The sequence below is a fragment of the Nostoc sp. UHCC 0870 genome, from assembly GCF_022063185.1.
GTDB lineage: Bacteria > Cyanobacteriota > Cyanobacteriia > Cyanobacteriales > Nostocaceae > Trichormus.
Window position 1 is genome coordinate 2,797,227 of the sequence record NZ_CP091913.1, and the last position, 115,343, is coordinate 2,912,569.

The window sequence follows — 115,343 nt, forward strand, 5'->3', positions numbered from 1 at the left end:
ACTGGTAACAACAATGTAACCATAGATCGACTGACCTATGAAGCACCCGTAGGGCCTGCTCAAGTTTACTTGGCTGCTGCTGGTGGACGACACAGCCATTATGCTGCTGTTAACAACCCCTACTTCTTTGACAAAACAGATGGTGGTAACGGTGCGTTATCTACCTTCTCTTCGGAAAGCCCCATCTATCGGATTGGCGGTGGTGCTGGTATAGCTGTCAACCTACCCTTTGGTAGAGGTGGCGGTATCCTCAGACCAAGTTCCCTAACTGTAGGTTATTTAGGTTCTGAAGCTAATGATCCTGGTACTGGTTCAGGTATCTTTAACGGTAACTATGCCGCATTAGGTCAGTTGAACTTTAGTGTAGGCGATCGCATAGCGTTAGCTGCAACTTACGTTCACGGTTACAGTGGTACAGGAACTAATCTATTTGCCAATGAAGATGGCAACGTCTTAGTAGGTACTCCGCTAGCTAACCGCGCCATTAATCCAATTGCTGCATCCTCCAGCAACTCCTACGGTTTATCAGCAGCCTTTAGACCTAGTGATAAATTATCATTTAGTGGCTTTGTTTCTTATACCGATGTTACAGGCTTTGGCATTGGTGATGATAGAGAAGTTTGGTCTTATGGTGTGGGCGTAGCATTACCTGACTTTGGTAAGCAAGGTAACGTATTAGGTATTTTTGCAGGCGCACAACCCTACGCTCGTGGTGTTGTAGCTGGTTCTAACGATATTCCCTACCAAGTTGAAGGTTTCTACAAGTACCGCGTATCTGACAACATTTCCATCACCCCTGGTGTCATCTGGTTGACCAATATTAATCAAAATGGCAACAACGATGATGCGATTATCGGTACTCTAAGAACTACTTTCACCTTCTAGAGCATTCCGAATCGGTTCAACATTTTAAACATAAAAACCCTGCTTTAAAGCGGGGTTTTTTTATGTTTAACTACTTATTGTATATAAAAATGCCGAAAATCCTTAAAAAACAGCAATATAGTTGTAATTTTCGGTCGAATCAGGACTGAAGTCCTTACTACGAACTATAGGACTCATATCAATACTGCTTGGTTAAGGCCAAAAAATCACGAATTAGCATAAGACAGAAACCCTAGTGGTGAACCGGAGTATACTAGAGAAGGTTAAACATAACGTGAAAAGTCAGGTCAACTCTCTCATAATTTCATTCATCACTTAATTTTTTGCTTGTGGAAATATCGTGTAAATCAGAATACGCAATTCTTGCCTTATTAGAGATGGCAACTTATTACGAAAGCGGCGAACCCATGCAAATTCGACAAATCGCCGCCCAGCAAAAAATCCCTGATCGTTATTTGGAGCAGTTGCTGGCGACCTTAAGGCGTGGAGGGATACTCAAAAGCCAACGCGGGTCAAAAGGGGGCTATTTTTTAGCGCGAGAACCTCGCAAAATCAACTTGCTGGAAATATTAGAATGTTTGGAAGGGTTAGATGTGAGGACGGGTGAAGATAATGACAATTCGAAGACTTTAGACGGTGCAGTGATAGAAGACATTTGGCAAGAAGCTTGTCAAGCTGCTAATTCTGTGTTGCAAAATTACACCCTTCAGGATCTTTGCGAAAAAAGAGATTCGCGGCGGCAGTTGGATATTATGTACTACATTTAGTCCATAGTTATTGGTCATTAGTCAATCGTAAAGAAAGCTGTGGACTCTAGACTATAAACGCTGAGATTATGGATAAATGATTAATAAATAATGGATAAGGAAAAAATATGCGGATTGCTAATAACATTACAGAATTGATTGGTCGGACACCTTTAGTGCAGTTGAATCGCATTCCCCAAGCTGAGGGATGTGTGGCACAAATTTTAGTCAAACTGGAAAGCATGAACCCGTCGTCATCCGTGAAAGACAGAATTGGCGTGAGTATGATTAATGATGCCGAAGAGGAAGGGTTAATTGCTCCTGGAAAGACAGTATTGGTAGAACCCACATCGGGAAATACAGGTATTGCATTAGCGATGGCTGCTGCTGCTAAGGGTTATCGCTTAATTTTAACTATGCCGGAGACTATGAGTGGTGAACGGCGGGCAATGTTGCGGGCTTTTGGTGCAGAATTGGAACTTACCCCAGGAATGGAAGGGATGAGTGGGGCAATTCGCCGGGCGCAGGAGATAGTTAATACTACGCCCCATGCTTATATGTTGCAGCAGTTCCGCAACCCAGCCAACGTGAAAATACATCGGGAAACTACAGCCGAAGAAATTTGGCAAGATACCGACGGACAGGTAGATATGATTGTGGCAGGGGTGGGTACAGGTGGTACGATCACAGGTGTAGCGGAAGTGCTGAAAAGTCGTAAACCTAGCTTTCAAGCGATCGCAGTTGAACCAACCAACAGCCCAGTTTTATCAGGCGGTAAACCAGGCCCCCATAAAATCCAAGGTATTGGTGCGGGGTTTATTCCCCAGGTACTGAAGGTAGACTTAATTGATGAAGTGATTACAGTCAGTGATGAAGAAGCGATCGCTTATAGTCGGCGTTTAGCCAGAGAAGAAGGGCTATTATCTGGAATTTCTAGTGGTGCAGCTTTATGTGCTGCTGTTCGTGTAGCCCAACGCCCAGAAAATGCGGGACGCTTAATCGTGATGATTCAGCCCAGTTTTGGCGAAAGATATTTGAGTACGCCGTTATTCCAAGACCTAGAGGCTAAGGTAGCCACTAGCGTCAGCTAACAATCAAGTGGATGAATGGTCGATTTTAAACAAGATTCTAACCACTATGACACTCTCAAAGTGAGTTCTAGTGCTAGCCAAGCGGAGATTAAGCAAGCCTATCGCCGCTTGGTGAAATTATTTCATCCTGATAGTAATCAGGACACGGCTAACCATGAGCAGATTATCCGCATTAACGCAGCCTATGAAGTTTTAGGCGATAGTCAAACTCGCCTCAATTATGACAATCAACTGCGGGGTGAGTCTCTCAAATTAAATAGCGATCGCCTACAGCGTACAGCCTCAGCGCAAAAACATTACCAAACTAAACGTAAGTCAGGAAAAGACGCTGATGAGCAAGTTGAGGAATGGCTGCGCCTAGTATATCAACCAGTCAATCGCTTACTGTGCAGTATTCTCAATTCTCTAGAAGAGCAAATTGAAGAACTCGCCGCCGATCCTTTTGATGATGAATTGCTAGATGAATTTCAGGAATATTTACAACAGTGTAAAGCAGACCTTAAACAAGCTCAAATTACTTTTCGTTCCTTACCTAATCCTCCCAGTCTAGCTAGAGCCGCAGCTCATCTCTACTACAGCCTCAGTCAAGTGGGAGATGGATTAGAAGAGTTGGCTTACTTTCCCTTGAACTATGATGAGCGTTATCTGCACACTGGGCAAGAACTATTCCGCATCGCCACAAGATTGCATTGTGAAGCGCAAGCATCTGTGGAGTAGTGATGACTCCTTTCTATAATTCTAGGGCAGAAGCTAAGGCTCAATGCTGCCTTTCCTTTGATTGTGGCAGAAAATACGCGATCGCTGCATCCCCTAAACCTTGTGTGGAGATCGCACCTGCACTTGCAGCCAGCACGCTACCAAACCCAGGTATAAATTTTAAAGCAATATCTGCAATACCAATCATACCAGCATTTGCTCCAACACCTACTCCTCCAGTTACAAGAGAATCTTTGAGAATCTGTTCTGAAAACTCCTTTCCACTGAGCCAGCCAATATACATAACCATAAAAGTTTGAATCGTAACCACTACTGGTATTGCTGCACCTGGAATAGGATTTGCAGAAACAAAACCACACAAGGCAGTACAAGCGGTAACAACTATCCTAGCAACATGGAGTTGAAATTTTGTAATCTGCGCCATCCGTGATAAAGAGCCGTGTATCTCTTTAGGCGTGTAGTTGATCATTTTTTCTACTAATTCAGTAATATTCCACCGATCGTCTTCTTCAGAAAGAATTAAACCGTTTTCCCCATCTTCGTATTCAGCATATGCAACAGTGGGAATAACATCTTTGACAGATTCCCTTAATCCTGGTCTTGCTTTCAAAAAGGCAAGAAAACTTTTAACTTGTTCCTGAATATTGCGGTTTTTTGTTTCGTTGTCAGTGGGTAACGAAACTTTTGGAGGTGATACTTCATCACATTTTGTTAAAACTCCAATCACAGGTAAATCGCGCCGATACAGTTTCTTTATTTCTCCAACGATTAATTCACACTCATCAAGATCGTTGTGAGCAGCAGCATGAACCTCTGTTGCTTTACATAAGAAGAGAATGACATCTGGGCAATCTTTTTTTACAGCTTGCATGATGCTTTCATAAGGCGTTTTTGCCGCATCATATTGTCTGGGTGCTTGAGACTCCTGTAAACCTCTTGTGTCTAATATATGGAGTACATCACTACCATGATGGTAGTATTTCTTCCACTCAGCCATACCTGTTTCTGGTTTTGTATGGCTGACTTTTGCAACCTTTAAACCACAAATGGCGTTAATTAATGATGATTTACCGGATCTAGAACGACCAATTACCATGATTCGTGGTGGACGCATTCCTTGGATAACAGAGCGTAAATTGTCCAATTTTTGCTGTAGTTCTTCCTTAAATCCGAATAATCCAGGCAGTGTGTTCACGATCTTTAGCAGTTCTGTTACCAGAGATTCGTTACGGTTCAATGCTTCGGAGTTAGTCATATTTAAAATTCCTAGTCTGACATTCATTCTTCTTATGGATATGGATATGATTCCCATAACTACAGGCAAAGAATTAGTTTATGCTGTAAATAGTGAAAGATTAAGAAATTTTAAATTCTGCTCCCAGTGTACTCATGCAATGTATTGTAAATCGCCGCGCTCAGTTTTCGGCAAGCCATCGCTATTGGTTGCCAGAATTGAGTCCAGCCGAAAATATTGAGAAATTTGGTGCTTGCTCTAAATTTCCTGGACATGGACACAACTATGTCTTATTTGTCTCTATGGCTGGAGAACTTGATGAATATGGTATGGTGTTGAACTTGTCTGACGTGAAACACGTAATTAAAAGCGAAGTTACCAGCCAATTGGACTTTTCTTATCTCAATGATGTCTGGGCAGACTTTCAGCAAACTTTGCCTACGACCGAGAATATTGCACGGGTTATTTGGCAGCGACTAGCACCCCACTTACCACTAGTCCGCATACAGTTGTTTGAACATCCTGAACTTTGGGCAGATTACATAGGAAACGGAATGGAAGCTTACCTAACTATTAGCACTCACTTTAGCGCAGCCCATCGGCTAGCACATCCTCAACTCAGTGATCAAGATAATGCTGAGATTTACGGTAAATGCGCTCGTCCCCACGGACACGGACATAATTACCACTTGGAAGTAACTGTTAAAGGTGAAATTGATCAGCGTACTGGGATGATTGCCGATTTAGGTGCTTTAAATCAGGCGATAGATGATCATGTGCTAGAAGCATTTGACCACAGCTTTTTAAACAAAGATATTCCTTACTTTGCAGAGGTTGTACCAACTGCTGAGAATATCGCTCTGTATATTAGTAATTTACTGCGATCGCCTGTACAAAACCTAGGTGCAAAGCTACACAAGATAAAACTCATCGAAAGCCCAAATAACTCCTGCGAGATTTACTGCACGGATGCTGAATCTAACACTGTTAGTGCAGTACAAAATCAACCAGTTTTAGCACGCATTTAAATGAGTAATGAGTAATGAGTAAGAAGTAATAGGAATGAAATTTTTAGAGACGCGAAATTTTGCGTCTCTCTTGCTTTGAACGTTAAACCCCTACATTTTGTGAAAAGACAAGACTTTTGAATTATCAAAAATTACTGGAATTCTCTAACCACTCTTTTTTTTCCAACCAATCTCTACCTACCTGGATACTAATATCAGAATTGAGACTACCGGTACTTTCTACGCGGACTTCTCCAAAACCTAAAGTATTGCGAATTGATTCTGCACTATCGCCATCGCCCTTTTGAGCGATAATTTTAGTCATTTCCAAAGGTTCAGACCACTCTTTATAAATATATATATTGCGATATCCGGCTTTTTCCAAAGTTTTGATCAAAGGACGGAGTTGAGAGCGATCGCTATCTGTGCTACCTGTGCTATCTTGTATTGCTACCTTTAACGCGCCCGGCTCAGTAATTTGGCGTTCCGAGAATGATTCTAAACCAAAGTGCTGAGACATCAAGTTGGTAATACCTCTTTTACTCGGTATCCAATAGCTAGCATCATACTCACCATTTTCGCTAAAGCGACCAGGTAACATAAACATTTGCATATTAGCCCGGTTGGTGCGGACTCCAAAGCCCAATAGTGCCACCAATTCTTCAACAGTTAAATTAGTATCGATGTTATCTTTGACCACGTTGAGAATTTTTGGTAATTGAGTTACTGTAGCGGGGTTGAGACTCTGGTCAATCAATGCCCGAATTACCATTTGCTGGCGTTGAATGCGGCCAATATCTCCCAGTGCATCATGGCGAAAGCGAAGTAATTGTAGTGCTTGATCGCCGTTGAGATGCTGCTTACCTGCCTTTAAATTAATATATAGATGTTGAGAGTCATCTTGATATTTCATATCTTTGGGAACATGGACTGTGACTCCACCCAAAGCATCAATCAGTTTGCCCACCCCTAAAACATTAATGCGGATGTAGCGATCAATTCCTGCACCCCCCAAGACATTGCTAACTGTTTTAGCAGTTAAAGCCGGGCCACCTTCAACATTGGCAGCATTAATTTTCCTTGTCCCATAACCCTCAATTTCGGTGCGGGTATCCCTGGGAATAGACAAAATCGCTATTTTTTTCTTCTCTGGTTGAAATTGAACTAAAAGCATTACATCCGCAAGACCATCAAAGGAATTGATTTGCGGTAAATGTCGGAGGTTTTGGGTATCAGGAGGAGGATTCCGTACATCTGGCGGTAGTACACTCATACCCATAACAAGAAGATTTACGGGACGAGTTAATTCTGAGAATCGTAACCCATTACCAGCAATGCGATCGCCATCAAAGACAGCTTCTTCTTGGGGACTAAGCTCTGCTTGTTGTAACTGTGTACCACTTAAAGACACTGCCAACAACGCCCCGGCTGTTGCCGATACCATAGCAATACCACTCATCCCCACCCAGAACCATAGCCAACGCCCAGACTTGGCATTTTTCTGCCTGGACTTAGGGACTCTCGCTGATTGGTTTCCTTCGGTCGAAGTTCTTTGACTGGTCACAGACTGCCTCACACTTAACTGATTAAATTATGTATATTTGCCGACTAACAATTAATGCAGATAAATCAACCCATAATAGCTAACTTTTAATAAACCATGCTGATCTGTAAATACAGCGTCAACCACAACACTTATAGCAGGATTTTTTGTTAGTTGTGGCAAATCTTTCAATGTTTTCTTGAAGTATGACAACAATTCAGTCAGTTTGACTAGATGTAGACAGAATATTTTTGGGAATTGGGGATTGGGGACTTGGTGGGGATTAGGGATTAGATACTATTTATATAGTGTAGAGGTTTGAATTTTGAGTGTTTTTACTTGGGTTGAGGTTTTCTCTTTAATTGATGGTGGGGAATATATCTAGAGACATTCTCTCTTTTGACAAAAATGTAAAGGTTTAAAGCCATACTGGGTTTTGCTAACACCTCTTGTAGACAAATTAGCTTTCCCTGTCACCTGTCACCTGTTCCCTTTCCCCTAATCCAATAATTTTTCTGCCAAGTTGCTTAACCCTGGTAAACGGTGAGACTTACCTCGAATGATTCTGAAAATCAGCCAGAGACTTACCAAAAAATAACCAGATGTACAAAAACTATTGAGGATTAACAGGCGCAGGGCTAAAAAATCGGTAGTTGCTGACCCAGTGGCTAATAAGGCATAGCCCAAAAGCCAGGTAAATGCCAGAGTAATAGACAGACGACTAACGGCTAGTTGTTCCCGATTACCTTGGCGGCGATAAACCATCCATAGGGAGGGAAAGAAACCTAACACGGGTATTAAATATAAAATCAACTGTGTTTTGGCATTTTTTGCATCTTTTTTATCAAGTAGGGATTGGGTAACGTCTTCTTCCACACTCCCCATTTCCCAGTCTTTACTCTCTTGATACAGAGAATGATCACTCGATTCCGAATTTTTCATAAGATATTTTGTCAAATCCTAAACTAGAGGGATGAATGACAGTGGTGTAGTTAGAGATAATAAGCTATAGATTCAGAATTTTATTGAGTTCTATCCCGCAATCGGTTTAAGATGCAGACACGCAAGCTATTCAACTGGTGGCAGACACTAACACCAATAGCGAGAATTGGGGCGATCGCTATCTTCGCCCCATTGTTGGTTCTCAATGGTTGGGCATTTGCCGCAATTTTTAATTATTTCCATTCCCTCATAGCTATTTTAGTTGGAGCTTCAGTTTTAGCATTTCTACTCAACTATCCCGTTAGCTGGATGGAGCATCACGGTGCAAAACGAGAGCAAGTAGCTATTTTAGTGTTTTTGCTGGCTCTATCGGTGCTTTTAGCTTTAGGTGTAACCCTGTTTCCCTTGGCACTTACCCAAGCACAACAATTAGTGGCTCGCCTTCCCGAATTAATTGATTCTGGGCGATCGCAATTAATGATGTTGAACGAAAAAGCCGAAGTGATGGGCTTACCTCTTAACCTTGATGCTTTGGTAGTGCAAATTAACGATCGCGTCAAGGGACAATTGCAGGCGATCGCTGGGCAAGTTTTAAATCTGGCTGTGGTGACATTCACCAGCTTGCTAGATTTTCTCTTGACGATGGTGTTAACTTTCTATCTTTTGCAGCACGGCGGAGAACTTTGGGAAAGTCTAGTCGAATGGCTACCAACAAGATTTCGTCACCCTTTTTCCCAAACGGTACGCCTCAGCTTTCAAAATTTCTTTATTACCCAGCTAATTTTATCTACTTGTATGGCCTCAGCCCTGATTCCTACATTTTTGTGGCTGAAAGTGCCTTTTGGTCTATTATTTGGCCTAACTATTGGCATTATGGCTCTCGTCCCGTTTGGCGGTTCTGTAGGTATTGCCCTCACTACTTCCCTAGTGGCGTTGCAAGATTTCTCGATGGGTGTGAGAGTTTTAATCGCAGCTGTGATTGTGCAGCAAATTTTAGAGAACTTGATTGCACCCCGGATTTTAGGCAGTTTTACTGGGTTAAATCCTGTGTGGATATTAATTTCTGTGTTAACAGGAGCTAGAGTTGGCGGACTTTTAGGGGTAATAGTAGCTGTACCTACGGCTGTGATTATTAAGACTGCTCTAACTGCTTTGCGTCCTACTAGCTTGATCACTGAAGCAGAGGAAAGTACAAGTCACACAGAGACAAGTACATCAATCACGCCAGGAGAGAACCCCAAAGCAGAGACAAAAAAGGCTTTGAACGTTTCTGAACAGCCAACTTTACCTTAATTTCCACACGCAACATTTTAGTAGAGACGTGATTAATCCCGTCTCTACCTCATTTACTTTGGATCAACGATCGCACCCATAAATAAAATGCTCCCTGTCTGATTGTCACGAATTGCAGTGAAGAAGGGACGGTCAACAATCATTTTAAATGGTACTTGTGGCTCTCTGAAAGATGTGGCAACTATACCTACAGAAGTGGCTGCACTAGCTTCTGTACCTTCTTCGTTGACTTCTACAAAAGTTTTATGTCTCACCTGGCTGATAGCTAGATTTTTGCCGATACCGGAAAAATTAGCCTGTTGACTAAAAGCCTCTCCCATGCCTAAAGCTTTGAGTGCATCGTTGAGGGTAATATCATAGTCTGTCTGAAAGCGAGGTAACTTAATTGATCCTTCCCGCTTGCTAAATTGAGACATCCATTTGTCCCAGTTTTCAGCATTCAAGTTTTGCGAGAAGGCTTTAAGATTAGAGTTCTGCTTGGGTAAAAAGATGTACAGACTAACTTTACCATCCTGACCATAAGGCAAACTCACAGCCTGAAATTGTTCAGTTTCGTAGTATTTATAATCACCCGTCTGCGACATCATGGGGTGTGGTTTTTGCTGAGTTGGTGAGATGTAAAAGGGTTGGGGTTTAGTTTGAGTTTGATCAAACTTCTCGGTCCATTGCCCCTTAAAATATATGGCATTCACCAAAAACAGCATTTGATTTGGTTCTATTTTGTTAACAATGCTATCGATTTTGCCATTGGTGTTATCTTTTACCCATTTGTTAATGGTATTAGGGGTAGCAGCATCCTGAAAGTCTACAGTTGTGACTTTGGCTTTATAGAAATCTTGGGTTCTCTGAATAAAATCAGGACGCAGGCTAGCATTTTGATTCGCCCATAATGAGTTAGCAATCTTCAGTTGCACATTTTGATCAGGATTTTCTAGCAGCTGGTTGAGTGAAGCGTAAGCAGAGTTAAGTTCTGGTAGATTGATACCCTGTAACTCCAGAGTCTTAGCCATTGCTTGTTGAGTAGAGCCGCTAGCACCATTGTAGGTCATGGACAGAGCGATCGCGATACTGGTAGGCGACACAAAAATGTTCTTAGTGCTACTCTCTTGTTTCCCGATTTCCTTAAATAGTTTAAAGCCAAATTTATTGTTAGCAGAGATGATTTTTGTATCGGGAATTACTGTTTTTTTTTGCACTGAGGACGCTGTTTGAGGTAAATCGGATTGGGCTAACGCACTTGTACTATCATTTACCTGAGAACAACCTAAAACCCCAAACAGAACCACGCTAGCTGCGGCTAGAACATAACGTCTTCCTAAGCTCACAGCGTAACGTCTTTGCAGGAAACTTTCTTTCACACCACTGAATTTCTGCCGAATCATTTTACTACCTCATGTACCAAAATTTTTGACCTGTCTACCAAATATTGACGTTAATGCTGTGTTCACTATTTAATTTTGCATTAACAATAATTTAAATACTCGGCGGTTACAGTTTTGGTAACGGTAATTTTGCGGCAAAAATCAACGGCGACTGCACAAGCTTTTAGTAAATCCACTCATTAAAATTATATTGATTTTCAATACACTTTCATAAAAAAAATTTGTATTCTAAATGACAAAAATCAGGAGTAGAGAGTAGGGATTAGGAAATTTATCCACTATTCCCTGTCACCTGTCACCTGTCACCTGTCACCTCTTAATTAGAAACAGTCCACCATGCCAAACTATATGCTTGAGTAGGTTCGTTGACTTGCTGACGGAACTGCACACGAATTTTGTAGTTACCAGTAGCAGGAACGGGGCAAAAAATGTGTTCTACACTATCAACGTCACTCATTGAAGAACAAATTGTGCCAGCATCGGCATTTTTATTATCGGCTTTGACGAGATAGAGGTCTAAATTATTCAAACCGCGATCGCTAAATTTTTCTCCTAAATCATACATTTGGTTTTTGTTGGTATCCTTGAGTTCCACCAAACGATCCCAACTCAAAGTAATAGAGACAAAACTTCCCCGCTTTAAGGGTTTTGCTAAGGTATAGTCAACAGATTTACTAGCATCTACTTGTCGATAATCCCACCCAACAGCCGGGATAGTAGCAGTCGGTAGCCATTGACCAGCACTAAATTGCTGATAAGCGCGAAAAACATTTAAATGACCCGTTCCCATTTGAGAATCCAAAGGAATTTTTGGGTTTTTATAAGCATCAGAACCTAGCCAATCTTGGTTTTGTTTATCAATCAGCGTCCGCGTCATCCCCAACAGTAAACCATCACCCTTATCTTGGATTTTATCTGCGGAATTGAGCAAAACAGCTTTCATCACTTGATGACGGCGACTATCAATACTCCAATTTGGTTGTTTGCTGCGTAGTTGTCTGTCACCAAACTCTTGGAGTAAAGCCACCGTAGCGGTGACATGAGGTGCAGCAAAGCTTGTACCTGTAACCTTATTTAATTTGCCATCGGGATTGAGCAAAGGAATATTATTACCTGGTGCAACTATACCTATAGAGCGTCGCCCATCCACATTAAATTCCTTACCAGCCAATCGTCCACTAACCCCTTGATTTAAACCCGCCAGATTAGAAACATCGACTTTATTAAAAATCCCCCCGCGCCGGGATGAAAAAGCCACGTTTAATCCGTTAAAATTGTCTGTAGGGATGGGAATACCACCTTTACCCTGATTGCCTGCGATCGCATACAAAACATTATGAACACGACTAGACCAGTCAACACATAAAGTCAACAACGCTTTGCCATCTAAAGTAGCATCTGGTCGGGGGTCACGGTTGAGAGGTTCACCAAAACTAAAGTTAATGGCACGAACATCACCAGTATTTTGCAAAGCTATATGTTGAGCTGATAAACACTCTTCTGGTTGACCCATATTTCTTGTAGAACCGACAGCTGAAGAATAGAGTCTTGCTTGCGGTGCAACTCCAGGTAAACCTTTATCTCTACTGACCATAACGCCAGCCACATTATAAGCATGGGGGTCAACGCTATTATTAGACTTAGCTGGCGCATTGCGTAAGAAAACCCCCGCCAACGATAAAGCACGATTTTTAGACACCGCCTTATCCCAGCCAAACATACCCGGACGACCAATTTCCACCTGACCGATCGCAATTTTCCGACCCAGCAAATTATAAGGAGGTTGATGTAGCCTCAAAACATCAATACCATTAGTTCCTAAAGAACTTGGTAAAGCCGAAGCCAAAACAGGCAAACTCAAACAAGAAGCACCGAAACCCCAAATTATCCAGCTTAATTTTTTATTCATAGTCAATAGTCAATAGTTATTAGTTTATCTATCTTGTATTCTTCCCTGTCACCTGTCCCCTGTCACCTGTCACCTATTCCCTCTCCCCTCTCCCCAATCCCAAAAATTCTCAATATTTTGTTACCTATTTTGTTACAATACTTACAGAAGAGGACGCTTAAGAAGCCACTAGCCATGACCCAAAACCAATCTCAAAAACCAATTGTTATTTCTCCATCTATCCTATCAGCCGACTTTAGTCGATTAGGTGACGAGATTCGCGCTGTAGATGCAGCTGGAGCTGATTGGATTCATGTTGATGTAATGGACGGTCGATTTGTACCTAATATTACGATAGGTCCTCTGGTAGTGGAGGCGATTCGTCCGGTTACAAATAAGCCTCTAGATGTCCATTTGATGATTGTCGAACCAGAAAAATATGTAGAAGGCTTTGCTAAAGCGGGTGCTGATATTATTTCTGTACATTGCGAGCATAATGCTTCCCCACATCTACACCGCACTCTCGGACAAATCAAAGAACTCGGTAAGCAAGCTGGGGTCGTACTTAACCCTGGTACACCTTTAGAACTGATTGAATATGTTCTGGAACTGTGCGACCTCATATTAATTATGAGCGTTAACCCCGGTTTTGGTGGTCAAAGCTTTATCCCTGGGGTAGTGCCAAAAATCCGCAAGCTGCGTCAAATGTGTGATGAGCGCGGTTTAGACCCTTGGATTGAAGTAGATGGTGGACTTAAAGCTAATAATACTTGGCAAGTGTTAGAAGCCGGCGCAAATGCGATCGTAGCTGGTTCTGCTGTATTTAACGCCAAAGATTATGCTGAGGCGATTACCAATATTCGCAACAGCAAACGTCCTACACCAGAATTGGCGAAAGTTTAATGCTGTTGGTAATTTGCATTACTTAAAAAAGTATAAAAAGATTTAGGGTAGGAAGTTTCTTACCCTATTTTTTTTGGTTACTTTATAAATCATATCTAAGCCTTAAAATTATTAGTTAGTTAGCTAGTAATTACAGGATGACAATGCAAACATACTATTACGTTTTGGCCAGCCGTCGCTTTTTGTTGCAAGAAGAACCCATTGAGGAAGTTCTGAAAGAACGCACTCGTCATTACCACGAACAAGAAAAAGAAATTGATTTTTGGCTAGTATCACAACCAGCTTTTTTAGAAGCACCTGAAATGGCTCAAATCAAAGCTAAATGTCCTCAACCCGCAGCTGCTATTATTTCTACTAATTCCCAATTTATTACTTGGCTGAAACTGCGGTTAGAATATGTCATTACAGGAGAATTTCCAGCTCCTTCTGGAACAATTCCGAATCCTATAGCATCCCTTGCTCCTGTATCTTGAGCAATGAGTCAATAGTCCTTAGAGACGTGATAAATCGCGTCTCTACAAGATTTAATAGTAATCAGCTTGTTTACTATGACTCATAACTAAACAAAATTTTCAGCAAAATCCTCTTATGCGTCCCAATTCTGTGCAGAAATTTGCCATTTTATCCAGTGTATTCGGACTAGCGATCGCAGGCGCAGGTTTCATGGGTAGCATAACTCCCGTAACAGCCCAAACAGCCCTTCCTGTGTGTCAACCTCCTACGCCTGGGGAGTATCTGTTGCTGGTAGTCAGTCCAACAGCAGAAAATCAGAAGCAGTTACGCAGTGCCTTACCAAATGAAATTAAGACTACCACCTGCCGATATCTGACGGAGACAGTAACACGGATAGGGGGATTTAGAAGCATTGATGATGCCAACCGTTGGGCTAGATATATCAATACTATTGTAGGCTTGTCTGCCATTATCACCACCAGACCAGGGGAATTAGCCCAGCAGCCACAGCAGCCACAGCAGCCACCCCAAATCACCTATAATCCCCAAATGCTGGGACAAGGTTTTGCTGTTTTAGTAGATTATTTTAACCGTCCAGAACTCGCAACTAGTTTACAGCAAGCCCTAGGTGGTAACGTTGGTCTGGCATCCTACGGACAAAAACCCTATTTATTGGCAGTTTATACGACTAACCAACAAGAAGCTTACAACACATTGCAGAAGCTCAACGATCGCGGTTTTTTTGCTGTACTAGTAGATAGCCGTAAAGTCATGTTACTGCGATCGGTTGTGCAAGTACAGTAGCGTCGCTGCGCTCCGAAGTCAAAAGTCAAAAGTCATTAGTTTTTCTCCTCTATCACCTGTCCCCTGTCCCCTGTCCCCTGTCCCCTACCTATTGACTATTGACCAACAAAGACCCAGCTAATAGAGAAATTGTGATCCCTAAAGCTGAACCTGCTATGACTTGTACAGGTGTATGTCCTAGCAATTCCTTGAGACGGTCTTGGTTAAAGTCTGGTTTTTCATGAAATAATTCATCAATCATTTGATTGAGGATGCGGGCTTGCTTACCGGCCGCTTGGCGCACTCCGGCTGCATCATACATGACGATAATGGCAAAAATTGTAGCCAAGGCAAAGTCAGGCGATGCCCAACCTAGAGTTTGTCCAACACCAGTAGCAAGAGCTGTCACCAAGGCTGAATGTGCGCTGGGCATACCTCCAGTGGTTACTAAAACGCGGACATTCAGTTTGCGGTGTTGAACTAGCTCAATCACCAGCTTCAATGCTTGAGCTAAAAAACAAGCTACCAGAGCAACCAGCAGCACCCGGTTGTCTAAAATGTTGCCTATGTCCTGCATGGTCTTTTGGTTCGGTTAGTCAGTATTAGCAGTAGTCGTTTTTCACAGAGTACGTTGAGATGCAACCCAAAATGCAGCTTCACCACACTCCAATTTAAGATACCCTACGGGTAGGCTTACGCCGACCGAGGAAAGCAAGCTACAAAATCCAAAATTTACAGCCCATTGTGATTGATTGCAATGGGTTTTTGAATTTAATTGTGAATTCCCCCAGAGGTTAATCTAATGATTGCGACTGGTGATAAATTGAGCGAGTGCTTTGAGTGGCTGTGCTAATTCCCCAAATGGGTCTAGTTCTGCACACGCTGACTCAATTAGTTCTTGAGCTTTAGCACGGGATTTTTCGATACCCCACAGACTAGGATAAGTAACTTTTTGCGCTAGGAGGTCTTTACCTGCGGTTTTACCCAATTGCTCTTGGGTACAGGTGATATCGAGGATATCATCAATGATTTGAAATGCTAGTCCGATGTTTTGGGAATAGCGTGAGAGTCTTTGTACATCTTCAGATGATGCGCCAGCTAAAATTCCACCACAGACAACAGAGGCTTCTAGAAGGGCAGCTGTCTTATGGTTATGGATGAAGTTGAGGGTTTCTAGGGAAATATCTGATTTACCCTCTGAGTCTAAATCAACCACCTGACCACCAACTAAACCAGCAGCACCTAATGCTTTTCCCAGTCTGGCAATTACCTGCAATACCCTCTCTCTTGCTACACTTTCAGGTGTATTGGTAGCAACCAATTCAAAAGAATAAGCCAATAAGCCATCCCCAGCTAGAATTGCAATGTCATCGCCATAGACTTTGTGATTTGTCAACCTACCACGACGGTAATCGTCATTATCCATTGCTGGCAGGTCATCATGAATCAATGACATAGTATGGATCATTTCTAATGCACAAGCTGTAGGCATGGCCATCTCGATTGTACCGCCCATCATTTCACAGGTAGCTAGGCAGAGAATCGGACGCAGACGCTTACCTCCAGCTAATAGCGAGTAGCGCATTGATTCATAAATTTTTTCTGGATAAATGACAGGAAGTGACTCATCCAGCGCAGCTTCACAAAGTTTTTTTCGCTCTTGAAGATAAGCTGTTAGGTTAAATGAGGCTTTTCCTGGCATCTTCTGAAGGTTATCAGCTGCTACCATCCTTAGAATTCCTTAAATTTTTGGCTTTTGGCTATTTGTCATACACGTCACAATTTTAAGATGCTCTGGAGTCAAAAGATTAACTAATACTTCATTAATCATGGAAGATAAATGATAAATGATGAGTTATGTTACATTTCATAATTTTTCATTTATCATTTAAAATCCCCTTCTCCTTTGCTGCTTTTAAATAACTGGCAAATGTATTTTCTAGCAAAAGAGCCACTGTCATTGGTCCAACACCGCCAGGAACTGGGGTGATATATGCCGCGACATTAGCCGTTGCTGCAAATTCAACATCGCCAACTAAGCGACTTTTGCCACTACTATTATCAGTGACGCGATTTATCCCCACATCTACCACAACAGAGCCTGGTTTCACCATGTCAGCAGTAATTAATCCGGGGATACCTGCGGCGACAACGAGAATATCAGCGTTTCTAATGATACTGGTAATGTCTTGCGATCGCGAATGAACAACAGTAACAGTAGCATTAGCTTCTAGTAGCATCAAGGCCATCGGTTTACCTACTAAAATACTGCGTCCTAATACTACTGCCTGTTTTCCCGCCAAAGGAATGTCATACTCTGCTAATAGCCGCATCACTCCCGCAGGTGTACAACTGCGTAAGCCTGTTTCCTCTCTTACCAGTTTTCCTAAATTCACTGGATGCAGTCCATCAGCATCTTTATCGGGGACAATTTGATGCAATAGCTTGACAGAATCTAAATGTTTTGGTAATGGTAGCTGTACGAGAATACCATCTACTTGTTCATCTTGGTTGAGTGTAGCGATCGCATCTTCTAATTCTTCTTGGGTTGTTTCTTGGGGGAAGTGTTTCCCAAAAGAAGCAATACCCACCTTAGCGCAGGATTTTTCTTTGTTACGCACATAAGCAGCAGAAGCCGGGTTATCCCCAACCATCAACACCGCTAACCCAGGAGGACGACCGATTTTGGTTTGTAATTCTTTGATTTGTGAAGCTAGTTCTTGCTGAATTTTTTCAGCTAAAGCTTTACCATCCAAGATTGTGGCAGTTTTTGTTTCCATGAGAATTCCTAAATTTAAATATAGAACTTACGCAAGTTTTAATAGTCATTGGTTATTAATCAATGGTCAATAGTTACACATAACCCTTGCTTGTAGATTATTATGGCGTTGCTGTCTGCTTGTCTATTTTCTCATATTGGGGACAGGAGATAGGGGACAGGGAGAAGAATTAATGACTAATGACTAATGACTAATAGACCTCTTGCATAAATATTTTTTTGTTTCGCGCAAAGGCGCAAAGACGCAAAGAAGGACGCTGTAATTATGACTTTTGCAAGAGGTCTAATGACTCTAATCTGTTTTGAAAATTACGTTAGCGTAGGGGGCGGAGCATCGTTATGAATTACAAACTACGAATTGGTATTACCTTACTTTTATTGGTGGGACTTTGTAGCTGTGCGCCTTTGAATGTGTCAGGCTTGAAAGGTAATAAAATTAGCTTTGGTAGCAATGTGACGGCGATTCAGAAAATAAAAGCCACCCCTGACAAACAAGGTAATGTTTATATCCAAGGTAAGGTAGAAAGAAAAGTTCCCTTATTAAAGCATCGGGCATATTTAATTAATGATTCCACCGACCAAATTTGGGTTGTAACTAATCAAAGCAATTTCCAAGAGGGGGAGTCAGTAGTAATTAAAGGTAAATTATTATACGAAAGTATTCCCATAGCAGACCAAGAATTTGGGGAGGTTTACTTGGAAGAGAAGTAATAATATTTACATTAATTCCAAAAATAATGTCAAATGAATAAGCAAAAAGTTCATGTAGCGATCGCCATCCTCTACCAAGATAATAAATTTTTGATGCAACTGCGGGACAATATCCCCAATATTCCCTACCCTGGTCACTGGGCATTGTTTGGCGGTCACATCGAACCCGGCGAAACACCAGATATAGCAGTACAGCGAGAAATCCTAGAAGAAATCGGCTATATTCTGCCACCCTTTGTTGAATTTGGCTGTTATCCTGATGAAAAAGTAGTGCGTCATGTGTTCCATGCACCCCTACTGGTAGAATTCCATCAATTGGTGTTAAATGAAGGTTGCGATATGGCGTTATTAACACCAGCAGATATTAGTCAAGGTAAATTTTATTCAAAAAACCTTAGAGAAACCAGACCTTTAGGTTCTGTAGCACAGCAAATCTTATTAGACTTCATTAATCAATAGTCATTAATTCTTCTCCCTGTCCCCTGTCACCTGTCCCCTGTCACCTGTCACCTATCCCCCCATACCAGGCACAATAAACTTATAGCGCGTGTGGAGTCACCACTAAATGCAATCAATAAACAAATTGCCTCGATGGTTAACTGTGGGACTGGCGTTTCCTGTAGCTATTCTCAACGGTTGGCTATTAATTCAGGTTGTACAGTATTTTCAACCCTTGGTGAGCGTTTTGGCATCTGCCACCCTCCTGGCTTTTGTTTTAGATTATCCCATCCAATTTTTTCAACGCCGTGGGGTGAAACGCAACTTGGCGATTGTTGGGGTGTTATTGTTAGCTGTGGTGATTTTAGTAGGCTTAGGTCTGACCTTAGTACCACTAATCATTGGACAGCTGAACGAACTAGTGAATATTCTGCCTCATTGGATTGATTCTGGCGTTCAACAGCTTGACGTTTTGCAAAATTGGATAGCAACGCAAACTTTACCCGTAAATTTGAGCGGTTTAGCCACACAGGTTTTAGAGCGATTTTCTAACCAATTGCAGTCTGTGACTGGTAAAATTTTGGGTTTAGCTTTCGATACTATTGGGGTTGTGGTGAATGTGCTGCTGGCGGTAGTCCTAACCATTTATATGGTACTAAATGGCGATCGCTTGTGGGATGGTCTTTATAAGTGGTTTCCTTCTCACATCGGCTCGAAACTCCGACAAATACTAAGGGAAGATTTCCATAATTACTTTATCGGTCAAGCTACATTAGGTGCTGTACTAGCTGTCACAGTAACTTTAGCGTTTGTAGCGTTGCGAATTCCCTTAGCACTACTTTTTGGCATTGGTATTGGCTTTTTCTCCCTGTTTCCCTTTGGTACAGGTATCGGCATTGCTATTGTTAGTCTATTAGTTGCTTTAGAAAACTTTTGGTTAGGATTTGAAGTTTTAGGGGTAGCTGTCGCTATCGACCAAATCAACTCTAATTTTGTTGCACCTAGAATTTTAGGTAACTTAACTGGTTTAAATCCTGTTTGGGTGGTAGTTTCTTTGTTATTGGGAGCTAAATTAGGCGGTGTTTTAGGTTTATTAGTTGCTATCCCTACAGCCAGTTTTATTAAAGATATCACCGATACTTGGCGGGCTGGAGAATTAAATCAGATAGATAATACAGAATCAGACTCAGCAAAGGTTGAAGGTGAAGTAGTAGTTACCCGTAGCTAAGTAATTGGAAAAAATTAATGTATGATGCCCACCAAAACCTAGATATGGTGGGCAAATCTTCCGATATTAAGCTTTAACTTTTCTCATTGCTTTTGCTTTTCTTTTGATTATCAAGCTAATACCACAAACAAGAATAGCACCACCCAGAGTTGTAGGCTCAGGTACTTTTGTATAAGTTACTTTACCAAAGCCAATTTCAGTATTTTGAAAACTGCCATCCAGAATTGTAAAATCTTCCCCAACAATTTCGTAGAAGAATGCAGAGGGATTGACTTTATCAAAGAAGAAATAACTTAATTCTACAGATGGCTTACCTGTAGAAGATGAAACTAACGATACAACAGGAAAATCAGGATAGGCGATATCATCTTTTTCTGTGTAAAGATTGGAATCTCCGTCAAATTGGAAAGATAATGACTTAACTATTGCTTCTGGAAAGATACCACTACTAAAAGTTGCGTCATCAAAACTAAAAAACCCTTTGCCTGTTTTTGTGGGACTTTCAACAGTAAAAGCGTAATTCACAATAGCAGCAGATGCAGTTTTGACATCTACAACAGAAAAACCTATAGCCAGAGTAGCAGCAGTTACAGCCAAATTTTTCAGTAATTTCATCTCAGTTACCATCAAGTTAAATTTTTGCCAAAATTACGTAAAAAAAGATAGTTGCAATCACCTCAATTTATTTAGAGGTTATCCTGATTCTTTTTCTACTTCTTGCTTTTATCTAAACGCTGGAATTTAACTTATTTTTGGGTGATGAGTTTAAGCAAAATTTAATTTCAGGTAAAAAGATACTAATTGATTAAATATTAAATTATATTAAATATTTTCAACTAATTTTTATTAACCCCTAGATAACTCTATCTTTACTTATTGTCATCAGAGCATATGGTAAACACTTATCCTGTAGGACTTTTGCAGGATATTTCTATTAATTAGTATGGAATCTAATCATTCATTAAAGCTAAATCGCCGTCGATTTTTGCTCAATTCAGCAGTAACAGCCGGTGGAATTATTACCACAAACCTTGTATCAAAATCACAAGTTTTTGCTCAAGCACCTGCAATTATTACCTCAGATAGAATGCGTCCTGCTGTACCTTATGGCATAGCTAGCGGAGACATCACGAATAATAATGTGGTGATTTGGAGTAAGAGCGATCGCGCGTCCAGAATGATTGTAGAATATTCCACTAGCCCATCTTTTAGTAATGTGCAGCGTGTTTTAGGGCCACAAGCTTTAGCAGATAGCGACTTTACAGCCAGATTAAATCTCAGAAATCTCCCTCCCAATCAACAAATATTTTATCGGGTGCTGTTCCAAGATTTAAATCAAGATACCTACAGCGAACCTGTCAATGGAATTTTTCATACTCCCGCTATCACTGGACGAGATATCTGCTTTGTTTGGGGTGGAGACACCGCCGGTCAAGGATGGGGTATAAATCCCGAATTTGGTGGGATGAAAATTTACGAAACCATGCGCCAAATGCAACCTGACTTTTTCGTTCATTGTGGCGATACTATTTACGCTGATAACCCCATTGTTGCAGAAAGAACTCTTGATGATGGCACAATCTGGCGCAACATTACCACAGAAGAAAAATCGAAAGTTTCAGAAACACTCAAAGAATTTCGTGGTAATTATCAATACAACTTACTAGATGAGAACGTGAAGCGTTTTAATGCTGAAGTCCCCATGCTGGCGCAGTGGGATGACCACGAAGTTACAAATAATTGGTATCCTGGGGAATTTCTTCTTAGTGATAACCGTTATACAGTCAAGGATGTGAACTTGTTGGCACAACGAGCAAGACAAGCATTCTTAGAATATATGCCCATTGGCTATACAACCAATAATACCGACCAAGCCAGAATTTATCGTTCTTTCAACTATAGCCCGTTGTTAGATATTTTCATGCTTGATGAGCGCACCTACAGAGGGCGAAATACCCCCAATAATCAGCCAGTTCCCAGTAAAGATACTGTTATGCTGGGTAGTAAACAAATCCAATGGATAAAACGTCAATTGCTGACATCCAAAGCTACATGGAAAGTAATTTCCAGCGATATGCCTCTAGGATTAATAGTTCGAGATGGTAGCACAGACTTTGAAGCTTGGGCTAACGCAGATAATGGCGTACCATTAGGTAGAGAATTAGAAATAGCCGATTTACTCCGATTTATTAAACAGAGAAATATCAAAAACGTTGTGTGGATAACTGCTGATGTCCATTACGCAGCCGCCCACTATTATGACCCCAACAAAGCCCAGTTTCAAGACTTCAAACCTTTCTGGGAGTTTGTCGCCGGGCCTCTCAACGCTGGGACATTTGGGCCAAACACACTAGAAAATACTTTTGGGCCACAGTTGATATTCCAAAGCTTACCTCCCGGTACAAGAGCAAATCGACCTCCAAGTGAAGGTTTGCAATTCTTTGGTGCAGTCAAAATCAATGATTCTACAAAAGTTATGACTGTATCACTACGTAACTTGGTAGGAGAAACTGTTTATAGTGTAGATTTGCCCCCAGAAGCGTAGTTAAAGCAACGCGTAACGCACTGCATTTGTGGTGCGTTACAGCTAATTTTTACTGTCGCCAATGCTCAAATTCTGATATAGCTGTAAGAGGATGTTTGAAAAGTCTTGATTGATGTATCAAATATTTTTTACCCCTCCCTAACCCTCCCCTTATAAAGGGGAGGGAACTAGATTTTTCTTGTTTCCCACCTTTACAAGGGGGGATTAAGGGGGGTAAAAATGTAATTAAAATCACAGCGAACCACTTTTCAAACACGCTCTAACACGCCCTACTTAATATTTACTACCTGCGTTTAGTTATCAGCCAACCCAAGGCGATGAAAAATAAGGTTGCTAAAATACTCAACAATAAAGATGCGTAAAAGGGATGGGGTTGGTTATCAGGAGAGATGGCGGCTAGGGGTTGGCTAATTTTGTCGATGTGTTGGACGACTACACCGGAGACAATTGCACCCCCACCGAAGCCTATACCTAGTATTTGAATGGTGCTTTCTAGAGTGCGATCGCTCTCTGCCTGTTGTGTTTCTACTATACCTCGGATTGTATCCACCAATTGCCCAAATAATTCTTGACCTGGAGTAAGATAATTAATATCTGTCTCAATTTGCTTCTGCCATTTCTGACATTCTTTGTCCAAAAAATCTTGCCAGGATTGGGGACTTTTTCCGTTACCAATGGCTTGAATTTTATCTAAGCAAATTTTGTAATTAGTAATATTAGTAGTAATTGCGGTATGGTGCGTTTGTAAATCTTGCAAGCATCTGGTGTAATCAAAGCTTTTTTGGGGAATTTTTGCCATTAAGCTTTTGAAGTCAGATAATTTTGTTGAATTTGCAGATATCAAACTGTTAAACTCTTGGATTTTATTTTCTAAATCGCTGTAAATTTCTCTCGCTTCTTTATAGCGTTGACGCGCTAGTTGATAAATATAAAGTATTTTATGATAACTCCAAAATAATCTTAATAACCAATCATAGGCTGTTGCTGCTAATGTTATTGTTGGTGACTGGTTATTATTGATGACGATTAAAATCTGACACTGTTTAGCAGGGTTATCTGGTTCGTTGGGATCTAATGCTTGGTATTCAAATAAAAGACTATCAAATAGTTCTCCTGTTTTAATCAGCACAGGATTTAAGTTTGTTCCTGCTACTAATGCTATGGCAAATCCTTTCGCTATGGTATCACAATCTACGGTGGTATCTACTTCGCCGTAAATCCATAATGTCTGCCCTAATGATGGTTGAATGTTAGCAGGTAATAAAGATTTTGGTTGAAAATGTTGCAGTTGGGGGATATTTATTTCAGTGGTTGATAATTCTGGAGTTAATGTTAAATCAACTGCGTAGGTATCATTTAGCAAAAATGGCTGAAGATTAGCATTAATTTTAAAGCCGTCTGGTGTGGGGAGATTACCTAAATCTAAATCTTGGCCAGAAATACTTAACCATTCAGTTTTGATTGCTGCTTCTTGCTGGGGTTTGTATATACCATTGTCATAGGAAACTAATTGTGAACGCAAATCTTTCAAGCTATTAAAGGGAAGTGAATTTACACCAACTTTCACCAGATTTTCCCATAACAGATTAGCATCTGTCACAACTTCACCTGGAAGATTGGTGAGGGTGTGGCGGAGATGAAAGGCGTAGAGGCTGAGGCTGAAATTCTTCACGGTGTTGGCTGGGATTTTTGCTTGTCAGATAAAGGCGCGTTGTTTTTAATGGCGTTGTCTAATAATTCCTTTGATGATGGGCTGGATTCACCGCGTTTAGTTGGTGATGTAGTACCACCTAAGCCTAGATTTATACCTAAATTCATCTGAGATTCAGGACTGATTGATCTGAGGTTTTGTCTGTATGCTGCTAAAAGTTGACTGCGCGATGGGTTTCGCAACCAATTGTCTAGTATTCCTGAGATTTCGGTATCGTCATTTTCTGGTAAATTACTCCATAGTTGCAGTAATTCATCCCAGTCTGTTGGAGAAATTAAATTGGCTGGCGACTTAAGGATTTGAATAAAAGCTTGGATGCTATTTTGATCAACTGACATTTGTTAAACTCCTTTACCTGTGATATAAAAAGCAGCCCAATAAAAAGGTGATTTAAAAGGTTTGGTAGATTCTCCTTGGTCTTTGGCAATTTGAGTAAAGTATTTATCTAGTTCTACCTGCCAGGCTATACTTAATGACGAGTTACTCAGCCAATCTTGAAAGCCTTTGATTGTTGTATCTCTTAACCAGCGTTGTGCTGTATTTAAAGCTAATACAATATTACTTTGTTGCTGCAATTCTTCGTAAAATTTAATCATCAGTAAAGCTGTGGCTGTAGCACTGACAGTCCACTGGCTACTGACTACATTGGTGCTACCAGCTAACAAGAAGCCACTGGGTAAACCAATGTATTCATCACTAGTGCTGGTGGAATCGGTAACACCAGTTTCGCAAGCTGAGAGTGTGACTAGGCGACAGTTTGTTAATTTGAAGTGAGTAATGATATCTGTTAAAGTTAGGTTGTCGTCAGCCAATTGTAAGCCGGAGTCTTGGGGAGAATTAGGGTCAAAGTAACCGTGACAGAAGAAAAAGATACAGTTAGCTTTAAGTAATTCTGGATTTAATCTGACATGATGATTTTCATCAATATTGATAATTGCTGATTTTTTGGCTTGGTCTTGCTTCAGAATATCAGTATGAGCAAAGTTTTTCTTGATGGCTGTGACTGCACCTAAATCTTTTTCGTAGTCTTGATATAAATCTGGTGTGGGGTTTTGGATGGCGAATAAAGATTGAAAGTCAGGACATTGACGCAGTTGCACTTGTTGTAAGATTTGACAACTAGGTGCATAACTGACACCGTTGGGGAATAAGTCAATTAAGTATGATGATTTGACGGGTAAAGCGTGGAGAGGTAACAGGTGTAAAAATAAATGGGGAATGAGAATTAATCTTTTACATTCTTCGGGTATTTGGGCTAATATTTCTTCAATGTGTAGAATTTCTGCTAAGTTTTTTAGGCGTGTTTCTAGCTGATTCTGCCATTGGCTTTTATTTGGATCTTCTGGGTTGTAATAATCTTCTAGATATTCATTATTCCAGTTATAAAGCGCATCTAATTCTGTTGGTTGTGATTGCCAAGATATTAATTTTTGTCCGTTAGGTTTGATAATAAAAGTGAGAATTTTATCTGTAACAATGTACCATTCAATAATTGCAGTGTTGTCAGCCAAGGTATTTTGAAATTGGTCAAATTTAAAGCCAGAGCCTACAGGTAAATGGCTATCTTGTAATGCTTGGCGTTGTTGTCGCCATTGTTGGATATCTTGAGCTAAGGCTGTAGGATTTTCGACTTTACTATTTTGCAGTTGATACTGACTAATGGCTATTTTGTCGTTGATTTCTTCTAATTGGGTAGCTAATTCTGGCGGGAAAATAGTTTTAAGGTCGCTGTTGAGGATCAGCTCTACTAAGTTGCGGGTTTTGCTGCGTTCGATATATTCTAGTGCTGCGGTGTCTCTACCACTGGCTAGACACACTTCTACCATCCGTCGATAAAGTTGATTCCATTCTGCGGCTTGTTTACGCTTCCCTTCTTCCCCAGAATTACTTTCACCGCGCAAAGTTTCAACTGTTTCTATTGCTTGGGTGAAAGTATTGTACGCTAAATCAAATCGTTCTGCTTCTTGGTAGAGTATGCCGAGATTTAACAAAGTTTCTGCATTATTTTGGGGAAAATCAGTGCGGGTTCTGACTTCCAGAGCAGCAGAAAAAGCGGCGATCGCATTTTCCAGATTCTCCCCTCTGTTTCCTAATATTCTGTCACCGTAAGCAGCCGCCAGATTATTTTGCGTCGTTGCCCATTTTTCAGGAAAATCAGTGCGGGTATAAACTTCCAGAGCAGCAGAATAAGCGGCGATCGCATTTTCCAGATTCTCCCCTCTGTTTCCTAATATTCTGTCACCGTAAGCAGCCGCCAGATTATTTTGCGTCGTTGCCCATTTTTCAGGAAAATCAGTGCGGGTTCTGACTTCCAGAGCCGCAGAATAAGCAGCGATCGCATTTTCCAGATTCTCCCCTCTGTTTCCTAATATTCTGTATAAGTAAGCATTCCCCAGATTATTTTGCGTCGTTGCCCAATCTACAGGAAAATCAGTGCGGGTTCTGACTTCCAGAGCAGCAGAATAAGCGGCGATCGCATTTTCCAGATTCTCCCCTCTGTTTCCTAATATTCTGTATAAGTAAGCAGCCGCCAGATTATTTTGCGTCGTTGCCCAATCTACAGGAAAATCAGTGCGGGTTCTGACTTCCAGAGCAGCAGAATAAGCGGCGATCGCATTTTCCAGATTCTCCCCTCTGTTTCCTAATATTTTGTCAGAGTAAGCAATCGCCAGATTATTTTGCGTCGTTGCCCATTTTTCAGGAAAATCAGTGCGGGTTCTGACTTCCAGAGCAGCAGAATAAGCGGCGATCGCATTTTCCAGATTCTCCCCTCTGTTTCCTAATATTTTGTCAGAGTAAGCAATCGCCAGATTATTTTGCGTCGTTGCCCATTTTTCAGGAAAATCAGTGCGGGTTCTGACTTCCAGAGCAGCAGAATAAGCGGCGATCGCATTTTCCAGATTCTCCCCTCTGTTTCCTAATATTTTGTCAGAGTAAGCATTCCCCAGATTATTTTGCGTCGTTGCCCAATCTACAGGAAAATCAGTGCGGGTTCTGACTTCCAGAGCAGCAGAATAAGCGGCGATCGCATTTTCCAGATTCTCCCCTCTGTTTCCTAATATTTTGTATAAGTAAGCATTCCCCAGATTATTTTGCGTCATTGCCCAATCTACAGGAAAATCAGTGCGGGTATAAACTTCCAGAGCAGCAGAATAAGCAGCGATCGCATTTTCCAGATTCTCCCCTCTGTTTCCTAATATTCTGTATAAGTAAGCATTCCCCAGATTATTTTGCGTCGTTGCCCAATCTACAGGAAAATCAGTGCGGGTTCTGACTTCCAGAGCCGCAGAATAAGCAGCGATCGCATTTTCCAGATTCTCCCCTCTGTTTCCTAATATTCTGTATAAGTAAGCATTCCCCAGATTATTTTGCGTCGTTGCCCAATCTACAGGAAAATCAGTGCGGGTTCTGACTTCCAGAGCCGCAGAATAAGCAGCGATCGCATTTTCCAGATTCTCCCCTCTGTTTCCTAATATTCTGTATAAGTAAGCATTCCCCAGATTATTTTGCGTCATTGCCCAATCTACAGGAAAATCAGTGCGGGTATAAACTTCCAGAGCAGCAGAATAAGCGGCGATCGCATTTTCCAGATTCTCCCCTCTGTTTCCTAATATTCTGTCACCGTAAGCAGCCGCCAGATTATTTTGCGTCGTTGCCCATTTTTCAGGAAAATCAGTGCGGGTATAAACTTCCAGAGCAGCAGAATAAGCGGCGATCGCATTTTCCAGATTCTCCCCTCTGTTTCCTAATATTCTGTCACCGTAAGCAGCCGCCAGATTATTTTGCGTCGTTGCCCATTTTTCAGGAAAATCAGTGCGGGTATAAACTTCCAGAGCAGCAGAATAAGCGGCGATCGCATTTTCCAGATTCTCCCCTCTGTTTCCTAATATTCTGTATAAGTAAGCATTCCCCAGATTATTTTGCGTCGTTGCCCAATCTACAGGAAAATCAGTGCGGGTTCTGACTTCCAGAGCAGCAGAATAAGCGGCGATCGCATTTTCCAGATTCTCCCCTCTGTTTCCTAATATTTTGTCAGAGTAAGCAATCGCCAGATTATTTTGCGTCATTGCCCAATCTACAGGAAAGGTAGTGCGGGTATATACAGTAAGCGTAATTTCGTAACCAGTAATAGCAATTTCCATATTATTGGCTTTGCTACCCAAGGGAAAATCGCTAATCAGATTACTAAAGTTACAAATCACATTAGCGATGGATGTCGCTGTATCTGGTTCTGCTTCTGCTAAGGTAGTTGTTGCCCAACGGCGCAGTAATTCTGCAAAGATACGATCCAGTTTATGGGTATTTGCTGCCAGCAACGGGTAAATTACTTGAGGATTGCCGTTACTTTCTGCTGTTGCTCGCAATACTTCTAATATAAATTGCCTGTAAATCTCTATATCTGCTTCAGTGATGGGGGGAGTTTCTGGTGTGGTGAGATATGTTGCTAAGTTTCTCAACCAATTAGCTCTATTTTCTTCTCCCTGCTGGGCGAAATTATCTGCGACTGCTGTCAACACCTGCACAAAGTCAGCATCTAGCAATTCTGTATTCGCTGCTAATATCTCTGGTTCTTCCCCACTGGGGCAATCTAGCAGCTTTTCAATTAGCTGATAATAAGCTTGTAAACGCTGTTCGTTCATGAGTAGGTGTAGTGAGACGCATCTTGATCAGGCTTCAACAGTATTATCCGCAATTTCTGAAAATTTGGGGGGTAAAAGTTTTAGATGCTGTTTACCCCTCCCTCACCCTCCGCGTTTGTATCGGCTAGGGTGTACACACCAGTTATCGAATCACTATCAGTCCTCTGTTTACCCCACCCTAACCCTCCCCTTGGAAAGGGGAGGGAACTAGATTTTCCGGTTTCCCCCCTTTCCAAGGGGGGATTAAGGGGGGTAATTTGACTTGTGTGTACACCGTAGCCTTGGAAAGGGGAGGTAACTGAATTTTCTGGTTTCCCCCCTTTCCAAGGGGGGATTAAGGGGGGTAACCCTGGGAATAATAAGCACAGTCCAGGAATATAAAAATATTGATGACGAAGCTGTATAACCAAACCTCAGAAAAGCAAAAACGGCAAACTCTCAGAAACAATATGCCCCCATGTGAAAAAATAGTTTGGGCAAAGCTGAGAAGTCAACAAATTGAAAGTTGTAAATTTCGCAGACAATACAGTATTGACAGATTTGTAGTTGATTTTTATTCTTCAGAATTGCGACTTGCCATAGAAATTGATGGTGATAGTCACTATCAAGATGGAGTCCCAGAATATGATCGCGATCGCCAAGCTTTTTTGGAATCAAAAGGTACGAGTATTTTGAGGTTTAAGAATCAGGAAGTTTATCAAGATATTGATGGTGTGGTGGATAAAATTAGGGAAGTTATTTGTATGTTGAGGAAAGTTACCCCACTCTAACCCTCCCCTTGGAATGAATAGCTGACTTGTCAATAGGAGTCGGGGTTGTGTTTCGCCGACACAGCCGACACAATAGAACCATAAAAAAACCTTGCGCGATCGCCATTAAATTTCCACATCACGTTATCATCGGATATTGTGGCTTTGGCGTGCGTAAATTCTAGCATCTATCCTATGACCGTTTCTCCCTCTGATATCCAGCCGACAGAACCCAATCCTTCCACTGGGCCGCATACCGACACGCAAAAGGTAGACCGCAATAAGCTGAGTAAAATGTATCAGCACTACGTTGAGGTCAAAGATAAACATCCTCATGCGCTGCTGCTGTATCGGGTAGGCGATTTTTTTGAAACTTTTTTCCAAGATGCTGTCACAGTAGCGAGAGAACTGGAATTAGTCCTTACTAGTAAACACGGCGGTGAAGTTGGTCGTGTCGCCATGACCGGTGTACCCCACCACGCTTGGGAACGCTACACAACTCAACTGGTGGAAAAAGGCTATGCTGTGGTCATTTGCGACCAAGTGGAAGACTCTTCTGAAGCGGTGGGTTTGGTGCGTCGGGAGGTGACACGCATCCTCACCCCTGGCACATTATTAGAAGAGGGGATGCTCAAATCTAGTCGCAATAATTACTTAGCGGCTGTGGTAATTGCGGGGAATCACTGGGGTTTAGCTTATGCAGATATCTCTACAGGGGAATTTCTCACCACCCAAGATAGTGATTTAGAACATCTCACCCAGGAACTCATGCGCTTGCAGCCTTCCGAGGTGTTAGTTCCCACAAACGCCCCTGATTTGGGTACTTTGCTGCGTCCTGGTGAAACTTCGCCCCATTTACCAGCCTGCTTACCACCATCATTTTGTTATAGTTTGCGATCGCAAGTCCCCTTTTCTCAGGGTGAGGCTAGAAGTAAATTATTGCAGACATTCAAAGTGCGATCGCTCGAAGGTTTGGGTTGCGACCATCTCCCCTTAGCAGTAAGGGCGGCTGGTGGGTTGTTGGAATATGTGGAAGATACCCAAAAAGAAAAACCCATTTCTCTGCAAAGACTCCGCACCTACACCATCACCGACTACCTAATTGTTGACCACCAAACCCGCCGCAACCTAGAAATCACCCAAACCGTCCGTGATGGCATTTTTCACGGTTCTCTACTTTGGGCATTAGATAGAACTAGCACAGCAATGGGTACTAGGGCTTTGCGGCGGTGGTTGTTGCAACCATTACTTGATATTAAAGGCATTCGGGCGCGACAAGATACTATTCAAGAACTCAAAGAAAATACCCCTCTGCGTCAGGATTTGCGGCAATTATTACGGCAGATTTACGACTTAGAACGACTTACCGGCAGAACAAGTTCAGGGACTGCTAACGCCAGAGATTTAACAGCTTTGGCTGATTCCCTATCGCGTTTGCCAGAATTAGCCCGTTTAGTTGCTGATGCGCGTTCTCCCTTCCTCAAAGCATTGCAGAAAGTGCCGCCGATTTTAGAAACATTGGCGCAGAATATCCACACCCACCTTGTTGAATCACCACCGATACACCTAAAAGAAGGGGGCTTAATTAGGTCTGGGGTAAACCCTCAGTTGGATGAAAGAAAAGCAACGGTAGAAGCAGACCAGCAATGGATTGCTAATTTAGAAGTAGATGAAAAAGCTAGAACAGGTGTCCCCACACTGAAGGTAGGATTTAATAAAACCTTTGGTTACTACATTAGTATTTCCCGTGCCAAAGCTGACCAAGTACCCAATAATTACATCCGCAAGCAAACCCTCACCAATGAAGAACGGTACATTACCCCAGAACTCAAAGAACGAGAAGCCCGGATTCTGACAGCAAGAGATGATTTGAATCAGTTAGAATATGAGGTTTTTGTTGCACTGCGGGAAGAGATAGCCAAAGAGGCGGAAGTAATTCGTAACCTTTCCCGCGCCGTAGCCGCCGCCGATGTGCTGTGTGGTTTAGCTGAATTGGCGGTACAGCAAGGTTATTGTCGTCCCGAAATGATTCCCGGACGGGAAATAGAAATTGTTGGTGGTCGCCATCCAGTAGTAGAACAGTCCTTACCTGTGGGGTTTTTTGTCCCCAACTCAACGGAATTGGGGAGTAGTGGAGAAAATAATACATCTCTACCAGACCTAGTTATTTTGACTGGGCCAAACGCCAGTGGTAAAAGTTGCTATCTGCGTCAGGTGGGACTAATTCAGCTAATGGCGCAGATTGGGAGTTTTGTCCCGGCCAAGTCGGCCAAGTTGGGAGTGTGCGATCGCATTTTCACCCGTGTCGGTGCAGTTGATGACCTAGCTACAGGTCAATCTACCTTCATGGTCGAAATGAATGAAACCGCGAATATTCTCAACCACGCCACAGCGAGATCCCTAATTTTGTTAGATGAAATCGGAAGGGGGACAGCTACCTTTGATGGACTTTCTATTGCTTGGGCTGTAGCAGAATATTTAGCTACAGAAATCCAGGGGCGGACAATTTTTGCAACTCACTATCATGAATTAAATGAATTAGCGGGGATGTTACCTAATGTTGCTAATTATCAAGTAACAGTGAAAGAATTACCCGACCAAATTATCTTTCTGCACCAAGTCCAACCAGGAGGTGCAGATAAATCCTATGGGATTGAAGCCGGAAGGTTGGCGGGTTTACCTGCGGTAGTAATTCAAAGGGCAAAACAAGTCATGGGGCAAATCGAAAAACACAGTAAAATTGCGATGGGGTTAAAGAATTTAGAGTAGTTCATATGTGAAAAATGTCAATCACGGATTTTACGGATTATGGGATGTCACTGATTTTTTTGGGAGCAGATTAAAACATAAACATCAGTGTAATCTTGACATCTGTTTAATCCGTGTTCAAGATGGATTTGTCTATTTACATGGGTGTACGAATTATAAGATTTTACTGATTTTTTTGGGAGCAGATTAAAACATAAACATCAGTGTAATCTTGACATCCGTTTAATCCGTGTTCAAGATGAATTTATCTATTTACCTGGGTGTACAGATGATGAGATTACACTGATTTTTTGGGAGCAGATTAAAACATAAAAATCAGTGTAATCTTGAAATCTGTTTAATCCGTGTTCAAGATGGATTTATCTATTTACATGGGTGTGTTGTATGGAGGGTTTGAAGTATGCTGATATTACTCAGAAAATTATCGGGGCTAGTTTTGAGGTACATAAGTTGTATCCCCTCAATATTCCGGGGTAAGGAGTTCTTCAGTCATCAATGAAAAACCAAAAGGATTGAGAGCAGATTTTTCCTGAATAATAGTTGCTAAAGAAGGAATATTCCCAACCTGAGAAATCCGGTCACGGATATACTCAAAAAAGCTAATTCCCAACTTACGAGTAGTAGCAACAAGAGACATAAAAGTATCCCAAGCCTGAGTACCTTCTAGAGTTTGAGTGGCATAACTAATATTACGCCGTTGCACCATTGTCCTAGCAGCTAACTCCGCCGGATTATTATGCAAAGGTAATTCAGGATGCTCTAAGACTAAAAGCAACTCCGAAATTTTCAGCAGCGTTAATTGTTTTCGCTCATCCAACTGTTGATAACCGGTTTGAGTATCGAAAAGTTTCCAAAACTCAGACCGGAGTTTTTCTGCCATCTGTTGACTGGGTGCATCTTTGTAAGCCAGCAAGTCTCGGTAGTAATCCCAGAAATCATCCAGGAATTTATCAAGAGCTTTTTGGTGACAAGCAACATAAGGGGTCAACTTTTTGTAATGTCGTCCTTCATGCACCCAACACAAAGCGATATTATCAGTCAGTAATTTGAACTGAGGAGCATCATCACAAACGAGAGTTTGCACCACTGGCCAATCAGTTTGTTGATGATAAAAAGCAATCGCTGCTGCTTCTATAATCCGAGTCCGGTGTTGAGAACCTAGTTTGGGTAGATATGTATCAAGTAGAGTATTAAACTCTGCTTCACTCAACACAGTTTCTTGAGGTAATAGTTTAAGAGCATTTTTCCATTTAGTCGGGATTTGGAAAGTCTCCACTAAATTGTCTGTAAGTTGATTGAGAATCAACTCCAGTTCTGTGGCATTTTGCAATACTTTTACTACACTCAATCTGTCTTTTTTGGCAGTGGTCAGGTAGATTGTATAGAAAGGGTTGCAGACTACATTAGTGGTATAGTTCACCCCACCCACCCGCGCACCAGTTTGGTCGAAGTTTTGCCAAGGACTGCTCTCTAGTCCCGACGCATATACTTCATCTTTCTCGCTTTCAAAATCAGTGTGGTTTTTAATCAGTAGGTTCGATAAATATCCGGCTGATATGGATATCCCAATATCTTCTAAAAACTCTAATAATTTGCCTTGGGTCATGTTGCCCCCATAGTATAGGCTCATCACCAAAGCTTTTATTCCCGGACCGAATTCTCCTTCGTAACCGCAAGGCAGTTCTGCTAAATAGGTTTTTCCCACTGAAGGTGAGTAGTATTTCTCTTTACGGAATAATACGTTGTCCGTTCCCAAGGTGATGTCTTGGATGATTACTTCTTGATAGCCTTTAAACTCTGCGTCTGCTGGCAGTTTGTCCTGGGGATATTCCAATATTTGTTCTCTATTTATTTTAACTGTCGCTTTCTTACTGCCTTTGTTGTGCTTTTTTAGAGTCTGTCGTTCTTTTTCTGATGAGTGATTGTTGGCAAATCCTTTCTTGCTGCTTTTGATGTCTGGTTGACCTTTTTCTCCTTTCAGGCGGTTGTTTTCATCTTTTAACTGTTGATTTTCATCTCGTAATTCTTTGACTTCTGCTTGCAATTGCTCTATTAGGTTCAGTAATATTTCTACTGTCCGACGCATTGATTCATCTGCAATTCCTTTTGGCTCGATGGTTTGCAGTATCTCTTCTCCCAATTTTTTACTCGAATCTAGCTTTTGCGTCATGTGTCATATTTTATGATATTGCTTGTCCCTCGCTGACTTTATTTTTTCTACTACCCCTACTTATTGAGCCGATACCATAAGTTTTTGGGTAATGGGTTTCAAGAGGTTATTTATCAAAGGGCTTTGGCTTATGAGATGAGTCAAGTGGGGCTGGAGTTTGCACGTGAAATTGAGCAACATATTTTTTATAAGGATTTGGAAAAACCTATTGGAACTCGTAGGGCTGATTTTGTGGTTGAGGGAAAGGTTTTGGTTGAGTTGAAGGCTGTTATTCAGCTTGAAGATGTGCATTTGGCTCAGGCTTTAAATTATCTGAAGGTGTATAAGTTGGAGGTTGGTTTGTTGATTAATTTTGGGAGTAAGAGTATGGTGTTTAAGCGATTGGTGAGGTGAAAATTTAATCACGGATTTTATGGATTATGGGATGTCACTGATTTTTTTAGATAATATTAAAATATAAGATAAAAATCGGTTTTATGTTTGAACAACAACCTGAAAATTTACGCCAGAAGGTTCAAAATTTAGCAGCAGAAGCGATTAATAAATCAGCACCATCAGCATGGTTTGAAGTTTTATATGCTTCAGCTAATGGTGATGCTGAACAAATTCCCTGGGCAAGGTTAACACCTCACTCCTATCTCCAAGATTGGTTAGATAATCATGAGTTATTTACCCTGGGGAAAAAGGCTCTAGTAATTGGTTGTGGTTTGGGGGATGACGCGGAAGCTTTAGCTAAACTGGGATTTGATGTTACCGCTTTTGATATTTCTCCTACTGCGATCGCTTGGTGTCAGCAGCGATTTCCTAATTCAAAAGTCAAATATGAAGTTGCTGATTTGTTGGCGATTCCTTCACAATGGTATCGAGCTTTTGATTTTATTTTTGAATGTCGGAATATCCAAGCTTTACCATTAAGTGTACGTGCTGCGGTTATCTCTTCTGTGGTTTCTGTGGTTGCTCCTGGTGGGACTTTGTTGTTAATTGCTCGTGTGCGGGAAACAGAAGCCGAACCATCTGGGCCACCCTGGCCATTGTCTAACTCTGAACTCGCACAGTTGGAAAGTTTGGGATTACAAAAAATAGCGGATATGCTGTTTTTAGAATCTCAGGAAACTGAAGTCAAGCAGATGCGTATTGAATATCAATCTCCTAAATAAATACCTAAACCACGCGCAGTTTGCACTAAGGTATCCTCTGGGTTGACTGCTCTATATTGTGCGATCGCTTCCGCAATGGGTACATTTAGCACCTGGCGATTTTGCCAAGTCACCATGTAATCATATTTACCTTCATCAATGAGATTGACTGCTGCGACTCCAAAGGCTGCGGCTACTAATCTATCTAGTGGTGAAGCTGTTCCACCCCGTTGGATGTGTCCTAAAACGGTGACTCGTGTTTCTGCACCGATGCGATCGCTAATTTGATCGGCTAAGTATTCCCCAATCCCACCATATCGAGATTGTCCCAACCGATTAGTCATGGTGAGAGTTTCTCCCTCTTGGGTACGCACTGCTTCGGATACAATTACTAAACAATAGTATTTACCTGCTTCTTGGCGTTGTTTAATTTTGGCGCAGATATGCTCCATATTGTAGAGAATTTCGGGAATTAAAATCACATCTGCTCCCCCAGCAATTCCCGCAGCAATGGCAATGTGTCCCGCATCACGCCCCATCACTTCTAAAATCATGACTCGACTGTGGGAAGCGGCGGTGAAGTGTAACCGATCAAGTGCTTCTGTAGCAATATTCACGGCTGTATCAAATCCGATCGCGTGTTCGGTAATGCCAATATCATTATCGATGGTTTTGGGAATACCAACTAAGTTAATCCCGCCTTGTTGTGCTAAACGACGGAGAATAGCTAAACTACCATCGCCACCAATCCCAATCAAAGCATCTAAATCTAGTTGATGATAGCCGGCAATAATTTCCTCGGAGCGATCGCATAAACTACCATCAGCCATCGGAAAAGCAAAGGGATCTCCTTTGTTGGTAGTGCCTAACATTGTCCCACCAGAAGTTAAAAGCGGGTCAACTTGCTCGATTTCTAGTTTTGTAAATTGCGGCGGACGTGCCATTAATCCTAGGGTTGCTTGCCTAATTCCTAAGACTTCCCAGCCTTTACCGCCAGCACAATGGACTACAGCCCTAATCACCGCATTCAAACCAGAGCAATCTCCTCCACTAGTAAGAATGCCGATACGCTTACTTTTACCCATATTTTTTAACGTTGCCAACGTGAAATGCTTTTACCCAAATCTTACAGATAGATTGATTTGAGCCTGCAATAATACCAAGAAAACCCGGTAACAAGTAATAGGTAACAGAAAAAACTATTACCTATTGCCAAACCTCACAGATGAATTAATCTTTAATTTGCACACCAGCTTTCCCTAGATCAAAATTTGGGGGAAAATGAGTGGTGCGATCGCAATCAGCCTTTTCTAACTTCGCGCCTTGGAGGTTGGCTTGGCGGAGATTGGCTGACATCAACATTGCACCTCTAAGATCGGCATCTTGTAAATCAGCTTGACTTAAATCAGCAAAGCTCAAATCAGTACCTCTGAGATTCGCGCCTTTGAGATTCGCTGCATTCAAATCAGCGTAACTCAGGTCAGATCCTTTCAAGTCAACGCCTTGTAAATTGGCATTACCTAGTTCGGCTCGGCTAAAATCCCGCTCACCCGCGATGTACATCTCCATCAGGGTGGCTACCGTACTAATTGGCTGTTGATAATTAATTTCAGACATAAAACAGCCTCACATAAGATTTTTTATCAGTGTATGGTTTATGTTGAGCTACAAAACACAATATTTCATCATGTATCGGGCTTTTCATGGCATATAGGATTTTTTTTGGTGCAACTTAATCCTTTACCAATACGCCATTGAGGAAGATATCCGCCAAACCTTCTGCCATTTGTTGCATTTGTTGGGGGGAAGCATCGGGTTGCATGAGGGTATTATTGGAAAAACCGGCGATCGCAAACATTCCTAAGAAAACTTTCGCTACTAGATTGGCATCCATTTGGCGATAAATACCTTTATCCATAGCAGTTTGGAAGAAGGCTTCAGCCACATCGGTCATTTTATTGATCACTTCTATTTGAATGCGATCGCGTAAATCTGGATGAAACTGTACTTCCATAAAGCAAACGCGCATCAAATCGGCATTTTTTTGTAAATTCCACATCCGGCGGCGCATCACCTGTGCTACAGCTTTATAACTGCCCATTTCACTTAATTCTGTGAGTAAATCCGTGAGAATCTCTACCCAGCCCGCAGTTGCAACTTCTACTAAAATCGCTTTTTTATTAGAAAAATGCCGAAATAAAGTTCCTTCAGCCACACCTGCTGCTTGTGCTAAGTCGCGGGTAGTAGTACCATCAAATCCCTGAGCAGCAAATAATTTGAGTGCTGCCTGTAAAATTCGGGAGCGTGTTTGTGCTTCTGAGGGTGGGGGAGAATTAAAAACTCGCATAATAGTTAATGTAAAATCTCCGGAACATGGTTTGTAGCATTATTGTCTAACGTCAGGTACAAAAAGCACAGAAAGCTTAATACAAGATTAACGCTCCTATTGCTAATTTACCTGTCACCTAGGTAGTGAAAATTTATTTTACTCGTCGCTTATGAATCATTTCAGTTGCTCACAAGTCCCAGCTACGAAAGGTCAATCATACATTCCCTCTTTTTTCAGCAGGGATTTAACCCGCCGACTTTTAACAACGTTACTGGTACTGATAGTTGCTTGGTGGGGGCTAGTACCACAGACAGCTTTAGCACAAACCCAAACCGTACCGCCTCCTGAAACTACGCTGCAACGGAGCAAAAGGCCTACTGCTAAAAGTTCGATTCAACCCTATTTAGATCGGGTAATCAAGCAGCTAACAGAGTTTCGCTTGAATAATGGCATGAAGTTCATTGTTTTAGAACGCCATCAAGCACCAGTTGTTTCCTTTCTCACCTACGCAGATGTAGGAGGTGTGGATGAGCCAGACGGGAAAACTGGTGTAGCCCACTTTCTAGAGCATTTGGCATTTAAAGGCACTACCCGCATTGGAACACAAGACTACCAAGCTGAAAAACCTCTATTAGAGCGTTTAGAGCAGTTGGATAGTCAAATTAGAGCCGCCAAAACCAATGGGAAACAAGATGAATTAGCTAGGTTGCAAACAGATTTTCAGCAAGTAGAAGCACAAGCCTCTAAATTAGTCAAGCAAAACGAATTAGGACAAATAGTCGAGCAAGCAGGTGGTGTAGGTTTAAATGCTACTACTTCTGCGGAAGCGACGCGCTATTTTTACAGCTTTCCCTCTAATAAGTTAGAACTGTGGATGTCACTGGAATCAGATCGATTTCTTGACCCTGTGATTCGGCGGGAGTTTTATAAAGAAAAAGATGTAATTTTAGAAGAGCGGCGGATGCGGGTGGACAATTCACCTATCGGCATGATGGTGGAAAAGTTCATTGATACAGCTTTCAAAGTCCATCCTTACAGACGACCAGTGATTGGTTATGACGAAGATATTCGTAACCTCACACCAAAAGATGTGCAGAGTTTTTTTGATACTCACTATGTACCCAGCAATATCACAATTGCAGTTGTGGGAGATGTTAACCCAGCCGAGGTCAAAAAACTAGCACAGACTTATTTTGGACGCTATAAGTCTAAACCCAAAGCCCAATCAACTATTCCTGTAGAGCCAAAGCAAACCCAAACACGGGAAATTACTCTAGAGTTACCTTCCCAACCTTGGTATTTAGAAGGCTATCACCGTCCATCTGTTACCCATCCAGATAACGCAGTTTATGAACTCATTGCTAGTTTATTAAGTAATGGGCGCACATCACGGTTATATAAGTCTTTGGTAGAACAAAAACGCGTAGCCTTAAATGCTCAAGGTTTTAGTGGCTTCCCTGGTGATAAGTACCCCAACCTGATGCTGTTCTATGCTCTCACAGCTCCGGGTCACACCGTTGATGAAGTGGCAACGGCTTTACGCCAAGAAATTGACAAATTGCAAACCCAACCTGTAGCAGCTTCAGAATTGGAACGGGTGAAAACTCAAGCACGAGCAGGGTTACTGCGTAGCCTAGACTCTAACATGGGCATGGCACAGCAACTTTTAGAATATGAAATCAAAACCGGCTCTTGGCGGAATCTGTTTAAGCAGTTAGAGGACATTGTGGCGGTGACTCCTGCTGATATTCAGCGAGTAGCTAAGGATACATTCACCCCAGAAAATCGCACAATTGGCAAGCTGTTATCAAAGCAAGCTTAGACAATTCAAAATTCAAAATCACAATAAGTAGCGAGTTATGCACAGGTATAAGGTAAGGCTTCAAAGGCGTATGTCCTGGAAAATTCAGAATGGTAGGCGACTGATTTATATTTTGATAGTTGCTTGTGCTTTTTTACTGGTAACTTTTAACTTTTCTCCAGTGGCGACAGCAGCAGCCAAGCACTACACAGAGTTGCAGTTTGCACCGATACCTGAGATTAAGTTACCCAAGTATGAGCGGTTTGTGCTGCGAAATGGCTTAGTTGTATATCTCATGGAGGATAAGGAACTACCTTTAGTCAGTGGTACGGCGTTGGTACAGACTGGTAGCCGTTGGGAAGGAGGGGATAAAGTCGGACTGGCTGGTTTTACGGGTACTGTGATGCGGACTGGTGGAACTAAAAAGCATTCCCCCGATGAGTTAAATGAAATATTGGAACAACGGGCGGCGGCTGTAGAAACTAGTATTAATGAAGCGTCGGGTAGTGCCAGTTTTGAAACACTCAGTGACGATGTAGAAACGGTATTTGGGCTGTTTGCTGAGGTGCTAAGAGAGCCGGTATTTGCTCAAGAAAAGTTAGATTTAGCCAAAACACAAGCCAAGGGGGGTATTGCTCGGCGTAATGATGATCCTAGCAATATCGCCAGCCGGGAATTTCGCAAATTAATCTATGGGAAGGAAAGCCCCTATGCCCGAATTACAGAGTATGCAACTATAGATAGGATTACCCGTGAGGATTTGGTGCAGTTTCATCGGGATTATTTCCACCCCAATAATATGATTTTGGGAATAGTGGGGGATTTTGACAGCCAAAAAATGCGATCGCTCATTCAAGCTAAACTGGGTGATTGGCAACGTAACCCCAAAATGGTCAAATTGCCCTTACCAGAGGTATCACCAGCTAACACAGGCGGAGTATTCTTTGTCAATCAGCCGCAGTTAACCCAAAGTAATGTTTTAGTTGGGCATTTGGGAGGTAGATTTGATAGTCCTGATTATGCACCCTTGGATGTGATGAATGGGGTATTGAATGGTTTTGGCGGTAGGTTATTTAATGAAGTGCGATCGCGTCAAGGTTTAGCATACTCTGTATACGGCCTATGGAGTCCCCGCTTTGACTACCCTGGAATGTTCATTGCTGGAGGACAAACTCGCTCTGATGCGACTGTACAGTTTATCAAAGCTTTGAAAGGGGAAATCAAGCGTATCCAAGCTCAACCAATAACAGCAGAAGAACTAGGTCGCGCTAAAGAGTCTACCTTAAATTCTTTTGTATTCAACTTCCAAGACCCTGCTCAAACCCTATCTCGGTTAATGCGCTACGAATATTACGGTTATCCGGCTGATTTTCTGTTCCGCTATCAAAAAGCCGTATCTGCAACCACAGCCGCCGATGTGCAACGGGTAGCGAAGCAATACCTCAAACCAGAAAATTTAGTAACTCTAGTAGTGGGTAATCAAACTGCTATTCAACCACCATTAACACAACTAGCAGCCCAGGTAACACCAATAGATGTAACCATTCCTGCTTTACAACCACAAGCTCAGAATTAAGCGTAAGCAAGTTTGTAGTAAGGACTTTAGTCCTGATTCTTCTAAGCACTAAGTCGCTTACTACGAACTGAACTACTAGGTGAATGAGAACCCCGGCTTATCCAAATAAGCGGGGTTCTTATCTTGAGCAAGACAAATAAATTTCATTATTGTAAAAAATCTGCTTTTATAGACAAAAATTCTGGAATTGTGTCTGAAAACCTAGCAATAAAAGATTGACTTTCTTGAAGAGAAAATCAAAATATAAGGGGGCGATTCTAATTTTTTAATGTCCCTGTACTGTGCTAATTGGTAAGACTGTATTTAAGGAGGCAAGCAAATGGTAAAAATAACAATATCTGACCTTTCTCCCGATGATGAAGGCAAACTAATTAATGAACTCACTGCTTGGGAAATGAAGAATGTATATGCTGGGATGGAGAGAAGATATGCTGGTAGAAGAAGAACTCCAGCAAGTCCCACTCCAGAAGTGCCAACCGTAGACTCGATACCTGATACAAACGCAACTCTTAACCGATGGATGGATGATTTAGAGTTACAAATTCAAGACTTGCGAAAACAGCTTGGTATCTCACAATAATTGTTGGCTAATGACAACTTAATACTCATGATTATCGTGTGTTTTAATTCAAATCAAGATTAAACACACGATTTTTCATGGCTATCATCATGTATTTTGAGACGATTATAAACCTCCTCAGTTCTTTCTAAAAGCTGAGAGCGTCGGATTCTTCAACAATACCTTCGCCATTGTTTTATACGGAGATTTTTTTTATATGTTCTTGTGTACGCAGTTAATAATAGCTAATTATGCTCACAATATCTGTATTACCAAGGCAAAAATTTTATGCCTATACATCAATATTAAATATACTAAATATCAACCTAAAAATAGACATATTCAACTAATTTATGTCTTTGTAACCTAGGTTTTTAACTTGATTTTCAGCAGAAAAGTAAATAAAAATTGAATCAACGGTTAAGCAAAACAAAGCCTAATCGACTTGCATTTTCTAATAACCTACGAAATTTTTAGGAGTTCATCATGGCGTTTATTGCTGTTAACGAATTGCGTGCTACTGGTGCAGAATTATTCCAAGATTCTGAAAGCTTCCTCAACGAATTGAACAATCTTGATGATTCTGTTCATGGTGGTAACTATTCTAAAGGCACAAATGGTGTTTTAGATTTAGCGGCAAAAGGATTTGAATTTGGCGTAGTTACCTATGGTATTGACGCTATCGGACACATGGCTAAGTCCTTTAGTTCTGCTCTTGGTTATTAATGAAAACTGAGATAAATAGCTCTGTTGCAATTGTGGCATGAGCGATTAAGCGTAATATTTTGAAATTGCTTAATCGCCTGCACTTTCTCTGAAACACAAACATTATTTTAGGAGTTCATCATGGCGTTTATTGCTGTTAACGAATTGCGTGCTACTGGTGCAGAATTATTCCAAGATTCTGAAAGCTTCCTCAACGAATTGAACAATCTTGATGATTCTGTTCATGGTGGTAACTATTCTAAAGGCACAAATGGTGTTTTAGATTTAGCTGTAAAAGGATTTGAATTTGGCGTAATTACCTATGGTATTGACGCTATTGGACACATGGCTAAGTCCTTTAGTTCTGCTAGTGGTGGTTATTGGTAGTTTCCAGCTATTTATTAAGTGAGTGAAAACTGAGCTAAATAGCTCTATTGCAATTGTGGCATGAGCGATTAGGCTTAATATTTTGAAATTGCTTAATCGCCTGCACTTTCTCTGAAACACAAATATTATTTTAGGAGTTCATCATGGCATTTATTGCTGTTAACGAATTACGTGCTAGTGGTGCAGAATTATTTCAAGATTCTGAAAGCTTCCTCAATGAATTGAACAATCTTGATGATTCTGTTCATGGTGGTAACTATTCCAAAGGCACAAATGGTGTTTTAGATTTAGCGGCAAAAGGATTTGAATTTGGCGTAATCACCTATGGTATTGACGCTATTGGACACATGGCTAAGTCCTTCAGCGACGCTGGTGGTTATTACTACTAATTTCCAGCTATTTATTAAGTGAACACTGAGCTATTTAGCTCTATTGCAATTGTGGTATCAGTGATTAAGCGTAATATTTTGAAATTGCTTAATCGCCTGCACTTTCTCTGAAACACAAATATTATTTTAGGAGTTCATCATGGCGTTTATTGCTGTTAACGAATTACGTGCTAGTGGTGCAGAATTATTCCAAGATTCTGAAAGCTTCCTCAATGAATTGAACAATCTTGATGATTCTATTCATGGTGGTGGTAACTATTCTCAAGGAACAAATGGTGTTTTAGATTTAGCTGTAAAAGGATTTGAATTTGGCGTAATCACTTATGGTATTGACGCTATTGGACACATGGCTAGGTCTTTCAGTTCTGCTAGTGGTGGTTATTGGTAATTTCCAGCTATTTGTTAAGTGAAAACTGAGCTAAATAGCTCTATTGCAATTGTGGCATGAGCGATTAAGCGATGTAAAGTTTAATCGCCTGCATCTTATTCCATATAAATTTGAACAGCTAGTACCGCTACACGAAAGTCAAAACTCAAAAGAATTGTATTACGCGATTTTGCGCTATTTGTAATGGGATGTTCATTTACGCGGTGCTGTACTAGTTAGGTTATTTAGTGACTATAATTCTAAATATTATTTTCTAATTAAGCTCTCATTAAGTAATAGGTTTTTTGTGAATACAAAAAATGGCAAAAATAATTATTTATGAATTGGATTCTAATGAGTCACAAAATGTTCTAACTGAACTAGATGACGGAGAATATAACTTAATATATGGTGGTGATGAATATGGTCTAAACAACATATCGCGATTTACAGAAACAATTCTTGAGTTTGTAGTAGTAATATTGGCAATTCATAGCATTGTAGACTTGGTAAAATCATATATTGTTCATGGTACGGAGTAACCAATATATAAAATAGTAATACTTATCAAACATCCTCTAATATTTTTTAAAGTTATCCAATACAGATTCAATATTATTGTTGGGCTAAAAAAATAGTTATTAATGTTGTCACTCATCTAAGACTATGCCACCATTTATCCTCAATTCTCAAAACATATTTGAGTACCTAAATTCTTTGAACTTATGTACTCTTGATGAGCAATCATTCAGCAAAATTGCACTAAAACCAGCCAAAAATTTTAATCTACTAGTTACCTTTCCAGAAGGGAGGAAACTGCTAGTTAAGCAAGAACGTCATAACCCAGAAGGAAAAACGGCTGGCGAATTTTTTCTGGAATGGCGGATTCATGATTTTTTACGTCATTTCCCAGAACTTAACTACATCCGTACTAATTTATCAGAAGCAGTACATTTCAATTGGGAAAATTCTATTCTTATTTTCAATTATCTTGATACATATCGAGATTTAATGGATTTTTACGCTAAAGAGAATTTGAATTTATTTCCCATTAACATTGCAAAGGCCGTTGGGAAGACTTTAGCATCAATTCATCGCGTCTCAATTAACAATGAAAAGTATCGAGAGTTTTTTCAACATACTATCGATAGTCCTATTCAAGAAAGAAAGTCTAATCTCAGTCGTGGTTTAGACAGACTTACGCCAGAAATCTTTGGTAAAGTTCCTGCTGATGGCATCAAATTTTTTGCCTTATATCAACGTTACGATAGCTTAGGTCAGGCGATCGCAGAATTAATCGATTCCTTAACCCCTTGTTGTCTCACCCATAATGACCTCAAGTTAAACAATATCTTAGTTTCCCTGGATTGGGAAGCAGCACCTGATGAGGAAATTATCCGCTTGATTGACTGGGAACGTGGTAACTGGGGAGATCCCGCTAATGATTTGGGAACAGTCATCGCCAGCTATCTGCAAATGTGGTTATACAGCATGGTGACAGGTAAATCGATTACCATTGATGAGTCTTTACGTCTAGCAGCTACCCCCTTGTATGTCCTCCAACCTTCATTGAGAGAGTTGGTAACTGCTTACTTAACTCATTTCCCAGAAATCTTAGAACATCGTCCCGATTTCTTACAACGGGTGATGCAATTTTGTGGTTTAGCGTTAATTACCGCTATTCAGGCTCGACTCCAGTACGAAAAAACCTTTGGGAATGTGGGTATTTGTATGCTACAAGTCGCCAAGAGTTTATTGTGTCGTCCAGAAGCATCTATTCCCACAATTTTTGGTGTGGAAGCAACAGACTTCTATCCTGACAGTTTATTGGTTAATTCGTAATACCTACGCATTAATTAATTACGCCTAATCAGTGTTTGTAGTCAGGACTTTAGTCCTTAAATCTTCCAGCACTAAAGTGCTTACTACAAACTTATTCATCTTCTAATTCACAGGTCAATATCTATGCAACTATTAGATTCTGTCCAATTGTCAGATATTTCAGAGTCACTGCAACTATCATTGCAAGACATTATTCATAATGTTGAGATCCAATCCCAGTATTGTATTAAGCATCCCAACTACAAACCCCTAGAATTACCTGAGTCTTCAGTCTCCCGCTTTCAAAAATTATCTTCAGATTTACAGAATAAGTATTTGAGTCAGCAGTTGCGTAGTTTTCTCTACGGCATCTACTACAATGGCTCTTTGAAAAGTGTTTTGGCATCGGATGCAGAGATATCTAATTTAGCCGTCAACCAAAATCTAGAGAACAACACCTTTTTAGGTGTAGACCTAGCTTTTTACGATCGCCTGCATGAAAATAATAGAGGTCAAGGCTACTGGAGTTATGGTTGGCAGGTAGTCAGAGAAGAAATAGACGGTGCTATAGCAGTTTATAAAGATGGTTTAACATTGTATGTTGAACAAGATGGACTGCAAGCACCTGCTAACTTAGAAAACTTCATTTCTATCAAATTACCTAAAAACCTGGTGCAAAGTGGGTTTTATATGGCAGTTGCTGATGCAGGTATATTGCGACATGATCAAACACAGGATCAAACTCTGGTGCGTGTCTACTTTAATGTAACTCCAGATGGTGCAGTTGCAGTTATGGATAGTTTGACTACGCAACTCAATGCTATATCTCTAGAATTTACCTTTAAAGCCTTATATAATCCTGCCGATTATGAGCGTTACGACTCAGCAGTGCTGTATTTTAACAAAAATGATTATGAATGCGTTCACCCCATCTTAGAGACGCTTTATACAGAGCATCAAGCCCATTTTCGGGAGCAAGTTCCCCTATTTACTAAGCCTATAGCACCAGGGTTAGCGATCGCCGAAGAACCAAAGCATAGATTTGCTGAAAATGAGAGTTTTGGTACACATCGTTGTCAAATTGTGGCTAATGGTTTGCTATCAGCTTGGCTGCAAGGTATTAATACACCATCAGGTAAGATGACATCTATTTTGCAACAGTTCTCTGCATTAAATATTGAATTGCAATGTCCTTATCTCAATGCCGACTCTGAAGATATATATACCCCATTGAGATAGGGTCAATAAAAAAACGGGGGTAGTTTGACTATCCCCGTTCAAAGTTATCAGTGAACAGTTACCAGTTATCAGGGTTACTTCTGCTGATAACTGGTAACTGATTTAAAACTACAGTTGTGGAACAAACTGAACTTTTTCAGGTACATCAGTGTACTCAGCGACAATTTGACGGAATTCATCACCGTCAATGGTTTCTTTTTCAATTAGCAAATCAACTAGGCGATCGGTGACAGCACGATTTTCCCGCATAATCTTCTTAGCGTTTTCATAGCACTGTTCAACAATTTCCCGCACTTGAGAATCAATCCGAGCCGCAATTGATTCGGAATAATCAGAACGGGTCATCCAGTCACGACCTAGGAAAACTTCCCCTTGTTGGCTTTCCAAGGACAGAGGGCCTAAATTAGACATCCCGAAGCGTGTCACCATTTGGCGAGCCATACCGGTGACTTGTTGCAAGTCGCCGCCTGCACCTGTGGTCACTTCCGCCGCACCAAAAATTATGTATTCAGCTGCGCGACCACCCAAAGCACCAGTAATTCTGGCTTTGAGTTGGGAACGGGAAATTAAGCCTTGTTCTTCGTTGGGGGTAAACCAAGTCAAACCTTGTGCTTGTCCGCGAGGAATCAGGGTGACTTTCTGCACTTGGTCATGGTCTTTTAATAAAGTCCCTACCAAGGCGTGTCCGACTTCATGGTAAGCAATCAAGCGTTTGCTCTTGCTGTCTACCAATGGTGTACCTTCCATCCCGGCGACAACTCTATCTACTGCGTCGTCAATCTCACCCAGGGTAATGCCTTCTTTGCGTCTTCTAGCAGTTAGAATAGCGGCTTCATTCAGCAGGTTAGCTAAATCTGCACCGGTGAATCCTGGTGTGCGACGTGCGATCGCTTCTAATGATACGCTGGGGTCAAGTTTCTTGTTACGAGCGTGGACTTGCAGAATTTCCAAGCGTCCTTTGATGTCTGGTGCATCAACGGTTACTTGTCTGTCAAATCGACCGGGACGTAATAAAGCTGCGTCTAGTACATCAGGACGGTTGGTAGCAGCAATAATAATGATTCCTGTATTACCTTCAAACCCATCCATCTCGGTGAGTAACTGGTTGAGGGTTTGTTCTCTCTCATCGTTACCGCCACCGATACCAGCACCCCGTTGTCTACCTACCGCATCAATTTCATCGATGAAGATGATACAAGGCGCGTTATCTTTAGCTTTCTTGAACAAGTCACGGACGCGGGAAGCACCAACACCCACGAACATTTCTACGAACTCCGAACCGGAAATACTAAAGAAAGGAACACCAGCTTCCCCGGCGATCGCTTTTGCTAGTAAAGTTTTACCTGTACCTGGAGGGCCGACTAACAGCACCCCTTTAGGAATACGTGCGCCAACAGCTGTAAATCTTTCTGGCTGTTTTAAGAAGGTGACAACTTCTTGTAATTCTTCTTTAGCTTCTTCAATACCAGCTACATCATCAAATTTTACCCCAGTTTTGGCTTCCATTTGGAAACGCGCTTTGGATTTACCAAAGTTCATGGCTTGACCAGGGCCGCCAGGCATATTATTGGAACGACGGAACAAAAAGAACAATCCAGTAATCAATAAGATTGGGAAAATCAGATTACCTAAAAGTCCCCAGATTGCGCCATCATTACGCATGGGATGAGCATCAAAACTAACTTGCTTTTCTTTAAGCTTGCTGATTAACTCAGGCGCATTAATTGGTAAATCTACCCGCCAGCGTTGCACACGATTTTCGATATCTTGGTCACTGGCTTCAATAATCGCTGTTCTACCGCCTTCATACAGATCCACATTGTTAACGCGACCAGCGTCCAAGTATTCCAGAAAGCGGCCATAGGTCATGCGCGTATTAGCAGCATTTCTGCTCATGTCAGCAGGATTACCTGCAAACGCGCCTTGCCAGAAGAAAAAGCCAATTACCAAAGCAGGCAATGTCCAGAGTACGAGGACTCTCCAAGAGAATTTCATTTTAATTTGCCTCTAGATGCCAATTTACATTTAGTTATTTCTAGCAACGGTCGTCACTAGATAGTTGTAAAACGGATGTTTATAACTCCATTTTGTTTAATTTGATATCTAATCAGGCATTACCACAAAGCTGTAACTGCTTATGTGAAATCTGAGATGCCGATAAGAATCTTAATTAAATTTAACTTAATTCTAATACAACATGGCAATAGTGGGAGGAGATAGGTGACAGGTGACAGGTGACAGGTGACAGGTGAGAGGTTACAGGTGAGAGGTTACAGGTGACAGGTGACAGGTTACAGGTTACAGGTTACAGGTGACAGGCTTCCGCCGTGAGCGTCAGCCGAACGGTGACGGGTGACAGGTGAGCAGAGGTGTCATGTTGAATGTAGCGACAGCGAAATGAAACATCTTGAGACTACGGTGCAAAACCGAGATTCTTGCCTACGGAACGCTTGCCGCAGGCTTTACCCTCCGCAAAGAGCGTAGCCGAGGTGTCGACCGAAGAGGCAGGGGAGCAGGTAGCAGGGGGCGGGGGGAAAGATACTGGAATTCCCCTGCAAAAAGGGTTTCAAGCCCCTAAATTTATTTATGGGGTTTCCCCCTTGCCCCCTGCCCCCTGCCCCTTTTCCTCTTTTTGACTTTTGACTTTTTTCTGCCCAAGCCTACTTCACTTCCGTAACTTGTAACGTATAGGGAAAATATTTATCTTTTTCGTAAGAACCGATCCAAACTTGGTAATCTCCAGGTAGCCATTCACCAACTATGCCGGGATTTTTGCCATCTAAATCGTCGTTGCACCAAGTCCCGCCAGGCCCTTTGACAATAATAGTCGTGTCTTCAGGTGCTTGTATTTGGAGTTTTAGGTAGTCAAATTTATTGGTTAATTTAATACTGTGGTCTGGTGCTTCATGTACAAATCCAGTACATGGCCCAGTAGAAGTGTCAACTCTACCAGCAATCTTGTTTCCTGCTACTGAGCCGCCACTCATACCCCGGACTGTGAGGGGGTCTGGAGAAAATTTTTGACTGATAGTGATATCGCCAAAGATCGGGGGGGTTTCTTGGGCTTTGCTGTTGCTTGGCAGTGCCGATATAACGCCAAGCGTAACTATCATTAAAGATAATCTAATTCCTCTATTTAGCGTTGTTTTCGACATAGCGATTCTATAAGTACCTCAGTATTTGGGAAGACAATAATTTTACAGACTTTGTTCCCAATTTGGGAGTAATTGACTATGGAATTTTAGGGATTGGGGACTGGGGATTGGGGACTGGGTAAAAATCGCCCTGGTCTCCCTTGTCCCCCTTGTCTCTCCTACACCCCTTTACTTATATTCGCTTGATGTAAGCGTGGTTTGTCTAAACCAATCTGATTGAGGAGTAACCAAGATTGGATGAGGTCGGGTCCGTGTACGTCTCCAGTTAGCGCAGCGCGGAGCGATCGCATGACTAAGCCTTTTTTGACGTTTTGGGCTTTTACCACTTGTTTTATTATGTCTTGGGCAACAGCTTCTGTAAATTCGGGTTGAGTTTCCACGGCTGTGATAATTCCTTGCAGAACATCACTACAGCCGGCTTGCTGTAGTTGTTGGCTACCCTCTTCGCTGTATTCTACTGTCTCGCCAAAAAACAGTTTGCTCATATCTACAGCATCGGTTAACCGTGTCAAGCTAGCACTTAGTAAACCTACCAACTTTTCTAACCAAGCACGGTCTCGTCCGCCATCAAATTGATATCCAGCCGCTTCCCAGTAAGGGATAATTAAATCGGTGAGCTGGTCTACTGGCATATTGTGGAGATATTGACTGTTCAACCAATCTAATTTCGCCCAGTCAAATTTCGCCCCAGCTTTATTGACGCGCTCAAAACTAAACTCTTTGGCGGCTGATTCTAAGGTAAATATTTCTTGTGTAGAATCTGGCGGCGACCACCCCAGCAAGGTCATGTAGTTAACTAAACCTTCAGATGTAAAGCCCATTCGCTGAAAGTCAGAGATGGATGTCACCCCATCCCGCTTGGAAAGTTTGCGTCCCTCCATGTTTAAAATCAGAGGTGTGTGGGCAAATTCAGGAATTTTTCCCCCCAATGCTTCATACAGTAGAATCTGCTTGGCTGTATTGGCGATGTGGTCTTCTCCCCGAATCACATGACTGATTTGCATATCAATGTCATCCACTACAACCACAAAGTTGTATAGGGGTTGACCAATACCTTCCTCGGAAGCGCGGGCGATGACCATATCACCACCTAAATCACTACCGCGCCAGACCATTTTGTCCCTTACTAGGTCATTCCAGACAATTTCCCGGCCATCCTCAATTTTAAAACGAATTACAAAACTACGCCCTTGGGCTTGTAATTCCGCTTCTTGTTCTGGGGTGAGGTGACGGTGGCGATTGTCGTAACGAGGGGCTTCACCTTTGGCTTTTTGGGCTTCTCGTAAGGCTTCGAGTTCTTCTGATGTGGTATAGCAGCGATAGGCTAAACCTTGATCGAGGAGTTTTTGTACTGCTTGTTTGTACAGGTCTAGACGTTGGGATTGAAAGAATGGCCCTTCATCCCAGTTGAGTCCCAACCAACGCAATCCTTCCAGAATATTTTCTGTATATTCAGGACGCGATCGCTCTAGGTCTGTATCTTCAATTCGCAAAATAAATGTCCCGCCGTGGTGACGAGCAAACAACCAGTTAAATACAGCTGTTCTAGCTGTACCAATATGTAGATTCCCAGTGGGACTAGGTGCAATTCGGACTCTGACAGTCACAATAGTTCTCTCTTTCGCAAGGCAATGATTACTATAGCAAGTGCTGAGTGCTGTTAGCGGTAGCGCGGCGTTTAGCCGGTTGTGAGTGCTGAGTAAGAATTTGAACTCTATACTCAAGACGGATGACTCCGAACGGATCTAACCCAGCACTAGTTACTGATAAATCAAAATTCATTAACGGGACTGACGGGGCTCGAACCCGCAACTTCCGCCGTGACAGGGCGGTGCTCTAACCAATTGAACTACAGTCCCTTAATTGGCAACTTCCCTATTATGACTAAGATAAAAGAATTTGTCAACCCAATTTTTTGGTAAATTTTTTATTGATCGAGCGTAAAACCCCATCACCTTGTGGGTGGGGATGTAAGTGAGCCAGGAACTTTGGTACAATAAGATTATCTACTTGAGACATGACATTTCTTAAATGCAACACCAGTGGATAAGAAAAAGTGGTTTGTCGGTGACGGTAGAAATAATTGAATCTGTATTCACTCTCGTGAAATGGATTCAAATTCTTCTCCCTACAATAAGGAAGGCTGTGCCGGGGAGACAGGGTACGGTCAATTACCCGTATGTTTCAGCCGAGTCTCTCGGTTAGTTACAAGCCCTACCCACAAGGGGATAGGGCAGTTGACTCCTGATTGAGCATTGGGCATTGTATTTTTCTCCCCCCTGCTCCCCCTGCTCTCACCTGTCCCCTGTAACCTGTCACCTGTCACCTATTCTCTCTAGCATCTGAGACTGTAATTGCTTGTACTGTTGTTTGAGCAGATTTTTACTCAACTGGGGTTGAGTAGTTGGAGGTAGTTTTTGACTTTGTTCTACCCAAATTTTCAGCTTTTGCCGTTGGCTGAGATCAACGTGGCTAGTGAGAACTTGGGTGCATTTGTTGGGTGGTTCTAGGGTAAAGCACATCAAAGGATAGCTATTATGGTCAGCTAAAAATGACACTAGCCGACGATTGTAGGGATTCTGCATATCTAGGTAGCATGGTAACCACTTAGCCCCAAATGAGTGAGTGTAGAGTAGTGTTACCCACAACAGCATGGGGTGGGGTGATGTGACAAAAATAAATCGGTTGTATAGTTTTGAATTTAATTGCTTTTGGATTTCGCTTTCTGGCAACATTAGCAATAGTGCCACCGCAGTTCCCTGATTAGTAGTCATTAGCTGGGGAAAAACGATTTCTTGTATAGGTTTATTTTTAGGCCAAGTAAATTGTTTAAAGTTTTTTTCGACTGCTAAAAACAATTGAGAATCTAGAGATATTTTAGATGTCTTTTCAGTAGCAAAACTTATAGGTAGATTGGCACATTGAGATTTTTCTATGTTGTCTAAAACTTGCAAAATTTCTCTAATATTTTGGGGGCGATCGCTAGCTTTTTTAGCTAAACAAGCCATAATTAAATTATTGATATTTTGCGGTATTTTTAGCTGTGGGCTAACTTCTGCGATTGTTCGCGGGGCTTCAAAGTGATGTGCTTTATACCAAGCCCCAAATAAATCTGTTTCTGGCTGCCAAGGTTTAACACCAGTCAGCATCTCAAACATCATCACACCTAAACTATAAATATCAGAGCGACTATCTGATTTTTCCCCTTCTAGTTGCTCCGGAGAAGAATAGGGTAAAGTGCCATGAAATCCTCTGTTAGTGCTAAGTGTAGCTGTATAATTTAAAAATTTTGCAATCCCAAAATCGAGAATTTTGACTAACTGACCTAATATCGGATCTGGCACAACTAATATATTTGCTGGTTTAATATCTCGATGGACTAAAGGACAAATCTTACCATCAATTTGAATTCCTTCATGAGCGCACTGTAAACCTAAACAAATTTGCCGTGTCAGATTTAAAAATCTAGGCAATGGTAAGGGAATTAAGTCTTTTAAACTTTTACCGTTGAGATATTCCATCACATAAAATGGTTTCCCTTTTTCACTGACACCATAATCGTAAGCTCTAACAATATGCAGGCTTTTTTGACTTAAGGCTGCACTCATCAATGCTTCACGAAGAAAGTCTTTTTGAATTTTGGCATCAGATACAGTTTGTGTTAGAAATTTGATCGCAACTGGTGTTCCTCCTAGAAGCATATCAGTTGCTAAAAAAACTTCCCCCATCCCACCGCTACCAATTAATTGCTTCAATTGATAACGATTAACAATTAGTCCTGCATTTTTTGGGGATACAAATGTACTTTTATTCACTTTCCATAACCTCTAATATCACCCTTATTTTTAAAATGTAAATAAAATATTATTTGTTATTTTTAAATACAAATAATTGCATAAATTGCCCAATAATTTCAGACAACCAATCTTTTAGATCAAACTTATGAATTGATTTATTGACAACTAGATTTTGCATAATTTCTAGTTTAATTTTTTCATATTCTACTCTAAGTAACCCTTTAGCTTCTTCGGAGACAATTGATGTCGTTGCTTGCGACTTTTGAGTAGAATTTAAACAATCCAATAGTTGCTGACGCTGTTTAGCATTAAGTGTTAAAGTAATGACATGAGCGCAAGTATTTGGCTCTTCTAAAGCAAAAAATAGTAAATGATAATATCCAGTATCTGCCAAAATTTGAACTATTTTTTGCCCCTTATTTTCGCTTAAATCTATAAAAGATGATAACCAGCGAATTAGAGATAATTGGGCATCATATAACACTGTCACCCATAATATCATCGGATAGACTGACATTTTATGAATAAATTCAGTGCTATTGTTTTTACTTAAAAAACTAACAATTTCTTGTTTAGGTAACATTGCCCAGTATGTGGGGATACTACCTTGAGTAGTATGTAAGAGATGAGGAAAACCAATTGTCTGAATCGGTTTATTTTTAGGCCATATTTTTTGTAAGCATTCTTTTTCTGAGATTGAAGTTACAGGTACTAACTGTACTGTAGGCAAGCTTTCCCAGACATCAGTATTGCCCACATTCGCCTCAATTTTATTTTTAACTTGTTCTAAAACTTGTAATATTTGATGAATATTCTGTGGGCGATCGCCTACTTCTTTAGCTAAACAATTCATCACTAATTCTTGTAATTCCTGCGGAATTTTTAATTGATTATCAACTTCTGTGAATGCAGGTGGAGTTTGAAAGCGATGAGCTTGATACCAATTACCAAAGGAATTACTTTGTGTTTGAAAGGGATGTTTTTTTGTTAACATTTCAAACATTAATACTCCCAAACTATAGATATCAGAACGGACATCAAGTAATTTGCGTCCTTCCATATGTTCGGGAGAGCAATAGGGTAAACTGCCAATAAAAGAATCTGTTAGTGTCATCCCACTGCGTTCTGTTAAAAATTTAGCAATGCCAAAATCAAGAATTTTAACAAGCTCATTTTGTTTGGGATCTGTGGTTAGAAATATATTCTCAGGCTTGATATCTCTATGTACAATTGGATAAATCTCACCTTTGAGGGTAATACCTTCGTGAGCGCATTGTAAACCTAAACAAATTTGATAACAAATATCTAAAAATTTGCCGATTGTTAATGCTTGAGCTTTCAATATTTGCTTCAAGTTTTTACCTTGAAGATACTCCATAACATAAAATGGAGTTTTATCATCAGTCACGCCATAGCTCAAGACTCTAACAATATGTTGGCTTTTCCGCCCCAATTGTGCGCCAATAAAAATTTCTCTAGCAAAACGTTGAGATAACTGTTGATTTGCTAAACTTAGCATGAGGATTTTTAAGGCGACTTGTTTACCACCCTTAGCTGTATCTTCTGCTAAGTAAACCCGTCCCATACCACCTTTACCAATCAAATCTATTATTAGATAGCGATTGTTTAAAAATTTTCCAATATAAACATCTGGCTCTGTTCTTGAGTTGACCATATTTGGAAATTTTACGCTATCAAATAATTGTTAATTAGGTTAGGAGTTAATTTTCATTTTTCAGATTTTATTAAATTTATCAAGTTAATTATGCAATCTGAAAATTGCTGTCAAGAACAGCTTAAATTTTGAAAGAGAATTTTGCTCATATTTCGACAAAATCCTTTAAACATTATGTAACATATTGCTTAAATAAAAGGCATGAGAAAATTTACGTAATCCCTAAATGAACGAAATTGACTTTGATAAGAAGTCTAGTGATTTCACTTAATAATCAAAATTTCTACTATCCATGTTGCTTCACCGTAAGAGTATGGAGTCCTGAGCAAAGCGTTCGCGCCAGCGTTCCCATAGGGTAAGAACTGGAATGTAAGCGCAAAGAGCAGGCTTCACCAACGCTGAAAGCGTTCCCACAGGTTAACATCTCGATATGTGCCACAAAGCCTAGATTCTTCCTTCCGCTCTGCTCCAGTCAGAATGACATTTTTATTTTGAATTTTGAATTCCGCCTTGTGGTACTAGATTCTTCCTTCCGCTCCACTCCAGTCAGAATGACATTTTTATAAACCCAGTTTCTTTGAGTAACCGGGTTTATAAAGTTTTTCAAGGCTCATAAATGTTTATTTTAGCTGAAAAATTCGACGGAATAAACTCATAATTGGTGATTGAATTGTAATTTTAAAAGCTAAAAATTGAGTGCGTTGTATACTATTAAAATTGTTATCACTAACGAGAATCAAAAGGTGTTCTCTATGAGATAGTTGTGGTCCAAGAGTTAAACCCTCTATATTGTCTAGTGCTACATCAAGAGTTCTTAAATCTAACAGCAGTTTTTTCTGCACTGGGGTAATTTTTTTAGTATCAACTGCCAATAAACTATCTATATTATGAATGTTATCTGCTGCTGTTAAAGAGAACTGAAATAAGAAAACAGTAAATCCTAAGCCAGTAAAAGAACGTTCTATACTGAGAAAGTGACCTTGATTATCTAAAGCCAGTAAATCAGGTAATCCACTGGCAAATTTACCTGTGGGATTAAAAAACGATGTTACTGGTTCGGTTTGGTAAAGGAACTCTTTTGCTAGTTGATTATTATTGAGATTATATTGCAAAATGCGGCAAGGACTACCAATATTAGGTTCAGCTATTACCCCATCTTGAATGAGAGCATTTTCTGTAGCCGTAAACAAAGTTTGGTTATCAGGTGTAATGGTAAGGCTTTCAAAGGCTAAATTATTACGTATGCCTTGTTTCCCATTTTTGTTAGGTAAAAATTTTAGTGGTATGGGTAGTGTTTGAATGACTTGACCAGAAGCTAAGTTAAACTCTTTAATAAAAGGTGCAATCAATCTATTAACATCACCTTCAGAAGAAATGAAGACTGTTTCTTCTTTGGTGACAGCAATACCTTCTGTATCAGTTGCATTAGGGGGGAAGGGTTGATTGTCATTGTTTAATAGTGTGGTGACACCAACTGGAATAACGCCGCCATCTTGCAAATAACCTTGATCTAAATCTATTTTAAAAGTATAAAAGCGGGCTGGGGCTTTTTGTCCCCGGTCATCGGAAATTGCATAATAAAGGTCTGTTTTATTATCATAGGTAATTCCAGATAAGCCTCCAATTTCAGTTTTTTGGAAGGATAATCTTTTTGGTAAAGTAGCTTCTCCGATAAATTCTATACTGCTAATTTCAACAGCACCTGTTTCTAAGTTAATCACAAAGAAGCTGATAATTAAAATTGCGATCGCTAGATAGATAATTTTCGGTAAACGCCTGATTTTCTGCAAAAATACCATAAATGGAAGGTTAATTGGGTTGGTAGTAAGTCTTTACCCGCATTTCTCACAAACAGTAGGGGCGGGTTTACAGATATGCTCGAATCATGCACGAATATTTCGCTTAACCCGCCCCTACGAACTCTGGACTGAGGTTGGAATAATTGGTGAGAAATCCGGGTTTAGTGCTTATTTTAGAAGGACTAAAGTCCTGACTACAAACTTGTTGATTAACTCACGGTAATTACTACACCCTCGCTTTCATTGGCTAATCTATCTACTGCACACACAGCATAAGTTCCTGGCTGCACAGTGGCGAAGGTTGTACCGGCAGACAATACTCTTTGCAATGTCCAAGTTTCCCCACTTTGACGATAGAGTGTCCATGAACGTACAGGCTGATTATCTCCAGGTTGCCAATTGAGTCTGCGGTTATTGACTTGTAGTTCTTTGGGTGGCGGTGGTGCAGATTGACTTTGCCAAGACATTGTAGGTACGATGGCAGGTGTGGCATAAAGTGAGCCTTTAAATTTATCAGCGATACTTTGACGATTTTCAGTAATGGAACTCATACTGAAAAATATGTTACCTAGTGATAAATCTTTGACTAAATTGCGGCTGATTTTCACTTGCTTTTCTATCTCTTCATCTTTCCAAGCTTTGCCGTCTAATTGTGAAATGTTGTTACCTGTGTAAATGTGTCGTTTTTGGGGATTAATTTCTGTCCACCATTTGAGTAATGCGGGGTAACTTTGTTTGGGTTGGTCAGTCCGCCAATATAGTTGCGGGGCGATATAATCAATCCAGCCCTGTTCTACCCATTTTTTAGCATCAGCATACAATACATTGTAAGCATCTAAGCCAGTGATTCCTGGTGGTTGTCCAGGGCGGTAAATACCAAAGGGGCTGATACCAAATCTTACATGAGATTTTGTAGCTTTAATTCCCTGATATAGACGTAGAACCATTTGATTGACATTTTCTCGTCGCCAGTCTTCTACACTGAGTTTACCCCCGGCTGATTTATACGCGGCGTAGGTTTTATTATCGGGGAAAGATTGACCTTGGATGGGATAAGGATAAAAATAATCATCGAGGTGAATAGCATCGATGTTATAGCGGCGGACAACATCGATGATTACATTGTAAGCTCTATCTTGAACGAGTTTTGAGCCTGGGTCCATCCATAACTGATTACCCCATTGATATACTACCTCTGGATTGGTTAAAGCTATATGGGGACGAACGTTAGCAGCACCTTTAATGCTTGTTTTGGCGCGGTAGGGATTGAACCAGGCGTGAACTTCGATGTTGCGTTTGTGGGCTTCGGCGATCGCAAACTCCAATGGATCATAAAATGGTTCTGGGGCTTGGCCTTGAGTTCCAGTTATCCAAGCACTCCAAGGTTCAATGCTAGAAGCATACAACGCATCACCTTCTGGACGTACTTGTAAAATGAGAGCATTAAAGTTCAGTTGTTGTAGTTGCTTGAGAATCTCGACTAGTTCCGCTTGCTGTTGTGCTACAGGTAGTCCAGCTTTGGAAGGCCAGTCACTATTCCAAACTGTTGTTAGCCATGCACCCCGAAATTCCCGTTGATGACTAACTTTGACAGTGCTGGCGGAAGGGGTGGGGGGAACTACAAGATATGCAGAGTTAATCTTTGGGGCATTACCGAGATAAACTAAGGCTTGATAGACTATGGCAGCCACATCAGCACGAGTAGCCGCAACGGTGTAATTAAGTAATTTGATATTAGGAAAGCTAGAGACTAAACCTGCACTAGTAGCGATCGCAATTTGATTTTTACCATAACTAGGAATAGTCGCCGCATCTTGGTAAATTTGCGGTAATTTGTCTAATAAATCCAGTTTAATCTTAGTGGCAATTTCCAAGCCATTCACCAAAGCGACTAAGACATCACCACGCGCAATTCTGTTATTGAGTCCGAAAGTTTTATTAGGGTAGCCAGTTAAAAATCCTGTTTCGTAAGCTTTTTTAACTGCACCAGCCGCCCAATGATTAGCCGGAACATCACTAAAGAAGATATATGGACGCTTTGCAGCAACGTTAAACATAGCTGCAACTATAGCTGCAAACTCAGCACGGGTGACTGAGTTATCGGGGCGAAAAGTACCGTTAGGATAGCCATTCAAAATGCGTCTTTCCGCCAAGGCTTCAATAAATGGACGCGCCCAATGGTTTTGGACATCCGAGAAGCGTGCAGTAGTAGATACCATTGTTGATTGCCGCTAACTTGCTTGATTTTAGAGATTCTTTGCTAATTTAACAACCAAGCTGCGATCGCTACCTTAATCGCGTATAAATTTTCACATTTAGCAATATTCCCCAAACAAAACAAGTTAAATATTATACACCTCCTGAAAAAATAGTATTTCAGCCTTGGTTGGGACAGCATAATGTTTACGCTATATTTATGATTCCCCAAGAATCATGAATAATTTATATGCACAATCCTTAACATTAAGGAATATATTCAAAAGATTAAAAAAACCTAAACTTAAGGCTTTTGTCTGCAAATCTTAACTACTGATTATTTTTGCCTAAAATCACCATATCAATATATAAATATTGCCTTAATGTAAGAAATTTTAAAGAGGGAGTTACAATAGGAATAAGATGCCAATGGTTTCTCCACAAACCATGACTGATGTGCTGTAGTGGTATGGAAATGGCGGCATATCGACAGAGGGAATATCTCGTAAAAGTTGCCTAAAAAGAGTTAAATGCTCTTGCTTATTAAACTTTGGAATCTCAACGTTGAACAAAATTTGAGTGTCTTTGTGTCAAGCAACTGCATATATTTTTTTGCCTTGCTGATTTATCAGTATAGGTAACCTATGGTCAATTACCCCTTCATCTTTGCGAGATTTAACATCCAGAGGAATCAATGACTAACACGAGTTTTACCAAAGCAAGCAATACATATAAACCCCTGTCCGAAGAGCCTCATTTATCAGGGAAAGTTCAAATAAAAAATGGTAATAAAAATGAAATTTCCAGACCAAGAGAACCTAGAAATGATTTAGCTGTAACTAGTGACTCAAATCGTGGTCGAGTAGCTATTTTTATTGATGGAATAAACCTCTTTAATGCTGCTTTGCAACTTGGTATTGAAATCGATTATCTCAAATTACTCTGTCATTTAACCGCAGGTTCACGTTTATTGCGGGCATTTTTCTACACAGGAATTGATATTTCAAGACCAAACAATAACCGTCCCCGGAGTAACGACAAACAACAGGGTTTCTTATTTTGGATGCGTCGTAATGGTTATCGTGTAGTGACAAAAGAAGTCCAAGTCACAGATAACTCCAAAAGACCCAATTTGAATGTAGAAATAGCCGTAGATATGATTACCTTAGCTCCCTACTATGATACTGCGGTTTTAGTGAGTGGAGATGGCGATTTAGCATACGCTGTTAATGCTGTCAGTAGTACAGGCGTGCGGGTAGAAGTCGTCAGTTTGAGAACGATGACAAACGACTGTTTAATAGATGTTGCTGATTATTTCATTGACCTCGATAGCATTAAACAACATATTCAAAAAGATGCTCACATGGGGTATAGCTATCGAACACTGTCTAATTCCAATCTCTAGAAAAAGAACACATTGTCAATTTTGAGAATAAATTACGACCTACATCATGCTCACAAGCTATGGTGTAGGTTTTCTGTGAAATCAAGCGCAGCCCAACCCAACAAAGCAACACAAATTTTGGGTTTCCTCGCCCCTACAACTGAAGTACAATAACAATCCAGAAACTCTGCGTGGTCAAATCCTAATCAAGATGGACATTTTAATTGTTGAGGATGAATCAGAAATTGCTCAGTTAATCCAACATTTCTTAGAAAAAGAAGGATTTACTTGTCGCATTAGCCGCGATGGAATCAATGCTTTACGAATGTTTCAAGAGCAACCACCAGATTTAATTATCCTAGACTTAATGATTCCCGGATTAGATGGGTTGGAAGTTTGCGCGAGAATTCGTCAAAAACCCGGTGTAAAAGACCCTTATATTCTCATGCTGACGGCTAAGGGCGAAGAAATAGACCGGGTAATTGGTTTATCTACAGGTGCGGATGACTACATGGTAAAACCCTTTAGCCCTAGAGAATTGGTAGCTAGAGTCAGGGCGTTGTTGCGGCGTAGCCTGCGTCAAGGTGGACAAACTCAGGTTAACCGTACCCAACACTTTATAGTAGATGTAGACCAACGCACTGCCACCCGCCAGATCAATTCCCAACCACCAGAAATTTTAGATTTGACTACTCTAGAATTTAACTTGTTAAGCAACTTTGTCAGTAATCCGGGTCGAGTTTGGAATCGTACCCAGCTAATTGACAAACTGTGGGGAAATAATTTCTTTGGTGATGAGCGTGTGGTTGATACTCATGTAGCAAGATTACGTAAAAAAATTGAGACTGACCCTGCTAATCCCACTTTTATTAAAACTGTAGTTGGGGTTGGTTACAAGTTTGAAGACTCTCCCCCGGTTTAAAAAGTGCTGAGTAATGAGTAATGAGTAGTGAGTAATGAGTAATGAATAATGAATAATGAGTACAAGCTTGATAAGGTGTAAATGCAGGTAGACTCACTCAGCACTCAGCACTCAGCACTCATAACTCAGCACTGCCATGAAATCCTTACCTTTAGCATCGCGCTTGTTTGTTTCCCACTTGGTAGTGATGATAGTGGGGTTAATTAGCCTTGTGATCATTAGTAAGGTTTCTTCCCCTCGTTTTTTCATTTTGCATTTAGAAACATTAGAAAGTAGGGGATTCAATATCGTTCATAGTCGGACGGAATTAGTGCAGGGATTTGAAATTGCTTGGTGGCGTAGCACTCTTTGGTCGGTGTTTGTGGGTACTAGTGCGGCGGGAGGGTTGAGTTACTGGGTTTCTCAACGGATTATGCAGCGATTAACTGAGATGGAACAAATCACTCAACAGTTTGCAGGCGGTCATTTAGAAGCACGATTACCTTTATCTGACATTCCTGAACTGAATCGACTGGGTACTAGTTTTAACCGCATGGCGGATAGTTTAGAGGGAGTGGAAATACGACGACGAGAACTAATTGGTGATATGACTCATGAACTGCGAACACCGTTAACTGTGGTACGTGGTTATTTGGAGGAACTGGCGGATGGGGCGATGGAAGCATCCCCGGAAGTTTATCGCCGCTTGGTTAGAGAAACTAGACGTTTAGAACGTTTGGTGAATGATTTACAAGAACTTTCTAAAGCAGAAGCTGGTTATTTACCGATTAATATTCAACCTGTGGATTTATATCCTTTGCTAGATTCATTGGTAGAGCGATTCACGGATCAATTGATGGAAGATGGCCCGGTGCTGCGTTCAGAATTGCCCGCACAATTACCACTAGTGTTAGCAGATATCGATCGCACTGAACAGATTTTAGTTAATTTGTTGGGTAATGCGGTGCATTATACTACTACAGGCTCAATTACTCTCCGTGCTTGGATTGAAGCAGGTAAACTATGGATTGCAGTCATTGATACAGGTATTGGCATTGCTCCAGAGGATTTACCTCATGTGTTTGAGCGTTTTTGGCGAGCTGATCAATCGCGCGATCGCCATTCTGGAGGAACGGGGATTGGTTTAACTATTACCAAGCGTTTGGTTGAGTTACAAGGTGGTCAAATTCAAGTCAAAAGTGAACTAGGAAAAGGCACTACTTTTCGCTTTTGTTTGCCCCTAGCATAGATACAAACAATTGTCACAGCCTGATTGTATCTACGTCATACTCAACTGTTAGGTTAAAGAGATACAAATACTTTTACTCAAGACTAGAGGATCATCTGGCTTCTATGTCTACCTTAATTTTCGCTACTTTGTTGGTTAGTTTAATCACTGCGTCTGGTTATGCTGCGATCGCCTACCTGTTTCCTCAGAATAATTCTCACGACTAAATTATTCATGGGTGGGTGGTTAGCCCAAAACCAAACTTTATACTGAAGGAAGGGCGAATAAATTTCAATAGGAGAGGAGAGCAATGACTCCCAATCCCACTGTTATGCAAGCTGTGGAAAAACTGGGCTACCGCGTCACCGTTGGAGATGTGGCAACTCAGGCTGGATTGAACTTAGCAGAAGCTAACCAAGGATTACTAGCTCTAGCTACCGACGCTGGAGGACATTTACAGGTAGCAGACACTGGAGATGTTGTTTACTTATTTCCTCGGAATTTTCGAGATATTTTACGGAATAAATACTTTAAACTGAAATTGCAGGAATGGTGGCAGAAGCTATGGGGCGTTCTGTTTTACCTGATTCGGATTTCCTTCGGGATTTTTCTAGTTGCTTCTATTGCTTTAATTACTATCACCATCATTGTGATTATTACTGCACTCAACTCTAGTAGTGACGATGACAACCGCAGCAGCAATTCTAGTGGCGGTTGGGGATTTTTTTATATTCCTGATTTGTTTTGGTACTTTAACCCCAATCATCGAAATTATCCCGAACAACGGCGGCGTGATAGGCAAGAAGACAGCCAAATGAATTTCTTCGAGGCTGTATTTTCCTTTTTGTTTGGTGATGGAAATCCTAACGCACGTCTAGAAGAACGCCGTTGGCAAGAAATAGCCGCAGTGATTCGGAGTAACCAGGGTGCAATAGCAGCAGAACAAATCGCTCCTTATCTTGATGATTTGGGTGCAGGATATCAGCAGGAGTACGAAGATTATATGTTGCCCGTGCTGTTGAGATTCAACGGACAACCTAAAGTCAGTTCTGAAGGGCAAATTGTGTATTATTTCCCAGAATTGCAGGTAAGAGCCAGCAATAAAAAGCAAGAATCTGTGTCAACTTACCTAGAGGAATCACCTTGGCGATTTAGTGCAGCTGGTTCTGGGCAAATTATGCTCAGTGCTGGTTTAGGTGTAGCCAATCTTGTCGGTGCTTTGGTACTGGGAAGTTTATTAAGAGATGGTATAGTTGCGGCTCAGTTAGGTGGACTAGTAGCTTTTGTCCAAGGCATTTACTGGCTGCTATTGGCTTATGGCGTAGGTTTTTTAGGTGTACCTTTGATCCGTTATTTTTGGATCAAGTGGCGTAACGACAAAATTTTAACTCGTAACCGCGATCGCATTTCTAGAGCCAGACTATTAGCCAATCCCAATCCAGATTTACAACAAAAGATTGATTACGCTCGTCAGTTCGGCACGGAAACAGTCATTACTAATGAAAATTTGGTGTACAGCACTGAAACTGATTTACTAGATCAAGAAGTAGAACGTTCTGCACAAATTGACGCAGAATGGCAAAGGCGATTAGAGCGAGGGAGTGGGGAGTAGGCAGGGGGCAGGGGGCAGGGAGCAGGGAGCAGGGAGCAGGGAGCAGGGAGCAGGGAGATTTTATCCCAGTCCCCAGTCCCCAGTCCCTGATCACTTCGCCTTAATTGGTGTGAGGGCGACACCGCGATAATAATGTCCGAGGATTTGGAGGTGGTTAGCACCGCGTAACGCTAAATTATACGCTCCCCATTGGCTCATGCCTAAACCGTGACCAAAACCTAAGCCTTGGAGTAGAAAATTACCATCGGCTGCTTTGGTGACGTTAAATCGAGTGCTTCTCAGTCTGAGTGCTGTACGGACTTCTTCGCCGCGCAGTACCTTTGTCCCTTTATCCCCAACAATTCTTAAAGCTTTTACACTGTTAAAAGGTGAAAATGCCTCTGGAACTATCTCTTGGACATTGCCCACCCCAGCAATTCTGGTGCTAATTTCCGTGGGTGAAAAGGTGCGTTGCCAATTACATTCTTTGATGTTTTGATCATAGTCTTCTACTGCACGCAGGTAAGGTAGGGGATTTCCCCAAACATCTTCTACGTTTTCGGTGTGTCCTCCTGAACAAGCATGAAAGACTGAGAGAATTAGATTATTTTGATAAGTTAATACTTGCCCAGCCGTGGCATCAACTGCGCCATAAGTGGCGGGAGATTCACTACTTACGCCTTTATAAATTTGCCAGCGATCGGGACTATCACCTAAATCATAAACGGGGTTTTTACGCTGTTCTTGTCGTTTGTAAAGAGCATAGGTACGGGCTGCGATCGCCTGAGCTTTGAGGGCTTCTTGTGGCCAGCTAGAACTCATTTCTGCGCCGATGACGCTGTAGAGATATTCTTCTAAATCTACCCAGTTAACGACATCGATACCTTTGTCTGTGGGGACAACTAGAGTTCTACCGCGATACCAGCGATCGCCAATATACACGAATCCTTTGCCTGATGGTTCAATCCAAAATAAACCAGATTGCCATTTATCTAAAGCTACTCCTCCAGGTACAGCTTGAGCATAAAAAGCACTCATGGCTGGTAATTGTCCTAGAGTTCGCCCGGTACTGTCTTTGACAATCGCCGTTGTGGAACTGCCAACTTTAGTTTGATTGACTCCCCTTTCAATAGCTACACGCAGAATCACAGAAGCTTGAGCCGGAGCAACCAAAGCTATCCATAATAAAGCACCTAACCACCAATGACGTATTTTAAGCTGGGATAATAAAGAGCCGAATAACAGTTGAAATTTCATGCTGATTATTTAATCACAAGTATCTGTTGGTAGCTGCACGATCATGTTCATAACTTAAGATAAGACAATTCCCCGATGTCGGAGGTTGCCACCTGCTATATAATTATGCAATGTGTTTTAGTTAGTCTCCTGTGTATAAATCAGCATTTCTCATGTCAGGTTTTTAATGACTATACTGAACGATAGGCTATGCGGAGACTTTGTACGAGAATGATTAAGGATGCGATCGCCATTAATCCACCCCAAAACCAATAAGGTAACAACAAATATTTTTGCATCTGGGCTGTATCAGACAGTCCCAAAGGGCCAGCCGTGCTGCTAAATAAATAATCTAGTTGGTGGTAGGTACTCACACAGGCTTGCACGCCTAAAAATTGGATGGCGAATCCTTGCACCCATTGGGAAGCTTTATAACCAATACCTAAAATCATGACACCCAATAGGGGAATTGCCACAAATCCAAAGGAGGAACGTACCCAAATTAATGTCGAAACCAGTAAAAAACCTCCGAGAATTTTGAGACTCAAGGAGGCTGTTTTAAAATTACGAGACGCTAAAATTAAAGCTGCGCCTGCTAGTGGAGGCCCCATTGGCCCGGCTGCGGCGACTAAGAAAGGGCCAAGGGGAGCTAATGATGTCCGGAGTCCATAAGTGGCTACCCCAGAACCATTACTAAAAATTTGTAATTTCTGGAACTGTCCACCCAATAATATAGCCATCAGCCCGTGACCCATCTCGTGAAACCACGTAGCTAAAATACTAAAAGGGTATAAAATATAATTACCAATTGGTAGTTGCCAAAGGATGGCTGTAGCGATCGCTGCTCCTACTAGCCAAGTTAGCCCCATACGTTCAACTACTGGCGGAGCTTCGTTGGTCAATAATTTATGAAAATCTTTCCCTGGTTCGCTCATACTAATTCGTAATTCTTCATTAGGGGTGTAAGGGTGTAAGGGTGTAAGGGTGTAGGGGTTGAAGGTGTCGGACGGGGATTGAAAAATAACCCAACATGGATGCCCCAAGGAGCAGAGCTTTTAACCCAAGGGTTAGATTGGCTGCTCTTTCTTCCCCCCACACCCCTACACCCCTAATCCTCTATACCTATAGTTAAGCGAGTTTAAAGAGGAATGTCATTAAATCTCCTTTACCAAGGCTGATGCGATCGCCTGGTCTGAGGCGGTGTCTGTTACCTGGTAATAAGGGCAAATTATTAATGTAAGTTCCGTTAGAACTGCCGACATCTTCTATATAGTGAGCATCTCCCTCCATCCGAATATCGGCGTGGATGCGAGAAACAATTTCAGAATTAGAAAATCCTGAAACATCTATATCTGGAGGAATGCGGTCATTCGGCTTGCCAATATGAATCACAGACAGACTTGGTGGTAATTCAATTTCTCTGTCGCTTTGGACGTGAACCAATAAGGCTGTGATTTGCTGTAATTGGGTTCTGGCGGGAGATGGTGGTGCAACTACAGGCTGTGGTATTGGATCTGGTGCTGGTGCTGGTGCTGGTTCTTCTGCTGCTTGGACTGGTGCTGGTGCTGGCTCAGGAGGTGCAGTGGGAACAGGTTCTTCAATTACTACAGCTGGTGGTGCTGGTGGTGGTGTAATTTCTGCCTCGACTGGGGGAGGTGCAACTGGAGGTGCAACTGGAGGCGCGACTGGAGGCGCGACTGGAGGCGCAGCCATTTCTGTAGGTGGTAAGGGTGCAAACCCAGGGTCAATACCTAAAGCGTTAGGTTGTAGTAATTCCAACATTGGATCTGGCATTGGATCTGGTATTGGATCAGGAGTAACCAATGCTGGGACTTCTACAGGGATGTCAGGCGCAACAGTAGCAACAACAGTAGCAGCAGCAGGTACAGCAGCTGAATGTAGATTAAAGCCACATTGACCGCAGAAAGCGGCATCAGACTGTACCGTTGCACCACAATTGGGACAGTGGCTAGTAGCTGGTAACGGTGTGTAGCAAGCTTCACATTGAACCGCGCCGTCTGGATTTGAGTGATTGCAATTAGGGCAAACTATCATTGATTTAAGCCTTTGTTCAAGAGCATCCTAAAATATAGTTTTGGGGATTGGGGATTGGGGATTGGGGACTGGGGATTGGGGACTGGGGATTGGGGACTGGGGATTGGGGATGAGAAATATAATCTCCCCTTGCTTCCCCTGCTTCCCCTGCTTCCCCTGCTTCCCCTGCTTCCCCTGCTTCCCCTGCCTCCTAAAATTGTGGTAAAAGAGCAACTCTAGCTTTCGATTTTAACAACTACTTGTGATACAAAAATTAAGCTGAGAGTTCCGCACCTGCGGCGGCATCAAGTAGCCACAAAAGTTCCCCTTGAGGTTTAATTAGGCGGGATGGGTAGGTAGAGTCATCCGCTTGTGGGGCAAAGACTTGAGCTAGAGCCGGTCTTTTGTTCGCACCAGCTACTACAAACATGACCGTGCGAGCTGCATTAATGAATGGGTATGTAAAGGTGATGCGGGGGTTGCCGTCTTTGTTACCGACAGTAATTAAGCGATCGCTTACTTTTAAAGCTTCTGTGTGGGGAAACAAAGATGCAGTGTGGGCATCATCACCCATGCCGAGCAATACTACATCCAAAGCGGGAAATTCTCTCGGTGCAGATTGAAAGAATGCTTGCAAGTGTTGTTCGTATTTAGCCGCAGATAGCCCTGGATCGTTATCCAAGGTGGGTACAGCATGAATATTGGCTGGAGGGATATCAACCCGATCTAGCCAGGCACGACGCGCCATTAATTCATTGCTATCAGGATGATTTGGGGGAACATAACGCTCATCGCCCCAAAACACATGAATTTTATCCCAAGGTAATTTTTGCTGGGCGATCGCTTCATACAACGGCTTAGGTGTGCTACCGCCAGATAAGGCGATCGTAAATTTTCCCTGCTCTTTAATGGCAGTATCTAACTTGGTCAGGATCAAATCAAGCGATCGCGCAATTAACGCTGATTGATCTGGTAGGACTTCAACCGTTTTATTCATGGCTTTATCATCACATCACCGGCTTCCAGCAATACCATACCTAACTTATAACAACTCCCCTGTTTAAATTTTGAAACTTTTAACATCAGGAAGTAGGACAGAATTAAGTCAATTCAATTCATGCTTATCACTTTCTTTGGTTAGTTGTCAGTAGTCAGTTGTACTAACTGTTTTTCACCCTAGATAAGTTGTGTTGTACCATTTCTGCTAAATTTGTCTCAGTTAAACAGCGTCTTTCGGAGCAATAGGTCATCAAATACACTCCATTCATCATCCGCACTGTACTGACGCGCACCCGAAAATCATCTGTCATAAACCAGCAGCGTTCCTGTCCCTGGTTGCTGTCATATTCGGTATCAATTGTTAAAATGCCGTCTTTGCCAAACCAGTAGCGGCTAACAACGGGAATCTTTTCCACATATCCTTGGTTGCGTAGTAATTTGCCCGATCGCCCCGTCTCATCATCTGGGACATCAATCAACACAGCAGCCTGCTCAGGATTCGGTTCTTTGTCATCGTCATGTGCTTGCCACATAAAGCTAGCTCCTCCCTTCGCCATAACTGGATCAATGCCTTGCTGTTCACAAATCATATTGATCCGTGGATCATCCGTAATTACGCCCACATACAGCTTTGATTCTCCCGACTCATCCGCCACCGTATCAAAGTGATGCACCGTGCGGTGGGTAAACCAGACTCCTTCACTCTTACGAAAAAAGTCCATCATCGTCATCGGTGTCAGCAAAGCCATAGGTTATCCTCAAACAAACAAAATAAATTTAATTACGAATTACGAATTACGAATTAAGAATTAGTGTCGCGGTACAATACCCCTAAATAATCTCACGATTTCAACTCATGATCAGCAGAGAGACTCTCAAGACACCCCAAGACGTTTTGGCTGCTCTCAAGGCGGGACTTACTCTGTGTCAACAAGATTTATATCAATTTAATCTCAGTGGACTGGAATTACAAAAAGCCAATTTTCATAGAGCTACTCTGATTCGAGCGAATCTCCGTCAAGCTGATCTGAGTGAAGCGAATCTCAGCGCAGCTGATTTACGGGGCGCGGATCTCAGCCAAGCTATTTTGCGGGATGCGAATTTACTCTCAGCTTGTTTATATCGAGTTGATCTGAGTGGTGCAGATTTACGGGGAGCAATTTTGACGGACATCAAGTTGCTGGGAGCTAAATATAATAGCCAGACTCTGTTTCCAGAAGACTTTGCTTATAAATCCTCTGGGGCGATCGGGCCAAATGCTAATTTGAACGGGGCGCAGCTAAATACAGCCAACTTGCGAAATGCTGATTTGCAGGGTGCAAGCTTGTTGGGGGCTTATTTGGGGGGTGCTGATCTAACTCTTACTAATCTTCAGGGGGCGCGTTTAAGTCAAGCAGACTTGCGAACAGCCTGGTTAGCAGGGGCTTATTTACGTAATGCTCGGTTGAATGGGGCTAATTTAGCAGGTGCAGATTTACGAGCAGCAGATATGACTGGCGTTGAGTTCGAGCAGTTAGAAAGCATTGCCGGAGCAGATTTTACCAAAGTTCAGGGGCTAAGTGATGAAATGCGATCGCGCCTGCTTAGTCACCCTGCACAAGAGCTAGATACACCTCATGCTTTAACCCGTCGGACTACACGCGCCAGCTTGGAAAGTATATAGCGTTTCCTAATCACATGAGGTATATCATAGCCCCCTCCTTGCTTGCGGGGAGGGGGTTGGGGGTGGGGTTCTTGTACCTCACTAAAGTGAGAACCGCTATATCTATGATTTAGTTGCTGTCCAATCTTTCTTTAGCAATGCCAAAAAGGTAGCAATCCCTTTAGAAAATCCTTGAGGATCGGGTAAAACATACTGCGGAAACTCTTCATACGGCCGCCACTGCTCAGACGAATTATGCCGCAGGTATAAGACCCGATCGTCCCCTTCCATTTTCCAGAGCATTTCACCGCCGGTGGGAATTTCAGCCATGTTTTTCTCCTTTCGTGCAAACAAAAATACTCAGTAATAGTTTGCTCTTGACCAATTCTGCCAGTCTAAGTAGAACGGCGTAAATAATTAAAGGTTTGTAGTAAGGACTTTAGTCCTTCTTTTAGGACTAAAGTCCTTACTACGAACTTGATCAAAATAACTTTATATTACTTAAAGTCGTTAGGTTTAATATTCAATTCTATACAACATCTCTAGACAGTTATGTTGAATTGCTTTATAGGAGTGTCTCACAGAACAAGTTAAAAGGCACTCATGCAAAAGAAAGATTTATTATTCAAGGGATTAAATCTTCCATTGCTGCTCCCACTACACGGTAATCAGCATCCTGTCTCAGTTCTCCTAGGGCTTCCTTGGCTTCGGGGGTAATAAAGTGCTTGAGGGCATAGGCAACCCGTACCCGGATATATTCAGCCTCAGAATTTTTCAGTATCAGGAGTTGAGACAAAGCAGCCTCAGACTGACGGGAACTCGCCAACCAACCCAGCGCATCTACGGCGGCTTCCTGCACTGCGGCATCTTCCCCTTCTAGTCCTAAAGCGCAAACCTCCAGCACTTCTTCAGGGCAGTCCATTTCTACAAGGGCTGCCAGAATGCTGCGCCGCACCAACCAGTGATCATCTCGTAAAAATGTCTGCACTAGATGAGAGGCAGAAACCCTGCCAAATAATGAGAGGGAGTTAGAAGCTTCTGCCCGGACATTGGGCGTGTTATCAAACTTCATGATTTGCAGCAAAGCCGCGAAGGATTCCGACGTTTTTTGCTTGCCCAACTCCCTAGCAACAAATGTTCGTACCAGAAACTCTGGGTCTTGGATATGGCGGGTGAGTAAAGGAACAGCGACATCGGTGGGATAATCTTGGAGGGCAGAGATTGCCTTGAGGCGGTATTGAAAATCCGCGTCTTGCAATTTGGTTTCGATTTCGTGGAGTTCCATAGCAGCGAACAGTAGACGATTTCTTATACTTTAGTCTGAACCGGATGTCTCATATCTTGCGATCGCCCCAAAACATGGGAAAATATATTTTGTCTCAAGGATTTGATTTCGGAGCGTTTGCGTAGCGTCTCCGTAGGAGGAGCGACGTGACAAAGCCACCCCTAAGTGCGGCAGTTCGGGAATTGATCCACAAAGCTAGGATTGTTAGTTTTGCCACCTGGCAGAGTACCCATCCACCGATAGTAATTCAGCGATTCCAAGCGGCAGATGACGAGGGACGCTACCTCACCGATGAAGATTTAGATCAAATTCAGCAGCTTGTGCCATCAAGCACAGCACTCGTTATAGTAACTAGGGAACTGCGCGATCGCGTCAATGAAATTGTAGATGAAGCTAGAACCCAGGTATTGAATACATTCCCCAAAATCACCCAACCCGGTGGCGGACTCTACCCAGCCGCCAGAGCAGATGCCTGCTGGCGTGATTTCTGGCACTTCCTGCGCTGTATTACTTATGGTATCGTTGGACAGCATACAGACTACACCAGCACGGAAGGATTGCACTATATGCAACTGCTGTATCAAGAATTGCAAGTGCCGTTAGATGCAATGGTGGTAGGGCTAGAAGGCATTAAGACTGCCAGTTTAAAGCGAGTCGCATCAGAGCAGCAAGCCCAGATATCCCCCTATTTTGATCATTTAATTGAGCAATTAAAGCAATTTCAATATGGTTAATATTAAACTATTTCTTCATAATCAGGTTTTTCAAAAGGTCAACCCCAAGATATTTATTTTTATAAAAATCATATCTATAGTGCTGACGACTGGAGCAATTCTCTTAGAATTATGGAATGATTATCTGCTAATAAATAACCAGCAAATTTTAAATTATTTAAATATAGTTGTTTGGATAGGACGAATTGTTATCACAATCCATTTTTTAGAAGCAGTAATAGCAACTATTTATGCACCTGAAAAAAACAGGATACCATTACAATATGGTATTTATACTTTTTTTGTCGGCACAATTGGTTTATTAGAACTATTTAATCAGGAAGAGTTGTCTTAAGTTGACATTTTTGTTTCACCTTGTTAATTATCGCTTGGTTGGGTTTCTGAAAGCTTGTCGTTTTTCTGAGATGGTACTTTTGCAGGTGGACTATCAGTCGATGAATTTTCTTTAACTTCCACCGTTGGCACTACTACAGAAGAAGAATCTGGATTTTTTGCATCTGTAGGTGGTGCGCTTGGCAATACCACAGGCTTAGGCTGTTTATCAACTGGGGGCGGGGTAGAATTCTGGTTATCAGAGGATGGGGAATTTTCTGAAGAGTTGGCGGGGTTAGCTTTGCGTGAAGAACGAATTTCCCTCAGCGTCTCTACTAGGGATGGTGAAGCATCAGTGTTAGGTGAGGGAGAAGATTTTTCAGAATTGACCCTTGGTGATTCTCCAGTGTTGGGTTGTGGTGATTGTTCTGTAGAACTGCTGTTGGTGTTTGCAGGTTCAGTCTGTTGTTCAGGTAAATTACGTCTGCGTCGTCTAGAGTTGGTAGTGGGTGTAGTTTCTCCAGAATCAACCGTGGAAGATTTGCGGATATTGTTGTTTTCTTGTGGGGTAGTGTTTTTACCCCCTGATTCTAGTAGGCGTTCTTCAAACAATGGTTTGGAGGGTGACTTTGGCTGAGAATCAGCAAACATATTGGTGATACCAAAACCGGCGGTAGCAGCAACTAAAGCTACACTAACACCCAAGAAAACCTTAGAAGTAGCCAGCTTCTGAACCATGATGGCGACGTTTTTTAATGGCGAAGTTTTAGTTTTCTTCACACTGCTGAAAATGTTTCCGCTAGCCGCATTTTCGAGATTGTGAACAGATAAATCGATAGTCGGGACTGCATAGGTAGGGATGACTGGCGGTGCAACATTTATCCCACTACCTGGGAGTAGTTGCAGCCACTCAGCAACGGTGGCGGGACGAAAGCGAGATTCTACAGCCATTCCACGCATAACGGCTTGATTGACGGATGCGCTGAGATGGGGTTGGAGTTCGCGGGGGGTCGCCATTTGTTCGCGATCGCGTAATAATGCTGGTAAGGGTACTTGTCCTGTTAATAAAGCATACAAAGTAGCTGCCAAACCATAAACATCTGTAGCGGGTGTACGCATCGCTTGGGTTAAATACTGCTCAATGGGGGAATAGCCTTCAGATACTATTCCTGTGTGAGTTTGCCTCACGCCATTATTAAATTCACGGGCAATGCCAAAATCAATCAGGACAACTTCTTGAGTACCTTGACGAAGAATAATATTATCTGGTTTAACATCTCGATGTAGTAAGCCGTTGCTGTGAACTACCTGCAATGCTGCGCCAATTTGTCGGATGTAATGAATAGCTGTGGCTTCAGGTAAGGGTATTCCTGGCAAGATAAACGCATCTCCCAAGGTTTCCCCAGGAATATATTCCATCACCATGTAAGGTAGTCCATCTTCCACAAAAAAGTCGCTGACTCTGACAATATTGGGATGAACGCAAGTAGCTAACCTTCTGGCTTCATCTTGGAATTGTTGCTCGAACTTCGCAAACTCAGAATGTTGTCGCAGTTTTTCATTAATTGTTTTCATCACTACCTCCTGTTCTAAGTAGTGATGAGTAGCTTTAAACGTAATGCCAAAGCCACCGCGTCCAATTTCTTGGATAAGGGTGTATTTCCCACCCTGCAAAATTTTGCCTGCTACCATAGAGAGTTTTGCGTCCTGAGTCCTGATTCCACTATGAGAATACGGTACTATTTTCTAGTTGTCGGGAGAGAGCCAAATCAAAAGTCTGTCCATATTGATTGTATTAGTTAGCTAGCCCAAAGTTCTGCTGCAATCAGGACAATTGATTTTTTGGATCTTCCGTCTTAGTCAAACCCTCCTGTGGTTGACATAGTTTTTTCTTCTCAATAATACAGTAGAGGAAAAATAATGCCCATTCAAAATAATATTTGCCAGAGTATATAAAGATTTAGTAAATCAAGTAGCAGAGCAACAATCACTTTAATGCGTCGATTGGCACTGATTTGACGAAGGGAAACCAATAAACGCACCAGTAGCCATAGAGAGTAAATTTGGATGGGTAGGAAGAGTAACATTAGACCAATTACAGATGTGCGAAATGCTCTATCTGCTGTTTCATCTGCCCAAGATATTTTTTCGATATCATCATCTTGCAGCCATTCGTCTGCTGAGTCTTCTATCTCGAACGCAGAAGATACTAAAACTTTTTTGGCTTGTTCTAAATCTGTTTGATTGACTTGTAATTTAATCCAGCCAACGGCTACTGTTAGATGCCATGCCATGTTAACTGTAGACTCATTAGCTAAGTAGCATTGAATGCCTTGTGATTCTAATAGCTGCTTGGCTAAATTAGCATCAATATAGTTACTAAAAGTAGATACTGTAATAAAATTATTACCCATGCCGTTTTGTGTAATCTCTTGAATTTTCAGTGAAAACCCCGGTTCTTCTCCACAACCGGGGTAATTTTATTAACGTCCCAACATTTTATCGCGTAGTTGCTTGATGCGATCGCGCAATTTTGCCGCTTCTTCAAACTCTAGATTTTTCGCTGCGGCTTTCATCTGTGTTTCCAGTTGAGTAATCAATTCAGGAATCTGCTCTAATGGCAATTCACTTAAATTTTCTTCGACAACTTTAAAATCTCCTGCATTCAATCTTCTAGAAATATCTAAGAAAGATAAAATCGCATTACCCGATCTTTTTACAATTGGTTGCGGTGTAATTCCGTGCATTCGATTATGTGCCATTTGAATTCCCCGCCGTCTATCAGTTTCTTCAATGGCTTTTACCATGCTGTTAGTGAAATTATCAGCGTATAAAATTGCTTGTCCTCGGATGTGACGCGCGGCTCTCCCGATAGTTTGAATTAAAGAACGTTCGGCTCGCAAAAATCCTTCTTTATCAGCATCCATAATTACCACTAAGGAAACTTCTGGTAAATCTAAACCTTCCCGCAGTAAGTTCACACCCACCAAAACATCAAATTTACCCTCGCGCAAATCTTCTAAAATTTCAATGCGCTGAATGGAATTAATCTCTGAATGTAAATAACGCACCTGAATGCTGTGTTCTTGCAGATACTCGGTTAAGTCTTCCGCCATGCGTTTAGTTAAAGTGGTAATCAGTACCCGTTCTTGACGATCAATTCTATCTTTAATTTCTCCCAACAAATCATCAATTTGTCCGTCTGTAGGACGCACAAAAATCTCAGGGTCAATTACCCCAGTCGGTCTAATTACTTGCTCAACTATTCTATCTTCAGAAATTTCTAATTCCCAATTTCCTGGGGTAGCAGAAACGAAAATACATTGATTGACTTTCGTCCAAAATTCCTCAGCTTTTAAAGGACGATTATCGGCTGCACTAGGTAGTCTAAAACCATGTTCAATTAAAACTTTCTTTCTAGCTTGGTCGCCGTTATACATACCCCGAATTTGCGGTACAGTAACGTGAGATTCATCAATTACTAACAGCCAATCTTTAGGAAAATAATCAATCAAACATTCTGGCGGTTCTCCAGCTTCTCTTCCTGCTAGGTGACGGGAATAGTTTTCTACGCCGTTGCAGTAACCAACTTCACGCAACATTTCTAAGTCATAACGTGTACGTTGGTCTATGCGTTGCGCTTCTACTAACTTACCAGCTGCTTCTAGTTCTGTTTTTTGTTGTTTTAATTCAGCCGCAATATCTTCACAAGCGACTTCCAAACGCTCCTCCGGGGTGACAAAGTGACGCGCTGGGTAAATATTCACAGCTTGCAAACTATTGATAATTTCACCCGTTACGGGGTCAATATAGCGAATTGCGTCAATTTCATCACCAAAGAATTCCACCCGAATAATCCTATCTTCGTAGGCGGGGCCAATTTCTAAGACATCACCCCGGACTCGGAAACGTCCCCGTCCCATTTCGATATCGTTACGACTGTACTGCACTGAAGTTAAATCCCGCAAAATCTGGCGTTGATTTACTTCCATCCCAATTTGTAAGGGTATAGCCGCTTTCAGGTATTCGGCGGGGATACCCAAACCATAGATACAGCTAATTGATGCTACAACAATCACATCACGCCGTTCAAATAGCGATCGCGTTGCTGAGTGACGCAGCATATCTATTTCATCATTAATCGCCGCCGTTTTCTCAATATAGGTGTCGGTAACGGGAATATAAGCCTCTGGCTGATAGTAGTCGTAGTAACTGACAAAATATTCAACAGCATTATTGGGGAAGAACTCCCGCAACTCATTACAAAGTTGTGCAGCTAGGGTTTTATTGTGCGCCAAAACTAAAGTCGGCTTACCCACCTTCTCAATTACTGCTGCTATGGAAAATGTTTTACCTGTTCCCGTCGCGCCTAGTAAGGTTTGGTAACGGTTATTCGCTTCTATACTAGCAACTAACTGTGCGATCGCTTGTGGTTGATCACCAGTCGGACTAAAGGGAGCTTGCAGACCAAATTCTGTCATACATTTGTACTAAGAAATACCCTATCTCATAGTAGCGTTAGGGAGTGAGGAGTGCTGAGTGGGGAGTGCTGAGTGCTGTTAGCGGTAGCGCGGCGTTTAGCCGGTGAGGAGTGTTGAGTCATTAGTCATTAGTTATTGGTTTTTCTCCTCTGCTTCTTCGCAGTCCCCAGTCCCCAATCTTAATTTACAAAAATTATTAATTTAAATTTACTTATATCTCAGTTTTGAAGATACTTATATCTATGCAAGGTTGTTTAAGGTTAAACTCTGTTATATAGGAAATATTTTAAGTTTTCCTTAAATATTGTAAAGTTCAGTTACGAACCAGAGGTGTCTAGTTATGACCATCAGCACTAATGGCAAAACGGTCAGCCCTCGGCAAAGACGTGCCAAACTTAAAGGAGAAACAACGGTGGAAGTCGAAAATAACCAAGGTCATAGCTCGAATCAAGAACAAGTCGAAAAAGGTGCTAATTTACCAGTGCAGTTAGAAAAATCAAATAAACAAGAAGTGGTAGGAACGTTAGCCGTTGCTGGAGAGCGTCCTATTACTAGTAGTGATTTAGAAGTTGCTCATACATTTTCAAGTGCTGGAATACGTCCCATTGGTGTAAGTCATTTGGAAGTGGTTGAAACAATGAACATCATGGGAATACGTCCCATTGGTGCTAATACATTCCAAGTTATGGACAGTATTAACTTGTCAGGAATTCGTCCAATTTCTTCTAGTGCGCTAGTTATTTCTAGCAACTATTCTGTAATGGGTAATCGTCCAGTTGCTCCCAACGAGACTGATGATTCTGATAGTTTGATGGGTTTTATAGATTAGATAAACAAAGAATCTCATTAATTTTAACAAATCCATTATTAACCCAGTTACTTGATTACAGTAGCTGGGTTTTTGATTAAGAAAATATATTTGACATCTCCTCCGACTGGAAGTCAGGAGGATTCTAAACTGATGTTGCTACGGGGTCTGAAAGACCCTCTCCGCAACGTTTACTAATTGATTGTTAAATAACTCAATTAGCTTTGGCACTGTCAAAATGCCCTACCCACCTCGACTAGATTAAATCTAGTTGTATGGCTACTTGAATGTTAGGTGAAATGCGTGAATACGTTTTTGTTACGGAGTTTTTCATCCTATATTCACACTACTTGATTTTATCATGTTGTCTAATAAATTAGACAATTAGCTTTCATCCCCCGGCTAGAAGCCGGAGGTTCTCAGCATAAGTACGATAGGAATCTCATTTGATTTCTGTTAGCGTAGCCTGCGCTTGCGCTTAAAAACCTAAGAGTAGTTTATAAGACGTTGGGTTAAGCGCAGCGCAACCCAACATGGTAGAAGTGTTGAGTTTTGTGCATCAACCCAACCTCCGCCTTAGATAATTTTGTTTTGCACTACTACTTAATAGCGTTCTACACTGAATATTGTCCCTACTGCCAACCTGCACTAGTTCAGAGAAACTGTCCATGCAACTCCTGAAAACAACCGACAAAGACTTTACTCCCCAATTTAAAGCCCTTGTAAATAACCGCCGGGAAGCTACGGTTGATGTTAGCGGTACAGTACACGATATCCTGGCTGATGTAAAAGTGCGGGGTGATGCCGCAGTGAAGGATTACACCAGTCGGTTTGACCATTTCAGCCCTCATTCTCTGCGGTTGAGTGAAACCTTCATGGCTGAAAAAGCTGCCAAATGTCCGGCTGAAGTCAAAGCAGCATTAGAATTAGCTGCTGAACGCATCGCTTCTTTCCACCAAAAGCAATTACCCCAAGACATTGGTTACACCGACACCGTAGGGGTAAAACTCGGTTTAAATTGGGTTTCCCTGTCACAAGTCGGTATTTACGTTCCCGGAGGACGCGCTAGTTATCCCAGTTCTGTACTGATGAATGCGCTACCTGCCAAAATCGCGGGCGTGGAACGTATTGTGATGACTGTACCCATGCCGCGCGGGGAAATCAATCCCGCAGTATTGGCAGCAGCCCAAGTTGCTGGCGTGACAGAAATATATAGTATTGGTGGGGCGCAAGCAATAGCAGCCCTCGCCTACGGTACAGACAGCATCATCCCTGTAGATAAGATTGTCGGCCCTGGTAATGCCTATGTGGCTGAAGCCAAGCGTCAAGTATTTGGGACTGTGGGTATAGACAGCATCGCTGGACCTTCGGAAATTTTGGTTGTAGCCGACGACAAAAACAACCCAGAATGGATAGCCTGGGATTTACTCTCACAAGCAGAACACGACCCCAGCGCGCAGTCGATTTTAATTACTGACTCTGAAACCTTTGCCCAACAAGTTATAGCCGCCGTTGCACAAGTTATTCCCCAGCTATCTACAAAAGAAGCAGCTAGCATCAGTTGGGAAAAGCACGGTGCAGTAATTATTGTGAACGATTTGGCAGACAGCATCCCTTTATTGAATCAACTAGCTCCCGAACACGTAGAATTGTGCGTAGATAATCCCCAATTACTAGCTAGTCAAATTAAATGCGCTGGTAGTCTGTTTTTGGGACGCTACACCCCAGAAGCGATTGGTGATTATTTAGGCGGCCCCAACCATGTGCTACCTACATCTCGTTCCGCCCGCTTCGCTTCGGGTTTGAGTGTCTACGATTTTCTCAAACGTATTACCTATTTAGAATGCAATCAAGCCGCGTTACAGGAAATTGGTCAAGCAGCCGTTACCTTAGCGGAAGCCGAAGGTTTGCCTGCCCATGCCGGTAGTGTGGCAATACGTCTACAATCAGGTTATTAAAAGCTGAGAACCCCGGCTTATGTTATAAGCCGGGGTTCTCAAATTTCAGAATTATCATAAGTAAAACAGAATGGCCATAAATTAAAGTCACAATCACCTTAATTCATGAATTAATAATTACTGACTCAGGTTACTCGTTTGAGTTTTGAGACAAAGAAATCCATAAGTAAATGCTAGTCAGATAGGCTACAGCTATAATGCAGATCGTCGATACAAATTCAAAATCATTCATGACCTTAAATAATATTTCAAGTGTGTGAGGAGTTGACAAGTTAAATGGCTAAGGTTGAAATTGTGCATTCCTATACTGGGATGCAGCAACAACAAAATTTCATCCAAAAATTTGGATTGTGTGAATATAATTAGATCACTAAACTGATGAATTTTCTCTGATGAGGTTAATTTAGGTGTAACTAACCCCAGAGGATACATATCATCAATTTACCTGACAAATAAATGTAGCTATAGCATGGATTTCGGGAAGCAATTCCCACCAGCTAGATCATCAAATTAAAGACATCATAGGAACATATACCTATAAGTAGCTACAAGCCCCAGACAATTCAATAGAAATTCTGGTTACTATTAGCTAAGTCAGGGAGTAGCCCATTCAGACTTATTTATTGATCAACATTCCTCAACTCTGTTGAGGTAGATGGCTAAACAGCAGTGATGAATCACATGAGCCTGATTAATGACTCGCTTTTCACCAAAGCTTATCTACGCTACTAACCCTCAATTGCTGTATGTAACTAGTTAAACAAAATTAATCGTTTATCGCTCTGGACTAATATTGATAAGAGCTAAAGCCGCTTACTACAAGCTTGCGTTTAATTTAGTTTTTCTACTGCATCAGCAAAGTTAACTAGGCAGTTAGCATTAGTTAACCCAATGTATGACTGCTATCGCTATTTTTTGAACTACCGTCTCTCTATATTAAACCAAACTAGCAAAACTCAACAAAAAATATCATGGGAAAATCAAGTAGTAATTATACTTAACAGGACATGATTGATCATCTAGAAATTGCGCCTAAAACTTGATTCTTTAGGCAGCAAAGTCAGGGTTTGACTATTTTTATTAGTAGTTACCGCAAGCTCATGTAAAGAAATATATGACTCATAGCTAGTAACTGACGCTAAATATTTTAGAAAAATATTTCACCTGCTAGAGAATAAAGCCATTCGGGTATGGTAGTAATGATTTGCTATGACCGTACAAATACCAAATTTGAATAATTCTAGGTTTTGTGTACGATCGCGGGTTAAACCTTTGTGTAATTCCTTAAGTGAAAGGTAATGATTATGAGCAACTATGAGCAGATTTTTGAAGCAAAAAACACCACAGAAGAATCCCTAAGTCCACAAGAAGCCGTGGCGGCGATCGCGCTGGTGAGTGCGATCGCTGATTCTGCACTGGAAGAAGTGGATGCTGAAGGGTTAGCAGGTATTCTCTGGGAGTTTGAGGTGTTCGCCGAATTTTCAGAAGATGAAATCGTCGAAATGGTTGATGAACTGATGGCGATCGCAGAAGAGGAGGGAGTCGGCCCCTTATTTAACACAGCAACTCAGTCCTTACCTGAAGAAATGGTTTGGGATGGCTTCGCGGCTGGAGTTGTTATCCTGTTAGACGAAGACGAACTCATAGTTCCCACAGATAAACAGCCTTACTTGAAAAAACTTCAGGAAGCTTTGAAACTTAAGGATGAAGAAGCACAAGAAATTGTTCAAGAGGTCATTGCTGCTTTCCAAGAACCAGACGATGATGAATTTCTCGATGATGAAGATGACACAGTAGCTATAGGAGATTCTAATTAGAAAATCTACCTTGTAAGTATTTTTGCTTGTTGACTGCTGAGTGCTGAGTAAATTAGAAAGTATAGGCTTACACCCCGTTACGCTAACAGCACTTTTCACTCAGCATTCTTCATTGATCAAAACGGCGAATACTGCACCGAGAAATACAATCCATTTTCTTGCAGCGATCGCCTTTCTCCCTCTACTGATGTTAAAGGAATACCCCAATCTAGCCGAACAAAGAAGTTATTGCCTTGTTTCCACAGTAGTCCTAACCCAGTACCAAATAACATATTTGGGGATGGATTATCTCCCTTGGTATTCCAGCCTTTACCCACGTCGATAAATGGGGTCAGTTGTAGCACTCCTCCCAGATTAGCAGCACGCAGAATCGGCAGCCGAAATTCAGCCGAAAGCAATAGGCCATTGTCAGTAAGTAATGTATCTTGACGATAGCCCCGCACACTTACCTGTCCACCCAGACCAAATTGCTCTAAAGGTACGAGAGAATTTGCTGCTAGTTGTAAATCACTCCTAGCTAACAACAGCGTGTCTGGTGCGAACTGTCTTACCCACTGCGCTTGTCCCCGCCAGGCGAAAAAGCGACTATCTGGGGCATCTTCATTGACATTAGCATCAAACCAATCAACCCCCAAACTAAATTGCGATCGCGCTGCAAAAACTTGTTTATTACTGCGTTGGGTATACTCCTGAGTCAAACGCAGGGCAGAAATATTGGTTTTTCCGTCTGCATCTGCACCAGGGGATAAAGGAAACCCACCAATATTATCAAGACCTAACTCAGTTTGGCTTTCTTGGCGCGAGAACGATAGCCCCACCGCTAATTCTTGGGTTGGCTTTTGGATCAGTGGTTGGCGATAGCCAAATTGGTAAGACTTAGTGTTGGATTGAATATCCAGGACGGTGAATGGTTCTTCAATGACACGATTCCACCCTTGGTTAAAACCAAACGAGACAGTACCATTGTGAGCATTAATTGGTAGTGTGTAATTCAGACTGATGGTATTACTGCCATCGGTATTGGTGTAGCCTACATTCAGCGTGTCCCCTAAACCTAATAAATTCGCTTCTTGCAGATCCACACTCCGACGAAAACTGCCAACACTAGGCGATCGCCCATTATCTAAAGTTGTCGTGAGTGAAAAAGTATCGGCTTCTTGAATTTCGACTTGTAATATATTGCTTCCGGGATTTACACCCATTTGTAACTCAGCTGACAGGTTTTGAATACGCGGATCGAGGCGGAGAAGTTGCAGCTTTTCCATTAAGCGCGGCACATTCAGAGGTTTGTTCGCACCAATGCGGATGCGATCGCGAATATATTGGCTACGTAATCGCCGATTACCGGCGACTTTAATTTCTGACAAACTGCCCTCTACCACCTGAATTTTGATCACTCCCGCTTCTACAGTCTGCGGTGTAATTAAAGCCCCTGTCGTTACATAGCCGTTATCAGTGTATAGCTTAGTGATGGCATCTTTGACCTGTAATATCTCTGCAAAGGATACCTCCCTTCCTACAAAGGGAGCTGTAATAACGGCAAACTGTTCTGGTGAGAAAACTGTACTACCAACAACTTCAATTTGATCAACCCGGAATTTGGACTGAGGATCATCTTCTCCTAGAGTGGGCTGATCTGGTAGTTGCACAGGAGGCAGTAATTCCTCCTGATCGGATGGTTGCGGTAACAGATCCGATGGTAAAGGAGTAACCGGAATATCTTCTAAACGACCAGGTGGTGAAGTTGGAGGATTAGAAGTTTGGGCGATCGCCTGATGATAGTTGCATAATACTGCTGCTAGAATCAAACCGAATTTGAGCAGTTTTAATCTAAAGATAAAATTTAAAAAATTGTTTAATTTTAGCTGAGACAATGCTGTGTGAATAATGGAGTTTTCAATAACAACTTGTTTCATCGTCACCCTTTTCCTTGATTTACCTATTTAGCACACACTGATTTTTCCCCATTTGCTCTAACCACTTGACCTTATATTCATCTAGTTAATTTCCGATGCTTTGATGTCATGGGTGACATAACATTACATATAATGCCTGTCTTTTTTACAACTATCCTCAGTATAAATACTATTTTTTTCTTGCGTGATAAAGCTAACAAACCATTTCTGACTTCAGAAAAGCCATCAAAGTAGTAGCCCAGATATCTTCATTTACCAACGATAGACAGCAACAGTTAACTAATGTTGGTGTTCTCAGAAATTCCCATATTTCAATACCAGGCGATCGCTCCCTTGTTACTGCTGTTTAAAAAAATACCATACAGGTAATAATAGATTTGGGTTTAGCAGGACTACTCTGTTCTAAATCACACAACTAAGGGAACTCTAACTTTAAATCAGGTGAAGGAAGTTTCTTGGCTATGAAAGTAGTACCATTTCTATTGATATTTATCAGTGGGTTATTAACACCAGAGATAATGCCATTAGCTATGCTGGGCGGAACACCATTGGCTATGGCTCAAGTGGTATCTGATGGTACAACCAGCACTATAGTCAACCCAAGTGGTAATAATTTTAATATTCTCAATGGTATTGAAAAAGGTAATAATTTATTCCATAGTTTTAGTAATTTTTCTGTGCCAACTAGTGGTTCAGCGACTTTTGATGTAACGAATACACCAAATATTACAACAATATTTAGTCGGGTGACAGGTGGAAATATTTCTCATATTGATGGCTTGGTTCAAACTCTTGGTGGTAATAATCCAGTCAGTTTGTTTTTAATGAATCCGGCAGGAATTGTATTTGGGCAAAATGCCTCATTAAATATTGGCGGGTCATTTGTGGGAACGACGGCGAATAGTATTAAGTTTGCTGATGGGACAGAATTTAGTGCTGTTAATCCGACTTCAAAAGCATTATTGACGATGAGTATACCCATCGGTTTGCAGATGGGGCAGCATCCCACCCCAATTACGGCTCTGAGCAGTGGACATCAGTTGAAGAGTACAAATACAGAACTTGTACCCACTAATCTTAGTGCGAACACCACTGGAGGATTGCGGGTGGAGTCAAGGCAAACTCTTGCCCTTGTTGGCGGAGATATTGTCCTGACAGGTGGAATGTTGATTGCGGAGGGTGGACGGGTTGAACTGGGCAGTGTGAAACAGTCAGCTACGGTCAATGTCACTGCTGGTCAACCGGGATTTGCCTTCAATTATGCAGACATCACAAACTTGGGTAGCATCCAGCTATCTCAGCAGGCCTTGCTGGATGTTAGTGGAGTACCAGCCGGTTCAATTCAAGTACAGGGTCGTCAGGTAAGCCTTACTAATGGTTCACTGCTATTAGCCCAGAATAGCGGTGTCCAAGCTGGGGGAAGGATTCATGTCCAAGCAACAGAATCACTGTACATGGACGGATATTTAGCGAGTCAAGGCATTCGGAATGGCTTGTTGACTGAAACCCTGGGTAAGGGAGCTAGTCAAGATATAACAATCAACACTCAACAGTTGACGATTCGCAATGGAGCAGGGATTATTAACCGCACCTTTGGATTTGGCCATGGTGGTAACATCGTAGTCCAAGCATCGGAGTTTATAGAAGTACGTGATTTCAATCCAGCGAATATATTTAGTGTAATTAGTTCTAGTACTCTTGCTGATGGAAATGGCGGTAATATTACTCTGTTTACCCCCCGACTCACCGTCGCCAATGGTGCTGTTGTGGGCAGCGTTACTTTTAGTCGCACGCAAGGGCGCGGTGGCGATTTGCTGATCAATGCCGATCGCATTGAAATCATTGGCAATCATTTACCGGGTGCAACAGCGTTATCGACAGCTAGCTTTGTTTCAGGCAATGCAGGCAATGCGATTCTGAATACTGACAAATTGACAGTTAGGGATAGTGGCGTGATCACTAGTTCCAGTTCTAGCCGAGGCACTGCTGGCAACGTTACAATAAATGCCTCGGCAGAGGTAAGTGTACAAGGTCGAATTCCTCGTGCGCTTAGTTCTAGCGAAATCCGTTCTGCTGTAATTGCTCCCAGTCAATTTGCTCAACTCTTTTTTGGGATTCCGGCAATTCCTATTGGTCAAGGGGGAAACGTCACCATCAACACACCCTTGTTAACTGTTAGCGATCAAGGATCGATCACGGTGAGAAACCAGGGAATTGGCGATGCGGGAAACATCCAGGTGAATACCCAATCATTGCGACTCAGCAATAACGGTAGCATTACTGCAACTACTGAATCTGGAGCAGGTGGCGACATAAATTTGCAGACAGAGTTATTATCGATGCGTTATGGTAGCACCATTACCACCAAAGCCTCAGGAATGGGTAATGGTGGGAATATTAACATCACAGCCCCAGTTATCCTGGGCTTGGAAAACAGCGACATCATTGCCAATGCTGTCCAAGGTCGTGGCGGTAACATTAATATCACCACTCAAGGCATCATTGGTTTGGAATACCGCAACACTCTCACTCCAAGAGAAGACCTCACCAACGACATTACAGCTAGTTCCCAATTCAATGTCAATGGCACTGTGCAGATCAATAATATTGGTGTTGACCCCAACTCTGGCTTATTGGAACTACCAGCAAATATCACTGATCAATCACAGCAAATTGCCACAGGCTGTTCTAATACAAATGACAGTAGTTTTGTCGCCACAGGCAGGGGAGGAGTACCGCAAAATCCAACTCAGGAAGTGAGGAGCGATGTCTACGACGGGCTACGCCTACGCACTTGGTCTGACATCCGCGACATCTCTGCATTCCACACAACTGCCGCAGTTACACCACAAATACCCCCATCTCCAGAGGTGCTTGTCCAAGCTACTTCTTGGCGACGTAACGCTAACGGCAAAATTGAGTTAAGAGTCGCCCAATCACCAGATCATGTGCCATCATACTTAACTTGTGGTGCTGCCGTTTCCCAAAATTAATGGTTAGAAGTATTTACCTGAAGGGAATCATAAGCATAAATCATCAAGTATCAGAGACATAAGTAATGAGAGTAAGTTCTGTTGGGTTAGGTTTGCTCAATCAATTGTCATTAGGTGTCATGCTGCTGATTTGGTGTCATACTGCTCATGCTCAGGTGACATCAGATGGGACAACCAACACCCTTGTCAACCAAAGTGGCAATAATTTTAATATTCTTAACGGTATAAATCAAGGTAATAATTTATTTCACAGTTTCAGTAATTTCTCTGTGCCTACAAATGGTTCAGCCACTTTTAATTTAATCAACACGCCAAATATTACAACTATATTTAGCCGGGTTACAGGTGGAAATGTTTCTAATATTAATGGATTGATTCGCACGCTCAATAGTAATAACCCAGTCAGTTTATTTTTGATGAATCCCAATGGGATTATCTTTGGACAAAATGCCAGGTTAGATATTGGCGGTTCGTTTGTGGGGACGACGGCGAATAGTATTAATTTTAGCGATGGGACAGAATTTAGTACAGTTAATCCAACAGCAAAGTCGTTGTTGACGATGAGTGTACCTATCGGTCTGCAAATGGGGACCAATCCAGGCACTATAACTAATGGCTCTAGAGCTAATAATGGTGTCAATTTACCTTTAGGTTTACGTGTCATAGATGGTCGTAGCATTTCTCTAATTGGAGGTAATGTTGAAATAAACGGAGGGAGAATAAATGCTTTAGGGGGAAAAATTGAACTGATTGCTCTAGGAAGTGGGGGAGTAGCCGATTTTAGTCTTGGAGAAAAGACCACGACCACAACTGTAAAAGAAAACTCTCCCTTAGCAAATATCACATTAAATAACGTTGGGAATAATACTGCTCAAGTCATTGTCATGTCTGATGGTGGGGGCGATATTGCGATCGCTGGGCAAAATGTCAGTATCTTGAACAGAAGTAATGTCAGAGCAGGAATCGCTGAAAACAGTGGGACTACAGAGTCAGTAGCAGGCAATATCGATATTTTTGCCCCTGGCCGTTTACAAGTTCAAAGCAGTAGTAATATTTTTGGTCGCTTAGAAAGGAATGCTCGCGGACAGGGTGGCAATATCAATATTCGAGCAGGTTTGGTATCTCTAACTGAAGGAGGACGGGTTGAAGCGAGTTTAGTCAATCTAGCACAGGGAAATGCTGGTAATATTAATATACTTGCAGATGCGATTGAAATATCGGGAACAGTACCAGCTGGATCAGGTGTGAGAAAATCAGGAATGAGTAGCAGTACTCAAGCCAACTCGATGGGGAATGGTGGGCTAATTAATTTGCAAGCAGACCGAATTTCTTTAACTGAAGGTGCGGACATCGAAGTTTCCACCAGAGGGACTGGGAATGCAGGAAGTGTCGATATTAAAAGTAAAAACCTCTTTGTTAGCGGTATCGGTCAACTCAATGGTTTTGGTTCGACAATAGTCGGAACAGTGTGGAATAATGGAACTGGAGAGGGTGGAAATATAAAAATAGAGACAGACTCCTTACATCTTTCTGAAGGAGGTAGAATTGTCTCAGTAACAAACGGAAAAGGGAATGCTGGAAATATTACAATTGATGCTCGTTCTAGCTTAATTGAAGGTGTGGGTAGTAGTTCGACGGGTAACTCTCCCAGTCAAATTTTAACCGGAGTCAGTCAGGGTACTGGCAATGGCGGTAATTTAACCTTTAATACTGATAGTCTGACACTTCTCAATGGCGGTCAAGTGAATGCAAATACCCAGGGAAACGGGAATGCAGGTTTCATTGAGATTACAGCCAACAATATCCTTATTGATGGTATCCATCCATTAAGTGCAACTGCAAATACAAATTTAACCAGCCGTATTGGCAACGATGTTGGCCTAAGAGCAAATGGGAATGGCGGAATCGTTAAGATAGTTGCAAATTCAATGCAACTCAGTAATGGTGGTGAGATTAGTAGCTACAGTAACACTAATTTACCAAATACAGGAAATGCAGGAACGGTCAATTTGAATATTCGCGATCGCATTATTCTTGATCGAGGGGGGATTTCCACGAGAACAACTAATGATGGGATTGGTGGCAAGATTGACATTACTGCGGGTCAGTTAAGTTTAAACAATCAAAGTTTCATTCAAAGTTATACCAGCGGAAGTGGTAACGCTGGTATTATCACCGTGAAGGCTGAAGAAGTGACAATTGATGGAAATTCGCAAGTTTCTACTGGTTCCATCGGTAGCGGCAGTGGTGGTAGTATTGACATCACCGCCGGTGAATTAAGTTTAAACAATCAAAGTTTCATTCAAAGTGATACCACCGGAAGCGGTAACGCTGGTATTATCACCGTGAAGGCTGGAGAAGTGGCAATTGATGGAAATTCGCAAGTTTCTACTGCTTCCACAGGTACAGGCAGTGCCGGTGATATTAGCTTTGTGGAAACGAATAATTTCAGCTTGAAGGGTGGTTCCCAAGTCACCAGTTCCAGTACTCAAACCGGAGATGCGGGAAGTATTACCTTAGATATTGCCAATCAATTATTTGCTGATAATGGTGTTTTCTCTACAAGCAACCGTGATGGTATTGGTGGCGAGATTGACATTATTGCGGGTCAGTTAAGTTTAAACAATCAAAGTTTAATTCAAAGTGATACCACCGGAAGCGGTAACGCTGGTATTATCACCGTGAAAGCTGGAGAAGTGGCAATTGATGGAAATTCGCAAGTTTCTACTGCTTCCACAGGTACAGGCAGTGCCGGTAATATTAGCTTTGTAGAAACGAATAATTTCAGCTTGAAGGGTGGTTCCCAAGTTACCAGTTCCAGTACTCAAACCGGAGATGCGGGAAGTATTACCTTAAATATTGCCAATCAATTATTTGCTGATAATGGTGTTTTCTCTACAAGCAACCGTGATGGGGTTGGTGGTAGTATTGACATCACCACAGGTGAATTAGGTTTAAGTAATCAAAGTTCGATTGACAGCAGCACCACAGGAAGGGGAAATGCAGGTCAAGTTACCATTAATGCAGCGAATTCCCTCAATGTAGATCGAAGTCAAATCAGCAGCCAATCCACGGGTAGCGGCAATGGTGGCACATTGAATATTACCGCAAGTCAGTTAGCGTTTACTAATGATACTTCCCTATCCACAACATCATTTGCCAGCGGAAACGCTGGAAATCTGAATATGCGAGCAGAAATAGTTAAACTTGACAACAATTCGCAAATCAGTAGTCGCAGCCTTGGTAGTGGTATTGGTGGTTCGATCCAAGTCCTGGCAAATAATTTGAAATTGAATAATAATGCCCAAATCAATGTTCAAACAGCATCGGGTAATGGTGGTAACATCGACCTGAATATTCTCGATTTATTTTTGATGCGCGATCTCAGTATTTTGTCTGCCGAAGCAGAGGGTATAGGGAATGGAGGCAATATTAATATCACTTCCCCCTACGTAATTGGTTGGGAAAATAGCGATATTATTGCCAATGCATTTGAAGGAAATGGTGGCAATATTACGATTACAACCCAAGGAATATTTGGATTAGCATTCCGTAATACCCTCACCCCCAGAACCGACCTTACCAACGACATCACCGCTAGTTCCCAATTCAATCTCAACGGTACAGTGCAAATCAATAATATTGGTGCTGACCCCAATTCTGGGTTAATAGAATTACCAGCAAATGTTACAGACCAATCCCAGCAAATTGCTAGTGGTTGTGCAGATACCAGTGGTAGTAGTTTTGTCGCCACTGGAAGGGGAGGAATACCACAAAATCCTAGTCAAGATGTGAGGAGCGATACCTCCGGTGGACTATATAGCCTACGCACTTGGTCTGATGTCCGCGATATCTCTGCATATCGTCAAACTGGTGCAGTTACAGCACAAATATCAACACCGGAACAAACTCTTGTGCAAGCCACAGGTTGGCGACGTAATGCTGATGGCAAAATCGAGGTATTTGCAGATAAATCTTCCACTGGTGTGCAACAAGCATTAACCTGTGCTGCTGTGACTAAAAGTTAATCTTCATCAAGTCGAATTGCAGTGTTAGTTACAAAAATCTTGTGGGAAACCTAAGCATATAATCGCAATGGAGATGGGGTGATGAAGCTTACTTCTGTATGCTTGGGTGTAGCTTGTGGTATCTTAGCTGGTGGAATGTCCTTACCAGCAACGGCTCAGGTGACATCTGATGGGACAACCAACACCGTTGTTAATCAAAGTGGTAATAATTTTAATATTCTTAACGGTATAAATCAAGGTAATAATTTATTTCATAGCTTCAGTAATTTCTCTGTGCCTACAAATGGTTCAGCGATTTTTGATTTAATCAACACGCCAAATATTACAACCATATTTAGTCGGGTGACAGGTGGAAATGTTTCCAATATTGATGGGTTGATTCAAACCCTAAATAGTAATAATCCCGTAAGTTTGTTTTTAATGAATCCCAACGGGATTATGTTTGGTCCCAATGCCAAGTTAGATATTGGTGGCTCCTTTGTGGGAACGACGGCGAGTAGTATTAAGTTTGCTGATGGGACGGAATTTAGTGCGGTGAATCCAACAGCAAAGCCGTTGTTGACGATGAGTGTACCTGTGGGGTTACAGATGGGGCAAAATCCGGGAGCCATTACAGTGCAAGGGACTGGACATAGAATCACTGGAGGATTTTTTGCCCCGTTTAATCGCAGCCAAAATCCCATCGGGCTACAAGCTGGAGCAGGCAAGACGCTAGCACTGATTGGGGGTGACGTGAACTTTGGCGGTGGGATTGCAACTCTCAAAGGGAGTGGGCATCTAGAAGTGGGTAGTGTCCGCGATGGGCAAGTTAAACTGAATTCCACGGGGACAGGATGGGTTGGGGATTACTCAGCCATACAGCAGTTTAATAATATCAATCTTGCTCAACAATCCTTGCTGGATGGCAGTGGCATCAACAGTTCCATTCAAGTACAAGGTCGAAATATCAACTTGACCGAGGGTTCTACAGTCTTATTGCAAAATCTGGGAGCGCAAAAGTCTGAGGGCATTACAGTTCATGCGAGAGAGTCTCTTACGCTGACAGGGAATACCGCTAATGGTGGATTGTGGAGTTCCATCCGAACGGACAACTTGGGAACTAGCCAGACGGGTGACATCACCATTTCTGCCGCGCAGCTATTGCTCCAAGATGGTGGAAGAATTAATACGACGACGTTTGTTGCAGCCCCGAGTGGCAATATAACCATCGATGTCCCTGGTTCGATCACCGTCGCTGGCGCTGCTCCTGCTAGGCGCTCACTTAATTCCACGATCTCGACAAACACATTTAGCGACGGTAAGGCAGGCAATTTTACACTCTCAACTAGCAATTTGAGACTTCTAGATAGTGCTGCTATAGGTTCTTCAGCATTCAGATCTGGAGCGACTGGCAGGGTGCAAATCAATGTAAAAGACTTGATTGAAGTTGCAGGTGTTGATGAAGTTGTTTTGGCACCCAGTTCGCTGACTTCATCAACGATCGGTAAGGGAAATGCTGATGAGATAGTCATCAACACCGCCAGATTATTGGTTCGAGATGGTGGATTCGTCGGATCTATTGCTGCTGCTGAGGGTTCATCTAGTCAGGTGATCATTAATGCGTCAGAGTCGGTCGTTGTCCAGGGAAAAGCCCCTGAATCGATTACCTCTAGCCGCATTAGTTCAACGGCTCAGATTCTGGATGCAAGGACTCGATCGGCTTTTGGCTTGCCTGATGCTCCGAGTGGTGATGCGCGTTCGCTCACGATTAATACCCCGTCATTGAGAATCACCGATCAAGCTTATGTCACTGTCAAAAATGATGGTTCAGGAAAAGCAGGAGATTTGCAAATTAACGCTAACTCAATTTTTCTAGACAATGAAGGTAGTATTACCGCATCCACCGCCTCTGGTGATGGGGGGGAGGTTATATTAAACGTGCAGGATCATCTGCTGATGCGTCACAATTCCTTCATTTCCGCCACTGCCGCAGGCAACGGTAATGGTGGCGACCTGACAATTAATGCACCCATTATTGTCGGATTAGAAAATAGTGACCTCATTGCCAATGCTGTGAAAGGTCGCGGTGGCAACATTGATATTACTACCCAAGGAATTATCGGTCTAGCATTCCGCAATACGCTCACCCCCAGAACTGACCTCACCAATGACATCACCGCCAGTTCCCAATTTAGCGTCAATGGCACCGTGCAAATCAATAATATTGGCGTTGATCCCAATTCTGGGTTAATAGAATTACCAGCAAATGTTACAGACCAATCCCAACAAATTGCCGCAGGTTGTGCAGATACCAGTGGTAGTAGTTTTGTCGCCACAGGAAGGGGAGGAATACCGCAAAATCCCAATCAAGATTTGAGGAGCGATCATTCTTGGTCAGATATCCGCGATGTCTCTGCATTCCGCAAAAATAACCCAGTCACCGCACAAATACCTGAATCTCCAGAGGTTCTGGTTCAAGCTACTTCCTGGCATCGTAACGCCCTGGGCAAAATTGAGATAGTTGCAGATAAATCTTCTACTCAAATGCAACAACCATTAACCTGCGCTGCGGTTTCTAGCAGTTAATTTCTCTAGAGTTAACGGTCTACGGGATTTCCAAGCAATAAATTATCAATCTTGTGGGTGTTTTTTTCTAGGGCGGCAATCCCTAATTCCGCAAAGCGATCGCAATCCTGCTGGAGTGATGATATTTCTCATTTTAAGTTGGGAATTATACTTATAGTCATTTTTGCAACACTTGTGATGTGACTCATCGTTATTAAAAAACTGCTCAATAATTAAGTTAAATAATTATGACGTTCCGAATAAAATCAACTCGTTGGCTATATGTTGGTCTCAGTATTTTCAGTTTGTGTTTAGCATTGACCATTGCACCTGTAAAAGCATCGCCACCAGTCACAACACCAGTAATCTTTTCTTCTCAACCTCTCAACGGGTTAGAACAAGGACGGAACTTTTACCAATCGGGACGCTTTACAGAAGCGGTGACAGCTTGGCAAATGGCGGTAAAACAGTATCAAACCCAGGGCGATCGCACTAATGAAGCCCTAAGCTTAAGTTACCTGTCATTGGCACAACAGGAACTCAATCAGTGGGAAGCCGCTAGAAAATCGATTGAGGAAAGTGTGAAGATTTTGCAAACGGCTAAACCCTCTGGTGATGCGATTCTCTGGGCGCAGATACTGAATACCCAGGCAAATTTACAACTACGTATTGGTAAAGCGGAAACTGCCCTAGAAACTTGGCAACAAGCTCAAAAATATTATGAACAAGCCGGTGATAAAATCGGCAGTTTGGGTAGTCAAATCAATCAGACACAAGCTTTACAACGTTTAGGCTTTTACCGTCGCTCGAAACAACAATTGGATGTGCTAACGCAAAAGCTCACAGAGATGCCGGATTCGGAGGTCAAAGTTAGTGGATTGCGATCGCTTGGTTTAGCATTGCAAACGATTGGCGACTCTACCAAAAGTCAAGAAGTTTTAGAGCAAAGTTTAGCGATCGCTAACAAAATTACAGCTAAACCCTACTTGAGTTCTATCCTCATCAGCTTGGGTAGAAATGCCGTTGACTTGCAAGATCCAAACGCAGCATTAGATGACTTTGAAGCAGCTCAACAGGTAGCTACCAATCCAGGCGATCAGTTGCAAGCGCGTTTAGCTCAATTTAAACTTTTCCTCAATTATGACAAACCTGAGTTTGCTATCCCACTTGCGCCTCAACTACTCCAACAACTTGAGAAACTGCCCCCCAGTCACGCATCTCTATACGCAGCAATCAATTTTGTTGCCACCGTCAATCACCATTCCCATCCTGAACAAATCCTACCACTCAAAGATTTGGCGCAACTGATGGCAGTGACAACCAAGTCTGCACAGCAAATTCAAGATACTCCAGCCCAGGCCTATGCACTGCATCAATGGGGAGAACTCTACCATCGTACAAAGCAGTGGTCTGAGGCACAGAAATTAGCCCAGAAATCCCTGAATATTGCCCGTCAACTCCAAGCTGACGATATCATTGCCCAATCTGCATGGCAGGTAGGACAGTTATATAAACAACAGGGGAATCGTCCAGAAGCAATTAAAGCTTATATGGAAGCAGTGAAGTCATTAAAGGCACTGCGAGGGGACATGGTTGCGGTGAATCCCGATGTACAATTTTCTTTCCGTGAAAGTGTAGAGCCTGTTTATCGAGAACTGGTGGGGTTACTGCTGGATGAGCAACCAACCCAACCAGCTTTAATGCAAGCTCGTGCATTGATTGAGTCACTGCAAATTGCCGAACTGGATAACTTTTTCCGGGAAGCTTGTTTAGATAAAGAGCAGCAGATTGACCAAGTTGACACCAGTGCCACGGTTATTTATCCGATTATCCTACCCGATCGCCTGGCGGTGATTCTCTCCCAAGCTGGACAACCTCTGCGTTACTACGTTACTCACAAATCTCAAGGTGAAATTGAGCAAACTCTCGATGATTTTTTGGTATCGCTGAATCTGGTTTCCGATTCCAAAGACCGAGATCGATTGTCCCAACAAATTTATAATTGGCTGATTCTGCCTGCGGAAGTAGATCAAGCCTTCAAAGATACCAAGACGTTAGTATTTGTATTGGATGGTAAGTTACGTAACATCCCCATAGCCGCCCTGTATGACGGTAAGCAATATCTGATTGAAAAATATGCTGTGGCACTCTCACCAGGATTGCAACTAATGGCTGCCCAGTTGTTCCAGCAAAACAAAATTAATGCGATCGTTGGGGGGATTAGTCAATCTCGCTCTGGGTTTAGTGCCTTACCGGCTGTGGAATCAGAAGTTCAGCAAATTTCCCAAAAGGTTACATCGAAAACCTTACTTAATCAGAAATTTACTAGTCAAGCCCTTGCTGATCAAGTCAAATCTAGTTCTGCCAATGTTGTCCACCTAGCAACCCACGGACAATTTAGCTCTCGTCTCGAAGATACCTACTTACTGACGTGGGATGGACAAGTTAACGTCAAGGAATTATCCGAACTGCTGAAAAATCGTGGTAGCAATTTATCCAAACCAATTGAATTGCTGGTACTAAGTGCCTGTGATACAGCTACAGGGGACGATCGCGCTGTCCTGGGATTAGCGGGTTTAGCTGTCAAATCGGGCGCACGTTCAACAATCGCCACTCTCTGGCCTGTCAAAGATCAGGCAGCTGAGATGCTGATGATTCGCTTCTATGACCAATTAAAACAACCTCAAATCACTAAAGCTGAAGCACTGCGACAGGCACAAATAAACCTGATTCGCCAAACTGATTTCCGCGACCCATTTTTTTGGTCTGCTTTTGTTCTGGTTGGTAATTGGCTTTAATTAAGTAATTGCACTAGTATAAATTGCAATAAAAACAGCATTACTTTATGGAATATCGGATACATTTTGGATATAAATAATAGTATGTATCCCCTCTTATTCCTTGGCTTGCAATTTATCTAGGGGTTCTTGAACACAGATGAATCAATGTATTCGATATGACGAATTATCTAGGATAGAAAAATCATGAAACATCGATATTTAGTTATTACCTTGAGCGTCTTCGCTCTGATTGCTAGTAGTATGTGGACTACTGCCTATGCGGTGACATTTACTCCGCCCGTTAATAATGGTGCGCCCAGACGAGCTACTGGTGGGGCTTCCCGTGGTAACTTCTTTACCCCAGTTAAGGGAAATACTGCACCTAGACGAGCTACTGGTGGGGCTTCCCGTGGTAATCTCTTTACCCCAGTTAAGGAAAATACTGCACCCAGACGAGCTACTGGTGGGGCTTCCCGTGGTAATCTCTTTACCCCAGTTAAGGGAAATACTGCACCTAGACAAGCTGCTGGTGGGGCTTCCCGTGGTAACCTCTTTACCCCAGTTAAGGGAAATACTGCATCCAGACAAGTTGCTGGTGGGGCTTCCCGCCTTGGTACTTATTACTTGAATCCTTCGACCGTAGCAGCAGGAGGCCCAGCAGCCCTAATTGCCCTCCTGCCTCAAAGTTTCTATGGCACAACAGTGTCAGCACATCCTACCGTTATGGTGTATATCCCTCCTTCCAATGCAGAGGAAGCGGTGTTTAGCATCAAGGATGAAGCTGGCAATATGCACCATACCATGACCATCCCTGTAGCTGGGATATCCGGTGTGATTCCTGTCAAATTACCAGCCCATATACAGGCTTTAGCTGTTGGTAAAAATTACCAATGGTTCTTAGCCTTAAAAGTGGACGGACAACTTAGCCCCAGTACACCTTATGTAGATGGTTGGATTCAACGCATCCAGCCTAATGCAGAATTGGCGCAGGCTATGGAGCAAAACGATCCTCTCAAGCTGGCAACCGCTTTAGGTAAAAGTGGAGTGTGGTATGACTGTGTAGCCAAATTAGCGGCAATTCAGACCACCCAGCCTAAAAATTCCACCATCATCAAGCACTGGGAAGAACTCCTCTCCTCAGTTAGCTTGAAGGATATTGCTAAAGCTCCTTTAGTCATATCTGCAAACTAAGCATCAAACTTTCTAATCCCGGTGTTGGTGAAGATATTAACTCACCAACACTCAGTATTAAATGAGTAATGAGTAATGAGTAATGAGTAAATACCATTACTTATTATTTAAACCCTTGAATTTACGATAACAATTAACGGTATGGCGCAAATATGTGGCGCAAACTCCAGACTTTGATCCAACGCACTCGCAGTATTTTGATCATTACTCCCAGTGTGGCACTCACGGTTATGATGGGGCAATCACTGGGGCTTTTGAATTTGCCTGAGTGGAAACTGCGTGATGAATGGGTACGTCAGCGAGAATCTATGGCGATCGCTGATGAAATTGTCATTGTCACAATTGATGAACGGGATATTCAATCAGTAGGTAAATGGCCAGTTCCAGACTCGTCATTGGCAACATTAATCACCAAAATTCAGGCGCAGCAACCCCGTGCAATCGGTTTGGATCTCTATCGGGATTTGCCAGAAGGGACGGGACATGAACAACTTCTGCAAGTCTTCCGCACTACTCCCAATTTAATTGGAGTGGAAAAAATTACTGGTGAGCGCGTCAATCCCCCACCGCAACTGAAGAAACAGGAGCAAGTGGGATTAGCTGATTTGGTGCTAGATAGCGATCGCTTTGTGCGTCGAGCCTTACTGACGGCGGAAGATACAAAAGAGCAGGGGAAAATTAAAGCTGGACTAGCAACTTTGGTGGCACTTAAGTATCTGGAAGCAGACAATATTACCCTAGAATCTGTTGATCAACAGCAACAGAAGTTTCGCCTAGGTAAAACCATCTACCTCCCCCTGAAAAATCAGGAAGCAGGTTATGGCGATGATGATTTAGGCGGCTATCAAATTCTGCTCAACTGGTATGGTTCAGAAGCCTCCTTTCGCACAGTTGCTATGCGCGATGTGTTAGCGGGAAAAATGCCGGCGAATTTGATGCGCGATCGCATGGTATTTATTGGATCAATTGCCTCCAGCACTAATGACTTTTTCAGCACGCCTTTCTCTTCTGGGCTATCTGCTCAAAAACCTACCCCAGGAGTTGTTATCCATGCCAATATAGCTCTGCAACTGGTGCGAGGAGCAAAAAACGGCACAACCATCTTACACGGCGTTTCTGGAATTTATACGTCATGCTGGATTATTTTGTGGTCTGTGATTGGTTCTACAGGCAGTTGGTGGTTAGGTAGTATCAGTGTTAAACGACGGATTCCAGGTGGTAACATTCTTTGGGCAACGGTAGGTGTTATTGGCACATTTATTGGCGGTGGCTATTGGCTATTTTTACATGGTTTTTTAATACCAGTCACACCCGCCTTGGCTGCGTTTATTGGTAGTGTTATTGCTACAACCAATGCCTATAAACAGCAGCAGTTAGAAGTAGCCAATCAGCAACTAGAAATTGCTAATGCTCAACTCTTTGATTATTCTAAAACCCTAGAGATAAAAGTCCAAGAACGAACTCATGAACTACTAGAAGCCAAGCAAACTGCTGATGCTGCTAACCAGGCAAAGAGTGAGTTTCTGGCAAATATGAGCCATGAACTACGCACACCGCTTAATGGCATCCTGGGTTTTGCTCAGGTGCTAGAGACATCTGCAAATTTATCACAAAAAGACTTAGAAGGAGTCAGCATTATCTATCAATGTGGGACACACCTGCTGATGCTGATCAATGACATTCTCGACCTTTCCAAAATTGAAGCTCGTAAATTAGAATTGGTGACGACTAATGTACATCTACCCAGCTTCTTACATGGTGTAACTGAGATTTGCAGTATCCGATCTCAACAGAAAGGGATTGCATTTAATGTCTTAATTAGCGATCGCCTACCATCTGTCATTGAAGTAGATGAAAAGCGGTTACGGCAAGTGTTGATCAACTTACTAGGCAACGCTATCAAATTTACAGACAACGGTAATGTCATGCTCAAAGTAGATGTGATTGAGCAAGAGTTGCCAGACATAACAAATCAGAAGATTCGCTTCCAGATTGAAGATACAGGTATTGGGATGTCACCAAACCAATTAGAGAAAATCTTTTTAGCCTTTGAGCAAGTAGGTGAGGTAGGGCGCAAATCTGAAGGTACTGGTTTGGGATTAGCAATTAGTCAACGAATTGCAGAATTGATGGGTAGCCGAATTCAGGTACAGAGTCATCTGGGGGAAGGTAGTTTATTTTGGCTGGATTTGACAGTAACAGTCCCAGTTTCCCATGACTGGCAGACACAGGGGATGTCTCCCACGGGCTATACCTACAGCTCATCCCAGCCAAAAATTGTGGGTATTCAGGGTACTGCACCTCAAATTCTGATTGTTGATGATGATAGCAACCATCGTTCTATGTTGACTAGTTTGCTACAAGAAATTGGCTGTCGCACCCTGGAAGCGATCGACGGCAATCATGGGCTACAGGTGACAACTGACCATCTCCCGGATGTGATTCTGCTTGATTTAGCTATGCCCAATATGGATGGTTTTGAGTTAATGCTTCACTTACAAAAAAATCCACAAACTCGTTCTATTCCGATTATTGTTTCTAGTGCCAGTGTATTCGAGGAAAATCGGCAACGGAGTTTACAAGCAGGTGCAACAGCATTCTTACCCAAACCCTTCCAGATTGATGAACTTTATCAAGCACTGCGATCGCTACTAAAAGTTGACTGGATCTATGCCCAACCTCAACCTCAGCAGTCATCTGCTCAGAATGAGCCAGTAGGTCAAGGTCATAGTGAATTGATTTTGCCGTCTCAGGATATTCTGCAACAACTCTATCATTTAGCAATGATGGGAGATATTCCGGCTATTGAGGGCATGATAGAAGAACTAATTCAACAAGATAATCAGCTAACTACTTTCGTAACTGAATTGAGCAAACTCACTGCTAATTTTCAAACTGCAAAAATCCGTAATTTCCTGAAATCATTTGTAATAACAACGGAGTCACGTCAATGATGACAGCACCTCTCTCGAAGCCAATGTATATCCTTTTGGTGGACGACAATCCAAATAATCTGAAAGTGCTATCAGAATCTATTCAAAGATGCGGTTGGAAAGCACTCATGGCAACAGATGGAGAGTCTGCAATTGAACAAGTAGAATATACTGCGCCTGATCTCATTCTTCTGGATATTATGATGCCGGGTGTTGATGGATTTGAAACTTGCCGCAGGCTGAAAGCCAATCCCATCACTCAAAATATTCCGGTGATTTTTATGACTGCCCTGGCCGATGCCGTAGATAAGGTAAAAGGACTAGAGATTGGTGCAGTTGACTACATTACCAAACCTTTCCAGCAGGAAGAAGTTATAGCCCGATTAAATTTACACCTAAAAATCTCCCATCTTACCCGTACCCTAGAACAAAGAGTGGAAGAACGCACCGCAGAATTAACCCAATCTCTACAACAGTTACAACAAACCCAAATGCAGCTGATCCAGAGTGAAAAAATGTCTACCCTGGGACAACTTGTTGCAGGTATAGGTCATGAAATTAATAACCCAATTGGTTTTATTAGTGGAAATTGCTCTCACATTGAGGAATATGTGAAGGATCTCCTTCGTTTGGTGAATCTGCAACAGCAAAAGCAAGCAGAACCAGACCCGGAAATAGAAGAACTCATTGCAGAAATTGATTTAGAGTATCTGGTGGAGGATCTACCAAAACTTTTGGGATCAATCAACCAGGGAATTGGTCGTCTTAAGGACATCAGCCTCTCTCTAAGAACCTTTGCTCGCTCTGATATTTCATCTAAAGTTGAGTTTCAAATTTACGAAGGCATCAATAGCACCTTAATGCTGTTAAAACATCGCCTGAAAGACCAGGGAGACCGCCCTAAAATCGAAGTGGTTACAAAATATGGTGATTTACCTCCAATTAGTTGCTATCCCGGACAACTAAACCAGGTATTTATGAATATTATTGCTAATGCTATTGATGCCTTTGAAGACCTGTTTCAAAATGGCTCAGATCAGCAGATAGCTACTGCTTGCCCTAACACTATCACAATTACTACATCAGTTGACCATGAGCAAAAAACTGTGACAATTTGTATCGAAGATAATGCTCTAGGTATGACACCAGCAGTGCAAGCTAGAATTTTTGAGCCATCTTTTACAACTAAACCTGTAGGCAAAGGAACTGGTCTAGGATTAGCGATCAGCTACCAAATTATTGTCGATAAACATGATGGACAAATCAACTGCTTATCAACTCTTGATCAGGGAACTCAGTTTATTATTACTCTGCCAATTAGCTGTGCTTAATAATTCAAAATTCAAAATACCCTACAAATAGGCTTACGCCGACCCTTTATTTTTGATCTTTAACAATAGTAATAAGAAAATCACGTATCAATAGTTCTAAACCAGAACCCCGATTTCTCCTAGAAATCGGGGTTCTGCAATCTTAAACTACTTGCAATTGATTAAGAACATTGACGTTTGCGGACAGAGCGAAGGAATAGACCACCAAGGAGTAAAACACCTAAGCCAGCACCAGGTTCTGGAACTTTTCTGCGAACTTCTTTATCCCACTTCAGACCAGCGATCGCACCACTACCAGGATAGCGATATTGTACCTTAGTAATATCTACGTAAGTTGTGCGGAAGGTATACATAGAGTTATCACCTCTGACTTTGCTATCTTGGGTGATGGTTACATTATTTGATGTATGGCTTTGTTGATAGCCGTTAACAGCTTTACCTGTTGGCGCAACATACTGATTGTAGTGTCCTTTGATTAAAGACAAGGCATCAATTTTAAATTCATTACCGTCTTTATCCCAGAGGAAGACTTCTAAGTAATTTCCCCGACTATCTTGGTCATCATCCATATCCAAAAGGGAAAATTCCTTGAAGTTGACAGGACTATCAACAAAGTCAAAGGTGATCCAACCCCCATTAGCTTCATCATCAGGATCGTTGGCGTTCCTCACACCTACAATTTTCCCACCTGATCTTTGCCAACCGTCCTCCTGAATAATCAGAACATTATTTTGGGTTGTAGTTCCCCATTGGCTTCCTGTCCTCAAATCATTGTCGCCACCTGTGTAGGTATTTGGCTGACTGTTAAATAACAGCAGTGGCTCAGATTGACTAGGGTTATTTTTGACATTGGCACTAATTCTAACACCCCATTCTTGCCACTGATCACCAATCCCTAGAGCATTTCCAGCGTTAGAGGTAGTAATTTTGTTGCCATTGGGATCAAAATCAAAATTCAAGTCGAACTCTTTGATTTCCGTGACGAATCCTGCGGCATTAGCAATCCCAGGATTGAGCATTCCGATGGTAGCGATCGCCGCCACACCTATTACTTTCAGCATGAATTTTTGTGTGTATTTTACAGTACTCATATTCTTATAAACAGTGTTTACACTTACACTATATCGATTCAAACTAGTTTGTTTATAAAGTTAAAGTATTAATACTGCTAAGTGTTAATTAGGGTTTGAGTACCAAAACATTACAATTCTTCTACTTTGGTTTACAAAAAACTTAACGATTAGACAAATAAAAGCTCAATAACGCGAGATAATAATAAGTTCCCACCGCCCTCAGCTGTAGTACCATTGCCCGTCAGTAACCCAGCCCTAAAGGGACTGAGTTTCCCGCATCCCGTGTATTCCTATGAAATTATGACAACAGCCACCGCATTACAAGCCCGTCTGGAATATTACTACCAGCAAATCAAAACTATCATTTTGACCCGTCAGAATCCAATTACTGGGTTGTTACCGGCTAGTACAGCCGTAACTGCCCACGGTGATTATACTGATGCTTGGGTAAGAGATAATGTCTACAGCATTTTGGCAGTTTGGGGTTTAGCACTGGCTTACCGCAAGGTAGATGAAGATAAGGGACGCACCTATGAGTTAGAACATAGTGTGGTTAAGTTGATGCGTGGGTTGTTGTTTGCGATGATGCGACAATCTCACAAAGTAGAGCAGTTTAAACATACCCAGTCACTCTTAGATGGCTTACACGCCAAATACAACACAACCACAGGGGATATTGTTGTCGGTGATGATGAATGGGGACATCTGCAATTAGATGCAACTTCCATATTTTTATTGATGTTGGCGCAAATGACCGCTTCAGGATTGCAGATAACTTATACGATTGATGAAGTTAATTTTATCCAAAATTTGGTTTATTACATTGGACGAGCCTACCGCACCCCTGATTATGGCATTTGGGAACGGGGGAATAAAATTAATCATGGGAATGCAGAGTTAAACGCCAGTTCTGTAGGGATGGCGAAAGCGGCTTTAGAAGCTATCAACGGACTGGATTTATTTGGGGTGAGGGGAAGTCAAGCTTCAGTCATTCATGTGTTACCAGATGAAATTGCCCGTGCGCGGATTACTCTAGAATCACTATTACCGAGGGAATCTGCATCTAAAGAAATTGATGCGGCACTGTTGAGTATTATTAGTTATCCGGCTTTTGCGGTGGAAGATGTGCAGTTAAGAGAACGCACACTCAACGAGATTATTAATAAACTCCAAGGGAAATACGGCTGTAAACGCTTTTTACGGGATGGACACCAAACTGTTTTAGAAGATAATCAACGGTTGCACTATGAACCTTGGGAATTGAAGCAGTTTGAGCATATTGAATGTGAATGGCCGTTATTTTTTACTTATTTAGCTTTAGATGGGTTATTTTGTGGTGATCAAAAGCAAACTAAATTTTATCAAGAAAGTTTGGCAAGTTTACTAGTTGAACGCGATGGGTTGCATTTATTACCAGAAGTCTATTATGTCCCCGATGAAAATGTTGAAGCCGAAAAGTTAGTGCCTCAAAGTCAGCCCCGTTTACCTAATGAAAATGTCCCATTAGTGTGGGCGCAGAGTTTATATTTTCTTGGTGAAATGCTGAGTGAAGGATTATTAGCACTAGGAGATATTGACCCTTTAGGTAGACATTTGTGTGTAGGTAAAAAGCGGGAAGCCTTAGTACAAATTGCCCTGTTAGCAGAAGATGAAGATTTACAAGCAAAACTAGAAGTGCATGGAATTGAGACGCAAACGCCGAAACAAGTAGAACCTATTCAAGTGAGAAAAGCAGGGGAACTTTCGCATATTTACACTCAAATTGGTCGCAATGATAAACTTGGTTTAACTGGGCGACCAGTGCGCCGATTGCGGAGTTTGACTACATCTAGAATCTTCCGCATTCAAGGCGAAACGGTGGTATTTTTACCGTCATTTTTAGATTCGCAGCAGTTTTATTTAACTCTTGATTACCATTTTTTGCTAGATCAAATTAGAAGTGAACTGGCGTATATTCAAAAATATTGGAGCGATTTAGGTCGTCCAACTTTAAGTTTAATGTTGACTCACACGATCCTAGAAACTGGTTCGCAAGCTTTACTAGAACTCATGCAGGAGTTGAAAGAAGGTGTATGTAATGGTGTGCAAGTCAAATTAGGGCGACTAAATCAACTCATGCTGACGGCGGGAATACAAAGAATTGATTTTCTGCAAGACGGGGAATTTTCTCAATCACCAATGCAAAATGCTGCTCCACATTGCTATTATTTGGCTTATCATCCTGGGAAAAGTTGGCGATTGGGGCATACTCAAGAATTTCAGATGGAATGTGAGACTAACTTGAGCTTTTTGTTATCATCTCTGCGGTCATCAGAAAATCTTTATGAGCAAATTGAGTTATTGCAAACTTTGACTCGGTTGCAAGGACTGGAGTTTGATACAGGGTTTGGTGGGCCAGGGTATCCGGTGACTGTAGCTTATTTACTAGATGAAGTGTACACCAAAGCCGGAGATTCAGGACACTGGGCAGTAGTCCGGCGGGCGGCTGGATTGCGTCAGATGGTTGACATTGGTTTGTCGGATGCAGTGACGATTATTTTGGTGCGGGGTAAGCAAATTGCTGTAGGTAGGGCTTACAGTGAAGCGTCATTGATTACCGTCCCGATGCCTCATAATGAGATTTTCGAGAAAATTAATAACTTCTGTCGTGAGGATATCCGCGATCGCGTCCTCACACAAGAAATCCTCATCTATCTTAGTATCCTCATCAAAACAGAGCCTGAATTATTCCAAGGACTACTTACCCTCAGAGTAGGCTATCTCATCTTATTAATTACCAGCGAACTAGCACGGGAGTTGCAGGTAACTCAAGATGAAGCCTATGAACAATTAATGGAACTCGCACCCTTTGAAGTCAAAGACCGCTTGCATCAAGTATTGAGTGCTTATACAGGAATGAGTAATTTGTTGCGTCAGCAGGAATCACTGCACGTCAAGCAAAAAGAAAGTGATATTAATTGGGTGGTGTTACCTGTAATTGAGGAAGAAGTAGAAGCACAAGAAATTCCGGTGGGTGGTTGGCGACGCTTCCGCCAAGCCGAGGGTGCGTTAAACCGTGTCCCGAAAAACTTTTTTCAGCAGGTTTGGCTATTAATGCAGCATTGTAAGGGTGTGGTGATTGGCGATAAACTAGAGCGTCGCAATCGCTTAGAAAGTGATGTGATGTTATCGGAGATGACGGCTGGGGAAAAGAACTTTGCTTTATTAGTTGAGCATCTGTTAAATAAAATTGAAGCCCCAGAGTACCGCCGAGTTAATATTGAAGCATTAATGGAACTAGCTGCGATCGCCTCTAAAAATCCCAGCCTGCAAATTGAAGAATACATGGTTTTGGATGTTTTAATCGGTCATGCTGTGCGTTTAGCTTGGTTAGATGGACATCCAGAACGAGGCGATCGCTATGATGAAGATAAAGCCTCAGCGTGGCGACATTTTTACAACACTTCCCCTAGAGATTGCGCTACTTATATCCTCAAGGCGTTTAGGTTCTTGACGGAGTTTGTCACGGAGTTTTAGCTTAAACTAGTTTGTTTCGTCACATTTTTTGCTTGTACAAAAGCTTCTCGACCTGTAATTAATCTAGAGCGACGATTCCGAGTGATATAATTCCACGCCCACTGAAATACTACTAGTAATTTAGTGTCAAACTCGATTAAGAAGTAGATGTGAATTAATAGCCAAAATACCCAAGCAATGAAACCTTGGAGCTTGATTAAGCCTAAATCTACAACAGCTAAATTTTGCCCAATCATCGCCAAACTACCTACGTCGTTGTAACGAAACTGTGGCAAAGTATGACCTTTAAGCCGGCGTTTAATGAGTTTAGCTACATACTCTCCTTGTTGTGTGGCGACCGGTGCAACACCAGGTAAGGGTTTACCATTTTGATGGGAGAAGTTGCCTAAATCTCCCACTACAAAAATGTTTTTATAACCCCTGATAGTCAAGTCTGGTTCTACCATTACACGTCCGGCGTGATCGCACTCCACACCTGTCCTTTGTGCTAGGACTTCTCCCATTGGTGAAGCTTTGACACCTGCGGCCCACAATATAGTTTTTGAGGGAATTTCTTTGACTTCATCGCCTTGTTTGAAAGTAACGATGTCATTTTCAATATTTGTTACCCGTGTTTTAGTTTGGATAATCGCACCCAACTTTTGCAAAGATTCTGTGGCTACTTGCGATAACTCTGGGGCAATGTGTGGGAGGATGCGATCGCCCCCTTGTAATAGTAAAATTTTTGTTTCTGAGGTGTCGATGCTGCGGAAATCTTCTTTGAGGGTTTTGTATGCCAACTCGGCGATCGCACCTGCTAATTCTACACCAGTTGGACCACCGCCTACAATCACAAAAGTCAACCAAGCACGGCGTTTTTCAGGATCATTTTCGCTTTCTGCTGCTTCAAATGCGCCAAATATTCGGCGACGCATTTCTATTGCATCTTCAACAGTTTTCAAGCCAGGTGCAACGTCTTTCCAGTGATCTTTACCAAAATAAGAATGATTCGCACCTGTGGCAACAATTAATGTATCGTATGGCACTATTTTATCATCCAAAATCACTTGTTGCGCTTTGGGATTAATATCTTTTACTTCTCCCAGCAAAACTTGTGTATTCTTGCTTTTGCTGAATACAGCTCGTAATGGTGAAGAAATATCACCAGGTGATAGCGTACCTGTGGCAACTTGATATAAAAGTGGCTGAAATAGGTGAAAGTTACGTTTATCGATCAGAGTAACATTTACATTCGCTTTCTTCAGAGTCTTTGCTGTATACAGTCCACCAAAGCCACCACCAATGATTACAACCTGATGTGGTGCATTCTTCTCAAGTGAAACTACCATAAAACATAATTCCTTTTGTTAAGGGGGTTGTAACTATTCTTAACAAAGGTGTAACAGAATTATGATACCGCTTGCCGTTTATTTAGAACAATTGAAAAAACAATAAACGTAGTCAAGACTGCCGATTTCGTCATAAAACAGTTTAATTTGCAAGCAAGAGCCTTGATTAGAGGCAGGGGGCAGGGGGCAGGGGGCAGGGGGCAGGGGGAAGAGGGGACTAGAAGACAAAAGTTTTATATATCAAGGCTTTTGCTTGTTTGAAATGGTGTTCACCAATGATTTAAAATTAATTTAATTGATTGCGAATTGCGTTAGCGTTCGCGGTAGCGTCTCGTAGAGAAGCGGGGCGGGAGCATCGTTGCGAATTGCGTTAGCGTAGCGGTAGCGAGTCATCGAGCGTCATTGCGAATTGCGAATTGCGAATTGATTTTATTATCCCCCATTCTTAATCCATGCCCAAAGAAATTGAACGTAAATTTTTAGTCAAAGACGATAGTTGGCGACAACTAGCTAAAGGTAGTTTATATCGCCAAGGATATATTTCTAGTCAAGGGGCGACTGTACGCATCCGCATTGTGGGAAATCAAGGCTATCTCACCATCAAAGGCCCTACTATTAACTATTCTCGCTCGGAATTTGAGTATCAGATTCCTTTAGCAGATGCTCAAGAAATGTTAGATACATTATGTGTTCGTCCTTTAATTGAAAAAACCAGATACAAAATAAATGTAGGTGGTTTAGTTTGGGAAGTAGACGACTTTGCAGGAGCTAATCAAGGATTGATATTAGCAGAAGTTGAACTGACTGATGAAGCGCAACAAATTGAACTACCCCAATGGATTGGGGAAGAAGTCTCTGGAGACCTCAAATATTACAATAGCTATTTAGTCAAACATCCTTTTTCTGAATGGTAATAATTGATTTTATCATCATCAATTATTCCTCAGAGTCAATCAACTGGGTTTCTGAAGCCTCGCAATTCTTAATCGATTTGTCACTACCGCACAGCCAACCTTCGTACAGCTGCAACTAATTCGTCTGCGTTCAGAGGCTTGGCTAAGTGGATTTGATAGCCGGCGGCGAGTGCTTGGTCTTGATCGTATTGTCTAGCAAAAGCAGTTAAGGCGATCGCCGGAATTTGTCCATTTTGCTCTGTCGAAGTTCTCACTTGCCGGATCAGCATATAGCCATCCATATCTGGCATACTAATATCACTCACCAACACATCTAACTCGGTCTGAGCTAATATCTGTAGTGCTTCAAATGCTGAAGTCACTACATTAACTTCAGCACCTTTTTCCTGTAAGACAAAAGTTAAAAAATCCCGTGAATCATGGTCATCATCAACGACTAAAACTTTAATACCAGCTAGGGATGAAGGCTGGGAATTTAATGATAATAGGTGATTGTTTTCATCGGCTACATCTAAACTTTGCTCTGGGAGTAACGGTAATCGGACTGTAAATTTTGCGCCTTGTTCCTCTCCCACACTTTCAGCTTTGACAGTACCACCGTGAATTTCGACAATTTTGCGGACAATCGCCAGTCCTAATCCCAATCCGCCAAATTTTCGCGTAGAACTGCTATCTGCTTGGCGGAAGTAATCAAAGACGTAGGGTAAAAATTCTGGGTTAATCCCTTTGCCATTATCAATTAAGATAATCTCAGCATAATCATCAATTTTTTCTAAGCACACCTCTACCTTGCCTCCCTTGGGTGTAAATTTGACAGCATTGGAAAGGAGATTCCAAACTACTTGCTGCAAGCGAGCAGCATCACCCATAACTGGCCTCAAGTTTGGTGCAAAAATTGTCTTGACCTCAATCAGCTTAGTTTCTGCTGCTAATCGCATTGTCTCTAGTGCTGAGAAAACCACAGTTTCTAGGTTGACTTTAGTAACATTCAGCACTAATTTACCCTGTAAAATTCTAGAGACATCTAGCAAGTCTTCAATCAGTTGCACCTGCAATATGGCATTGCGTTCAATCGTGGCTAATGCTTGCGCTGTTCGTGTCTCATTTAGAGTACGATTTTGTAATAGTTTAGACCACCCTAAAATGGAATTTAAAGGGGTGCGTAGTTCATGAGAAAGCACTGCGAGAAATTCATCTTTGATGCGATTGGCTTTTTCTGCTTCAGCTCGTGCAGCTTTTTCTAATTCTAGTAAGTTCGCCCGTTCTTCTAGAATTTGTTTTTGTTCGTGAATATCTGTACAAGTCCCGAACCACTTAACAATATGACCTTGTTGATTTTTAAGTGGTAAACCTCGTGCTAACTGCCAACGATATGAACCATCACTTGCTCGTTTAAAACGATATTCATTTTCGTATAAATTACCAATCTTGACAGCATCTAACCATACTTCATAAGCTCTGTTAACATCCTCTGGATGTAAAGCCACTAGCCATCCAGAACCTTTTGATTGTTCTAATGTTAGTCCAGTATATTCACACCAATTTTGATTAAAATAATCAGTCTCACCGTTAGCATCACTAGTCCATACCAGTTGCGGAATTGCTTCAGCTAAATAACGATAGCGTTCTTCACTTTGTTTCAAAATTTCTAGAATGCGCTGACGTTCAGTAATCTCTTGTTGTAATTTTTCATTAGTCTTAGTAATTTCATTAGTACGCAAAGCAACTAATTCTTCTAAATGATTCTGATATTTTATTAGTTCTGCTTCTACTCGCAATCTTTCGCTTATTTCGATTTTCAATTGTTGATTTGCTTGTTCTAGTTGAGCAGGACTAGGAAGTGCTAAAGCTTTTGGGACTAAAGGGACGAGTTCGATAGCTGTAATTAAAGATATTGTGGCAGTGATTGCCTTTACAAAACCCGATAGCCAATAGGTAGGATGCCAAAGTGTCCAAATCTCTAAAAGATGAGTTGTCCCACAAGCTATGATAAATCCACTAAACAATAGAAATATCCAATGAAAGGGTAAATCTTGCCGTTTACGGACAAAATAGAAAAGTGTAGCCGGGATGGAATAATAAGCTATAGCAATCAGCCCATCAGAGATTATATGTAGCCAAACTAAATCTGTTTTCCACAGATAGCAGTGTCCATGAGGGATAAATGACCCTGAACTAAAAAAATGAGTCCATAATTCTGACATGGTGTTTGAGGTAGACAATTAGTTAGGTTGAATTCACAAGAATTAATATCTAATTCCCCTTTTAATTTTGTAAGCTTTGTGCTTATTTTCAGATCGTAGCTTTATTAGCGTTTATCTAGTTGACAATTTCAGGTAAGATAAATCTCTGTGGACTGTGGATAGGGAGATATTAGGGTTGCCTACACTTGGTGTAAACATAGACCATATTGCTACCATTCGCCAAGCGCGGCGGACTGTAGAACCAGATCCAGTGGCGGCGGCGGTGCTGGCAGAATTAGCCGGTGCTGATGGGATTACTGTGCATCTGCGAGAAGATCGGCGGCATATTCAAGACCGGGATGTGCGTTTGCTGCGTCAGACAGTGCGATCGCACTTAAATTTAGAAATGGCCGCTACAGACGAAATGTTGGGAATCGCCCTTGATATTAAACCTGATTATGTCACCCTAGTTCCCGAAAAGCGGGAAGAAGTGACTACAGAAGGGGGTTTAGATATAGCCGGGCAAATTGCTAGAATAGGTGAGATTGTCACTAAATTGCAGGGTGCTGGTATTCCCGTGAGTTTGTTTATTGATGCTGAACCTGCACAAATTGAAGCTTCTGTCAAGGTGCAGGCCAAGTTTATTGAACTACACACTGGTAAATATGCAGAAGCCAGCGATGAAACTAGTCGTCATCAAGAATTAGCTGTGTTAGCTCAAGGATGTTCACAAGCCATTAAAGCTGGCTTGCGAGTGAATGCCGGTCATGGTCTGACCTACTGGAATGTATATCCGGTGGCTGCACTGCCAGGGATGGAAGAGTTAAACATAGGTCATACCATTATTAGCCGGGCTGCATTAGTAGGGATGGAAAGAGCCGTTCGGGAGATGAAAGAAGCGATGCGTAATTCGTAATTCGTAATTCGTAATTCGTAATTCGTAATTCGTAATTCGTAATTCGTAATTCGTAATTCGTAATTCGTAATTCGTAATTCGTAATTCGGATTAGTCACTTCTTTCTTTTGCTTTTTTATTTGATTGTTCTAGAGGGGTTGTGACTGCGGAATCTCGAAAATCGTTTGCTTGTAGAAGACTTTGGAAGATTAAACCTCTTGCATAAATGCTGAAGCTGTCATGTTGAGCGAAGCGAAACATCTCAAAGATTATACATTTCATTCAGAATGACACATCTCATTTTCGGACTTTTGCAAGAGGTCTATCGTTCTTAGAAGTCAGGATACTTACCATGAATGATTTTCTTAATTGTGAATTGTGAATTGTAAATTTTGAATTGTTATGACCGCAACACAATCTAACGAGCTTCCGCTTTGGGTACAGGACAGAGATACAGTTATCGCCGAAAGCAGTGATGCTCTGTGGCGTTATGATGCTCCTCCAGATTATTCTCGCTCCAATGAGAATTTAGCCAAAGAGAGTACACGGAATCATCTTGAGGGTACACTGGAGGCGATCGTTCAAAATTTAGTTAGAACCTTTGAGATGGAGGTATCTTTCAAAACTGACCCGCAGCAGTGGTTGTCAGTTGTAAATGACCAGTTTCGCATCAGTACCAATGGGGGAGACGAGTTTACCGCAGCAGATGTATCAGCCCAAGGTACTTACAATTTATTCATGGCGGATTCTGAGCATTACAAAGCCTCTGAAGAAAGCTTTGAATCATCGGCTAAACTCTTTCAATCTACGTTTCCCCAAGGTTTCCCTTGGGAAGTCCTAGAAGTGTACTCAGGCCCACCAACTGTCACCTTTAAGTGGCGACACTGGGGACATTTTCAAGGCGCATACAAAGACTATGCACCAACAGGAGAAACAGTAGAAGTTATCGGCTTGAGCATTGCTCATGTCACCGATGACTTGAAGATTGTTTCTTTGGAACACTACTTTGACAACACGCTGTTTTTAGAAAAATTAACAGCCGGCGGTAAAGTAGGTAATGAAAGCACAGGAAAAGCTTGTCCGTTTAGTTCTTGGTTCAAAAAATCCCCCAAGAAGTAAGGTAGTGGTGTTAGCGTTAGCGCGGCGTTTAGCCGGTGCTGACTAAAGTTTTCCATTAAACGTAGGTTGGGTTAAGAGGTTGTTTGAAAAGTGGTTCGCTGTGATTTTAATTACATTATTACCCCCCTTAATCCCCCCTTGTAAAGGTGGGAAACAAGAAAAATCTAGTTCCCTCCCCTTTATAAGGGGAGGGTTAGGGAGGGGTAAAACAATATTTGATACATCAATCAAGACTTTTCAAACATCCTCTAAGCGCAGCGCAACCCAACATCAATCTCAAGTGTTGGGTTTCCTTACGTCAAACGCCATTCGCCTCAAGTCGGGAGACCCGTCCAAGGCGGTGGCTTCCCAACCTACCCTAATTTTTTAATCAGCACTAAATTTTTTGTGGTAGTTCACAACCAATTACCAACTAATACATAAGCAGCCCAGTAACCAGGGCGACTATAATTAGGATACTGGGTTAATAATTTTACTTGAGCGCGACGCAAGGCTTCTGCTTTAGTCACTTTACTATTGACTAATTCATTGTAAAATTCACCAATTAAGATCGCAGTAGATTGATCATCGATGTGCCATAGTGAAGCGACTGTGCTACGTGCGCCTGCTTTGATGGCTGCACCTGCCAAGCCTAATGTAGCACGATTATCACCTGTGGCAGTCTGGCAGGCACTCAAAACTAATAATTCTATTGTTTGCGGACTAGTTTCACTCTGAGAGCGAAGTAAATTATCGAACTGTAAAACATTGATAGAACCATCGTTAGCTAGAATAAAAGTATCTTCTGGGCGAGAACTAAATTGTCCGTGAGTCGCCAAATGTAAGACATTAAACGGAACAGTATTGACATTTTTTTCTAAAGTAATGCTAGTAAAGTCTTTATTTAGTAGTTTTTTGGTAGATGCGCCTGTTTGAGCAATGAGGTCAAATTCTAACTTGATTCCTGGTAAGGGTGGGAATGTGGGAAAATCTGGCGGTGGTTGTACTAAACCCGCAGCCAGTACATTCACAGGTTTTTGAGCCAGAGGGTTGGGAGCTAATAGCTGAAGCCCTAAACTGAGAGCAACAGCGTATTTTTCTACTAAATATTTCTCGCCGTCGTAAAGCGCAGCTAAGGGTATATTTTTTAATGCTCCGTCTAGTACAAATACTAGAGTATTAACTTTACTTGTGGCTAAATCAGATTCTATAGGTTTAATTAACCAGTTATAAATTTCTTGGGAAAGGGTTTGTATTTCCTCCGTTCTATCTGGTTCTAAGATGTATTCCCGTAGTTGTACTAAGGTGCGCTCAACTTCCACCTGGGATTTGTTAACTGTATAATGGCGCAGTGGTTGCTGCGGAATTTTGACAATTACTTGCAGTTGTTCTGGCAGAATAATTGGATAGAGTATGGCAGTGTTGGGATTTTCCTTGTCTACTACTTGATCTAAAAGTACCCTTTGCCCTTGTAAACAAGCCTCTCGGAAAAAATTATCAATTTCTGCCAACTGTAACGCTTCTATGCGGGTTCTAGCTTTCTCTAAGGTTTGAATGTCTGGTTTTTCACCAGAATTTTGCAACAGTAAAGCTACCGACTCACGATAAACTGGCTCTACATTGTCGCGGAAATTAAATTGGATATCTTGATTAACTGCTACTAAATCAGTACGCAGCGACTCCAATGTTTCTATCGTTGCGTCGTAAGCTGCGATCGCTCCTGTAAAATTACTTTGGGCTTTTAATAATCTACCCATCTGCCATTGCCATAAATAACTAATTTCTGGCGCATTGCTGGTTTGCGCCAATATCAAAGCCTGTTGTGTCAGGCTAATAGCATCAGTAATTTGTTGTGTTTTTTCATACAAACCACCCAAATTACCTAAAGCATAGGCTTCAGCGCGGATATCTTTTAAACTCCGGGATTGCTGTACAGCCGTCCCCAGGAGTTGAGCGATTTGGGATGTGGGAGTATTTAAACTACCCAAATTGTGAGCCAAGTTAATGTGGGCGTAAATTGAGGGGCGTGAGGGCGGAAGTTGTGCCAGTAGAGATTGAATTTCAGGAATTAAACTTTGTGCGGCTGCAAATTGTTTTTCCGCGATTAATAAATTGAGATGATTAAGTCTGGCTTTAACTTTTGTTAGGGGTGAAATTGACGTATCAAATGTTTGTTGATAGAATGCGATCGCCTGAGTATTTTTCTGTTGAATTCGTGCATTATTCCCTAAGCTGAGTAAACTTAAAGCAATATTTTCTGGTAATTTCAACCTTCTATAAATTGCTAAACTTTGTTCTAAAGCTAGGCGAGATTTTTCTAACTCTCCCACATTTTCTAAGGTATCACCAAGGGAAAGCAAAACTGCTGCCTTCGCCAAAGAATCACCTTGAGATTCTAGAGTTTTGTTTACTAGTTCTAATTTTTCAATAGCTTGCTTATTAAAACCTTGACTTCGTAATGCTTGAGCTTGAGAAAGTAAAGCCAAAGCAATACCCTTTTTATCTCCTAGCTTCGTGTAAATATCTTCAGTTTGTTTCCAAGTAACAAGAGATGCTTCCGCCTGACCTGTCAAAAGTTGTAAACGTCCTTGAATATCTAGAGTTTGAGCTAATACAGTAAAATTTTTATTACTTGTGCCTTGTAAAGCCAAACTTTTAGTAATAGATATATG

General features: G+C 41.8%; 88 protein-coding genes and 1 tRNA gene (2 of these 89 cut by a window edge). 48 read left to right on the forward strand and 41 right to left on the reverse strand.

Translation table 11 applies throughout. From position 1 onward, the window contains the following. The 4 genes from L6494_RS12190 to L6494_RS12205 form a co-directional block, all read left to right on the forward strand. Nucleotides 1–885, forward strand: the 3' portion of a protein-coding gene (locus tag L6494_RS12190) for an iron uptake porin (RefSeq protein ID WP_237995200.1). 873 nt of this gene lie to the left of the window's left edge; 885 of the gene's 1,758 nt are visible here — the last part of the coding sequence; its start codon lies off the left edge, out of view; it ends in the stop codon at nucleotides 883–885. 329 nt (nucleotides 886–1,214) lie between these two features. Further along, nucleotides 1,215–1,652 (forward strand): RrF2 family transcriptional regulator, encoded by a 438-nt coding sequence (locus L6494_RS12195; protein WP_237995202.1) that lies wholly within the window; start codon nucleotides 1,215–1,217, stop codon nucleotides 1,650–1,652. Nucleotides 1,653–1,759: 107 nt separating this feature from the next. After that, nucleotides 1,760–2,722, forward strand: a complete 963-nt coding sequence (gene cysK, locus L6494_RS12200) for a cysteine synthase A (protein ID WP_237995203.1) — start codon at nucleotides 1,760–1,762, stop codon at nucleotides 2,720–2,722. 15 nt (nucleotides 2,723–2,737) lie between these two features. Next, nucleotides 2,738–3,439, forward strand: coding sequence for a J domain-containing protein (locus tag L6494_RS12205; protein ID WP_237995205.1), 702 nt, complete (start codon nucleotides 2,738–2,740; stop codon nucleotides 3,437–3,439). Nucleotides 3,440–3,479: 40 nt separating this feature from the next. Here the strand turns inward: L6494_RS12205 and L6494_RS12210 are convergent, their stop codons facing one another. Next, entirely contained in the window at nucleotides 3,480–4,694 is a 1,215-nt protein-coding gene (locus L6494_RS12210) for a GTPase family protein (RefSeq protein ID WP_237995207.1), read from the reverse strand. A 134-nt stretch (nucleotides 4,695–4,828) separates the two neighbouring features. Between L6494_RS12210 and L6494_RS12215 the strand changes: the two genes are divergently transcribed. Next, a complete protein-coding gene (locus L6494_RS12215; protein WP_237995209.1) occupies nucleotides 4,829–5,701 on the forward strand; it encodes a 6-carboxytetrahydropterin synthase in 873 nt (290 codons plus the stop codon). A gap of 124 nt (nucleotides 5,702–5,825) precedes the next feature. On the opposite strand, the gene L6494_RS12220 is transcribed toward L6494_RS12215, so the two are convergent. Next, entirely contained in the window at nucleotides 5,826–7,244 is a 1,419-nt protein-coding gene (locus L6494_RS12220; RefSeq protein ID WP_237995211.1) for an LCP family protein, read from the reverse strand. Nucleotides 7,245–7,721: 477 nt separating this feature from the next. Continuing rightward, entirely contained in the window at nucleotides 7,722–8,165 is a 444-nt protein-coding gene (locus L6494_RS12225; RefSeq protein WP_442946995.1) for a hypothetical protein, read from the reverse strand. Between the two features lie 111 nt (nucleotides 8,166–8,276). On the opposite strand from L6494_RS12225, the gene L6494_RS12230 reads away from it, so the two are divergent. After that, nucleotides 8,277–9,458 carry an AI-2E family transporter gene (locus L6494_RS12230; RefSeq protein ID WP_237995213.1) on the forward strand — a complete coding sequence of 394 codons (1,182 nt, stop codon included), beginning with the start codon at nucleotides 8,277–8,279 and terminating at the stop codon, nucleotides 9,456–9,458. A 53-nt stretch (nucleotides 9,459–9,511) separates the two neighbouring features. Here L6494_RS12230 and L6494_RS12235 read toward each other — a convergent pair whose 3' ends face one another. Continuing rightward, nucleotides 9,512–10,840 (reverse strand): serpin family protein, encoded by a 1,329-nt coding sequence (locus L6494_RS12235; protein WP_237995215.1) that lies wholly within the window; start codon nucleotides 10,838–10,840, stop codon nucleotides 9,512–9,514. Between the two features lie 316 nt (nucleotides 10,841–11,156). Further along, the gene (locus L6494_RS12240) at nucleotides 11,157–12,749 is read right to left on the reverse strand and encodes a S8 family serine peptidase (RefSeq protein WP_237995217.1); all 1,593 of its coding nucleotides are present in this window, start codon (nucleotides 12,747–12,749) and stop codon (nucleotides 11,157–11,159) included. Nucleotides 12,750–12,923: 174 nt separating this feature from the next. Between L6494_RS12240 and rpe the strand changes: the two genes are divergently transcribed. The 3 genes from rpe to L6494_RS12255 all read left to right on the forward strand — a co-directional run bounded on the left by rpe (nucleotide 12,924) and on the right by L6494_RS12255 (nucleotide 14,888). Beyond that, the gene (rpe, locus tag L6494_RS12245; protein ID WP_190706910.1) at nucleotides 12,924–13,631 is read left to right on the forward strand and encodes a ribulose-phosphate 3-epimerase; all 708 of its coding nucleotides are present in this window, start codon (nucleotides 12,924–12,926) and stop codon (nucleotides 13,629–13,631) included. A gap of 143 nt (nucleotides 13,632–13,774) precedes the next feature. Beyond that, complete coding sequence (locus L6494_RS12250; RefSeq protein WP_237995226.1) at nucleotides 13,775–14,104, forward strand: MgPME-cyclase complex family protein; 330 nt, start codon at nucleotides 13,775–13,777, stop codon at nucleotides 14,102–14,104. Between the two features lie 115 nt (nucleotides 14,105–14,219). After that, complete coding sequence (locus L6494_RS12255) at nucleotides 14,220–14,888, forward strand: hypothetical protein (protein ID WP_237995228.1); 669 nt, start codon at nucleotides 14,220–14,222, stop codon at nucleotides 14,886–14,888. Nucleotides 14,889–14,976: 88 nt separating this feature from the next. Here L6494_RS12255 and L6494_RS12260 read toward each other — a convergent pair whose 3' ends face one another. The 3 genes from L6494_RS12260 to folD all read right to left on the reverse strand — a co-directional run bounded on the left by L6494_RS12260 (nucleotide 14,977) and on the right by folD (nucleotide 17,647). Continuing rightward, complete coding sequence (locus tag L6494_RS12260; protein ID WP_237995230.1) at nucleotides 14,977–15,444, reverse strand: divergent PAP2 family protein; 468 nt, start codon at nucleotides 15,442–15,444, stop codon at nucleotides 14,977–14,979. Between the two features lie 222 nt (nucleotides 15,445–15,666). Then, complete coding sequence (gene crtE, locus L6494_RS12265) at nucleotides 15,667–16,596, reverse strand: geranylgeranyl diphosphate synthase CrtE (protein ID WP_237995232.1); 930 nt, start codon at nucleotides 16,594–16,596, stop codon at nucleotides 15,667–15,669. Nucleotides 16,597–16,744: 148 nt separating this feature from the next. Further along, a complete protein-coding gene (gene folD / locus L6494_RS12270) occupies nucleotides 16,745–17,647 on the reverse strand; it encodes a bifunctional methylenetetrahydrofolate dehydrogenase/methenyltetrahydrofolate cyclohydrolase FolD (protein ID WP_237995234.1) in 903 nt (300 codons plus the stop codon). 338 nt (nucleotides 17,648–17,985) lie between these two features. Here folD and L6494_RS12275 point away from each other — a divergent pair, with 338 nt between their 5' ends. The 3 genes from L6494_RS12275 to L6494_RS12285 all read left to right on the forward strand — a co-directional run bounded on the left by L6494_RS12275 (nucleotide 17,986) and on the right by L6494_RS12285 (nucleotide 20,023). Continuing rightward, on the forward strand, nucleotides 17,986–18,357 hold the full coding sequence (locus tag L6494_RS12275; RefSeq protein WP_237995236.1) for a hypothetical protein: 372 nt from the start codon (nucleotides 17,986–17,988) through the stop codon (nucleotides 18,355–18,357). Between the two features lie 33 nt (nucleotides 18,358–18,390). Next, a complete protein-coding gene (locus L6494_RS12280; RefSeq protein WP_237995238.1) occupies nucleotides 18,391–18,816 on the forward strand; it encodes an NUDIX hydrolase in 426 nt (141 codons plus the stop codon). A 106-nt stretch (nucleotides 18,817–18,922) separates the two neighbouring features. Then, a complete protein-coding gene (locus tag L6494_RS12285) occupies nucleotides 18,923–20,023 on the forward strand; it encodes an AI-2E family transporter (protein ID WP_237995240.1) in 1,101 nt (366 codons plus the stop codon). Nucleotides 20,024–20,089: 66 nt separating this feature from the next. Here L6494_RS12285 and L6494_RS12290 read toward each other — a convergent pair whose 3' ends face one another. Beyond that, nucleotides 20,090–20,638: a PEP-CTERM sorting domain-containing protein gene (locus tag L6494_RS12290; RefSeq protein ID WP_237995242.1), complete on the reverse strand. Its 549-nt coding sequence runs from the start codon at nucleotides 20,636–20,638 to the stop codon at nucleotides 20,090–20,092. Between the two features lie 328 nt (nucleotides 20,639–20,966). Between L6494_RS12290 and L6494_RS12295 the strand changes: the two genes are divergently transcribed. After that, nucleotides 20,967–22,568 carry an alkaline phosphatase D family protein gene (locus L6494_RS12295; protein ID WP_237995244.1) on the forward strand — a complete coding sequence of 534 codons (1,602 nt, stop codon included), beginning with the start codon at nucleotides 20,967–20,969 and terminating at the stop codon, nucleotides 22,566–22,568. A 283-nt stretch (nucleotides 22,569–22,851) separates the two neighbouring features. On the opposite strand, the gene L6494_RS12300 is transcribed toward L6494_RS12295, so the two are convergent. From L6494_RS12300 to L6494_RS12310, 3 genes are read right to left on the reverse strand one after another with little or no spacing between them, the layout of a single operon-like run. Beyond that, nucleotides 22,852–24,240, reverse strand: a complete 1,389-nt coding sequence (locus tag L6494_RS12300) for a hypothetical protein (protein ID WP_237995247.1) — start codon at nucleotides 24,238–24,240, stop codon at nucleotides 22,852–22,854. Beyond that, the gene (locus tag L6494_RS12305) at nucleotides 24,237–24,617 is read right to left on the reverse strand and encodes a hypothetical protein (protein ID WP_237995249.1); all 381 of its coding nucleotides are present in this window, start codon (nucleotides 24,615–24,617) and stop codon (nucleotides 24,237–24,239) included. The genes L6494_RS12300 and L6494_RS12305 overlap by 4 nt, the downstream gene beginning before the upstream one ends. A 3-nt stretch (nucleotides 24,618–24,620) precedes the next feature. After that, the gene (locus tag L6494_RS12310) at nucleotides 24,621–28,919 is read right to left on the reverse strand and encodes a CHAT domain-containing tetratricopeptide repeat protein (protein WP_237995251.1); all 4,299 of its coding nucleotides are present in this window, start codon (nucleotides 28,917–28,919) and stop codon (nucleotides 24,621–24,623) included. 389 nt (nucleotides 28,920–29,308) lie between these two features. Between L6494_RS12310 and L6494_RS12315 the strand changes: the two genes are divergently transcribed. Further along, nucleotides 29,309–29,689: an endonuclease domain-containing protein gene (locus tag L6494_RS12315; RefSeq protein WP_237995253.1), complete on the forward strand. Its 381-nt coding sequence runs from the start codon at nucleotides 29,309–29,311 to the stop codon at nucleotides 29,687–29,689. Between the two features lie 29 nt (nucleotides 29,690–29,718). On the opposite strand, the gene L6494_RS12320 is transcribed toward L6494_RS12315, so the two are convergent. Continuing rightward, nucleotides 29,719–29,856, reverse strand: coding sequence for a hypothetical protein (locus tag L6494_RS12320; RefSeq protein WP_237995255.1), 138 nt, complete (start codon nucleotides 29,854–29,856; stop codon nucleotides 29,719–29,721). 7 nt (nucleotides 29,857–29,863) lie between these two features. Between L6494_RS12320 and mutS the strand changes: the two genes are divergently transcribed. Next, entirely contained in the window at nucleotides 29,864–32,437 is a 2,574-nt protein-coding gene (mutS, locus tag L6494_RS12325; RefSeq protein WP_237995258.1) for a DNA mismatch repair protein MutS, read from the forward strand. A gap of 460 nt (nucleotides 32,438–32,897) precedes the next feature. Here the strand turns inward: mutS and L6494_RS12330 are convergent, their stop codons facing one another. Next, nucleotides 32,898–34,607 (reverse strand): IS66 family transposase, encoded by a 1,710-nt coding sequence (locus L6494_RS12330; RefSeq protein WP_237988702.1) that lies wholly within the window; start codon nucleotides 34,605–34,607, stop codon nucleotides 32,898–32,900. A gap of 84 nt (nucleotides 34,608–34,691) precedes the next feature. Between L6494_RS12330 and L6494_RS12335 the strand changes: the two genes are divergently transcribed. Then, complete coding sequence (locus L6494_RS12335) at nucleotides 34,692–35,000, forward strand: GxxExxY protein (RefSeq protein ID WP_442946996.1); 309 nt, start codon at nucleotides 34,692–34,694, stop codon at nucleotides 34,998–35,000. 83 nt (nucleotides 35,001–35,083) lie between these two features. After that, the gene (locus tag L6494_RS12340) at nucleotides 35,084–35,764 is read left to right on the forward strand and encodes a class I SAM-dependent methyltransferase (protein ID WP_237995263.1); all 681 of its coding nucleotides are present in this window, start codon (nucleotides 35,084–35,086) and stop codon (nucleotides 35,762–35,764) included. Here L6494_RS12340 and L6494_RS12345 read toward each other — a convergent pair. The 3 genes from L6494_RS12345 to L6494_RS12355 form a co-directional block, all read right to left on the reverse strand. After that, nucleotides 35,749–36,828: an ATP-dependent 6-phosphofructokinase gene (locus L6494_RS12345; protein ID WP_237995265.1), complete on the reverse strand. Its 1,080-nt coding sequence runs from the start codon at nucleotides 36,826–36,828 to the stop codon at nucleotides 35,749–35,751. The genes L6494_RS12340 and L6494_RS12345 overlap by 16 nt on opposite strands. Nucleotides 36,829–36,973: 145 nt before the next feature. Next, on the reverse strand, nucleotides 36,974–37,360 hold the full coding sequence (locus L6494_RS12350; protein ID WP_237995267.1) for a pentapeptide repeat-containing protein: 387 nt from the start codon (nucleotides 37,358–37,360) through the stop codon (nucleotides 36,974–36,976). A gap of 115 nt (nucleotides 37,361–37,475) precedes the next feature. Continuing rightward, on the reverse strand, nucleotides 37,476–38,090 hold the full coding sequence (locus L6494_RS12355; RefSeq protein ID WP_237995269.1) for a TetR/AcrR family transcriptional regulator: 615 nt from the start codon (nucleotides 38,088–38,090) through the stop codon (nucleotides 37,476–37,478). A 151-nt stretch (nucleotides 38,091–38,241) separates the two neighbouring features. Here L6494_RS12355 and L6494_RS12360 point away from each other — a divergent pair, with 151 nt between their 5' ends. The 10 genes from L6494_RS12360 to L6494_RS12405 all read left to right on the forward strand — a co-directional run bounded on the left by L6494_RS12360 (nucleotide 38,242) and on the right by L6494_RS12405 (nucleotide 46,916). After that, nucleotides 38,242–39,894, forward strand: coding sequence for a M16 family metallopeptidase (locus L6494_RS12360; RefSeq protein ID WP_237995271.1), 1,653 nt, complete (start codon nucleotides 38,242–38,244; stop codon nucleotides 39,892–39,894). A 70-nt stretch (nucleotides 39,895–39,964) separates the two neighbouring features. Further along, on the forward strand, nucleotides 39,965–41,449 hold the full coding sequence (locus L6494_RS12365; RefSeq protein ID WP_237995273.1) for a M16 family metallopeptidase: 1,485 nt from the start codon (nucleotides 39,965–39,967) through the stop codon (nucleotides 41,447–41,449). A gap of 319 nt (nucleotides 41,450–41,768) precedes the next feature. After that, complete coding sequence (locus tag L6494_RS12370) at nucleotides 41,769–42,029, forward strand: hypothetical protein (RefSeq protein WP_237995274.1); 261 nt, start codon at nucleotides 41,769–41,771, stop codon at nucleotides 42,027–42,029. A 465-nt stretch (nucleotides 42,030–42,494) separates the two neighbouring features. Continuing rightward, the gene (locus L6494_RS12375; protein ID WP_237995276.1) at nucleotides 42,495–42,734 is read left to right on the forward strand and encodes a hypothetical protein; all 240 of its coding nucleotides are present in this window, start codon (nucleotides 42,495–42,497) and stop codon (nucleotides 42,732–42,734) included. 120 nt (nucleotides 42,735–42,854) lie between these two features. After that, nucleotides 42,855–43,100: a hypothetical protein gene (locus tag L6494_RS12380; RefSeq protein WP_237995278.1), complete on the forward strand. Its 246-nt coding sequence runs from the start codon at nucleotides 42,855–42,857 to the stop codon at nucleotides 43,098–43,100. Nucleotides 43,101–43,243: 143 nt separating this feature from the next. Next, nucleotides 43,244–43,489 (forward strand): hypothetical protein, encoded by a 246-nt coding sequence (locus L6494_RS12385; RefSeq protein ID WP_237995280.1) that lies wholly within the window; start codon nucleotides 43,244–43,246, stop codon nucleotides 43,487–43,489. A gap of 139 nt (nucleotides 43,490–43,628) precedes the next feature. Beyond that, on the forward strand, nucleotides 43,629–43,877 hold the full coding sequence (locus L6494_RS12390) for a hypothetical protein (protein WP_237995282.1): 249 nt from the start codon (nucleotides 43,629–43,631) through the stop codon (nucleotides 43,875–43,877). Nucleotides 43,878–44,176: 299 nt separating this feature from the next. Then, nucleotides 44,177–44,398 (forward strand): hypothetical protein, encoded by a 222-nt coding sequence (locus L6494_RS12395; protein ID WP_237995285.1) that lies wholly within the window; start codon nucleotides 44,177–44,179, stop codon nucleotides 44,396–44,398. A gap of 124 nt (nucleotides 44,399–44,522) precedes the next feature. Further along, the gene (locus L6494_RS12400) at nucleotides 44,523–45,698 is read left to right on the forward strand and encodes a phosphotransferase family protein (protein WP_237995287.1); all 1,176 of its coding nucleotides are present in this window, start codon (nucleotides 44,523–44,525) and stop codon (nucleotides 45,696–45,698) included. Between the two features lie 123 nt (nucleotides 45,699–45,821). Next, complete coding sequence (locus L6494_RS12405; RefSeq protein ID WP_237995289.1) at nucleotides 45,822–46,916, forward strand: T3SS effector HopA1 family protein; 1,095 nt, start codon at nucleotides 45,822–45,824, stop codon at nucleotides 46,914–46,916. 108 nt (nucleotides 46,917–47,024) lie between these two features. Here the strand turns inward: L6494_RS12405 and ftsH2 are convergent, their stop codons facing one another. The 9 genes from ftsH2 to L6494_RS12450 all read right to left on the reverse strand — a co-directional run bounded on the left by ftsH2 (nucleotide 47,025) and on the right by L6494_RS12450 (nucleotide 59,561). Continuing rightward, nucleotides 47,025–48,911: an ATP-dependent zinc metalloprotease FtsH2 gene (ftsH2, locus tag L6494_RS12410; protein WP_190701645.1), complete on the reverse strand. Its 1,887-nt coding sequence runs from the start codon at nucleotides 48,909–48,911 to the stop codon at nucleotides 47,025–47,027. Nucleotides 48,912–49,576: 665 nt separating this feature from the next. Further along, nucleotides 49,577–50,071, reverse strand: a complete 495-nt coding sequence (locus L6494_RS12415) for a hypothetical protein (protein ID WP_237995291.1) — start codon at nucleotides 50,069–50,071, stop codon at nucleotides 49,577–49,579. A 158-nt stretch (nucleotides 50,072–50,229) separates the two neighbouring features. Continuing rightward, nucleotides 50,230–51,678 (reverse strand): glutamate--tRNA ligase, encoded by a 1,449-nt coding sequence (gene gltX, locus L6494_RS12420; protein ID WP_237995293.1) that lies wholly within the window; start codon nucleotides 51,676–51,678, stop codon nucleotides 50,230–50,232. A 31-nt stretch (nucleotides 51,679–51,709) separates the two neighbouring features. After that, entirely contained in the window at nucleotides 51,710–51,853 is a 144-nt protein-coding gene (locus L6494_RS12425) for a hypothetical protein (protein WP_237995295.1), read from the reverse strand. Nucleotides 51,854–51,856: 3 nt separating this feature from the next. Then, a tRNA-Asp gene (locus L6494_RS12430) sits at nucleotides 51,857–51,930 on the reverse strand. 456 nt (nucleotides 51,931–52,386) lie between these two features. Next, nucleotides 52,387–53,886 (reverse strand): serine/threonine protein kinase, encoded by a 1,500-nt coding sequence (locus tag L6494_RS12435; protein ID WP_237995297.1) that lies wholly within the window; start codon nucleotides 53,884–53,886, stop codon nucleotides 52,387–52,389. A 49-nt stretch (nucleotides 53,887–53,935) separates the two neighbouring features. After that, a complete protein-coding gene (locus L6494_RS12440) occupies nucleotides 53,936–55,543 on the reverse strand; it encodes a serine/threonine protein kinase (RefSeq protein WP_237995300.1) in 1,608 nt (535 codons plus the stop codon). A gap of 620 nt (nucleotides 55,544–56,163) precedes the next feature. Next, nucleotides 56,164–57,342 (reverse strand): esterase-like activity of phytase family protein, encoded by a 1,179-nt coding sequence (locus tag L6494_RS12445; RefSeq protein WP_237995302.1) that lies wholly within the window; start codon nucleotides 57,340–57,342, stop codon nucleotides 56,164–56,166. 209 nt (nucleotides 57,343–57,551) lie between these two features. Then, nucleotides 57,552–59,561 (reverse strand): glycoside hydrolase family 10 protein, encoded by a 2,010-nt coding sequence (locus L6494_RS12450; RefSeq protein ID WP_237995304.1) that lies wholly within the window; start codon nucleotides 59,559–59,561, stop codon nucleotides 57,552–57,554. A gap of 671 nt (nucleotides 59,562–60,232) precedes the next feature. Here L6494_RS12450 and L6494_RS12455 point away from each other — a divergent pair. The 4 genes from L6494_RS12455 (at nucleotide 60,233) to L6494_RS12470 (ending at nucleotide 64,663) form a co-directional block, all read left to right on the forward strand. Further along, nucleotides 60,233–60,943 (forward strand): LabA-like NYN domain-containing protein, encoded by a 711-nt coding sequence (locus L6494_RS12455; protein WP_237995306.1) that lies wholly within the window; start codon nucleotides 60,233–60,235, stop codon nucleotides 60,941–60,943. A 190-nt stretch (nucleotides 60,944–61,133) separates the two neighbouring features. Continuing rightward, on the forward strand, nucleotides 61,134–61,844 hold the full coding sequence (locus tag L6494_RS12460; protein ID WP_237995308.1) for a response regulator transcription factor: 711 nt from the start codon (nucleotides 61,134–61,136) through the stop codon (nucleotides 61,842–61,844). A gap of 136 nt (nucleotides 61,845–61,980) precedes the next feature. Beyond that, nucleotides 61,981–63,072, forward strand: coding sequence for a sensor histidine kinase (locus L6494_RS12465; RefSeq protein WP_237995310.1), 1,092 nt, complete (start codon nucleotides 61,981–61,983; stop codon nucleotides 63,070–63,072). Between the two features lie 289 nt (nucleotides 63,073–63,361). Then, nucleotides 63,362–64,663 carry a hypothetical protein gene (locus L6494_RS12470; protein WP_237995312.1) on the forward strand — a complete coding sequence of 434 codons (1,302 nt, stop codon included), beginning with the start codon at nucleotides 63,362–63,364 and terminating at the stop codon, nucleotides 64,661–64,663. A 90-nt stretch (nucleotides 64,664–64,753) separates the two neighbouring features. Here L6494_RS12470 and L6494_RS12475 read toward each other — a convergent pair whose 3' ends face one another. From L6494_RS12475 to L6494_RS12495, 5 genes are all read right to left on the reverse strand, one after another. Continuing rightward, nucleotides 64,754–65,899, reverse strand: coding sequence for a SpoIID/LytB domain-containing protein (locus tag L6494_RS12475; protein WP_237995314.1), 1,146 nt, complete (start codon nucleotides 65,897–65,899; stop codon nucleotides 64,754–64,756). A gap of 170 nt (nucleotides 65,900–66,069) precedes the next feature. Further along, nucleotides 66,070–66,813: a M50 family metallopeptidase gene (locus tag L6494_RS12480; protein ID WP_237995316.1), complete on the reverse strand. Its 744-nt coding sequence runs from the start codon at nucleotides 66,811–66,813 to the stop codon at nucleotides 66,070–66,072. A gap of 193 nt (nucleotides 66,814–67,006) precedes the next feature. Further along, nucleotides 67,007–67,933 carry an FHA domain-containing protein gene (locus L6494_RS12485; RefSeq protein WP_237995318.1) on the reverse strand — a complete coding sequence of 309 codons (927 nt, stop codon included), beginning with the start codon at nucleotides 67,931–67,933 and terminating at the stop codon, nucleotides 67,007–67,009. 253 nt (nucleotides 67,934–68,186) lie between these two features. Beyond that, nucleotides 68,187–68,909: a 6-phosphogluconolactonase gene (pgl, locus tag L6494_RS12490; protein ID WP_237995320.1), complete on the reverse strand. Its 723-nt coding sequence runs from the start codon at nucleotides 68,907–68,909 to the stop codon at nucleotides 68,187–68,189. A 163-nt stretch (nucleotides 68,910–69,072) separates the two neighbouring features. Next, entirely contained in the window at nucleotides 69,073–69,660 is a 588-nt protein-coding gene (locus L6494_RS12495) for a phycobiliprotein lyase (RefSeq protein ID WP_237995322.1), read from the reverse strand. A gap of 107 nt (nucleotides 69,661–69,767) precedes the next feature. Between L6494_RS12495 and L6494_RS12500 the strand changes: the two genes are divergently transcribed. After that, nucleotides 69,768–70,574 carry a pentapeptide repeat-containing protein gene (locus L6494_RS12500; protein WP_237995325.1) on the forward strand — a complete coding sequence of 269 codons (807 nt, stop codon included), beginning with the start codon at nucleotides 69,768–69,770 and terminating at the stop codon, nucleotides 70,572–70,574. 102 nt (nucleotides 70,575–70,676) lie between these two features. Here L6494_RS12500 and L6494_RS12505 read toward each other — a convergent pair whose 3' ends face one another. Next, a complete protein-coding gene (locus L6494_RS12505) occupies nucleotides 70,677–70,907 on the reverse strand; it encodes a hypothetical protein (protein WP_237995327.1) in 231 nt (76 codons plus the stop codon). 271 nt (nucleotides 70,908–71,178) lie between these two features. Further along, nucleotides 71,179–71,838 carry a HEAT repeat domain-containing protein gene (locus L6494_RS12510; protein WP_237995330.1) on the reverse strand — a complete coding sequence of 220 codons (660 nt, stop codon included), beginning with the start codon at nucleotides 71,836–71,838 and terminating at the stop codon, nucleotides 71,179–71,181. A 146-nt stretch (nucleotides 71,839–71,984) separates the two neighbouring features. On the opposite strand from L6494_RS12510, the gene L6494_RS12515 reads away from it, so the two are divergent. Beyond that, nucleotides 71,985–72,572 (forward strand): phycobilisome protein, encoded by a 588-nt coding sequence (locus L6494_RS12515; protein ID WP_237995332.1) that lies wholly within the window; start codon nucleotides 71,985–71,987, stop codon nucleotides 72,570–72,572. Further along, nucleotides 72,565–72,906, forward strand: a complete 342-nt coding sequence (locus L6494_RS12520) for a hypothetical protein (protein WP_237995334.1) — start codon at nucleotides 72,565–72,567, stop codon at nucleotides 72,904–72,906. Before L6494_RS12515 ends, L6494_RS12520 begins: the two co-directional genes overlap by 8 nt. A 23-nt stretch (nucleotides 72,907–72,929) precedes the next feature. Here the strand turns inward: L6494_RS12520 and L6494_RS12525 are convergent, their stop codons facing one another. From L6494_RS12525 to uvrB, 3 genes are all read right to left on the reverse strand, one after another. Then, nucleotides 72,930–74,576, reverse strand: coding sequence for a protein kinase domain-containing protein (locus L6494_RS12525; protein WP_237995336.1), 1,647 nt, complete (start codon nucleotides 74,574–74,576; stop codon nucleotides 72,930–72,932). Between the two features lie 236 nt (nucleotides 74,577–74,812). Then, nucleotides 74,813–75,298 carry a putative signal transducing protein gene (locus L6494_RS12530; RefSeq protein WP_237995338.1) on the reverse strand — a complete coding sequence of 162 codons (486 nt, stop codon included), beginning with the start codon at nucleotides 75,296–75,298 and terminating at the stop codon, nucleotides 74,813–74,815. Between the two features lie 69 nt (nucleotides 75,299–75,367). Beyond that, a complete protein-coding gene (gene uvrB, locus L6494_RS12535; protein ID WP_237995340.1) occupies nucleotides 75,368–77,365 on the reverse strand; it encodes an excinuclease ABC subunit UvrB in 1,998 nt (665 codons plus the stop codon). Nucleotides 77,366–77,705: 340 nt separating this feature from the next. On the opposite strand from uvrB, the gene L6494_RS12540 reads away from it, so the two are divergent. From L6494_RS12540 to L6494_RS12550, 3 genes are all read left to right on the forward strand, one after another. Continuing rightward, nucleotides 77,706–78,194, forward strand: a complete 489-nt coding sequence (locus L6494_RS12540) for a hypothetical protein (RefSeq protein ID WP_237995342.1) — start codon at nucleotides 77,706–77,708, stop codon at nucleotides 78,192–78,194. A 647-nt stretch (nucleotides 78,195–78,841) separates the two neighbouring features. Then, nucleotides 78,842–80,131 (forward strand): histidinol dehydrogenase, encoded by a 1,290-nt coding sequence (gene hisD / locus L6494_RS12545; protein WP_237995344.1) that lies wholly within the window; start codon nucleotides 78,842–78,844, stop codon nucleotides 80,129–80,131. Between the two features lie 1,304 nt (nucleotides 80,132–81,435). After that, nucleotides 81,436–81,948, forward strand: coding sequence for a tellurite resistance TerB family protein (locus tag L6494_RS12550; protein ID WP_330911081.1), 513 nt, complete (start codon nucleotides 81,436–81,438; stop codon nucleotides 81,946–81,948). Nucleotides 81,949–82,064: 116 nt separating this feature from the next. Here the strand turns inward: L6494_RS12550 and L6494_RS12555 are convergent, their stop codons facing one another. Beyond that, entirely contained in the window at nucleotides 82,065–83,864 is a 1,800-nt protein-coding gene (locus tag L6494_RS12555; RefSeq protein WP_237995346.1) for a ShlB/FhaC/HecB family hemolysin secretion/activation protein, read from the reverse strand. 461 nt (nucleotides 83,865–84,325) lie between these two features. Between L6494_RS12555 and L6494_RS12560 the strand changes: the two genes are divergently transcribed. From L6494_RS12560 to L6494_RS12590, 7 genes are all read left to right on the forward strand, one after another. Then, on the forward strand, nucleotides 84,326–86,857 hold the full coding sequence (locus L6494_RS12560; protein ID WP_237995348.1) for a two-partner secretion domain-containing protein: 2,532 nt from the start codon (nucleotides 84,326–84,328) through the stop codon (nucleotides 86,855–86,857). Nucleotides 86,858–86,922: 65 nt separating this feature from the next. After that, nucleotides 86,923–90,885, forward strand: a complete 3,963-nt coding sequence (locus L6494_RS12565) for a two-partner secretion domain-containing protein (RefSeq protein ID WP_237995350.1) — start codon at nucleotides 86,923–86,925, stop codon at nucleotides 90,883–90,885. Nucleotides 90,886–90,966: 81 nt separating this feature from the next. Then, nucleotides 90,967–93,450 (forward strand): two-partner secretion domain-containing protein, encoded by a 2,484-nt coding sequence (locus L6494_RS12570; RefSeq protein WP_237995352.1) that lies wholly within the window; start codon nucleotides 90,967–90,969, stop codon nucleotides 93,448–93,450. A 227-nt stretch (nucleotides 93,451–93,677) separates the two neighbouring features. Then, nucleotides 93,678–96,227 (forward strand): CHAT domain-containing protein, encoded by a 2,550-nt coding sequence (locus L6494_RS12575; protein WP_237995354.1) that lies wholly within the window; start codon nucleotides 93,678–93,680, stop codon nucleotides 96,225–96,227. A gap of 186 nt (nucleotides 96,228–96,413) precedes the next feature. Continuing rightward, nucleotides 96,414–97,400 carry a DUF928 domain-containing protein gene (locus L6494_RS12580; protein ID WP_237995356.1) on the forward strand — a complete coding sequence of 329 codons (987 nt, stop codon included), beginning with the start codon at nucleotides 96,414–96,416 and terminating at the stop codon, nucleotides 97,398–97,400. A gap of 152 nt (nucleotides 97,401–97,552) precedes the next feature. Continuing rightward, nucleotides 97,553–100,354: a CHASE2 domain-containing protein gene (locus L6494_RS12585; RefSeq protein ID WP_237995359.1), complete on the forward strand. Its 2,802-nt coding sequence runs from the start codon at nucleotides 97,553–97,555 to the stop codon at nucleotides 100,352–100,354. Next, on the forward strand, nucleotides 100,351–101,664 hold the full coding sequence (locus tag L6494_RS12590) for a hybrid sensor histidine kinase/response regulator (protein ID WP_237995361.1): 1,314 nt from the start codon (nucleotides 100,351–100,353) through the stop codon (nucleotides 101,662–101,664). The genes L6494_RS12585 and L6494_RS12590 overlap by 4 nt, the downstream gene beginning before the upstream one ends. A gap of 161 nt (nucleotides 101,665–101,825) precedes the next feature. Here L6494_RS12590 and L6494_RS12595 read toward each other — a convergent pair whose 3' ends face one another. Then, a complete protein-coding gene (locus tag L6494_RS12595) occupies nucleotides 101,826–102,725 on the reverse strand; it encodes a PEP-CTERM sorting domain-containing protein (RefSeq protein ID WP_237995363.1) in 900 nt (299 codons plus the stop codon). Between the two features lie 312 nt (nucleotides 102,726–103,037). On the opposite strand from L6494_RS12595, the gene L6494_RS12600 reads away from it, so the two are divergent. Beyond that, nucleotides 103,038–106,253 (forward strand): glycoside hydrolase family 15 protein, encoded by a 3,216-nt coding sequence (locus tag L6494_RS12600; protein WP_237995365.1) that lies wholly within the window; start codon nucleotides 103,038–103,040, stop codon nucleotides 106,251–106,253. Here the strand turns inward: L6494_RS12600 and L6494_RS12605 are convergent. Then, nucleotides 106,250–107,581 (reverse strand): NAD(P)/FAD-dependent oxidoreductase, encoded by a 1,332-nt coding sequence (locus L6494_RS12605; protein WP_237995367.1) that lies wholly within the window; start codon nucleotides 107,579–107,581, stop codon nucleotides 106,250–106,252. The genes L6494_RS12600 and L6494_RS12605 overlap by 4 nt on opposite strands. A gap of 452 nt (nucleotides 107,582–108,033) precedes the next feature. On the opposite strand from L6494_RS12605, the gene L6494_RS12610 reads away from it, so the two are divergent. Then, nucleotides 108,034–108,495 (forward strand): CYTH domain-containing protein, encoded by a 462-nt coding sequence (locus tag L6494_RS12610; protein ID WP_237995369.1) that lies wholly within the window; start codon nucleotides 108,034–108,036, stop codon nucleotides 108,493–108,495. 83 nt (nucleotides 108,496–108,578) lie between these two features. Here L6494_RS12610 and L6494_RS12615 read toward each other — a convergent pair whose 3' ends face one another. Next, nucleotides 108,579–110,699, reverse strand: coding sequence for a hybrid sensor histidine kinase/response regulator (locus L6494_RS12615; RefSeq protein ID WP_237995371.1), 2,121 nt, complete (start codon nucleotides 110,697–110,699; stop codon nucleotides 108,579–108,581). Nucleotides 110,700–110,874: 175 nt separating this feature from the next. Here L6494_RS12615 and L6494_RS12620 point away from each other — a divergent pair, with 175 nt between their 5' ends. Beyond that, nucleotides 110,875–111,594, forward strand: a complete 720-nt coding sequence (locus L6494_RS12620) for a pyridoxine 5'-phosphate synthase (RefSeq protein WP_237995373.1) — start codon at nucleotides 110,875–110,877, stop codon at nucleotides 111,592–111,594. A gap of 381 nt (nucleotides 111,595–111,975) precedes the next feature. Continuing rightward, a complete protein-coding gene (locus L6494_RS12625; protein WP_237995375.1) occupies nucleotides 111,976–112,692 on the forward strand; it encodes an ester cyclase in 717 nt (238 codons plus the stop codon). 395 nt (nucleotides 112,693–113,087) lie between these two features. On the opposite strand, the gene L6494_RS12630 is transcribed toward L6494_RS12625, so the two are convergent. Continuing rightward, nucleotides 113,088–115,343 carry the 3' portion of a CHAT domain-containing protein gene (locus tag L6494_RS12630; RefSeq protein ID WP_237995377.1) on the reverse strand. It continues 279 nt past the right edge of the window, so only the last 2,256 of its 2,535 coding nucleotides appear in the window; the start codon falls outside the window, past its right edge — the gene reads right to left on this strand; it ends in the stop codon at nucleotides 113,088–113,090.

What these genes read in the sequence shown, in the direction of transcription:
- L6494_RS12540 (WP_237995342.1), top strand. Translation starts at nt 77,706, where the DNA reads ATGACCATCAGCACTAATGGCAAAACGGTCAGCCCTCGGCAAAGACGT.
- L6494_RS12380 (WP_237995278.1), top strand. Translation starts at nt 42,855, where the DNA reads ATGGCGTTTATTGCTGTTAACGAATTGCGTGCTACTGGTGCAGAATTA.
- L6494_RS12615 (WP_237995371.1), bottom strand. Translation starts at nt 110,699, where the DNA reads ATGTCAGAATTATGGACTCATTTTTTTAGTTCAGGGTCATTTATCCCT.
- L6494_RS12425 (WP_237995295.1), bottom strand. Translation starts at nt 51,853, where the DNA reads ATGAATTTTGATTTATCAGTAACTAGTGCTGGGTTAGATCCGTTCGGA.
- L6494_RS12440 (WP_237995300.1), bottom strand. Translation starts at nt 55,543, where the DNA reads ATGGTCAACTCAAGAACAGAGCCAGATGTTTATATTGGAAAATTTTTA.
- L6494_RS12525 (WP_237995336.1), bottom strand. Translation starts at nt 74,576, where the DNA reads ATGGTAGCAGGCAAAATTTTGCAGGGTGGGAAATACACCCTTATCCAA.
- L6494_RS12590 (WP_237995361.1), top strand. Translation starts at nt 100,351, where the DNA reads ATGATGACAGCACCTCTCTCGAAGCCAATGTATATCCTTTTGGTGGAC.
- hisD (WP_237995344.1), top strand. Translation starts at nt 78,842, where the DNA reads ATGCAACTCCTGAAAACAACCGACAAAGACTTTACTCCCCAATTTAAA.
- L6494_RS12275 (WP_237995236.1), top strand. Translation starts at nt 17,986, where the DNA reads ATGAATTACAAACTACGAATTGGTATTACCTTACTTTTATTGGTGGGA.
- L6494_RS12260 (WP_237995230.1), bottom strand. Translation starts at nt 15,444, where the DNA reads ATGCAGGACATAGGCAACATTTTAGACAACCGGGTGCTGCTGGTTGCT.
- crtE (WP_237995232.1), bottom strand. Translation starts at nt 16,596, where the DNA reads ATGGTAGCAGCTGATAACCTTCAGAAGATGCCAGGAAAAGCCTCATTT.
- L6494_RS12230 (WP_237995213.1), top strand. Translation starts at nt 8,277, where the DNA reads ATGCAGACACGCAAGCTATTCAACTGGTGGCAGACACTAACACCAATA.
- L6494_RS12305 (WP_237995249.1), bottom strand. Translation starts at nt 24,617, where the DNA reads ATGTCAGTTGATCAAAATAGCATCCAAGCTTTTATTCAAATCCTTAAG.
- L6494_RS12350 (WP_237995267.1), bottom strand. Translation starts at nt 37,360, where the DNA reads ATGTCTGAAATTAATTATCAACAGCCAATTAGTACGGTAGCCACCCTG.
- L6494_RS12485 (WP_237995318.1), bottom strand. Translation starts at nt 67,933, where the DNA reads ATGATAGTTTGCCCTAATTGCAATCACTCAAATCCAGACGGCGCGGTT.
- L6494_RS12370 (WP_237995274.1), top strand. Translation starts at nt 41,769, where the DNA reads ATGGTAAAAATAACAATATCTGACCTTTCTCCCGATGATGAAGGCAAA.
- L6494_RS12405 (WP_237995289.1), top strand. Translation starts at nt 45,822, where the DNA reads ATGCAACTATTAGATTCTGTCCAATTGTCAGATATTTCAGAGTCACTG.
- uvrB (WP_237995340.1), bottom strand. Translation starts at nt 77,365, where the DNA reads ATGACAGAATTTGGTCTGCAAGCTCCCTTTAGTCCGACTGGTGATCAA.
- L6494_RS12520 (WP_237995334.1), top strand. Translation starts at nt 72,565, where the DNA reads ATGGTTAATATTAAACTATTTCTTCATAATCAGGTTTTTCAAAAGGTC.
- L6494_RS12355 (WP_237995269.1), bottom strand. Translation starts at nt 38,090, where the DNA reads ATGCGAGTTTTTAATTCTCCCCCACCCTCAGAAGCACAAACACGCTCC.
- L6494_RS12310 (WP_237995251.1), bottom strand. Translation starts at nt 28,919, where the DNA reads ATGAACGAACAGCGTTTACAAGCTTATTATCAGCTAATTGAAAAGCTG.
- rpe (WP_190706910.1), top strand. Translation starts at nt 12,924, where the DNA reads ATGACCCAAAACCAATCTCAAAAACCAATTGTTATTTCTCCATCTATC.
- L6494_RS12495 (WP_237995322.1), bottom strand. Translation starts at nt 69,660, where the DNA reads ATGGCTTTGCTGACACCGATGACGATGATGGACTTTTTTCGTAAGAGT.
- L6494_RS12445 (WP_237995302.1), bottom strand. Translation starts at nt 57,342, where the DNA reads ATGGTATTTTTGCAGAAAATCAGGCGTTTACCGAAAATTATCTATCTA.
- L6494_RS12605 (WP_237995367.1), bottom strand. Translation starts at nt 107,581, where the DNA reads ATGGTAGTTTCACTTGAGAAGAATGCACCACATCAGGTTGTAATCATT.
- L6494_RS12375 (WP_237995276.1), top strand. Translation starts at nt 42,495, where the DNA reads ATGGCGTTTATTGCTGTTAACGAATTGCGTGCTACTGGTGCAGAATTA.
- L6494_RS12530 (WP_237995338.1), bottom strand. Translation starts at nt 75,298, where the DNA reads ATGGGTAATAATTTTATTACAGTATCTACTTTTAGTAACTATATTGAT.
- mutS (WP_237995258.1), top strand. Translation starts at nt 29,864, where the DNA reads ATGACCGTTTCTCCCTCTGATATCCAGCCGACAGAACCCAATCCTTCC.
- L6494_RS12575 (WP_237995354.1), top strand. Translation starts at nt 93,678, where the DNA reads ATGACGTTCCGAATAAAATCAACTCGTTGGCTATATGTTGGTCTCAGT.
- L6494_RS12570 (WP_237995352.1), top strand. Translation starts at nt 90,967, where the DNA reads ATGAAGCTTACTTCTGTATGCTTGGGTGTAGCTTGTGGTATCTTAGCT.
- L6494_RS12560 (WP_237995348.1), top strand. Translation starts at nt 84,326, where the DNA reads ATGAAAGTAGTACCATTTCTATTGATATTTATCAGTGGGTTATTAACA.
- L6494_RS12595 (WP_237995363.1), bottom strand. Translation starts at nt 102,725, where the DNA reads ATGCTGAAAGTAATAGGTGTGGCGGCGATCGCTACCATCGGAATGCTC.
- L6494_RS12510 (WP_237995330.1), bottom strand. Translation starts at nt 71,838, where the DNA reads ATGGAACTCCACGAAATCGAAACCAAATTGCAAGACGCGGATTTTCAA.
- L6494_RS12460 (WP_237995308.1), top strand. Translation starts at nt 61,134, where the DNA reads ATGGACATTTTAATTGTTGAGGATGAATCAGAAATTGCTCAGTTAATC.
- L6494_RS12340 (WP_237995263.1), top strand. Translation starts at nt 35,084, where the DNA reads ATGTTTGAACAACAACCTGAAAATTTACGCCAGAAGGTTCAAAATTTA.
- L6494_RS12400 (WP_237995287.1), top strand. Translation starts at nt 44,523, where the DNA reads ATGCCACCATTTATCCTCAATTCTCAAAACATATTTGAGTACCTAAAT.
- L6494_RS12320 (WP_237995255.1), bottom strand. Translation starts at nt 29,856, where the DNA reads ATGCTAGAATTTACGCACGCCAAAGCCACAATATCCGATGATAACGTG.
- L6494_RS12360 (WP_237995271.1), top strand. Translation starts at nt 38,242, where the DNA reads ATGAATCATTTCAGTTGCTCACAAGTCCCAGCTACGAAAGGTCAATCA.
- L6494_RS12235 (WP_237995215.1), bottom strand. Translation starts at nt 10,840, where the DNA reads ATGATTCGGCAGAAATTCAGTGGTGTGAAAGAAAGTTTCCTGCAAAGA.
- L6494_RS12225 (WP_442946995.1), bottom strand. Translation starts at nt 8,165, where the DNA reads ATGAAAAATTCGGAATCGAGTGATCATTCTCTGTATCAAGAGAGTAAA.
- L6494_RS12395 (WP_237995285.1), top strand. Translation starts at nt 44,177, where the DNA reads ATGGCAAAAATAATTATTTATGAATTGGATTCTAATGAGTCACAAAAT.
- L6494_RS12580 (WP_237995356.1), top strand. Translation starts at nt 96,414, where the DNA reads ATGAAACATCGATATTTAGTTATTACCTTGAGCGTCTTCGCTCTGATT.
- cysK (WP_237995203.1), top strand. Translation starts at nt 1,760, where the DNA reads ATGCGGATTGCTAATAACATTACAGAATTGATTGGTCGGACACCTTTA.
- L6494_RS12330 (WP_237988702.1), bottom strand. Translation starts at nt 34,607, where the DNA reads ATGACGCAAAAGCTAGATTCGAGTAAAAAATTGGGAGAAGAGATACTG.
- L6494_RS12290 (WP_237995242.1), bottom strand. Translation starts at nt 20,638, where the DNA reads ATGAAATTACTGAAAAATTTGGCTGTAACTGCTGCTACTCTGGCTATA.
- L6494_RS12345 (WP_237995265.1), bottom strand. Translation starts at nt 36,828, where the DNA reads ATGGGTAAAAGTAAGCGTATCGGCATTCTTACTAGTGGAGGAGATTGC.
- L6494_RS12215 (WP_237995209.1), top strand. Translation starts at nt 4,829, where the DNA reads ATGCAATGTATTGTAAATCGCCGCGCTCAGTTTTCGGCAAGCCATCGC.
- L6494_RS12600 (WP_237995365.1), top strand. Translation starts at nt 103,038, where the DNA reads ATGACAACAGCCACCGCATTACAAGCCCGTCTGGAATATTACTACCAG.
- L6494_RS12205 (WP_237995205.1), top strand. Translation starts at nt 2,738, where the DNA reads ATGGTCGATTTTAAACAAGATTCTAACCACTATGACACTCTCAAAGTG.
- L6494_RS12415 (WP_237995291.1), bottom strand. Translation starts at nt 50,071, where the DNA reads ATGTCGAAAACAACGCTAAATAGAGGAATTAGATTATCTTTAATGATA.
- L6494_RS12585 (WP_237995359.1), top strand. Translation starts at nt 97,553, where the DNA reads ATGTGGCGCAAACTCCAGACTTTGATCCAACGCACTCGCAGTATTTTG.
- L6494_RS12455 (WP_237995306.1), top strand. Translation starts at nt 60,233, where the DNA reads ATGACTAACACGAGTTTTACCAAAGCAAGCAATACATATAAACCCCTG.
- L6494_RS12625 (WP_237995375.1), top strand. Translation starts at nt 111,976, where the DNA reads ATGACCGCAACACAATCTAACGAGCTTCCGCTTTGGGTACAGGACAGA.
- L6494_RS12610 (WP_237995369.1), top strand. Translation starts at nt 108,034, where the DNA reads ATGCCCAAAGAAATTGAACGTAAATTTTTAGTCAAAGACGATAGTTGG.
- L6494_RS12390 (WP_237995282.1), top strand. Translation starts at nt 43,629, where the DNA reads ATGGCGTTTATTGCTGTTAACGAATTACGTGCTAGTGGTGCAGAATTA.
- L6494_RS12500 (WP_237995325.1), top strand. Translation starts at nt 69,768, where the DNA reads ATGATCAGCAGAGAGACTCTCAAGACACCCCAAGACGTTTTGGCTGCT.
- L6494_RS12240 (WP_237995217.1), bottom strand. Translation starts at nt 12,749, where the DNA reads ATGAATAAAAAATTAAGCTGGATAATTTGGGGTTTCGGTGCTTCTTGT.
- L6494_RS12470 (WP_237995312.1), top strand. Translation starts at nt 63,362, where the DNA reads ATGACTCCCAATCCCACTGTTATGCAAGCTGTGGAAAAACTGGGCTAC.
- L6494_RS12475 (WP_237995314.1), bottom strand. Translation starts at nt 65,899, where the DNA reads ATGAAATTTCAACTGTTATTCGGCTCTTTATTATCCCAGCTTAAAATA.
- L6494_RS12550 (WP_330911081.1), top strand. Translation starts at nt 81,436, where the DNA reads ATGAGCAACTATGAGCAGATTTTTGAAGCAAAAAACACCACAGAAGAA.
- L6494_RS12280 (WP_237995238.1), top strand. Translation starts at nt 18,391, where the DNA reads ATGAATAAGCAAAAAGTTCATGTAGCGATCGCCATCCTCTACCAAGAT.
- L6494_RS12450 (WP_237995304.1), bottom strand. Translation starts at nt 59,561, where the DNA reads ATGGTATCTACTACTGCACGCTTCTCGGATGTCCAAAACCATTGGGCG.
- L6494_RS12480 (WP_237995316.1), bottom strand. Translation starts at nt 66,813, where the DNA reads ATGAGCGAACCAGGGAAAGATTTTCATAAATTATTGACCAACGAAGCT.
- L6494_RS12565 (WP_237995350.1), top strand. Translation starts at nt 86,923, where the DNA reads ATGAGAGTAAGTTCTGTTGGGTTAGGTTTGCTCAATCAATTGTCATTA.
- L6494_RS12250 (WP_237995226.1), top strand. Translation starts at nt 13,775, where the DNA reads ATGCAAACATACTATTACGTTTTGGCCAGCCGTCGCTTTTTGTTGCAA.
- folD (WP_237995234.1), bottom strand. Translation starts at nt 17,647, where the DNA reads ATGGAAACAAAAACTGCCACAATCTTGGATGGTAAAGCTTTAGCTGAA.
- L6494_RS12555 (WP_237995346.1), bottom strand. Translation starts at nt 83,864, where the DNA reads ATGAAACAAGTTGTTATTGAAAACTCCATTATTCACACAGCATTGTCT.
- L6494_RS12285 (WP_237995240.1), top strand. Translation starts at nt 18,923, where the DNA reads ATGCAATCAATAAACAAATTGCCTCGATGGTTAACTGTGGGACTGGCG.
- L6494_RS12315 (WP_237995253.1), top strand. Translation starts at nt 29,309, where the DNA reads ATGACGAAGCTGTATAACCAAACCTCAGAAAAGCAAAAACGGCAAACT.
- L6494_RS12385 (WP_237995280.1), top strand. Translation starts at nt 43,244, where the DNA reads ATGGCATTTATTGCTGTTAACGAATTACGTGCTAGTGGTGCAGAATTA.
- L6494_RS12465 (WP_237995310.1), top strand. Translation starts at nt 61,981, where the DNA reads ATGAAATCCTTACCTTTAGCATCGCGCTTGTTTGTTTCCCACTTGGTA.
- pgl (WP_237995320.1), bottom strand. Translation starts at nt 68,909, where the DNA reads ATGAATAAAACGGTTGAAGTCCTACCAGATCAATCAGCGTTAATTGCG.
- L6494_RS12255 (WP_237995228.1), top strand. Translation starts at nt 14,220, where the DNA reads ATGCGTCCCAATTCTGTGCAGAAATTTGCCATTTTATCCAGTGTATTC.
- L6494_RS12210 (WP_237995207.1), bottom strand. Translation starts at nt 4,694, where the DNA reads ATGACTAACTCCGAAGCATTGAACCGTAACGAATCTCTGGTAACAGAA.
- L6494_RS12295 (WP_237995244.1), top strand. Translation starts at nt 20,967, where the DNA reads ATGGAATCTAATCATTCATTAAAGCTAAATCGCCGTCGATTTTTGCTC.
- L6494_RS12365 (WP_237995273.1), top strand. Translation starts at nt 39,965, where the DNA reads ATGTCCTGGAAAATTCAGAATGGTAGGCGACTGATTTATATTTTGATA.
- ftsH2 (WP_190701645.1), bottom strand. Translation starts at nt 48,911, where the DNA reads ATGAAATTCTCTTGGAGAGTCCTCGTACTCTGGACATTGCCTGCTTTG.